Origin of the sequence: Micromonospora sp. CA-246542, from assembly GCF_050942905.1 — a bacterium.
Lineage (GTDB): Bacteria > Actinomycetota > Actinomycetes > Mycobacteriales > Micromonosporaceae > Micromonospora.
On the sequence record NZ_CP192040.1, the window covers coordinates 4,907,172 to 5,020,591 of the forward strand.

At 72.0% G+C, this 113,420-nt stretch carries 103 protein-coding genes and 1 pseudogene (2 of these 104 cut by a window edge); 37 read left to right on the plus strand and 67 right to left on the minus strand.

Annotation, left to right across the window (positions count from 1 at the left end; translation table 11 throughout):
• Together ACQP0N_RS22640 and ACQP0N_RS22645 are read left to right on the plus strand one after the other, a co-directional pair.
• Window positions 1-788 carry the 3' portion of an alpha/beta fold hydrolase gene (locus ACQP0N_RS22640; RefSeq protein ID WP_433113938.1) on the plus strand. It extends 109 nt beyond the left edge of the window, so only the last 788 of its 897 coding nucleotides appear in the window; its start codon lies off the left edge, out of view; the stop codon is at window positions 786-788.
• Window positions 785-2,038, plus strand: coding sequence for an acyltransferase family protein (locus ACQP0N_RS22645; protein ID WP_433113940.1), 1,254 nt, complete (start codon window positions 785-787; stop codon window positions 2,036-2,038). Before ACQP0N_RS22640 ends, ACQP0N_RS22645 begins: the two co-directional genes overlap by 4 nt.
• A gap of 371 nt (window positions 2,039-2,409) precedes the next feature.
• On the opposite strand, the gene ACQP0N_RS22650 is transcribed toward ACQP0N_RS22645, so the two are convergent.
• The 3 genes from ACQP0N_RS22650 to ACQP0N_RS22660 are packed head-to-tail and all read right to left on the minus strand — an operon-like array spanning window position 2,410 to window position 5,443.
• Window positions 2,410-3,360: a VWA domain-containing protein gene (locus tag ACQP0N_RS22650; RefSeq protein ID WP_355052720.1), complete on the minus strand. Its 951-nt coding sequence runs from the start codon at window positions 3,358-3,360 to the stop codon at window positions 2,410-2,412.
• The gene (locus tag ACQP0N_RS22655) at window positions 3,357-4,358 is read right to left on the minus strand and encodes a DUF58 domain-containing protein (RefSeq protein ID WP_433121750.1); all 1,002 of its coding nucleotides are present in this window, start codon (window positions 4,356-4,358) and stop codon (window positions 3,357-3,359) included. Before ACQP0N_RS22655 ends, ACQP0N_RS22650 begins: the two co-directional genes overlap by 4 nt.
• Window positions 4,337-5,443: an AAA family ATPase gene (locus ACQP0N_RS22660; protein ID WP_355052719.1), complete on the minus strand. Its 1,107-nt coding sequence runs from the start codon at window positions 5,441-5,443 to the stop codon at window positions 4,337-4,339. The genes ACQP0N_RS22655 and ACQP0N_RS22660 overlap by 22 nt, the downstream gene beginning before the upstream one ends.
• Before the next feature lie 240 nt (window positions 5,444-5,683).
• Between ACQP0N_RS22660 and ACQP0N_RS22665 the strand changes: the two genes are divergently transcribed.
• The 3 genes from ACQP0N_RS22665 (at window position 5,684) to ACQP0N_RS22675 (ending at window position 8,476) form a co-directional block, all read left to right on the plus strand.
• Window positions 5,684-5,914 carry a hypothetical protein gene (locus tag ACQP0N_RS22665; RefSeq protein ID WP_433113943.1) on the plus strand — a complete coding sequence of 77 codons (231 nt, stop codon included), beginning with the start codon at window positions 5,684-5,686 and terminating at the stop codon, window positions 5,912-5,914.
• 363 nt (window positions 5,915-6,277) lie between these two features.
• On the plus strand, window positions 6,278-6,817 hold the full coding sequence (locus ACQP0N_RS22670; RefSeq protein WP_433121752.1) for a PH domain-containing protein: 540 nt from the start codon (window positions 6,278-6,280) through the stop codon (window positions 6,815-6,817).
• Window positions 6,818-7,297: 480 nt separating this feature from the next.
• Window positions 7,298-8,476, plus strand: a complete 1,179-nt coding sequence (locus ACQP0N_RS22675) for a PH domain-containing protein (RefSeq protein ID WP_433121754.1) — start codon at window positions 7,298-7,300, stop codon at window positions 8,474-8,476.
• A 118-nt stretch (window positions 8,477-8,594) separates the two neighbouring features.
• Here the strand turns inward: ACQP0N_RS22675 and ACQP0N_RS22680 are convergent, their stop codons facing one another.
• Complete coding sequence (locus ACQP0N_RS22680; RefSeq protein WP_433113944.1) at window positions 8,595-9,653, minus strand: phosphatase PAP2 family protein; 1,059 nt, start codon at window positions 9,651-9,653, stop codon at window positions 8,595-8,597.
• A gap of 139 nt (window positions 9,654-9,792) precedes the next feature.
• Between ACQP0N_RS22680 and ACQP0N_RS22685 the strand changes: the two genes are divergently transcribed.
• A complete protein-coding gene (locus ACQP0N_RS22685) occupies window positions 9,793-10,197 on the plus strand; it encodes a thioesterase family protein (protein ID WP_355052715.1) in 405 nt (134 codons plus the stop codon).
• The gene (locus tag ACQP0N_RS22690; protein ID WP_433113946.1) at window positions 10,194-11,024 is read left to right on the plus strand and encodes an MBL fold metallo-hydrolase; all 831 of its coding nucleotides are present in this window, start codon (window positions 10,194-10,196) and stop codon (window positions 11,022-11,024) included. The genes ACQP0N_RS22685 and ACQP0N_RS22690 overlap by 4 nt, the downstream gene beginning before the upstream one ends.
• Window positions 11,025-11,127: 103 nt before the next feature.
• Here the strand turns inward: ACQP0N_RS22690 and ACQP0N_RS22695 are convergent, their stop codons facing one another.
• The 3 genes from ACQP0N_RS22695 to ACQP0N_RS22705 form a co-directional block, all read right to left on the minus strand.
• Window positions 11,128-12,957 (minus strand): alpha-galactosidase, encoded by a 1,830-nt coding sequence (locus ACQP0N_RS22695; protein WP_433113948.1) that lies wholly within the window; start codon window positions 12,955-12,957, stop codon window positions 11,128-11,130.
• 88 nt (window positions 12,958-13,045) lie between these two features.
• Window positions 13,046-13,981: a carbohydrate kinase family protein gene (locus ACQP0N_RS22700; protein ID WP_433121756.1), complete on the minus strand. Its 936-nt coding sequence runs from the start codon at window positions 13,979-13,981 to the stop codon at window positions 13,046-13,048.
• A 61-nt stretch (window positions 13,982-14,042) separates the two neighbouring features.
• Complete coding sequence (locus ACQP0N_RS22705; protein ID WP_433113949.1) at window positions 14,043-15,179, minus strand: XdhC family protein; 1,137 nt, start codon at window positions 15,177-15,179, stop codon at window positions 14,043-14,045.
• Between the two features lie 409 nt (window positions 15,180-15,588).
• Here ACQP0N_RS22705 and ACQP0N_RS22710 point away from each other — a divergent pair, with 409 nt between their 5' ends.
• Window positions 15,589-16,722: a lytic polysaccharide monooxygenase auxiliary activity family 9 protein gene (locus ACQP0N_RS22710; protein WP_433113951.1), complete on the plus strand. Its 1,134-nt coding sequence runs from the start codon at window positions 15,589-15,591 to the stop codon at window positions 16,720-16,722.
• An 87-nt stretch (window positions 16,723-16,809) separates the two neighbouring features.
• Here ACQP0N_RS22710 and asnB read toward each other — a convergent pair whose 3' ends face one another.
• Complete coding sequence (asnB, locus tag ACQP0N_RS22715) at window positions 16,810-18,771, minus strand: asparagine synthase (glutamine-hydrolyzing) (RefSeq protein WP_433121758.1); 1,962 nt, start codon at window positions 18,769-18,771, stop codon at window positions 16,810-16,812.
• Window positions 18,772-18,903: 132 nt separating this feature from the next.
• Between asnB and ACQP0N_RS22720 the strand changes: the two genes are divergently transcribed.
• The 3 genes from ACQP0N_RS22720 to ACQP0N_RS22730 all read left to right on the plus strand — a co-directional run bounded on the left by ACQP0N_RS22720 (window position 18,904) and on the right by ACQP0N_RS22730 (window position 24,949).
• A complete protein-coding gene (locus ACQP0N_RS22720; RefSeq protein ID WP_433113953.1) occupies window positions 18,904-20,391 on the plus strand; it encodes an aminopeptidase P family protein in 1,488 nt (495 codons plus the stop codon).
• 647 nt (window positions 20,392-21,038) lie between these two features.
• Window positions 21,039-23,027 carry a right-handed parallel beta-helix repeat-containing protein gene (locus ACQP0N_RS22725; protein WP_433113955.1) on the plus strand — a complete coding sequence of 663 codons (1,989 nt, stop codon included), beginning with the start codon at window positions 21,039-21,041 and terminating at the stop codon, window positions 23,025-23,027.
• Window positions 23,028-23,302: 275 nt separating this feature from the next.
• Window positions 23,303-24,949 (plus strand): hypothetical protein, encoded by a 1,647-nt coding sequence (locus ACQP0N_RS22730; protein ID WP_433113957.1) that lies wholly within the window; start codon window positions 23,303-23,305, stop codon window positions 24,947-24,949.
• 73 nt (window positions 24,950-25,022) lie between these two features.
• On the opposite strand, the gene pulA is transcribed toward ACQP0N_RS22730, so the two are convergent.
• The 5 genes from pulA to ACQP0N_RS22755 all read right to left on the minus strand — a co-directional run bounded on the left by pulA (window position 25,023) and on the right by ACQP0N_RS22755 (window position 33,508).
• Window positions 25,023-30,524, minus strand: coding sequence for a pullulanase-type alpha-1,6-glucosidase (pulA, locus tag ACQP0N_RS22735; protein ID WP_433113959.1), 5,502 nt, complete (start codon window positions 30,522-30,524; stop codon window positions 25,023-25,025).
• A gap of 110 nt (window positions 30,525-30,634) precedes the next feature.
• On the minus strand, window positions 30,635-31,333 hold the full coding sequence (locus tag ACQP0N_RS22740; protein WP_433113961.1) for a cellulose binding domain-containing protein: 699 nt from the start codon (window positions 31,331-31,333) through the stop codon (window positions 30,635-30,637).
• Between the two features lie 92 nt (window positions 31,334-31,425).
• Window positions 31,426-32,091 (minus strand): hypothetical protein, encoded by a 666-nt coding sequence (locus tag ACQP0N_RS22745; RefSeq protein WP_433113962.1) that lies wholly within the window; start codon window positions 32,089-32,091, stop codon window positions 31,426-31,428.
• A gap of 135 nt (window positions 32,092-32,226) precedes the next feature.
• Window positions 32,227-32,616, minus strand: coding sequence for a hypothetical protein (locus ACQP0N_RS22750; RefSeq protein ID WP_396804507.1), 390 nt, complete (start codon window positions 32,614-32,616; stop codon window positions 32,227-32,229).
• Between the two features lie 49 nt (window positions 32,617-32,665).
• Entirely contained in the window at window positions 32,666-33,508 is an 843-nt protein-coding gene (locus ACQP0N_RS22755; RefSeq protein WP_433113964.1) for a hypothetical protein, read from the minus strand.
• Window positions 33,509-33,527: 19 nt separating this feature from the next.
• Here ACQP0N_RS22755 and ACQP0N_RS22760 point away from each other — a divergent pair, with 19 nt between their 5' ends.
• A complete protein-coding gene (locus ACQP0N_RS22760; protein ID WP_355052790.1) occupies window positions 33,528-33,707 on the plus strand; it encodes a hypothetical protein in 180 nt (59 codons plus the stop codon).
• 1,125 nt (window positions 33,708-34,832) lie between these two features.
• Window positions 34,833-35,501, plus strand: a complete 669-nt coding sequence (locus ACQP0N_RS22765) for a C39 family peptidase (protein WP_433113965.1) — start codon at window positions 34,833-34,835, stop codon at window positions 35,499-35,501.
• Window positions 35,502-35,620: 119 nt separating this feature from the next.
• On the opposite strand, the gene ACQP0N_RS22770 is transcribed toward ACQP0N_RS22765, so the two are convergent.
• Window positions 35,621-36,319: a DedA family protein gene (locus ACQP0N_RS22770; RefSeq protein WP_355053534.1), complete on the minus strand. Its 699-nt coding sequence runs from the start codon at window positions 36,317-36,319 to the stop codon at window positions 35,621-35,623.
• Between the two features lie 259 nt (window positions 36,320-36,578).
• Here ACQP0N_RS22770 and ACQP0N_RS22775 point away from each other — a divergent pair, with 259 nt between their 5' ends.
• Window positions 36,579-39,431 carry an aconitate hydratase gene (locus tag ACQP0N_RS22775; RefSeq protein WP_433113968.1) on the plus strand — a complete coding sequence of 951 codons (2,853 nt, stop codon included), beginning with the start codon at window positions 36,579-36,581 and terminating at the stop codon, window positions 39,429-39,431.
• 205 nt (window positions 39,432-39,636) lie between these two features.
• Here the strand turns inward: ACQP0N_RS22775 and ACQP0N_RS22780 are convergent, their stop codons facing one another.
• Both ACQP0N_RS22780 and ACQP0N_RS22785 read right to left on the minus strand, forming a co-directional pair.
• Window positions 39,637-40,041, minus strand: coding sequence for a hypothetical protein (locus tag ACQP0N_RS22780; RefSeq protein ID WP_433113970.1), 405 nt, complete (start codon window positions 40,039-40,041; stop codon window positions 39,637-39,639).
• Window positions 40,028-40,213 carry a hypothetical protein gene (locus tag ACQP0N_RS22785; RefSeq protein WP_433113972.1) on the minus strand — a complete coding sequence of 62 codons (186 nt, stop codon included), beginning with the start codon at window positions 40,211-40,213 and terminating at the stop codon, window positions 40,028-40,030. The genes ACQP0N_RS22780 and ACQP0N_RS22785 overlap by 14 nt, the downstream gene beginning before the upstream one ends.
• 195 nt (window positions 40,214-40,408) lie before the next feature.
• Between ACQP0N_RS22785 and ACQP0N_RS22790 the strand changes: the two genes are divergently transcribed.
• Window positions 40,409-40,633 carry a winged helix-turn-helix domain-containing protein gene (locus tag ACQP0N_RS22790; RefSeq protein ID WP_421472149.1) on the plus strand — a complete coding sequence of 75 codons (225 nt, stop codon included), beginning with the start codon at window positions 40,409-40,411 and terminating at the stop codon, window positions 40,631-40,633.
• Here the strand turns inward: ACQP0N_RS22790 and ACQP0N_RS22795 are convergent.
• The 10 genes from ACQP0N_RS22795 to ACQP0N_RS22840 form a co-directional block, all read right to left on the minus strand.
• Window positions 40,610-40,780 carry a hypothetical protein gene (locus ACQP0N_RS22795; RefSeq protein ID WP_433113974.1) on the minus strand — a complete coding sequence of 57 codons (171 nt, stop codon included), beginning with the start codon at window positions 40,778-40,780 and terminating at the stop codon, window positions 40,610-40,612. The genes ACQP0N_RS22790 and ACQP0N_RS22795 overlap by 24 nt on opposite strands.
• An 81-nt stretch (window positions 40,781-40,861) precedes the next feature.
• Window positions 40,862-42,109, minus strand: coding sequence for an RNA polymerase sigma factor (locus ACQP0N_RS22800; protein WP_433113976.1), 1,248 nt, complete (start codon window positions 42,107-42,109; stop codon window positions 40,862-40,864).
• A gap of 4 nt (window positions 42,110-42,113) precedes the next feature.
• The gene (locus ACQP0N_RS22805) at window positions 42,114-42,449 is read right to left on the minus strand and encodes a YciI family protein (protein WP_357134355.1); all 336 of its coding nucleotides are present in this window, start codon (window positions 42,447-42,449) and stop codon (window positions 42,114-42,116) included.
• An 83-nt stretch (window positions 42,450-42,532) separates the two neighbouring features.
• Complete coding sequence (locus ACQP0N_RS22810) at window positions 42,533-43,144, minus strand: GTP-binding protein (protein WP_355053540.1); 612 nt, start codon at window positions 43,142-43,144, stop codon at window positions 42,533-42,535.
• Complete coding sequence (locus tag ACQP0N_RS22815; RefSeq protein ID WP_357134353.1) at window positions 43,125-43,511, minus strand: DUF742 domain-containing protein; 387 nt, start codon at window positions 43,509-43,511, stop codon at window positions 43,125-43,127. Before ACQP0N_RS22815 ends, ACQP0N_RS22810 begins: the two co-directional genes overlap by 20 nt.
• A gap of 5 nt (window positions 43,512-43,516) precedes the next feature.
• On the minus strand, window positions 43,517-43,939 hold the full coding sequence (locus ACQP0N_RS22820; protein ID WP_355053542.1) for a roadblock/LC7 domain-containing protein: 423 nt from the start codon (window positions 43,937-43,939) through the stop codon (window positions 43,517-43,519).
• 91 nt (window positions 43,940-44,030) lie between these two features.
• Window positions 44,031-46,583 (minus strand): nitrate- and nitrite sensing domain-containing protein, encoded by a 2,553-nt coding sequence (locus tag ACQP0N_RS22825; protein ID WP_433113979.1) that lies wholly within the window; start codon window positions 46,581-46,583, stop codon window positions 44,031-44,033.
• 124 nt (window positions 46,584-46,707) lie between these two features.
• Window positions 46,708-48,312, minus strand: coding sequence for a prenyltransferase (locus tag ACQP0N_RS22830; RefSeq protein ID WP_433113981.1), 1,605 nt, complete (start codon window positions 48,310-48,312; stop codon window positions 46,708-46,710).
• Entirely contained in the window at window positions 48,305-49,222 is a 918-nt protein-coding gene (locus ACQP0N_RS22835) for a terpene synthase family protein (protein WP_433113982.1), read from the minus strand. Before ACQP0N_RS22835 ends, ACQP0N_RS22830 begins: the two co-directional genes overlap by 8 nt.
• Window positions 49,219-50,556, minus strand: a complete 1,338-nt coding sequence (locus ACQP0N_RS22840; protein WP_355053564.1) for a cytochrome P450 — start codon at window positions 50,554-50,556, stop codon at window positions 49,219-49,221. The genes ACQP0N_RS22835 and ACQP0N_RS22840 overlap by 4 nt, the downstream gene beginning before the upstream one ends.
• A gap of 463 nt (window positions 50,557-51,019) precedes the next feature.
• Between ACQP0N_RS22840 and ACQP0N_RS22845 the strand changes: the two genes are divergently transcribed.
• The gene (locus ACQP0N_RS22845; RefSeq protein ID WP_355053546.1) at window positions 51,020-51,268 is read left to right on the plus strand and encodes a DUF2630 family protein; all 249 of its coding nucleotides are present in this window, start codon (window positions 51,020-51,022) and stop codon (window positions 51,266-51,268) included.
• A 49-nt stretch (window positions 51,269-51,317) separates the two neighbouring features.
• Here the strand turns inward: ACQP0N_RS22845 and ACQP0N_RS22850 are convergent, their stop codons facing one another.
• The 3 genes from ACQP0N_RS22850 to ACQP0N_RS22860 form a co-directional block, all read right to left on the minus strand.
• A complete protein-coding gene (locus tag ACQP0N_RS22850; protein WP_433113985.1) occupies window positions 51,318-52,250 on the minus strand; it encodes an RIO1 family regulatory kinase/ATPase domain-containing protein in 933 nt (310 codons plus the stop codon).
• 182 nt (window positions 52,251-52,432) lie between these two features.
• A complete protein-coding gene (locus tag ACQP0N_RS22855) occupies window positions 52,433-53,077 on the minus strand; it encodes an HAD family hydrolase (protein ID WP_396799340.1) in 645 nt (214 codons plus the stop codon).
• 64 nt (window positions 53,078-53,141) lie between these two features.
• Window positions 53,142-54,002, minus strand: a complete 861-nt coding sequence (locus tag ACQP0N_RS22860; protein WP_433113987.1) for a carbon-nitrogen hydrolase family protein — start codon at window positions 54,000-54,002, stop codon at window positions 53,142-53,144.
• Between the two features lie 77 nt (window positions 54,003-54,079).
• On the opposite strand from ACQP0N_RS22860, the gene ACQP0N_RS22865 reads away from it, so the two are divergent.
• From ACQP0N_RS22865 to ACQP0N_RS22900, 8 genes and pseudogenes are all read left to right on the plus strand, one after another.
• Complete coding sequence (locus tag ACQP0N_RS22865) at window positions 54,080-54,652, plus strand: TetR/AcrR family transcriptional regulator (RefSeq protein ID WP_234591495.1); 573 nt, start codon at window positions 54,080-54,082, stop codon at window positions 54,650-54,652.
• 103 nt (window positions 54,653-54,755) lie between these two features.
• The gene (locus ACQP0N_RS22870; RefSeq protein ID WP_433113989.1) at window positions 54,756-55,676 is read left to right on the plus strand and encodes a TIGR04222 domain-containing membrane protein; all 921 of its coding nucleotides are present in this window, start codon (window positions 54,756-54,758) and stop codon (window positions 55,674-55,676) included.
• A pseudogene (locus ACQP0N_RS22875) lies at window positions 55,673-56,489 on the plus strand (DUF692 domain-containing protein). The gene ACQP0N_RS22870 and the pseudogene ACQP0N_RS22875 overlap by 4 nt, the downstream one beginning before the upstream one ends.
• Window positions 56,486-57,058 (plus strand): hypothetical protein, encoded by a 573-nt coding sequence (locus ACQP0N_RS22880; RefSeq protein ID WP_433113991.1) that lies wholly within the window; start codon window positions 56,486-56,488, stop codon window positions 57,056-57,058. The pseudogene ACQP0N_RS22875 and the gene ACQP0N_RS22880 overlap by 4 nt, the downstream one beginning before the upstream one ends.
• Window positions 57,043-57,804 (plus strand): SDR family oxidoreductase, encoded by a 762-nt coding sequence (locus ACQP0N_RS22885; protein WP_433113993.1) that lies wholly within the window; start codon window positions 57,043-57,045, stop codon window positions 57,802-57,804. Before ACQP0N_RS22880 ends, ACQP0N_RS22885 begins: the two co-directional genes overlap by 16 nt.
• The gene (gene mug / locus ACQP0N_RS22890; protein ID WP_433113995.1) at window positions 57,801-58,385 is read left to right on the plus strand and encodes a G/U mismatch-specific DNA glycosylase; all 585 of its coding nucleotides are present in this window, start codon (window positions 57,801-57,803) and stop codon (window positions 58,383-58,385) included. Before ACQP0N_RS22885 ends, mug begins: the two co-directional genes overlap by 4 nt.
• A 100-nt stretch (window positions 58,386-58,485) precedes the next feature.
• A complete protein-coding gene (locus tag ACQP0N_RS22895) occupies window positions 58,486-58,743 on the plus strand; it encodes a hypothetical protein (protein WP_433113996.1) in 258 nt (85 codons plus the stop codon).
• Window positions 58,744-58,837: 94 nt separating this feature from the next.
• The gene (locus ACQP0N_RS22900) at window positions 58,838-59,326 is read left to right on the plus strand and encodes a hypothetical protein (RefSeq protein ID WP_433113998.1); all 489 of its coding nucleotides are present in this window, start codon (window positions 58,838-58,840) and stop codon (window positions 59,324-59,326) included.
• A 4-nt stretch (window positions 59,327-59,330) separates the two neighbouring features.
• Here the strand turns inward: ACQP0N_RS22900 and ACQP0N_RS22905 are convergent, their stop codons facing one another.
• The 3 genes from ACQP0N_RS22905 to ACQP0N_RS22915 all read right to left on the minus strand — a co-directional run bounded on the left by ACQP0N_RS22905 (window position 59,331) and on the right by ACQP0N_RS22915 (window position 62,462).
• Window positions 59,331-61,307 carry an ABC transporter ATP-binding protein gene (locus ACQP0N_RS22905; protein ID WP_433121760.1) on the minus strand — a complete coding sequence of 659 codons (1,977 nt, stop codon included), beginning with the start codon at window positions 61,305-61,307 and terminating at the stop codon, window positions 59,331-59,333.
• A 113-nt stretch (window positions 61,308-61,420) separates the two neighbouring features.
• Window positions 61,421-62,188, minus strand: coding sequence for an enoyl-CoA hydratase/isomerase family protein (locus tag ACQP0N_RS22910; protein WP_433113999.1), 768 nt, complete (start codon window positions 62,186-62,188; stop codon window positions 61,421-61,423).
• Window positions 62,189-62,234: 46 nt separating this feature from the next.
• Window positions 62,235-62,462, minus strand: coding sequence for a helix-turn-helix domain-containing protein (locus ACQP0N_RS22915; RefSeq protein ID WP_007462679.1), 228 nt, complete (start codon window positions 62,460-62,462; stop codon window positions 62,235-62,237).
• Between the two features lie 200 nt (window positions 62,463-62,662).
• On the opposite strand from ACQP0N_RS22915, the gene ACQP0N_RS22920 reads away from it, so the two are divergent.
• Entirely contained in the window at window positions 62,663-63,262 is a 600-nt protein-coding gene (locus ACQP0N_RS22920) for a cadmium resistance transporter (protein ID WP_433114001.1), read from the plus strand.
• A 75-nt stretch (window positions 63,263-63,337) separates the two neighbouring features.
• Here ACQP0N_RS22920 and ACQP0N_RS22925 read toward each other — a convergent pair whose 3' ends face one another.
• Window positions 63,338-64,942, minus strand: coding sequence for an ABC-F family ATP-binding cassette domain-containing protein (locus ACQP0N_RS22925; protein ID WP_355053557.1), 1,605 nt, complete (start codon window positions 64,940-64,942; stop codon window positions 63,338-63,340).
• A 245-nt stretch (window positions 64,943-65,187) separates the two neighbouring features.
• Here ACQP0N_RS22925 and ypfJ point away from each other — a divergent pair, with 245 nt between their 5' ends.
• Window positions 65,188-66,105, plus strand: coding sequence for a KPN_02809 family neutral zinc metallopeptidase (ypfJ, locus tag ACQP0N_RS22930; protein WP_433114003.1), 918 nt, complete (start codon window positions 65,188-65,190; stop codon window positions 66,103-66,105).
• 60 nt (window positions 66,106-66,165) lie between these two features.
• Here the strand turns inward: ypfJ and ACQP0N_RS22935 are convergent, their stop codons facing one another.
• The 13 genes from ACQP0N_RS22935 to ACQP0N_RS22995 all read right to left on the minus strand — a co-directional run bounded on the left by ACQP0N_RS22935 (window position 66,166) and on the right by ACQP0N_RS22995 (window position 76,835).
• Window positions 66,166-66,531 carry an SgcJ/EcaC family oxidoreductase gene (locus ACQP0N_RS22935; protein WP_433114005.1) on the minus strand — a complete coding sequence of 122 codons (366 nt, stop codon included), beginning with the start codon at window positions 66,529-66,531 and terminating at the stop codon, window positions 66,166-66,168.
• Window positions 66,532-66,533: 2 nt separating this feature from the next.
• Window positions 66,534-66,833, minus strand: a complete 300-nt coding sequence (locus ACQP0N_RS22940; RefSeq protein WP_433114007.1) for a muconolactone Delta-isomerase family protein — start codon at window positions 66,831-66,833, stop codon at window positions 66,534-66,536.
• 241 nt (window positions 66,834-67,074) lie between these two features.
• Window positions 67,075-67,734, minus strand: a complete 660-nt coding sequence (locus tag ACQP0N_RS22945; RefSeq protein ID WP_433114009.1) for an acVLRF1 family peptidyl-tRNA hydrolase — start codon at window positions 67,732-67,734, stop codon at window positions 67,075-67,077.
• 197 nt (window positions 67,735-67,931) lie between these two features.
• Entirely contained in the window at window positions 67,932-68,564 is a 633-nt protein-coding gene (locus ACQP0N_RS22950; RefSeq protein WP_433114011.1) for a LysE family transporter, read from the minus strand.
• A gap of 689 nt (window positions 68,565-69,253) precedes the next feature.
• Window positions 69,254-69,862, minus strand: a complete 609-nt coding sequence (locus tag ACQP0N_RS22955; RefSeq protein WP_433114013.1) for a TIGR03086 family metal-binding protein — start codon at window positions 69,860-69,862, stop codon at window positions 69,254-69,256.
• A gap of 179 nt (window positions 69,863-70,041) precedes the next feature.
• Complete coding sequence (locus ACQP0N_RS22960; RefSeq protein WP_355049608.1) at window positions 70,042-70,476, minus strand: metal-sulfur cluster assembly factor; 435 nt, start codon at window positions 70,474-70,476, stop codon at window positions 70,042-70,044.
• The gene (sufU, locus tag ACQP0N_RS22965) at window positions 70,473-70,946 is read right to left on the minus strand and encodes a Fe-S cluster assembly sulfur transfer protein SufU (RefSeq protein ID WP_355049630.1); all 474 of its coding nucleotides are present in this window, start codon (window positions 70,944-70,946) and stop codon (window positions 70,473-70,475) included. Before sufU ends, ACQP0N_RS22960 begins: the two co-directional genes overlap by 4 nt.
• Before the next feature lie 2 nt (window positions 70,947-70,948).
• The gene (locus ACQP0N_RS22970) at window positions 70,949-72,253 is read right to left on the minus strand and encodes a cysteine desulfurase (protein ID WP_433114015.1); all 1,305 of its coding nucleotides are present in this window, start codon (window positions 72,251-72,253) and stop codon (window positions 70,949-70,951) included.
• Between the two features lie 20 nt (window positions 72,254-72,273).
• Window positions 72,274-73,047 carry a Fe-S cluster assembly ATPase SufC gene (sufC, locus tag ACQP0N_RS22975; protein WP_433114017.1) on the minus strand — a complete coding sequence of 258 codons (774 nt, stop codon included), beginning with the start codon at window positions 73,045-73,047 and terminating at the stop codon, window positions 72,274-72,276.
• Complete coding sequence (locus ACQP0N_RS22980; protein ID WP_355049605.1) at window positions 73,047-73,373, minus strand: non-heme iron oxygenase ferredoxin subunit; 327 nt, start codon at window positions 73,371-73,373, stop codon at window positions 73,047-73,049. Before ACQP0N_RS22980 ends, sufC begins: the two co-directional genes overlap by 1 nt.
• Window positions 73,373-74,518: a Fe-S cluster assembly protein SufD gene (sufD, locus tag ACQP0N_RS22985; RefSeq protein ID WP_433114019.1), complete on the minus strand. Its 1,146-nt coding sequence runs from the start codon at window positions 74,516-74,518 to the stop codon at window positions 73,373-73,375. The genes ACQP0N_RS22980 and sufD overlap by 1 nt, the downstream gene beginning before the upstream one ends.
• Window positions 74,519-74,610: 92 nt before the next feature.
• On the minus strand, window positions 74,611-76,041 hold the full coding sequence (gene sufB, locus ACQP0N_RS22990; RefSeq protein WP_433114021.1) for a Fe-S cluster assembly protein SufB: 1,431 nt from the start codon (window positions 76,039-76,041) through the stop codon (window positions 74,611-74,613).
• Window positions 76,038-76,835, minus strand: coding sequence for a helix-turn-helix transcriptional regulator (locus tag ACQP0N_RS22995; RefSeq protein ID WP_433114023.1), 798 nt, complete (start codon window positions 76,833-76,835; stop codon window positions 76,038-76,040). Before ACQP0N_RS22995 ends, sufB begins: the two co-directional genes overlap by 4 nt.
• 116 nt (window positions 76,836-76,951) lie before the next feature.
• Here ACQP0N_RS22995 and ACQP0N_RS23000 point away from each other — a divergent pair, with 116 nt between their 5' ends.
• On the plus strand, window positions 76,952-77,893 hold the full coding sequence (locus ACQP0N_RS23000; RefSeq protein WP_433114025.1) for a COX15/CtaA family protein: 942 nt from the start codon (window positions 76,952-76,954) through the stop codon (window positions 77,891-77,893).
• Between the two features lie 832 nt (window positions 77,894-78,725).
• On the opposite strand, the gene ACQP0N_RS23005 is transcribed toward ACQP0N_RS23000, so the two are convergent.
• The 3 genes from ACQP0N_RS23005 to ACQP0N_RS23015 all read right to left on the minus strand — a co-directional run bounded on the left by ACQP0N_RS23005 (window position 78,726) and on the right by ACQP0N_RS23015 (window position 81,236).
• Window positions 78,726-79,646: an ATP-grasp domain-containing protein gene (locus ACQP0N_RS23005; RefSeq protein ID WP_433114027.1), complete on the minus strand. Its 921-nt coding sequence runs from the start codon at window positions 79,644-79,646 to the stop codon at window positions 78,726-78,728.
• A 14-nt stretch (window positions 79,647-79,660) separates the two neighbouring features.
• Window positions 79,661-79,996, minus strand: coding sequence for a hypothetical protein (locus ACQP0N_RS23010; RefSeq protein ID WP_433114028.1), 336 nt, complete (start codon window positions 79,994-79,996; stop codon window positions 79,661-79,663).
• 286 nt (window positions 79,997-80,282) lie between these two features.
• The gene (locus ACQP0N_RS23015; RefSeq protein ID WP_355049600.1) at window positions 80,283-81,236 is read right to left on the minus strand and encodes a heme o synthase; all 954 of its coding nucleotides are present in this window, start codon (window positions 81,234-81,236) and stop codon (window positions 80,283-80,285) included.
• A 264-nt stretch (window positions 81,237-81,500) separates the two neighbouring features.
• Here ACQP0N_RS23015 and tkt point away from each other — a divergent pair, with 264 nt between their 5' ends.
• The 6 genes from tkt (at window position 81,501) to pgl (ending at window position 89,963) form a co-directional block, all read left to right on the plus strand.
• A complete protein-coding gene (tkt, locus tag ACQP0N_RS23020) occupies window positions 81,501-83,639 on the plus strand; it encodes a transketolase (protein ID WP_433114030.1) in 2,139 nt (712 codons plus the stop codon).
• Window positions 83,640-83,654: 15 nt separating this feature from the next.
• Window positions 83,655-84,830, plus strand: coding sequence for a transaldolase (gene tal / locus ACQP0N_RS23025; protein ID WP_433114032.1), 1,176 nt, complete (start codon window positions 83,655-83,657; stop codon window positions 84,828-84,830).
• 37 nt (window positions 84,831-84,867) lie between these two features.
• Complete coding sequence (locus ACQP0N_RS23030) at window positions 84,868-86,517, plus strand: glucose-6-phosphate isomerase (protein ID WP_433114034.1); 1,650 nt, start codon at window positions 84,868-84,870, stop codon at window positions 86,515-86,517.
• A gap of 2 nt (window positions 86,518-86,519) precedes the next feature.
• A complete protein-coding gene (gene zwf, locus ACQP0N_RS23035) occupies window positions 86,520-88,055 on the plus strand; it encodes a glucose-6-phosphate dehydrogenase (RefSeq protein ID WP_433121763.1) in 1,536 nt (511 codons plus the stop codon).
• The gene (locus tag ACQP0N_RS23040) at window positions 88,052-89,068 is read left to right on the plus strand and encodes a glucose-6-phosphate dehydrogenase assembly protein OpcA (RefSeq protein ID WP_433114036.1); all 1,017 of its coding nucleotides are present in this window, start codon (window positions 88,052-88,054) and stop codon (window positions 89,066-89,068) included. The genes zwf and ACQP0N_RS23040 overlap by 4 nt, the downstream gene beginning before the upstream one ends.
• Before the next feature lie 124 nt (window positions 89,069-89,192).
• Window positions 89,193-89,963 (plus strand): 6-phosphogluconolactonase, encoded by a 771-nt coding sequence (pgl, locus tag ACQP0N_RS23045; RefSeq protein ID WP_357134284.1) that lies wholly within the window; start codon window positions 89,193-89,195, stop codon window positions 89,961-89,963.
• 57 nt (window positions 89,964-90,020) lie between these two features.
• Here the strand turns inward: pgl and ACQP0N_RS23050 are convergent, their stop codons facing one another.
• The 10 genes from ACQP0N_RS23050 to ACQP0N_RS23095 all read right to left on the minus strand — a co-directional run bounded on the left by ACQP0N_RS23050 (window position 90,021) and on the right by ACQP0N_RS23095 (window position 98,433).
• Window positions 90,021-90,362, minus strand: a complete 342-nt coding sequence (locus tag ACQP0N_RS23050; RefSeq protein WP_355049594.1) for an RNA polymerase-binding protein RbpA — start codon at window positions 90,360-90,362, stop codon at window positions 90,021-90,023.
• A 139-nt stretch (window positions 90,363-90,501) separates the two neighbouring features.
• Window positions 90,502-90,762, minus strand: coding sequence for a preprotein translocase subunit SecG (secG, locus tag ACQP0N_RS23055; RefSeq protein WP_355049593.1), 261 nt, complete (start codon window positions 90,760-90,762; stop codon window positions 90,502-90,504).
• A 95-nt stretch (window positions 90,763-90,857) separates the two neighbouring features.
• Window positions 90,858-91,649, minus strand: coding sequence for a triose-phosphate isomerase (gene tpiA, locus ACQP0N_RS23060; protein WP_433114039.1), 792 nt, complete (start codon window positions 91,647-91,649; stop codon window positions 90,858-90,860).
• A 2-nt stretch (window positions 91,650-91,651) separates the two neighbouring features.
• Window positions 91,652-92,854 (minus strand): phosphoglycerate kinase, encoded by a 1,203-nt coding sequence (locus ACQP0N_RS23065; protein WP_433114041.1) that lies wholly within the window; start codon window positions 92,852-92,854, stop codon window positions 91,652-91,654.
• A gap of 52 nt (window positions 92,855-92,906) precedes the next feature.
• Window positions 92,907-93,911, minus strand: coding sequence for a type I glyceraldehyde-3-phosphate dehydrogenase (gene gap / locus ACQP0N_RS23070; protein ID WP_433114043.1), 1,005 nt, complete (start codon window positions 93,909-93,911; stop codon window positions 92,907-92,909).
• 265 nt (window positions 93,912-94,176) lie between these two features.
• Window positions 94,177-95,157 (minus strand): DNA-binding protein WhiA, encoded by a 981-nt coding sequence (gene whiA / locus ACQP0N_RS23075; protein ID WP_030337350.1) that lies wholly within the window; start codon window positions 95,155-95,157, stop codon window positions 94,177-94,179.
• Between the two features lie 54 nt (window positions 95,158-95,211).
• The gene (locus ACQP0N_RS23080) at window positions 95,212-96,303 is read right to left on the minus strand and encodes a gluconeogenesis factor YvcK family protein (protein WP_433114045.1); all 1,092 of its coding nucleotides are present in this window, start codon (window positions 96,301-96,303) and stop codon (window positions 95,212-95,214) included.
• Window positions 96,300-97,205 (minus strand): RNase adapter RapZ, encoded by a 906-nt coding sequence (gene rapZ / locus ACQP0N_RS23085; protein WP_355049588.1) that lies wholly within the window; start codon window positions 97,203-97,205, stop codon window positions 96,300-96,302. The genes ACQP0N_RS23080 and rapZ overlap by 4 nt, the downstream gene beginning before the upstream one ends.
• A 145-nt stretch (window positions 97,206-97,350) precedes the next feature.
• On the minus strand, window positions 97,351-97,554 hold the full coding sequence (locus tag ACQP0N_RS23090; RefSeq protein ID WP_433114047.1) for a DUF397 domain-containing protein: 204 nt from the start codon (window positions 97,552-97,554) through the stop codon (window positions 97,351-97,353).
• A gap of 24 nt (window positions 97,555-97,578) precedes the next feature.
• Window positions 97,579-98,433 (minus strand): helix-turn-helix domain-containing protein, encoded by an 855-nt coding sequence (locus ACQP0N_RS23095; RefSeq protein ID WP_433121765.1) that lies wholly within the window; start codon window positions 98,431-98,433, stop codon window positions 97,579-97,581.
• Between the two features lie 148 nt (window positions 98,434-98,581).
• Here ACQP0N_RS23095 and ACQP0N_RS23100 point away from each other — a divergent pair, with 148 nt between their 5' ends.
• Both ACQP0N_RS23100 and recQ read left to right on the plus strand, forming a co-directional pair.
• Entirely contained in the window at window positions 98,582-99,070 is a 489-nt protein-coding gene (locus ACQP0N_RS23100; protein WP_433114049.1) for a hypothetical protein, read from the plus strand.
• Window positions 99,071-99,142: 72 nt separating this feature from the next.
• Window positions 99,143-100,984 (plus strand): DNA helicase RecQ, encoded by a 1,842-nt coding sequence (recQ, locus tag ACQP0N_RS23105; protein WP_433114051.1) that lies wholly within the window; start codon window positions 99,143-99,145, stop codon window positions 100,982-100,984.
• A gap of 54 nt (window positions 100,985-101,038) precedes the next feature.
• Here recQ and ACQP0N_RS23110 read toward each other — a convergent pair whose 3' ends face one another.
• From ACQP0N_RS23110 to rsgA, 5 genes are all read right to left on the minus strand, one after another.
• Window positions 101,039-101,698, minus strand: a complete 660-nt coding sequence (locus ACQP0N_RS23110) for a C39 family peptidase (protein ID WP_355049584.1) — start codon at window positions 101,696-101,698, stop codon at window positions 101,039-101,041.
• A gap of 1,126 nt (window positions 101,699-102,824) precedes the next feature.
• Window positions 102,825-104,984 (minus strand): excinuclease ABC subunit UvrC, encoded by a 2,160-nt coding sequence (uvrC, locus tag ACQP0N_RS23115; RefSeq protein WP_433114053.1) that lies wholly within the window; start codon window positions 104,982-104,984, stop codon window positions 102,825-102,827.
• 203 nt (window positions 104,985-105,187) lie between these two features.
• Entirely contained in the window at window positions 105,188-105,670 is a 483-nt protein-coding gene (locus tag ACQP0N_RS23120) for a Rieske (2Fe-2S) protein (protein WP_433114055.1), read from the minus strand.
• Window positions 105,671-105,822: 152 nt separating this feature from the next.
• Complete coding sequence (gene uvrA / locus ACQP0N_RS23125; RefSeq protein ID WP_433114057.1) at window positions 105,823-108,768, minus strand: excinuclease ABC subunit UvrA; 2,946 nt, start codon at window positions 108,766-108,768, stop codon at window positions 105,823-105,825.
• Between the two features lie 247 nt (window positions 108,769-109,015).
• Window positions 109,016-110,086 (minus strand): ribosome small subunit-dependent GTPase A, encoded by a 1,071-nt coding sequence (rsgA, locus tag ACQP0N_RS23130; protein ID WP_433114059.1) that lies wholly within the window; start codon window positions 110,084-110,086, stop codon window positions 109,016-109,018.
• Window positions 110,087-110,344: 258 nt separating this feature from the next.
• Here rsgA and ACQP0N_RS23135 point away from each other — a divergent pair, with 258 nt between their 5' ends.
• The gene (locus ACQP0N_RS23135) at window positions 110,345-110,998 is read left to right on the plus strand and encodes an MBL fold metallo-hydrolase (RefSeq protein ID WP_433114061.1); all 654 of its coding nucleotides are present in this window, start codon (window positions 110,345-110,347) and stop codon (window positions 110,996-110,998) included.
• A gap of 249 nt (window positions 110,999-111,247) precedes the next feature.
• Here ACQP0N_RS23135 and ACQP0N_RS23140 read toward each other — a convergent pair whose 3' ends face one another.
• Window positions 111,248-111,856 (minus strand): DedA family protein, encoded by a 609-nt coding sequence (locus ACQP0N_RS23140; protein WP_433114063.1) that lies wholly within the window; start codon window positions 111,854-111,856, stop codon window positions 111,248-111,250.
• A 101-nt stretch (window positions 111,857-111,957) separates the two neighbouring features.
• Window positions 111,958-112,653 carry a class I SAM-dependent methyltransferase gene (locus tag ACQP0N_RS23145; RefSeq protein WP_433114065.1) on the minus strand — a complete coding sequence of 232 codons (696 nt, stop codon included), beginning with the start codon at window positions 112,651-112,653 and terminating at the stop codon, window positions 111,958-111,960.
• Window positions 112,654-112,838: 185 nt separating this feature from the next.
• Between ACQP0N_RS23145 and ACQP0N_RS23150 the strand changes: the two genes are divergently transcribed.
• Complete coding sequence (locus ACQP0N_RS23150) at window positions 112,839-113,042, plus strand: cold-shock protein (RefSeq protein ID WP_007072071.1); 204 nt, start codon at window positions 112,839-112,841, stop codon at window positions 113,040-113,042.
• 48 nt (window positions 113,043-113,090) lie between these two features.
• Here the strand turns inward: ACQP0N_RS23150 and ACQP0N_RS23155 are convergent, their stop codons facing one another.
• Window positions 113,091-113,420, minus strand: partial view of an MFS transporter gene (locus ACQP0N_RS23155; RefSeq protein ID WP_433114067.1) — the 3' end only. Its footprint extends 951 nt past the window's final position; the window shows 330 of its 1,281 coding nt (coding positions 952-1,281); its start codon lies off the right edge, out of view — the gene reads right to left on this strand; it ends in the stop codon at window positions 113,091-113,093.

Sequence of the window (113,420 nt, forward strand, 5' to 3'; positions counted from 1 at the left end):
ACCCCGGCACGGCGGCGGCGATGCGCGCGGCCGGCCCCCCGTACGCGGACTGGGCGGCGGACGGACGCCGTTTCCTGGCCTTCGACCCGCGCGGCGACGGGCGGGCGGTGGAGGTCCTCGGCGACCTGGCGGGCGCCGACCGGATCGCGGTGCTCGTGCCGGGGGTGGGCAGCACGCTCGCCGACTTCGACCGCGGACTGGGCGGGGTGCCGCGGCGGGCGCCGTCGGTGCAGGCGGGGCAGCTGTACGGGCAGGTCCGGTCGAGCGACCCCACGGCGCGGGTGGCCGTGCTGGCCTGGCTCGGCTACGACCCGCCCGACGGGTTGGTGGGCGCGGCCAGCGACGCCGACGCCCGGCGTGGAGCGACCGGACTGGCCCGGCTGCTGCGGGAGCTGGTCGCGCGCCGTCCGGCCGCGACGATCACGCTGATCGGGCACAGCTACGGGGCCCTGGTGGCGGCGCTGGCGGCGGCGCACGCCCCGGCGCAGGTCACCGACGTGGTCAGCCTCGGTGGCGTCGGCGCAGGTGTGCCGCGCGCCGACGATCTGCGCGCCGGACTGCGGTTCTGGGCGGCCGAGGCGCCGTCCGACTGGATTCGCCGGGTGCCGCCCGTGCGGCTCGCCGGCCTCGGGTACGGGCGTCGCCCCGGCGATCCGGCGTTCGGGGCCCGCCCGCTGCCGGTGGACGGGGTGTCCGGGCACGACGACTACCTCACCACGGGCACCGCCACCCTGATCGCGGTCGCGGCGGTCGTGCGGGGCGCCGGTCCGGTCGAGGACGCCCGATGAGCCGCGACCGCACGGTCGATGCGCTGCGGGCGTACGCGATCGGCGGGGTGGTGCTCGGACACTGGCTGGTCACCGGGCTGGTGCTGACCGGTGACGGCGGGCTGCGTCAGGCCAGTCCGCTGACCGCGCTGCCCGCCCTTGCCCCGGTCACCTGGGTGTTGCAGACGCTCGGCCTGTTCTTCTTCGCCGCCGGCTTCGGTTCGGCCCGGTCGTTGGCCCGTCACCGGGGCACCTCGGGCGGCTGGCTGGCCCGCCGTTCGCGTCGGTTGCTGCTGCCCACGGTGGCGCTGCTGGGCACCGGGGCCGCCGTGCTGCTGGCCGCCACCGTGGCGGGCGCGCCGGACGACACACTCGCCGTCGGGCTCCACCTCGCGACCAGCCCGCTCTGGTTCCTGGCGCCGCTGCTGCTCCTGGTCGTTTTGAGCGGCCCGCTGCGCGCGGCCGTACGCCGATGGGGAGTTCTGCGCTGCGCGCTGCCGGCGGTGGCCGTGGTGGCGGCGAGCGACCTCGCGGTCCGCCTGCTGCCCGACGGCGTCACCGTGCCGCCGGTCAGTGTGGTGGCGGCCTGGTCGGTGCCGTACCTGCTCGGCGTCGCGTACGCCGACGGACGGCTGGCCGGCCGGCGGGCGGCGGGACTGCTCGCCGGTGGCGGGGCCGTGACGCTGGCCGTGCTGGTGGCGGTGGGCTATCCGATCAGCGCGGTCGGCGTGCCCGGTGCCGGCGTGTCCAACCTGAACCCGCCCTCGCTGCTGGCCGTGGCGCTGGCGGTCACCCAGGTCGGGCTGGGTCTGCTGGCCCGCGCCGGGTGGGAACGGCTGCTGGACCGGCCGCTCGCGGGCCGGGCGGTGGCCGCGGTGAACAGCGACGCCGTGCGGATCTACCTGTGGCACCAGCCGGTGCTGGTCGCGGTGACCGCGCTCACCGCCCGGGCTGGCCTGGACCTGCCCGGACTGCACACGACGCCGGACGGCCCCGGGTGGGTGCTGGCCCGGTTCTGCTGGTTGCCGCTGCTCGCCACGGTGCTGGTCACGGTGGTGCGCGGCGGGCGCGGGAGCGGCTCGACGCCGCGTCCGCCCGGGCCGGGCCGACCGCGCGGTGGAGCGCTCGCGGACCGGTCGGCCGAGTGCGTGCCGAGAGCGGCTCAGGTGTACGATCATCGACGTTCGGACCGGGCCGACCTGCAGGAGGTGATCGCTGTGCGAGATAGCGATCCTCCCAGTCGTGGCCGGGCCGATGGTCAGCCCCGCTGAGCCACGACTCAGTCTGGCGAGCTGACCCCGCTCCGCTCCCACACCACCTCGGCCAACGCCGCGGTGCGTGCCGCGCCGTCCGGTCACCGGACGGTCGCCGGGAGCCGCCCGGTCACGACTTCGTGTGCGCGTCCCCACCCCCTGCGGTCCGCCCCCGCTCGCGGACCGTCCAGCCGCCACTCGGAGCCGTCCATGAGCCGCTACGTCGCCCCGCTGGGCTTCACCCTCGCCGCCGTCTGGGTGGCCGTCGTCTTCGTCCTGGCCGGCGGCGGTCACTGACCACCACCGGCCGTTCGTCGGCCGCTCGCTCCGCCGTCCCGGCCGACGGCCGCCTCGGCCGCGCACAGGCCGGCGGGCGTCCCGGCCGGCGGTCAGATCATCCGTGACGACCAGAGCAGGCTGAGCGCGCCGGCGCAGAGCGCCAGCAGCAGCGCCAACCCGGCGTACCACTGGGTCACCTCGCGCGGCTCGGTCCGGAAGCCGATCGAACTGCCCATGTCCTGGTAGACCTGCTTCAGCTCGCTCACCGAGGCCGCCTCGTAGAAGTAGCCCTCGGTCGTCTCGGCCAGCTCGGCGAGGGCCAGCCGGTCCACCGGCACCCGTTGGAGCTGCCCGCCGATGTCGACCTGACCCGTGTCGGTGCCGAACGCGATGGTGGAGACCGGCACGTTGGCCGCCTGCGCGGCGGCCGCCGCCTCCTCCACCGACCGACCCGAGGTGCGGAACCCGTCCGACAGCAGCACGATGCGCGCCGGCGGGATACCCGCCGCGCCATCGGCCGGCACCGACCGGATCGCCTCCAGGCAGGTGAACACCGCCTCACCCGTCGCCGTCGCCTCGGCCAGCACCAGCCCGTCGATCCCGGCGGTCACCGCGTCCCGGTCCTTGCCCGGCGGCACCAGCACGTTCGCCGCCTTGGCGAACGAGACGAGGCCCAGGTTGTAGCTCGCCGGCAACTCGGCCACGAACTGTTTGGCCGCCTCCTGGGCGGCCTCCAACCGGTTCGGCGCCACGTCGTCGGCCTGCATCGACAGCGACACGTCGATGGCGAGCATCACGGTGGCCCGCTCCAACGGCTCCTTCGTGTCGATCGCGGGGCGGGCCAGGGCCGTGGCGAGCACCAGCAGACAGAGCAGGAACGCGGTCGCCGGCACGTGCCGCCGCCAACCCAGGCCCTTCGGCGCGACCGTACGCAGCAGGTCCACGTTGGTGAACCGCATCGCGTACGCCCGGCGGTGCAGTTGCCGCCAGACGTAGAACGCGGCGAGCGCGAGCACCGGCAGCACGGCCAGCAACCACCACGGTTGCAGAAAACGGATCATCGTGTCGTCCCCCGGGTACGCGCGTGCCGCTGCGCGGCCACGAAACGCACCATGTCGAGCAGCCAGTCTCGGTCCGTACGCAGACGCAGGTGGGCCGCGCCGGCGCCGCGCAGCGCGGCGGCGATCGTGGCCCGTTGAGCGGCGGCGGCCTCGGCGTAGCGCTGCCGCAGCCGGGGGTCGGCGGTCTGCACCTCGTGCAGCTCACCGCTCTCCGGGTCGACCACCGGCAGCACCCCCACGTCGGGCAGCTCCAGTTCGCGGGGGTCGACCACCTCGATCGCCAGCACGTCGTGCCGTACGCGCAGCTTGCGCATGGGCCGGGCCCACTGCTCGGCCGGTGCCAGGAAGTCCGAGACCACCACGGCCACCCCGCGCCGCCGGGGCGGGCGGTTGAGCATGTCGACAAGCGCGCCCAGGTCACCCCGGCCGGGCTGGATCGCCGTGCCGGCGACGGCCCGCAGCAGGCCCTGCGCCTCCTTGCGACCGGAGCGGGCCGGCAGGCGGGTGAACGCGCCGGGACCGGCCGGAGGCGGGCCACCCCGCCAGCGTCGCGCGGGTGTGGACGTGCCGCCGCCGGTGCCGATCACCGCGCCGATCCGGTTGCCGCCGCGCACGGTCAGGTGGGTGATGGCGGCCGCGGCGGCCACCACCACCTCCCGCTTGAGCCACTGCCCGGTGCCGAAGTCCAGGCTGGCCGAGAGGTCCAGGGCCAACCAGGTCTCCAGCTCCCGGTCGGCGACCGTCCGCCGCACGTGCGCGGTCGTGGTCCGCGCGGTCACCGGCCAGTCCATCCGGCGTACGTCGTCACCGGGGCGGTACTCCCGCGACTCCCCCGCCTCGCTGCCCGGCCCGGGGAGCAGACCGGCGTAGTCGCCCTGGAGCAGACCGTCGAGCTTGCGGGTGACCAGCAACTGGAGTCGGGAGAGCACGGCCTCGCTGCGGTCACCCAGAGGGGCGGGACGAGGGGTGGGTGAGGTCACGGCCGCTGCCCGGGCCAGCCCGCGCCGGGTGGTGGGGCGCTCGACGGCGGGGTGGCCTGCTGCCGGGGCGCGACCGACGGAAGCGGAATCGTCGACATCACCCGCTGCACGATGTGATCGGCCGGCACGTCGTCGGCGAGCGCGTCGTAGCTGAGCACCAGCCGGTGCCGCAGGATGTCCGGGGCGATGTCCTGCACGTCCTGGGGCAGGGCGTAGTCCCGTCCCCGCAGCAGCGCCAGCGCGCGGGTGGCCCGGACCAGACCGAGCGAGGCGCGCGGGCTGGCCCCGTACTGGATCAGTTGGGCGACGTCCGGCATGCCGTGCTCGGCGGGCGTACGGGTGGCCAGCACCAGACGAACCGCGTAGTCGACGAGCGCGTTGTGCACGAAGACCTGGTCGGCCTTGCGCTGCAGAGCGATCAACTCGGGGGTGTCGAAGACCGCCGTCGGTTCCGGCGCGGCGACGCCCATCCGGTAGACGATCTCCCGCTCTTCGGCATCGGTCGGATAGCCCACGACGATCTTCATGAGGAACCGGTCCCGCTGAGCCTCGGGCAGCGGGTAGACACCCTCCTGCTCGATCGGGTTCTGGGTGGCCATCACGAGGAACGGGTCGGGCACCCGGTGGCTCTCCCCGCCGATGGACACCTGCCGCTCGCTCATCACCTCCAGCAGCGCCGACTGCACCTTGGCGGGAGCACGGTTGATCTCGTCGGCGAGCAGGAAGTTGACGAAGACCGGGCCCAACTCCACGTCGAACTTCTCGCTCGACTGCCGGTAGATCCGGGTGCCCATGATGTCGGCCGGCACCAGGTCGGGGGTGAACTGCACCCGGGCGAAGGACCCGCCGACGACCTTGGCGAGGGTCTCCACGGCCAGGGTCTTGGCCACGCCGGGCACGCCCTCGAGCAGGCAGTGGCCGCGCGCGAGCAGCGCGACGAACATCCGCTCGACCATCCGGTCCTGGCCGACGATCACCCGTTTGATCTCGAACAACGCCTTCTCCAACAGGGTGGCGTCCTGTGCGGGCGTGGTCACCGGGGCGGGCGCCTGGGGTGCCGCCCCGTTGGGCGTCGGGGCGTCGGGCGTGGTCGGCTGGGCCACCGGTCCTCCACAGCGTTTGTCGGTCGTCGCGGCTGGTGCGGTATCAAGACTCGCATGCCTTCCTGAGTGTCGAGGTGGGGAGAACCCGATTTTCGCCACGCGGTCCCGAGCATCGAATCGCGCGTCACGGGTGGACAGGGACCGGGCCGCCGCGTGTACGATTCATCCCGTCGCCGGGCGGCTCCCCCCGTGGCCGCCCGGCGCTCAAACTTCCTCCCCGGCCGCCCTAGACTGGCCCGGATGAACGTCCCCACCCCCGCCGACGAGGCCCTGGTCTGTTCGGCACGAGGCTGCCGCGCCCCCGCCGTCTGGGCCCTGGAGTGGAACAATCCCCGCCTGCACACCGCCGATCGGCGCAAGATCTGGCTGGCCTGCGCCGAGCACCGGGACACTCTTGGAGCGTTCCTGGACGCCCGTGGCTTTCTTCGTACCGTCACTCCGGTGTCCGGATCGCCTACCCTCGACGTGTGAGCGAGCGATGAGGCACAGCAGCGTGGCGGTGCGGGGCGCGTGGAACGGATCTGGTCGATGAGTCCGGAGGACCGCGCCGACCCACCGGCTTCCCCCGGCTCCACCGCCCCGTCCCCACCGACCTCCCCGGCGGCGGCACCGCCCAGCATCGCGCCGCCGCCCGGCGCCTTCCCGGCGCCCGGCACGCTCGGCCCGGACCCATCGCCGCCGGACGCCTCGTCGCCGGCCCCGCTGCCGCCGAACGCCGTACCGCCGTCGCCCGGTCACGCCGCCCTCTCGCCCCCGCCCGACCTGCCGGCCCCTGGCCTCCTGCCACCTCCCGGCCCCGTGTCGGCTCCCGGCCTTTCGGCGGCTCCCGGCCCCGTGTCGGCTCCCGGCCTTTTGGCGGTGGGGAACGCCTCCGCGACGTCGGACCGCGACCCGTTGGAGCCGTGGCCCGACACCGTACGGTGGCAGCCGATCTCGACCGACCTGATCTGGGTGGAGTTGATCCGACTCGCGATCGTGGTGGCCATCGGCCTGGCCGTGACGGCGGTCGGCTGGGCACTGAGCGGTCACTGGCTGTTCGGACTCGCCCTCGCCACCGTGCTGGTGCTCGGCGGATGGCGGGCCACGGCCATCGTCCGGGCAGTACGCGCCTGGGGCTACGCCGAGCGCGACGACGACCTGCTCGTGCGGCACGGACTGCTGGTCCGACGGTTGTCCATCGTCCCGTACTCCCGCATGCAGTTCGTCGACGTGAGCGCCGGCCCGCTGGAACGCGCCTTCGACCTGGCCACCGTGCAGTTGCACACGGCGGCGGCCGCCAGTGACGCGCGGGTGCCCGGCCTGCGTCCGGCGGAGGCGTCCCGACTGCGCGACCGGCTCACCGCGCTCGGTGAGGACCGGGCGGAGGGGCTGTGACCACCCACGCGGGCGACCGCCGACGCCATTGGGCGCTGGCCCGATGAGCGAGAGCCCCGTGGAGCCCGGCACCGTGCCGCCACCCCCGACAGCGACGCGTCCCCCGCCGGCCCGCCGCACGCCGGTGGGCCGGCGCACGCCGGTGGGCCGCCGCATCCTGGCGGGTTTTCGGATGCCGGCGGGACGCAGTACCCAGCTGCGCCGCTGCACGCCGCCGCGCCGCATCCGGCCGGACCGCCACATCCCGCCGGACCGCCGTATTCGGCCGGACCGCCGTATTCGGCCGGACCGCCGCATCCCGCCGGGCCGCCCGGGGCAGTCCAGCCGTGGCCCGCCCCGGTGAGTGGCGGTGGCGGGGAGCCTCGACAGCGGCTGCACCCGCTCAGCCCGTTGCTGCACGGTGCCAAGTCACTGGTCGTGGTGATCGCCGGCCTGTCCTGGTCGACACTGTCGCGGGTCGGCTTCGGTTGGTTCGCCGCCATGGTGGTGGTGCTGGCGCTCGGCGCGACCGTGCTGTCGGTGATCAGTTGGTACAACACCGGCTACCACGTGGTGGGCCGCGAGCTGCGGGTGCACGAGGGGCTGCTCTGGAGGCGTACCCGGGCCATCCCTTTGGAGCGGTTGCAGGCCGTGGAGGTGGTCCGGCCCCTGCTCGCCCAGCTCACCGGCCTGGCCGAGCTGCGCCTGGAGGTCGTCGGAGGAGGCAAGACCGAAGCGCCGCTGGCGTACCTCGGGGTGGCCGACGCGGCCCGCCTGCGGGAGCGGCTGCTGGCGCTCGCCGGGCGCGTGGTGCCGCCCGGCGACACCGCGCCCGCGACGCAGGTCGAGACGCCGACGGCCGTGCGGGCTCGGCCACTGCACGCCGTACGCAACCGGAACCTCCTGGTCAGCCAGTTGCTCACCCCGCAGGCGTTCCTGCTCCCGTTCGGCGTCGCCTTCGTCGTGGTGCAGTTCGTCACCGCCGGGTCGTGGTCGTTCATCGCGGTGGCGAGCACGCTGACCGCGATGGCCGGTGTGCTCCTGCAACCGATCCGTCGGGTTCTCGACGACTGGAACTTCCGGCTGGCCCGCGACGGTGGCACCCTGCGGGTACACAACGGCCTACTGGAGACCCGCGCGCAGACCGTGCCGCTGGACCGGGTCCAGACCGTACGGGCCACCTGGCCGCTGCTGTGGCGGTTCAACGACTGGCTGCGACTGCGGTTGGAGGTGGCCGGCTACTCGCTCGCGGAGGCCGACGACCGCAACCGACCGGACCGGCTGCTGCCGGTGGGTGACCTGCCGACCGCCACGATGATCGTCGGCGAGGTGCTGCCCGGCGTACGCCTGGACGCGCTGACGCTGAGCCCGCCACCGCCCCGGACGCGCTGGCTGCACCCGTTCGGACGCGGCGCGCTCGGCGCAGGACTGTTCGATCGGGTCTTCGCCACCCGGTCCGGGCTGCTCACCCGGCAGTTGGCGATCGTGCCGTACGCCCGCATCCAGAGCGTGCGCGTCGTGCAGGGGCCGGTGCAGCGCCGGCTGCGCCTGGCGACCGTGTACGCGGACACGGCCGGCGGCTCGGGCGCGGCGGCCCAGGACCGCGACCTCGCCGAAGCCTGGTCCCTGGCAGCCGACCTAACCCGCAGAGCCCACCAAGCCCGCCACCAAACCCCCTAACCCGGAACCCCCACCCCCACCCCCACTCTCACCCCCCTGACTCCTGTTGATCAAGAGGTTTGCGTCAAGAATCGGGCACTCGGTGACGCAAACCTCTTGATCAACAAGGACGGGCCGGTCAGTGGTCGGCGGGGACCGAGCGGTGGGTGGTGGTGGTGTCTGGTTCGCGGAGGGGTGGTGGGGGGTCGGGCTGGCTGGGGGGCGGTTGCGTTCCGGCCTTCGGGTGGCGGGCGCGGTAGGACCTCCACGCCCGCTCGCCAAGGCCGACGACCAGGTAGGTCAGCCCGACGTACGTCCAGCCCACCAGCACGTCGATCACGTAGTGCTCGCCGGAGTAGACCAGGGTGAAGGTCATCGCCAGGGGGTACGCGAGCAGCAGCGGCCACCAGCGGCGACGGGTGGTGTGCAGGAAGAACAGCACCACGAACAGCGCCCACGCGGTGTGCAGCGACGGCATGGCGGCGACCGGGTTGGAGGCGATCTGGCCGGCGTTGAGCACGTTGCCGGCACCGTGCATGCCGAACGCCTTCCAGCCCCGGGTGGAGATCCGCGCCACCTCGGTGAGCAGGCCGTTCTGCGCGGCCCACCAGGGCGGCGCGGCCGGGTAGACGAAGTACGTGACCAGGCCGGCGGCGCACAGGAAACCCCACCGCCGCATGTAGGCGGCCCAGCGGTGCCGGTCCCGCATCCAGAGCACGGCGGCGGCGGCCAGCGCCACCACGAAGTGCGAGAAGTACACCCAGCTCGCCGTGATGTCCCACCAGTGCACCTGCGGGCGGTAGAGGTGCTCCTGCAACCAGACGGTGGGCACCTCCCCGCCGGTGGCCCAGCCGAACATGAACCGGTCGGCGACGATCAGCTCCATGGCGTGTGGGGTGGCGCCGTTGTCGGCGAACCCGCGCGAGAGGTTGTACGCGGCCAGGAGCAGCACCACCGGCACCCAGTCCCGGGCGAAGCGCAGGTGGCTGCGCCACGGGCGGTCGCTGTTCCAGGCGATGGTCCCGAGCCAGATCCACACGAAGGCGTACGCCGGGTCGGTGGGCAGCCCGATGCCGAGCCACGCGGCGACGAAGGCGACCGCCCAGATCGTCATGGCGACGATGCGCCGACGACCCGCGTCCGGGGACGCGGGTGGGTCGGTCCGGGCGGGGGGCTGGGGGTCAGTCACGACGGCCATCGCGGTCAAGGTTAACGACGGCTACGGCATCGACCGACGGGTACCACCCGGCGGGGCGGCGCACAGGTGGGAGGGCGGGCGGCGCCGGGATCGCCGGGCGCGTGCTCGACGGGCTCTCCGAACACCTAGGCTGACGACCATGCAGGAGCAGCCCGAGCCGGCCCTCGCGCCGGGTCTGACCGCCCAGGTCGAGCTGACCGTCACCGACGCGGACACCGCCCAGGCGGTCGGTTCGGGGGACGTACCGGTGCTGGGCACACCCCGGGCGCTCGCGCTCGCGGAGGCGGCCACCGTCGCGGCCACGGCGACGGCGATGCCGCCCGGTTCGACGACGGTCGGCACCCGGGTCGAGCTGGAGCACCTCGCGCCGACGGTGGTGGGCCGCACGGTACGGGCGCAGGCGCTGCTGACGACGGTCGACGGTCGGCGGTTGTCGTTCGAGGTCAGCGTCTCCGACGGCGACCAGACGGTGGCCCGGGGCCGGGTGGACCGGCTCCTGGTGGACCGGCAACGCTTCGTGGACCGGGCCGGGCGGGCGTCGTGAGCGGCGGGTTCGTCGAGGTCGCCGACCGGGTGTACGTGCGTGTCGAGCCCCTGCTGCGGGTCAACGTCACCCTCGTCGTCGGCGACGACGGGGCGCTGCTGGTGGACACGCTCTCCTCGGCGGGGCAGGCGACCGAGCTGGCCGCCGCCGTCCGGGGGGTCACCGACCGTCCGCTGACCCTGGTCAACACGCACCACCACTACGACCACTGCTTTGGCAACGCCGTCCTGGCCGGCGAACCACCCCAACCGGTGTACGCGCACGAGCGGGCCGCCGCCGCTCTGCGCGACGACCCGGAGGGGCTGCGCCGGGAGGCGTACGAGGAGGTGCGCGCGGAGCACCCGGAGCTGGCCGCCGACCTGGCGGACACCCCGCTGCTGGCCCCGACGCACGTGGTGCACACGGAGACGACGCTCGACCTGGGCGGCCGGCGGGTGCTGCTGCGGCACCCGGGGCGCGGGCACACCGACGCCGATCTGGTGGCGCACGTGCCCGACGCGGACGTGCTCGTCGCCGGCGACCTGGTGGAGCAGAGCGGTCCGCCCGCCTTCGAGGACTCGTACCCCCTGCAGTGGCCGGACGCGGTCGCGGACCTGCTGCGGCTGACGACGCCGGGCACGGTGGTGGTCCCGGGCCACGGCGATGTGGTGGACGTCGACTTCGTCCGGGCCCAGCACGCCGAGCTGGTACGGCTGGCCTGGCTGATCCGGGCCGCGCACACCGGCGGCGCGCCGCCGGAGCGGGTGGCCGCCGAGGCGCCCTTCGGGGCACGCGCGGCCCTGATCGCCGCCCGCCGCGGCTACCGCGAGCTGAACGGCGACGCCTGACCACGCAAACCCACGCCGATCTTGCACTTTCGGTTGACGATAGGTCCCCTATCCGGGGCAATGTCGCCACAGAAAGTGCAAGATCGGCGCGGAAAAGGGGGAGCTAGACCCCTGTGCGGCGCCACTGTTGGTTCGTGGCGGTGGTGCAGGTGGACTGCACGGCGCGGGCGCCGTCGGTGGTGGCGGCGTTGAGGATGGTCAGGCACTTGTTGCTGTGTCTCGCTATCAGCTGGACTGCGCCGGTGGTGCCAGTGTCCTGGACGCGCCACTGCTGGTTGGTGCCCCCGTTGCAGGTCCACTGGGTGACCCGGACGCCGTCGGCGGTCGCGGACGCGCCGCCGTACACGTCCAGGCACTTGCCGCTGTGCACGCTGACCACCGTCTGGTAGCCGCTACCGGCGTCCTGGAACCGCCACCGCTGGTTGGCCTGCCCGTTCGCGCTCCACTGCACGATGTCGGCGCCGTCGGTCGTGGCGTTGTTGGAGACGTCCAGCAGCTTCCCGCTGTGCTGGGCGGCGAGGGTGTACGCGGTCGGCACCGGCACGGTGCTTCCCGGGGTCAGCCGGTACAGCCCGGAGCCGTGGGCCGGGAGCGAGCGGGTGAGGGTTCCGGTCACCGTGCCGAGGGCCGCGCCGGACCACAGGTCGGTCACGGTGGCCGAGCCGATCCCCAGGTCGGCGAGGTTGACCGAGACGTTCGCCGTGCCGCTCTCGCGGTTGAACAGCGCGAGGTAGCGGTCGGTGCTGCCCGGCACGTCGGCGGTCCACGCCTGCCGGGTGCCGCCGGTGAGCTGACGGTTGTTGGCGCTGTTCTGGTCGACGGCCAGCACGGCGGTGTTGGTCATCAGCGCCAGCTCCGAGGCGCGGTTCTCGACCAGGTTGCCGCCCCACATCAGCGGCGCGCGGTTGATCGCCCAGAGCGTCATCAGGGTGCGCTGCTCGTCGGAGGTGAGGTTGGAGTAGCGCGGTGAGCCGACGGGCCCGTACTTGGAGAGCCGGCCGATGGGGATCATGTCCGGGTCGGGCCAGGCGCCGGTGGCGCGGTACGGGGTCCAGTTGCGGAGTTGGTCGAAGAGGGCGTCGACGGACGACCAGTTGTCCCAGAGGTCGTTGACGATCCGCCACATGTGCGCGTTGGCCTGGACGTGGCTTCCGCTGGCCAGCGGGGTCGCGCCGGGCGACAGGCTCAGCACCATCGGACGGCCACTGCGCTGGATCGCCAGCTTGTAGCCCTCGATTTCCGCCTGCCGGTAGGTCGGCGCGGCGATGTCGTCCACCTTCACGAAGTCGATCCCCCAGGACGCGAGCAGTTGGAACACCGAGTCCAGGTAGCTCTGCGCGCAGGGGTTGGACATGTTCAGACCCCACATGAGGTTGAGCCAGGCCGCGGTGGTGCTGTTGTTGATCTGGTTGGCGCGGCAGTTGGTGCCCGAGATCGGGACGTTGTCGGCCACCGCCTGGCGGGGGATGCCCCGCATCAGGTGGACCCCGACCTTCAGGCCCTGGGCGTGGATGTAGTCGGCCAGGGGTTTGAACCCGTTGTCACCGGCGGCGGAGGGGAACCGGGTGGTGTCGGGCAGCAGCCGCCCGTTGGCATCCATCCGGAGCCGGGGTTGCAGGTTGGAGTCCTGGTTGGGGCTGTTGTTGTGTCGTCCGGGGTAGTACCACCCCCAGTCGATGACGATGTACTGCCAGCCGGACTGCCGCAGGTTGGTGGCCATGTAGTCAGCGTTCGCCCGTACGTCGGCCTCGGTGACGCTCCAGTTGAACGAGTCGTAGCTGTTCCACCCCATCGGCGGGGTGCTGGCCACTGCGTTGTCCCAGGCGCGCGCCGGCTCCGGAGCACTGACGGCGACTCCGCCGACGGCAACCAGGGCGACGACCAGTACGGCGGCGAGGCGGCGGAATGACGGTGGTACCAGGACGAGTCTCATCGGAGTCTCCCGGATAACACGCAGGAAATAGGCAGACGCCGATGTTAACGTTCACATAACAGGGACGTCAACCAGCCGTCACCCGCCCTCAACGGCCGAAGCGGCGCTCGATGTCGGCGCGGGTGGGCATGGCGGTGGCCCCGCCCGGCGACTCACAGACCAGACCGGCGACCCGCAGCGCGAACGCCACCGAATCGACCCAGCCCGTCGGATCGGCCGGCTCGCCGTCGCGGAGCAGGTCGGCGATGAGCGCGGCCATGACCGAGTCACCGGCGCCGGTGGCGTCGACGGCGTCCACCTTCGGCGCCGGCACCCGCACCGGGTCGGCCTCGGCGGCGGCCAGCACCGCGCCGGCCGCGCCGAGCGTCACCACCACGGTGGACGCGCCCAACTCCCGCAGGTACGCGGCGACCCCCTCGACCGGCTCACCCGGATACAGCAGCGCGGCGTCGGCGCTGCTCAACTTGACCAGGTGCGCGCCCGCGGCGAACTCCGCCACCACCTGCCGCAACCCGTCCATCGCGACCGGCCCGTCGAGCAGTCGCGGACGGACGTTCGGATCGAGGACCCGCAGGCCGGTGGCGAGCGACCAGGCCCGGCGGGCGGCGGCCAGCGTGCCCGGCTCGAGCAGCACGATCGAGCCGCAGTAGAGCACGTCCGCGCCCTCAGTCAGCGCCAGGTCCACGTCGTCCGGGCCGAGCAGGCCGTACGAGCGCGGCTCGCCGTAGAAGTGGAAGTCCGGTTCCGGACCGGCGTACGTCACCACCGCCAGCGTGGTCGGCGCGGACACCGTGACCGCACCGGCCAGGCCGACGCCGACCCCGCTCAGGAAGTCGCGGATCCGCTGGCCCAGCGCGTCGTCACCGAGCGAGCCGACGAACTCCGCCGCCCCGCCGAGCCTGGTCACCCCGACGGCGACGTTGAGCGGGCCGCCACCGATGGCCTGCCGGTAGACCCGCTCCCCGTCGACGTCGCTGTCCAGCAGGTCGACGAGCGCCTCGCCGAGCACCACCGCGTACCCCATCAGAGCCCCCTCGCCGTCGGCGGCCGCGACGGCCGTCTCGCCCCAGGCTGGCACAGCGGGATCAGTCCGCGTGGTGGATCGGCCCGTCGATCGCGGCCAGGGGGCGGCCACTGCCGCCCCAGCGGGCCGCGACGATCTGCGCGGCCACGCTGACCGCGGTCTCCTCGGGGGTACGACCGCCGAGGTCCAGCCCGATCGGTGAGGCCAGCCGGTCGAGCTGTGCGGTGCTGAGCCCCGCCTCGCGGAGCAGTTTGTGCCGTTCGTCGTGGGTACGTCGCGACCCCATCGCGCCGACGTACGCCAGGGGTTGGCGCAGGGCCAGCGCCAGCAGCGGCACGTCGAACTTCGGGTCGTGGGTGAGCACGCAGACGACCGTGCGCCCGTCGACCCGGCCGGCGTCGATCTCGTCCCGCAGGTAGCGGTGCGGCCACCGCACCACCACCTCGTGCGCGTCGGGGAAGCGCCGGCCGGTGGCGAAGACGGGCCGAGCGTCGCAGACGGTCACCCGGTAGCCGAGGAACGCGCCGATCTGCGCCACCGCCGCCGCGAAGTCGATCGCCCCGAAGACGATCATCCGGGGCGCGGTGGCGTACGCGGCCACGAAGAGACTGAGGCCGCTGCCCCGGCGCTGCCCCTGGTAGCCGTAGCCCAGGACGCCGCTGTGCCCGGCCGCGAGCAGCCCGAGCGCGTCGTCGGCCGCGGCGTCGTCCAGCCGGTCGTCGCCGAGTGAGCCCGTCACCCGCCGCCCGGTCAGCACCAGCCGGCGACCCAGCCGCCCCGCCGGGTCGGACGTGTCACCGGCATCGGCGGCCACGCACGTGACGACCGCGGCCGGTTCGCCGGCCTGTCGCGCGGCGGCGACCACGTCGAGCTGCGCCAGGGCATCGCCGTCGAACCGCTCGACGAACACGTCCAGCAGGCCGCCGCAGGTGAGCCCGACGGCGTACGCCTCGTCGTCGCTGACGCCGTAGCGGACCAGCTCCGGTACGCCGGTGTCGAGCACGTGGCGGGCCCGCTCGTAGAGGTCCGCCTCCACGCAGCCGCCGGAGACGCTGCCGGTGACCGACCCGTCGGCGGCGACGAGCATGGCGGCGCCGGGCGGCTGTGGCGCGGATCGCCAGGTGGCGACCACGGTGGCCAGGGCGACCGGCTCACCGGCCCGGCAGCGGCGGTGCAGTTCGTCGAACACGTCGGGCACGCGCTGCCGCCTCCTTCGTCTGCGCGACGCCACGGGCGGCGTGAGGCGACCCGAGGCGGGCGATCTGCGCGGGAAGACCGTCGGGGCGCAGACCATCACTATAGGAAGGAACCCGCCGGACCGGATAGGAGTCCGCCGAGCCGGCGCCGGCCCGCCGTGTTTGACGCATCGAGGAACGACTATTGCGCCGGTGGCGGACGACGTGGTGGGATGGCCCGTGCCGGGTGGCGCGAGGGCTGTCGCGCTTCCGGTTGCCGGGTTGTTGGACGCGAGGGCACCGGTCCAGGACAGGACCGTCGATGGCGTGTGTCCGCCGGCCGATCTTCTGCCGGGGCGCGCCAGGGTGATCGTCGTATCCGCTTGCGGCGGGGCGGCCTCGGGCGGCACGCCTCGCGAGTCAGGAGAACCCGTGAACCGTTCCCGTACGGCCGCAGTGCTCACCGCGGCCCTGACCTTTGCGCTGGGCGCCGTCGCCCTGGCGTCCAGTCCACAACCGGCGGCCGCGCACGGCGCGGCGATGACGCCGGGCAGCCGCACCTACCTCTGCTGGCAGGACGGCATGAGCCAGACCGGCGAGATCAGGCCGAACAACCCGGCCTGTGCCGCCGCCGTGGCGCAGAGCGGCACGAACTCGCTCTACAACTGGTTCAGCGTGCTGCGCTCCGACGCCGGTGGCCGTACCACCGGCTTCATCCCGGACGGGCAGCTGTGCAGCGGTGGCAACACCGGCTACCGGGGCTACGACCTGGCCCGCACCGACTGGCCGCTGACCCACCTGACGTCCGGCGCACGGCTGGACTTCAAGTACAGCAACTGGGCGCACCACCCGGGCACCTTCTACTTCTACGTGACGAAGGACAGCTGGAGCCCGACCCGTGCGCTGGCCTGGAGTGACCTGGAGGAGCCGTTCCTGACGGTGACCAACCCGCCGCAGCGTGGCGCGGTCGGCACCAACGACGGTCACTACTACTTCAGCGGCAACCTGCCGTCGGGCAAGAGCGGTCGGCACATCATCTACTCCCGCTGGGTGCGTTCGGACTCGCAGGAGAACTTCTTCGGCTGCTCGGACGTGACGTTCGACGGTGGTAGCGGTCAGGTGACCGGTGTGGGTCCGGGCGGGTCGAACCCGACCACCCCGCCGCCCACGACCCCGCCGCCCACCACGCCGCCGCCGACGACCCCGCCGCCCACCACGCCGCCGCCCACCACCCCGCCGCCGACCACGCCGCCGCCGTCCAGCGGTGACTGCATGGCCGTCTACTCGGTGACCAGCACCTGGCAGGGCGGATTCCAGGGACAAGTCACGATCATGAACCACGGCAGCACGCCGTTCTCCGGCTGGACCGCAAGCTGGACCTGGCCCAGCGGACAAGTGATCAACCAGGTCTGGAATGCCACCCAGACAACGTCCGGCGCCTCGGTGACCGCGACGAACGTCCAGTACAACGGCACGGTCGCGCCCGAGGGCACGACATCGTTCGGCTTCCTGGCCAGCAGCACAGGAACGAACGCCCTTCCAACGGTCACCTGCGCCCGTCGCTGAGGTTCCCCTGAAATGATCAAGAGGTTTGCGTCACCCGGAGCGCTTCCGGTGACGCAAACCTCTTGATCGACAGGGCGGGGCCGCGGGTCAGCGGACCATGGAACCGACCACCGGCTTGGTCAGCAGGGCCGACTGGTTGCGCTGGATACCCGGGTCGAGCGTCTTGGCCACGAAGATGGCGTGCCAGATGCAGAAGATCAGCACCGTCCACACCTTGCGGGAGTGGTCGAACTCCTCCCGCTTGTGCTCGTCGAGCAGCCGCAGCGCGTACGACAGGTCGAGCAGGTCACCCGCGCCGGAGGTGCTCAGCACGTGGCGGGCCCACTCGTACATCTCGCCGCGCAGCCACACCCGGGTCGGGGTCGGGAAGCCCAGCTTCTTGCGGTTGACGATCGCCGGCGGGACGACGCCCTGCAACGCCTGGCGCATCGCGTACTTGGTGGCGTCGGAACGCGGCGGCAGCTTCAGGTCCACCGGGATCTTCGCCGCGACGTCGAACACCTCGCGGTCGAGGAACGGCACCCGCACCTCCAGCGAGTGCGACATCGAGATCCGGTCGGCCTTGACCAGGATGTCGCCGCGCAGCCAGGTGTAGAGGTCGATGTACTGCATCTTGGTGACGTCGTCCAGCTCGGTGCACTCGGCGTAGATCGGGGCGGTCACGTCGGTGTAGCGCACCGAGGGGTCGTAACGACGCAGCAGGTGCTGCTTCTCCTCCTCGGTGAACATCCGCGCGTTGCCGTAGTAGCGCTCCTCGATCGGGGTCGTGCCCCGCTCCAGGAAGCTCTTGCCCTTGACGCCCTGCGGGATGGCCTTGGAGACCGCCCGCAGCCCCTTCTGCACACCACCGGGCAGACCGTTGACGGTGCCCAGCGACAGCGGCTCCCGGTAGATCGTGTAACCACCGAAGAACTCGTCGGCCCCCTCACCGGAGAGCACCACCGTGACGTGCTCGGCGGCCTTCTTCGCCACGAAGTACAGCGGCACCAGCGCCGGGTCGGCCACCGGGTCGTCCAGGTGCCAGACGATCTTCGGCAGCGCGTCGATCATGTCCTGCGGACCGATCTTGGTGGGGATGGTGGTGACGTCCAGGTGCCGCGCCGAGTCCTGGGCGACGTCGATCTCGGAGTAACCCGGGACGTCGTAGCCGACGGTGAAGGTCAGGATGTTCGGGTTGAACTCGCGGGCCAGCGCGACCACGGCGGTCGAGTCGATGCCGCTGGACAGGAACGAGCCGACCGGCACGTCCGAGCGCATGTGCATGCGCACGCTCTCACGCAGCGTCTCGCGGATCTCGTGGTACAGCTTCTGCTCGTCGTCGACCGGCGCGGGCCGGAACACCGGCCGGTACCACCGCCGTACGTCGATCCGCCCGCCCGGGGTCCAGGTCAGGTACTCCCCCGAGCCGATCCGGCTGATGCCCTTGTGCAGCGTGCCGGGCTCCGGCACGTACTGCAGCGTCAGGTAGTGGCTGAGGTTCGCCGCGTCCACGCCCGCGTCGCCCTGGTAGTTGCTGTGCGCGAACGGCAGCAGCGCCTTCTTCTCCGACGCCAGGTAGAGGCCGTCGGCGGTCTCCAGGTAGTGCAGTGGCTTGATGCCGAAGTAGTCGCGGGCGCCGAACGCGCGCCGCTCCTGCCGGTCCCAGATGACGAAGGCGAACATGCCGCGCAGCCGGGTGAGCACCTGCTCGCCCCAGTAGTGGTAGCCGGCGACGATCACCTCGCCGTCACCGGCGGTGGCGAACTGCGCGCCGAAGTCCCGGATCAGCTCGTCGCGCAGCTCGATGTAGTTGTAGATCTCACCGTTGAAGGTCAGCAGGTAACGGCCGTTCGCGTAGGGCAGCGGCTCGTGACTCGACGCGACGTCGATGATGGCGAGCCGCTTGTGGGCGAACACTCCGTCCGCGTACCGGCCGGACGCGTCGCCGACCACCTCGACCCCTGTCTCGTCCGGGCCGCGGTGGTGCAGGCATTCCAATGCTCCGGCGATGTGGTCGCGGTGCGCGGCGGCGTTGCCGTTCGCGCTGAAGAAGGCCAGGAGTCCGCACATGGTCGTCATCTTTCCACGCGCTCCGTCGGCCCGTCGCAGCCGTCCGTCGTTCGGGGCGCTCCCGGCCGCCACCACCGCGAACCGGGCGCGCGGTACCGTCGGGACCAGCCACGAGCGGAGGGGAGCGGCGCAATGACCGAGGAACGCAAAAGCACCGAGGGTACGCCGACAGACGGCACGGAATCGCACGATCCGGACTTCCCGGAGGCGTTCCTGTCGTTCATGCGGCAGGGCTGGCGCGACACCGAACTCCCGGTCACGCCGCGTCCCGAGGTCCCCAACTACGCCAAGCGGCGCGCCGCGCTCTCCGCGGCCTTCCCGGGCGAGACGCTTGTCATCCCGACCGGCGGCGAGAAGGTCCGCGCCAACGACACCACGTACCCGTTCCGGCCGGGCAGCGACTTCGCCTACCTGACCGGTGACCACGACCCGGACAGCGTGCTGGTGCTGCGCCCGAACGGCTCGGGCCACGACGCGACGCTGTACATGCGGCCCCGCTCGTCCCGGGAGACCGACGAGTTCTTCCGCAGCCGGCACGGTGAGCTGTGGGTGGGCCGGCGGCACACCCTCGGCGAGAAGTCCACCGAACTGGACCTGCCCACCGCCGACCGGACCGGGCTGGAGGCGGCACTGGCCGACCTCGCTCCGGGGCGTACCCGGGTGTTGCGCGGTTTCGACGCCCAGGTGGACGCGGCCGTGCGCCCCTACGACGGGCCGCGCGCCGAGGGGCAGCCGGCCCGCGACCGCGAGCTGGCCATCGCCATCTCGGAGCTGAAGCTGGTCAAGGACGAGTGGGAGATCGGCCAGCTCCAGGACGCGATCGACGCCACCGTCCGGGGCTTCGAGGACGTGGCCCGCGTCCTGCCGGCCGACCGGGCCGTCTCCGAGCGGCTGTTGGAGGGCATCTTCGCGCTGCGCGCCCGGCACGACGGCAACGACGTCGGGTACGGCTCGATCGTCGGCGCGGGCGAGCACGCCACGATCCTGCACTGGGTGCACAACCACGGCGCCACCCGACCGGGTGACCTGCTGCTCATGGACATGGGGGTGGAGGGGCGCAACCTCTACACCGCCGACGTGACCCGGGTGCTGCCGGTCGACGGCCGGTTCACCGCCCTGCAACGCCAGGTCTACGACATCGTGTACGCCTCGCAGCAGGCCGGCATGGACGCCATCCGCCCCGGCGTGAAGTTCAAGGACGTCCACCTGACCTGCATGCGGGTGCTCGCCGAGGGCCTGTCCGACCTGGGCCTGCTGCCGGTGGGCGTGGACGAGGCCATGGACGAGAAGTCCTCGGTCTACCGGCGCTGGACGCTGCACGGCTTCGGTCACATGCTCGGCATCGACGTGCACGACTGCTCGAACGCCCGCAAGGAGACCTACCGCGACGGCGCCCTCGGCGAGGGCTACGTGCTCACCGTCGAGCCGGGTCTCTACTTCCAGCCCGAGGACGAGCTGGTCCCCGCCGAGCTGCGCGGCATCGGCATCCGCATCGAGGACGACGTCCTGGTCACCGCGACCGGCGCGGTGAACCTGTCGGCCGGCCTGCCGCGCACCTCCGACGAGGTGGAGACCTGGCTGGCCGAGCAGCGCGAGGCCGGGCCCCGCCTGCCCGGCTGACCCAAACCCCACCCCTCGACCCCGAGCCCCTGGGGTCGCCGCCTCGGCATCGACCTGGGCCAGTGCCTGGACCTTGTCCGGGCCTGGCCTGGTCCTGGCCGATGCCCGGACCTGGCCTGGTCCTGGCCGATGCCTGGACCTGGCCTGGGACTCGGGCCTCGGTCTGGACTCGTGGCCGGCGGGTGCCGGACCGCCGGCCGCGGCCCGGCGCGTTGATCCACTCCAGATCACCGAGGTTGGGGTATCCAGGCGCCGGGATACCGCGCCATCGGCGCACTGGAGTGGACCACGCCTGCTACCGGCCGAGATCCACTCGACTTCCTTGATGTCGGGGTTTCCGATCCGCTCGGAGAGCGCATCTTCCAGGAACCCGAGCCGATCACCACCAGCGGCGCCGCCGAACGCCCCACGCCGGGCGGCAAGGGGCGCCTCGTGGTGTTTGAGCTGCTCACACCCCTTCCTGTCCCGCCGGACCGTTACGGGCTCGTGCCCTAACTTGAGGCATATGCGGGGTTTTCTCAGATACGTCCGCCTCGCGAAGATAGTTCTCATACGGTGGGCATCAGAGGCTACAAGCCATTTGTAGCTGGTCGTGGCGCTGCGGGCGGTGCGACCCCGTCTGGTAGTAGGAAGGGCGGAAGGCTCTGATGTCCGATGACATAACGAGTACCGAAGGCGGGGCCTCGACGGCTCCGCCAACACGACGACGACGGGCCCTGTGGGTTGCCGGCGTCGCGGGCCTGACCGGGGTGGTCGGCCTGGCCGCCCTCGGTGGCGTGGCCGCACGGGACGACAAACCCACCTCCGCCCGGGTGTCCGACGCACAGCCGTCGACGAACCGGCAGAACGTCAGCGACGCCGGCGCGAACGCCGACGGCGGCAAGGAGGACGGCGGCAAGGAGAATGGTGGCAACGACGAGTGGAGCGGCGGCGACTGGAGCGGCTTCGACGACCGGGCCGGCAAGGACGACAAGCGGGACGAGAAGGATCGCACCAAGCAGGTGCCCTGCGACTCGGACAAGCTGATCCAGGCGATCACCTTCGCCAACAACGGCGATGGCGGTGTCCTGGAACTGGCGAAGGGCTGCACGTACACCCTGACCCGCAACCAGGACGGCAACGGCCTCCCGGTGATCACCGAAGCCATCACTCTCAAGGGCGAGCACACGACCATTGGTCGTGCGGCCACCGCCGACTACTTCCGCATCCTGAACGTCGGCCCGGGCGGGCAGCTCACCCTCAAGGGCCTGAGCATCAAGGGTGGGCAGACCATCCAGCAGGCGATGACCGTGGAGCCGGCGACGGTCTGGGGGCCGTACTCAACCTCGGCCCGGACCACGGCGGCCACGGGTAGGCCGGCGGCCACCACCGCAGCGGGCGCCGCAGCCCAGCCGGCCACGACGGCGGCGGCGAAGTCGGCGACGTCCACCGCCCCGGCCAAGGCAGCGGCCGCCAAGCCGACGACAACGACGGCCAAGCCGACGGCGGCCAAGCAGGCAACGACCAAGCAGGCGGCGGTCAAGGCTGCGGCGGTCAAGGGCGCGGCCGCCAAGCCGGAAGCGAGCAAGGCGGCGGAGCCCACAGCAGCGACCAAGGCGGCAGCCGCAGCGAAGCCGGCAGCGACAACGGCCAAGACGGCCACGGCGGCGAAGGCAGCGGCAGACAAGCCGGCAACCGGAACCACAGCCAAGTCGGCAGCGGCAACCGCCCCGGCCCCGACGACGACGGCGGCGGCCGGAGCTCAGGTGACGCCGCTGGTGGAGGAGCCCGGGTTCAACGACGGTGCCGGGGTGCTCGTACAGCCCGGGGGTCGGGCGGAGATCCTGGACAGTGAGCTGCTCTACAACCAGTCCGGCGGCAACGGCGGTGGGCTGGCGAACTTCGGCAGCGCCAGGCTCAGCAAGAGCACCGTCCCGCACAACACCGCCTTCTTCTTCGGCGGCGGCATCTTCAACGCCGGCGTGCTCCAGGTCGACGAGTCGAAGATCGCGGACAACACCGGGATCATCGGTGGTGGCGGCATCGCCAACGGCGCGGCCGAGATCTTCACCGAGTCCGTCGACGGCGGTGCGGTCTGGGTCTACAAGAGCGAGATCACCGACAACGAGACGCTCGGCTTCGGCGGCGGCGTCCTGGACGTCGAGGGCACCACGACCCTGCACGACACGAAGATCACCGACAACACGGCGGTGCTCGACGGGGGCGGCGTTGCCGTGGCCGACAGTCAGCTCACCCTCAAGCACGCCACGGTGGCCAGGAACAGCGCTGGCCGCGACGGTGGCGGTGTGGCGGTCGTCTCCGACAGCACCGCGACGATCGAGGACACCGCCATTAAGGACAACACCGCGGGGTCCGGCGGCGCTGGCCTCTTCAACGACGAGAGCCGCACGACGCTGCGCGACAGCGAGGTCGTCGGCAACCGGGCCATCGGCCCGTTCGCCCGCGGCGGCGGCATCCTCAACACCGAGGGCAGCGAGGTCACGCTCCACCGGACGAAGGTGGCGCACAACTTCTCCACCCTTGAGCCGGGGGGCATCTTCAACAGCCTCGGCGGCACCGTGACGCTGGACGACGAGTCCGCCGTCACCGCCAACCGCCCGACCAACTGCTTCAACGTTCGGGACTGCTTCGCCTGATCGGGTGGGGCTGAACCATATAGAACGCCCCTCCGAGCCGCCAACGGCTCGGAGGGGCGTACCCATTTGGGCAGGTCAGGGGCTTGCAGCCCGGCCCGTCCCGACCAGACCACCCCGGGCGAACATGAACCTAATGTGGGGTTGTTTCGGATACGCCCGCGAGGCGAGGAACATTCTCATAAGTTGGCTTTGGGAGCTACAACCGATTTGTAGCAGGGGACGACCGTCTGAGGGCGGCGACCCTGTCTGGTACGAGGAGAGGGCAGAGAGCTCCGATGTCCAACTACCTAACGAACAACGAAGCCTCCGGGCGGGCGACGGCCAAGAGCCGCCGCAAGCTCTGGCTCGCCAGCGGCGTGGCCGGTCTGACGGGCGTGATCAGTCTCGCGGCGGTGGGCGTCGCGGGCAGCGCCGGGGCGGTCGGCCTGAACTGGAACACCGCGCAGGTGAGCAAGGACGGCGACCAGCACGGTGACGAGGGTCGTGACTGGGACAAGGACCAGAACAAGGACAAGGACAAGGACCGGGACAAGGACCACGAGCGTGGGAAGGAGGTGCCCTGCGACACCGACAAGCTGATCCAGGCGATCGTGTTCGCCAACAACAAGCACGGCGGTGTGCTGGAGCTGGCCAAGGGCTGCACCTACAACCTGAGCCGCAACGACTACCAGGGCAACGGTCTGCCGGTCATCACCGAGAACATCACCCTGAAGGGCGAGCACACCACGATCGCCCGTGAGGCCACGGCCGACTACTTCCGGATCCTCAACGTCGGTCCGGGCGGACACCTCACCATCAAGGGCCTGACCGTCAAGGGTGGTCAGACCCTCGAACTGTTGAGCGCCGTCGAGCCGGCGGCCGTCTGGGCTTCCTACTCGGACTCCGAGGCGATCGCGGCGCAGGTGAAGGCCGGCGTTCCGCTGGACCAGGCCCTCACCGCCCGGCAGGCCAACCCGAAGGCGGGCCTGAAGGCCGCGCCCAAGGCGACCCCGAAGGCCGCCACCAAGGCGGCGCCGGGCGCCGTCACGCCGCTCGTCGAGTACCCGGACGACAACGACGGCGCGGGCATCCTGGTGCAGCCGGGCGGCTCCGCCGAGATCATCGAGTCCGAGGTCGTCCTCAACCAGTCCGGCGGCAACGGCGGCGGTGTGGCCAACTTCGGCACCACGAAGATCTGGCACAGCACCGTCGCGGGCAACACCGCCTTCTTCTTCGGTGGCGGTGTCTTCAACGCCGGCCTGCTCAAGGTCGAGGAGTCGAAGATCAAGGACAACACCGCGATCATCGGCGGTGGCGGCATCTCCAACGGTGCCGCGGAGATCTTCACCGAGGACGTCGACGGCGGCACGGTCGAGCTCAAGAAGGCCGTGATCAGCGACAACGAGACGCTGGGCTTCGGCGGCGGCTACCTCGACATCGAGGGCAACACCACCGCGTACGACACCGAGATCACCTCGAACACGGCGGTCCTCGCCGGTGGTGGTCTGGCGGCGGCGGACAGCCAGCTGAACCTGCACAAGGTGACGGTCGCGAAGAACAGCACCGCCGGGGTCGGTGGCGGTCTCGCCATCGCCTTCGACAGCGCGGTGACCGTCGAGGACAGCTGGATCAAGGAGAACACCGCCGGCTTCTTCGGCGGCGGGGTCTTCAACGCCGGCAGCATCCTCACGCTGCGCAACAGCGAGGTCGTCGGCAACCGGGCCATCGGCCCGATCGGGGTCGGCGGCGGCATCTTCAACATCTTCGGCGAGGTCAACCTGTCGAAGACGAAGGTCGCCAACAACTTCTCGACCTTCGCGCCGGGCGGTGTGTTCACCTTCTTCGGGCCGGTGAACGTGGACGACAAGTCCGCCATCACCGCGAACCGCCCGACGAACTGCCTGGCCATCCCGGGCGGCGCCATCGAGAACTGCTTTGCCTGATCAGGAGCACGAGCACGACGCACCACACGGACCGGCCCCCTTCCGCGCGACGCGGGAGGGGGCCGGTCCCCGCTCACTTCTGGACGAACACCGCCACGCTGCGCGCCGGCACCGTGAAGGTGCCGGCCGCCCGGTCGAACGACGCCGTCCGTAGCGCCGGGTCGGCCGAGTTGACCAGCACCGGGTGCAGCGACACGTCCGCGCCCCGCAGCCCGGTCACCGTCTGCGTCGCCGTCTCCGGAGTGCCGTTGAAGACCACGGTCAGCGCGGTCCACGCCCCGCCCAGACCACGCGCGTCAAGCGTCATGGTCAGCACGCCCGGGGTCTCCGACTCGCCGGACAGCGGGAACGCCACCCGCCGCTGCACCTGCTCGGCGCTGTCCAGCCCGAACACCGGCGACGACGCCCGGACGCGCAGCAGCTCGCCGTACCGGGCGTCGGTGGTGCCGATCGCCGAGCAGTCGGGCACCAGGGCCGGGTCCGCGAGCAGCGGCTTCGCGTACGGCCACTTGTCCTGGTTGTCCTGCGCCGGTGGCAGGCCGACGCCGAACCCGTTGCCGTTGGCGCAGTCCCAGCGGATCTGGTTGAACCAGTCACCGGAGTTGAACGAGTTGCGGTCCAACGACTTCGACCGCAGCCGTTCGGTGCCGGCGGTGACGAACCCGGCGCCCTGCCCCAGCACCACCGTGCTCAGCGCCAGCACCTGCATCCGGGACCGGTCCGCCGCGCTGGTTCCCTGCGGCAGCTTGTACGCCAACGCGTCGTACAGGATCTCGTTGTCGTGCGCGTCGACGTACGTGACGGCCTCCCCCGGCGCGGCGGTGTACCCGGCGGGCGAGCCGTTGTAGTCCACCTGGGCCCCGGTGACCGTACGCCCCGAGGTCTCGGTGAACCGGTAGTCCCGCAGGTTGCCGGTGAGGCCCACCTTGATCAGGTCGTGGGCGTGCAGAAGACGGGCCTTCTGCACGGCCGCCGACCCGTTCACCGGGTCGCCGTTGGGGTCGGTGTAGAGCCCGGAGGCGAAGCCCTGCACGCGCGGGTTGGCGTCGAACGGGCCGCCGCCGCGCACCGCGTCGCGCAGCCGGTCGTTGAACGTGCCGATGCCGGTGCCGGCCATGTTGGCCTGGGTGGCCTGCTCGAACCGGGCGTCGTTGGCGACCTCGCCGAAGTTCCAGCCCTCGCCGTAGAGCATGATCGCCTTGCCGTCCACGCCGTCGCGGGCGACGGTCAGCCGGTCCAGAGCCGTACGGACGGCCAGGATGTTCGCCTTCGGATGGTGGCCCATCAGGTCGAACCGGAAACCGTCCACCTTGTACTGCTTTGCCCAGGTGACCAGCGAGTCGACCACCAGCTTGCCCATCATCGCGTGCTCGGGCGCGGTGTTCGCGCAGCACGTGGAGTTGGCGACGGTGCCGTCGTCGAGCAGCCGGTGGTAGTAGCCGGGCACCACCTGGTCGAGCACCGACCTGGGGTCCACGCCAGCCGCCGCCGTGTGGTTGTAGACCACGTCCATGACGACCCGCAGGCCGGCGTCGTTCACTCCGGCCACCATGCGACGGAACTCGGTGGTCCGCGCCGCCCCGCCCGGGTCGAGGGCGTAGCCGCCCTCCGGAACGGTGTAGTGCAGCGGGTCGTACCCCCAGTTGTAGCCGTCGGTGTCGGCGACGGCCGCGACGCACGTCTGCTGCTGGTCCGAGTCCGGCGGCAGCGCCGCCAGGTCACAGGCCGGCTGGCGCTGGTCGGCCCGCTTCTCGGGGATGGTGGCGAAGTCGAACGCCGGCAGCAGGTGCAGGTGCGTCACACCGGCGTCACCCAACGCCCGCAGGTGGGTCATCCCGGCGGTTTTCGGGTCGGTGAACGCCAGGAACGTCCCCCGCCGCTGCGCCGGCACGGTCTCGTCGGCGATGGAGAAGTCGCGCACCGACAGCTCGGAGATCTGCGCCTTCGACGAGGGCACCCCGGCCGGCTTGCGCAGCGTGCGCCACCCGGGCGGGGCCAGCGCCGGGTCGTCGAGATCGACGAGCTGGCTGTGCGTGGAGTCGGCCGCGAGGGATACCGAGTACGGGTCGGTGACCGACGCGGTGACCATCCGCTGCACGGCCGGCTGCCACGCCCGCACCCGGTAGCGGTAGTACTTCCCCGTCCAGGCGTGGCTGCCGCGTACCGACCAGACGCCGGTGCGGTCGTCGCGGCGCATCGCCACCGTCTTCGGCGCGGCCGTGGGCGAGTCGAACAGTTCCAGCTCCACCGTCCGGGCGGTCGGCGCCCAGAGCGCGAGGCTCGGCGTCCGGCCGGCGAAGGTCGGGCCGAGCGTGACCTGGGTGGCCCGGGAGTACACGTCGTCGAGCACGCCGGGGATCTGCACGCCGGTGGCGGCGAGCAGCTTCCCCTGGGCGTCGCGCTCGGTGACCAGCAGCTGCCCGCGCAGCGCCGCCGGCACCTTCGCCAGGTCACCCCGGTCGAGGGTGAAGGCCCGGTGGGACCACAGGTGCGGAAACGCCGCGCGCTGGGCCTCGGTGAGCCCGTTGCGCTGCGCGCGTAACGGCAGACTGGTGTACGCCCCGGACAGCTCCCCGTCGACGACGCTCACCCCGCCGGCCGGGGCGGCCACCAGGGCGTACACCCGGCCGTCGGTCGGCGGGGTCTGCCAGGCGATGGTGGACCGGTCGATCCAGTGCGCCTTCTGCTTGCCGATGTCGGTGTCCCCGCCGGCGCTGGTCGCGGTGGACGGCAGCAGCCGCCCCGGGGTGGCGGCGAGCAGCCACACCTCCCGGCCGGCGCTGGCGAAGTCGAGCCGCTGGTCGTCGGGCAGGTCCTTGGTGTCGCCCTTGTGCAGGATGTAGTTCAGCCCGGTCGCCCCGGCCGCCAGCGGCACCCGGAACACCGCGCCGAACGCGTCGGTCGAGGTGGGCGCGAGCGGGCTGGCCCAGTCCGTCGGGTTGGCCGCGCCGTCCCACAGGTGCAGACCCCACCCGTCGTAGTTGCCGTCGGCCCGCCGATAGTGGATCACCGCGGTGCCCTCCTCGACCGCCGGGTCCGGTTGCCCGGTGGCCGCCTGCCGGCTCGGATAGACGGTCGCGTCGCCCTGCTTGAGCCAGATCTCGCCGGTCCGGGTGACGTCCATCGTGCGGTCCTGGGCGACGTCCTTCGTGCCATCGGAGTCGACGACAACGAAACCCACGGACTTCGCGCCCGGCTTGAGCTTCACCCAGGCGAACCGGCCGTAGGAGTCCTCCCCGGCGAACGGTTGCCCGGTGGGCCACTCGGTGACGTACGCCGGGTCGATGTCGCCCCAGGCGTACAGGCCCCAGTCGTCGTACCCCCCGGCCGGACGCTGGTAGTGCACCACCGCCCACTCCCGGGATCCACCCAGCTCGGGCGTGCCGACGACGGCGACGGACCGGGCGGTGGCGGTGCGGCCCCGGCCGTCCCGGACGACCGCGCGGTACTCGACGCGGGTGCCGCCGGCCAGCCCGTCCAGGTCGTGGTGCACGGTGTACGGCGCGTGGTCGGCGCTGCCCAGCAACGTCCACCGGCCGCCGCCGACCCGGGCCGCCACCGTGACGGTCGACAGCGGGTCGCCGGTCACCTGCGCGGTGACCGCCGCCCGGGTCGCCACCGACGCGTCCGGCGCGGGGCTGGTGATGGCGATGGTCGGCGTGCCGCTCCCCCGGGCGATGGGGCTGCCCGCGCGGTACACGGCCGCCGACAGCGGCGGCACGGTCAACGTGACCTTCCCGTCGCCACCGGCCTTCGCGCTGGCGGACGCGCCGTAGATGCCGGTGAAGGTGGCGCCGGCCGACCAGGTGTCCACGCTGACAGTCTGCGCGGTCGCGGCGTTGTTCACCGCCACGAGGTACTCGGTCCGGTCGGCGGGCGCGACGCGGGAGGCGGCGAAGACGCCGGGACCGTCGGCGGCGTACCGGGTGACCTGGATGCCGTCGCGCAGCGCGGGGTGCGCCTGGCGCAGCCGGCCCAGCTCGGCGATCGTCCGGTACAGCGGGTGGGCGGTGTCGAACTGGTCGCTGGCGTGGGTGCGGTCGGTGCCGAGCAGGTCGTCGTCGAGGTAGTCGGGCACCTTCGAGGCGAACATGTCCTGCCGGGCGTCCTTGTCCCCACCGGGGCCGGTGAAGCCCTGCTCGTCACCGGAGTAGATCACCGGCTGGCCGCGGGTGAGGAACATGAGCTGGTGGGCGAGCTGGTCGCGGCGAAGGTGACTGGTCGGGTCGGTGCCGCCGCCCGCGATGAACGACCCGATCCGGCCCATGTCGTGGTTGCCGAGGAAGGTCGTCAGCCGGCCGGCGTCGGTGTCCCGGGCGGCGTAGAGGTCGTCCCGGGCGTACACGTCGGCGAGGGCCTTCGCCGAGCCGCCGCCCGCCGTGTAGCCCCGCGCGGCCTCCTGGAACGCGAAGTCGAGGGTGGCCGGCAGACCGCCGCGGCGCACGTACGTCGACGTGACCTCCGGATCGGCGCTGTACACCTCGCCGAAGACGAAGAAGTCCCGTCTGCCGGCCTTCTCGGCGGCCCGCTCGACGCCCCGGGTGAACTGCGGCCAGAAGTCCATGTTGACGTGCTTGACGGTGTCCAGCCGGAACCCGTCGACGCCGGTCGCGCCGATCCAGTCCCCGTACGCCTTGGTCATTCCCTGGACCACCTCGGGCCGTTCGGTCCACAGGTCGTCGAGACCGAAGAAGTCGCCGTACTCGCTGTTCTCGCCGGCGAACGTGGAGTCGCCCCGGTTGTGGTACATGCTGGCGTCGTTGAGCCAGGCCGGCACCTTCACCGTCGCGTCACCCGGCTCGGGAAGGACCGGCGTGTACGGGCCGGCGTTCGCGTCGACGGTCGGGAAGTCCCGGCTGCCGTCGGCGTAGTTGCGGTCCTCGAAGGCCCGCCCCCGCGCGTCCGTGTACGGCGAGGTCGCCTTGTCCACGTAGGCGTAGCGGTCCTCGGCGTACCTGATGACGTCGGCGGTGTGGTTGACCACCACGTCGAGATAGACCTTGATGCCTCGCCGGTGCGCCAGCGAGACCAGCTCCTTGAGCTGGGCGTTCGTGCCGAAGTGCGGGTCGACCTGGGTGAAGTCGGTGATCCAGTAGCCGTGGTAGCCGGCGGAGACGTCGTTCCCCTCGCCCTGCACCGGGCGGTTCTTGAAGATCGGGGCGAGCCAGATGGCGGTGGTGCCCAGGCCCTGGATGTAGGACAGCTTGTCGATGACGCCCTTGAGGTCACCGCCGTGGTAGAAGCCCTTGTCGGCCGGGTCGAGACCGGTGCGCAGCCGGTCACCGGTGAGCCCGCCGGAGTCGTTGCGGCGGTCGCCGTTGGCGAACCGGTCCGGCAGGACGAAGTAGAACTGCTCGGCCCGCGCGGCGTCGACGCCCGCGGCCAGCAACGCGTCGGCGCTGGGCTCGTCGCGCCACTGCACCGCGCCGGTTGCAGTCAGGGGATCGGCGCTGGACGGCCGGGGATCGGCGTCGGCGCCGAGGGGACGGGCGGATACCGGCGTGCCGACGAGGGTGACGGTGAGCAGGCTGACGAGCGCGAGCAGGGCGGTACGGCGTATCGGCGGGGGTTTCATCGACGGCCTTCCTCTGGTCGTGATTGGCCGCACGCTAACCCTTGCCGCAACGATCTGCAATACCTTGCAAACAAAGTCGTAACAGAGCAGCAAACTTGCGGAAGGCTCGCTCAGAACCCGCTACACCGCGCCCCGTCGACAGTGCACCCGCGCGGCGTCGAGGACGCCCGCTGCAGGTGGAACCGCAGCGCCACCGATCCACCGGCCGGCACGTCCACCCCGCTGACGTACGTGAAGCCGCCGTCGAACTGCCGCAGCGTCCCCTGGGGTACGCCCTCGACCCAGGTGGTCACCAGTCGACCACCGGCGAACTCGAACCGCACCGTCCACCCACGGTCCACACCGGACGAGTTGACGATCAACACCTCGCCGATGAAACCGCCGTCGAAGCTCTGCACCACCCGGTAGCGTCCGCTCACCGCCGACGGCTGCTGCGGCGGCCGGACCGGCGGTCGCGCCGACGTCGACGCCACCGTCGGGCCGACCGTCGACGGCCGCGACGTGACCGGCGTGACCGGCGCGCTCGGCGGCAGCCCGCTGGCCCGCGGCGACAACCCGGGCAACAGCGCCGAGTTCTCCGGCAACGGCGTCGGCGACAGCCCGGACGGCGACACCGGCGCCTGCGGCAACGGCAGACCCGCCGGTGGCGGCCCGCCGTCCCGCGCCGGACTACGCCCCCGGTACGCGCCCAGCGCCACGAACAGCAGGACCACCATCACGACGACACCGGCGCCCACCACGATCCACGGCGACGACGCGATGGCCGCCGGACCGTGCGACGGTCGCGGGGCACGACGCATGCCGGACATGTACCTCCCTCAGCGGGCCGTCCGGGCAGCCTAGCGATCGACGGCACACCCGGAAAGCGTCGGCGTCGCGCGCGACGCGGCTCGACGCACGGTCAGCTGAGCCGGCACTCCACCCCGTTGATCACGCACCGCACCGGACGCTGCGCCGATCCATCCCAACTGACCCGCAACCGCAGGGTCTGCGTGTCACCGGCACCCAACGACTCTCCGCCGCTGAGCACGAACGCGCCGTCACCCTGCGCCGCCACCGAGATCCCCGCCGCGCCGCTGACGCGCAGGCCCCGCGTGTCGTCCGCGAAGGCCAACTCCACCCGCCAGTCCACCGACCGGTCCGACCCGTTGGTCACCGACAGCGTGGCATCGGTCGCGTTCCAGCCATCCGTACCGACCTTGTACTGCGCCGACACCGCCGGGTCCTTCGTCGCCAGGGCCGCGGCGCTCGTCGCACCCGGCGACGGCGACTTCGTGGTGGCGCGCGGCGACGGCGTCCGGCTGCTGCGCGACGCGCGCGGCGACGCCGACCGCCGCTCCAACCCACCCGGCGTCGGCGCCGACGACGCGGCAGCCGGCGTCGTCGGCAGGAACACCGGCGGCGCGGCCTGCGGCGTGCCTTCCCCCTCCCGGGTACGGAACGACAACAGCGCGACCACCAACAGCACCGCCAGCGCGCTGACGCCCACCAGCACCACGATCCACGGCAGCGACAGCACCACTCGCGCCGTCCGCGGACCTCCCGCGCCGTCCGGCCCCACCGCCATCAGGTCTCCCCTCGTCCCACCGACGCGACAGCGTAGCCAGCGCCGGGCGGACCGGGAACCTGGCGGGTACGGATCGGACCGACCGGCCCCCTCCGTACGGAAAACGGCTCGGATGGGTCGACGCTCCGCTGGCGGTCAGCCCGTCCGGACGACCGTGCAGATCAGCGGCCCCTCACCCGAGGTCCGTAGCAGATAGCGGTACCGCTCCCCCGGCACCGCACGCCCCTGGCTGTCCAGGAACTCCCACTCGACCGACACCAGGGTCAGCAGCGCGGACACCGGCTGCACGTCCTCGATCCGGGCGTGCGCGGCGATCAGCTCCCGGTCCTGATAGTCGGGTGCGGCGCCCACGAAGGACAGCGCGACCGCTGCCAGCGAGGTGAACGAGAAGCTGTACGTGTCGGCCACCACCAGCCCGGGCAGGGCGTAACAACCACCGAGGGACGGCAGGTCGCCCGAGGTCAACGCGGCGCCGTACCGGTCGAAGAACCCGGTCAGCGTGTCGAGATCCGTGGAGGCGTTCACGGCGAGAGCAATTGCCCCGCACCGGGTGGACCAAACCTCGGGTCGAACCTCAGCGCGGCGGGACCCGCACCTCGATCTCCGTACCCAGTCGGGCGCCCCCGGCCAATCCCAGGTCGTCACCACTCCAGAACCGGCCCGGGTCGTACCAGTTCGGACGCTTGCCGGCGGGCAGCAGGCCCATCGCCTCGTAGGTCACGGCCACCACCTCGGCGCAGTACGCCGTCTCCAAGGCCCGGTCCCGCGTGGCCGCGCTGGTCGGAGCGGCAGTTGTCCCCCGGTTGGCCGCGGTGCCCGCGGCGACCGGGGTGGCCCCGCTGGTCGGAGCGGTCGGGGTGGCCCCGCTGGTCGAAGCGGTCGGGGTGGCCCCGCTGGTCGAAGCGGTCGGGGTGACCGAAGCGGCGGGATCGACCCAGGCCGCTTGGGCGGCCCGCGATACGGCTCGGAGTGCCGCCCGGCCAGGACCCGGCAACGACGGCACCCGGCCGCGCACCCACCGCCACGCCAACTGCGCGGTCGACGGGAACGGCGTGCCGTCCAGGCGTGCGACGGTCCGCAGCACCGCGCGTTCCATCTCGCCCTCGGCCGGCGGGTCGAGCTGCCGCAGCCAGGCCCGCTGACCGTACCGGTTGGCCCACACGCAGACCGCGTCCCGCAGATCGTGCAACTGAACACCGCGCTGGTGCGTGCCCGACCACAGGTCCGGCAGGGACTTGCCCAACTCCGCGTGCCACATCAGCGGCGGCATGTCGTCCAGCACGACGGCCATTCCGACGTGGTTGACCGGACTGTTCGTGGTGAACTGGATCGCCCGGTCCGGCACGCTACGACCCCGGAACACCCACACGTCGCCGGTGCGGGTCAACTCGACGGCCTCATCCAGGCTGATGCTCATGAGGGACTAGCCTAGGCCGATGCGGCAACGAGTGCGGTGGTGGAAGGTCCTCGGCCTGGCCGGCCTCGCCGGGGTGGCAGCGTCCGGTGTGGTCATTGCGCGGGCCGAACGACGCCGACGCGCGTACACCCCGGAGGAGATCCGGGAGCGCCTGCGGGAACGTCACGCCCAGGCCAATGAGGCAGCGGACTCCGCCTAACCACCCGCCGGTCCAACCTCCGGCAACCTGGGGAAGTCCGTGCGGAACGTGGCGCGCGGGCATGATCGTGCTCGATCCTGGTTGTAGTGGCCTCGAGCGCGCGGCGAGGGCACTCTTTCCTGGTTCGAGCACGATCTTGCTCCGTGTGCACCCTCTCAGACCCGTCGGGCTCGTGCGCCCTGCTCGGTGAGACAGCACTTTCGGGGATGTTTCTGCCTCACAGCCGGCTAAGGCAGCAAAATCCCCGATATTGCGCACATCATGGGACCCGCCCAGGCGTGGCCTGTCGGGGTCAGCGTCGGCTCAGGTCGGGTCAGGTCGGGTCGGCTCGGCGTCGGGTCGGCGTCGGGTCGGCTCGGCGTCGGCTCGCGTCGGGCCGGCTCGCGTCGGGCCGGATCGGTCGGCGTTGCGAGTTGTCCGGTTTTGGTGGTTGGGCGGCGCTCGGGCAGTCGCGGTCGGTCGTGCCCGCGCCTCGATCGACTCCAGGTCGCCGATGTGGGGGCATCCTCTGTGCGCGGATGCCGCCACGTCGGCGATGTCGAGTCGATCATCCCCGGTGAGGCCTGACGGTCTGTCCCGCCTGGGAGGTTTGTCCCGTTCAGGGTGGGTGCCGTGACGGGTCGCACCCCGGCGGCGGAATCCCGGGCCGGACCGGGTCGTTATACGTGGCACGCCGCCGCGATCCTCGGGTCACAGCCGCGCGACCCCGGTCGTAGTGCGAGAGAGCCGCCGCCGGGAACACCTCCCGGGTCGTGGTCGTTACACACCTCGCACCGCCGAGCAGCAGCTCAGGCCGGTAGCCAGCCCCGGGAACACCCGCCGGGTCGGGGTCGTTACATCCCCCGCACCGCTGAGCAGCAGCTCAGGCCGGTAGCCAGCCCCGGGAACACCCGCCGGGTCGGGGTCGTTACATCCCCCGCACGGCCGAGCACCACCGGCCGCCCCGGTCCCCGGGCGGGAATGATCCCCCGGCCTGGACCGTTGCACCACCCTCCGGAACACCCGAGCAGGCCCCGCTGGGTCGCCGGGCCCGGTCCCCCAAGAACTTTCTCCCGCCTCGGCGCGCCCCCGTGTGCCGAGCGGTTTCCCCCGGATCCCCCGAATGAAGCAGAGGAGCACGCCATCATGCGTACCGATCTGATTCGTAAGACCGCTCTGACCGCCGCTGGCCTCGCCTTCACCGGCGGCGCCATCGCCGGCCCCGTGACGACCGCGTTCGCCGCGGAGAGCACCGCCAAGCCGACCAGCCAGACGCAGACCCAGTCTGATCGTAAGGGTCATGGTGAGCGTCAGTTGGGTGTGCGCTACGAAGCGCAGCCGAACTTCTACTACTGCGGCCCCGCCGCTACCCGTAACGCCCTGAGCGTGCAGGGCAAGGACATCAGCGTGGACGCCATGGCCAAGGAGATGGGCACCACCGAGGCCGGCACCAACAGCATCAACGACATCACCCCGGTGCTGAACAAGGAGACCGGCAAGACCGACGCCTACCACAGCGTCGAGATCAGCAAGCCCGACGCCGACGCCACGCAGACCGACAAGCTGCGCGCCGACATCGTCAAGACCGTCGACAACGGCCGCGCCGTGGTCGCCAACATCGCCGGCACCAGCACCGACACCGACGGTGGTATCCACTCGTTCGAAGGCGGGCACTACATCAGCGTCGTGGGCTACCGCGACAACGGCAACGTGGTACGGATCGCCGACTCGGCCGACCCGAACACCGCCGCCTACGACATCACCGTCGAGCACCTCGCCGACTGGATCGCCACCCGCGGCTACGCCACCAGCTGACAACCACACCAAAAAGGGCCGGACCCCACGGGGTCCGGCCCTTTGGCATGCCCGGGACATGAGCAGATCTTGGACAGTTTCCGTTAGCGCCGAACGGAAATTGTCCAAGATCTGCGCGTTCAGATGTGCGGTCGGCCGCCGGCGCGAGTTGGCTCCGCGGAACGCATCGGCTCGGCGGACGGCACTGCCTCGGTGGACGGCTCCGGCTCGGCGGCCTCCAGACGGTGGGCACGTCGACGCAGCCACCACGTGCTGCCCAGGCCGGCCAGCACCGCGAGAACAAGGCCCGCCCAGGAGATGTCCTTGAGCCAGTGCTCGGCCGCCCGACCGACGCTGAACAGCAGGTACGTGGTGCCGAACGCCCAGACCAGCCCGCCGGCGGCGTTCGCCACCAGGAACCGCCGGTACGGCACGTGCAGGGCCCCGGCGAGCGGGCCGGCCAGGATCCGCAGCAGCGCCACGAACCGGCCGAAGAACACCGCCCACACACCGTGCCGGGCGAAGCTCTGCTCGGCGCGGGCGAGTTGGGCGGGGCCGAGATGACGGGGGAAGCGTCGGCCCAGCCGGGCGAGCAGCGGACGGCCCCCGCGACGACCCACCGCGTACCCGATGGAGTCACCCACGATCGCTCCGGTCGCGGCGGCCGTCGCCACCCACTCGGGTTCCACCACTCCGGTGGCCGCGAGCAGTGCGGAGCTGACCAGGACGATCTCACCGGGCAGGGGTACGCCCATGCTCTCCACGCCGATCACCCCGGCGACGAGCAGGTAGACCGCGATCGGCGGCAGCGACACGAGCCAGTGCTGGACGTCGAACACGGGTGACCCTCCTCCGGCCGGGCCTCGAACCCTACCCGTGGCCGACGCGGCGAACCGGTCCCTCGACTACTGCCGCACATTCCGTAACGCGTCCTAGGAGGCTAGGGGTCAGGGTGGCGAGCGGGTCGGCCGGGTTGCGCAAATAGCAAGACGGACGTACGGTTTTGTTTGAGAGCAGAATCGGCGGTAAGTGTTACCTAACCTCGGCGGCGCCCCGGCCGGTGCGACAGACTGCTCAGGACTACTCACGGTCGCTGGTGTGAAGGAGTACGACGTGGCGAGCCTCGACACCTTCGGTGCGAAGACCCAGCTACGCGTCGGAGACGCGAGCTACGAGATTTTCAAGATCGACAAGGTGGACGGCCACGACCGGCTGCCGTACAGCCTGAAGATCCTGCTGGAGAACCTGCTGCGGACCGAGGACGGCGCGAACATCACCGCCGACCACATCGAGCAGCTCGGCGGGTGGGACCCGACCGCCGACCCGAGCGTGGAGATCCAGTTCACCCCGGCGCGGGTGCTGATGCAGGACTTCACCGGCGTGCCCTGCGTGGTCGACCTGGCCACCATGCGCGAGGCCGTCCGCGAACTCGGCGGCGACGCCACCAAGGTCAACCCCCTCGCCCCCGCCGAGCTGGTCATCGACCACTCGGTCATCGCCGACCTGTTCGGCCGCGAGGACGCGTTCGCCCGCAACGTCGAGCTGGAGTACGAGCGCAACAAGGAGCGCTACCAGTTCCTGCGTTGGGGCCAGACCGCGTTCAACGAGTTCAAGGTCGTCCCGCCGGGCACCGGCATCGTGCACCAGGTCAACATCGAGTACCTGGCTCGTACCATCATGGAACGCAACGGGCAGGCGTACCCGGACACCGTCGTCGGCACCGACTCGCACACCACGATGGTCAACGGCCTGGGCGTGCTGGGCTGGGGCGTCGGCGGCATCGAGGCCGAGGCCGCGATGCTCGGCCAGCCGGTCAGCATGCTGATCCCCCGGGTCGTCGGCTTCAAGCTCTCCGGCGAGATGCCGGCCGGCACCACCGCCACCGACCTGGTGCTGACCATCACCGAGATGCTGCGCAAGCACGGCGTGGTCGGCAAGTTCGTCGAGTTCTACGGCCCCGGCGTGAGCGCCGTGCCGCTGGCCAACCGGGCCACGATCGGCAACATGTCCCCGGAGTACGGCTCCACCGTGGCGATCTTCCCGATCGACGCCGAGACGATCCGCTACCTGGAGCTGACCGGCCGGGACGCCGCGCAGGTCGCGCTCGTCGAGGCGTACGCCAAGGAGCAGGGCCTCTGGCACGACCCGGCGGCCGAGCCCTCCTACTCGGAGCGCCTCGAGCTGGACCTGGGCACCATCGAGCCGTCGCTCGCCGGCCCGAAGCGCCCGCAGGACCGGGTGCCGCTGGGCAGCGCCAAGACGCTGTTCCGCTCGGCGCTGACCGATTACGTCGCCGACGACTCCGCCGGCGAGCGTGACCTCAAGCCGAGCGTGGCCCGCGAGGAGCTGCCGCGCGGCGCGAACGGCCCGGCCGACGAGGCCAGCGCCGAGTCGTTCCCGGCCAGCGACCCGCCCGCCAACGAGTTCAGCGACCCGGCCGACGAGCCGCGCGACCTGGAGACCGCGGCCACCGGCGCGGGCGGTCGGGCCAGCAACCCGATCCGGGTCACCGGCACCGACGGCGTCGAGTACGAGCTGGACCACGGCGCCGTGGTGATCGCCGCCATCACCTCCTGCACCAACACGTCCAACCCGCAGGTGATGATCGGCGCGGCCCTGCTGGCCCGCAACGCGGTCGAGAAGGGCCTGACCCGCAAGCCGTGGGTGAAGACCACCCTGGCCCCGGGCTCGAAGGTCGTCATGGACTACTACGAGCGGGCCGGTCTCACGCCGTACCTGGACAAGCTCGGCTTCAACCTGGTCGGCTACGGCTGCACGACCTGCATCGGCAACTCGGGTCCGCTGCCCGAGGAGGTGTCGGCGGCGGTCAACGAGCACGACCTGTCGGTCGTCTCGGTGCTCTCCGGCAACCGGAACTTCGAAGGCCGGATCAACCCGGACGTCAAGATGAACTACCTGGCGTCCCCGCCCCTGGTCGTCGCGTACGCCCTCGCCGGCACGATGGACATTGACCTGGCCAACGAGCCGATCGGTGAGGACACCGAGGGCAACCCGGTCTACCTGCGGGAGATCTGGCCGAACAGCGCCGAGATCCAGGACGTCATCGCCCAGGCGATCGGTGCGACCGGCTTCAGCGCCGCGTACGCCGACGTCTTCGCCGGTGACGAGCGGTGGCAGTCGCTGCCCACCCCGACCGGCGACACCTTCGCGTGGGACAGCGACTCGACCTACGTGCGCAAGCCCCCGTACTTCGAGGGCATGCAGCAGGAGCCGAGCGCGGTCGTCGACATCTCCGGCGCCCGGGTGCTGGCCAAGCTGGGTGACTCGGTGACCACCGACCACATCTCGCCGGCCGGTGCGATCAAGGCGGACTCCCCCGCCGGCACCTACCTGGCCGAGCACGGCGTGCCGCGCCACGAGTTCAACTCGTACGGCTCGCGCCGGGGCAACCACGAGGTGATGATCCGGGGCACCTTCGCCAACATCCGGCTGCGCAACCAGCTGGTGCCCGGGGTGGAGGGCGGCTTCACCGTCAACCACCTCACCGGCGAGCAGACCTCGATCTACGACGCCTCGATGGCCTACCAGGAGGCCGGCATCCCGCTGGTCATCCTGGCCGGCAAGGAGTACGGCTCGGGCTCGTCGCGGGACTGGGCGGCCAAGGGCACCATGCTGCTGGGCGTCCGGGCGGTCATCGCCGAGTCGTACGAGCGGATCCACCGCTCCAACCTCATCGGCATGGGCGTGCTGCCGCTGCAGTTCCCGGTGGACGTCACCGCCGAGTCGCTGGGCCTCACCGGCACCGAGATGTTCACCATCACCGGTGTGACGGCCCTGAACGACGGCGAGACCCCGCGCACGGTGACGGTCACGACCGACACGGGCGTGGAGTTCGAGGCCGTCGTGCGGATCGACACCCCGGGTGAGGCGGACTACTACCGCCACGGCGGCATCCTGCAGTACGTGCTGCGCCGCATGATCGCCAACTGATCGCGTACACCTGAGAAGGGCCGCTTCCCGCGCTGGCGGGGAGCGGCCCTTTCACGTCTCTGCCTTCCCGTGCGTGCCCCCCGGGTAGCTGTCTCGCGCCCTTTGCTCTGCTTCACTCGGGGCAACACTGACCGGGCAATACTGTTGCGCCCGTTGAAGCAGAGCAAAGGGCGCGAACGAGGTACGGCCAGCCAAGGGTCCCCGCTCAGCGCAGGCGCAGCGCGACCGCGCGGGCCTCCTCGTCGGTGAGGGGCAGGAACCAGAGGAAACGGCGGACGATGGCCACCGGATCGGGCCCGCCCGGCTGGCCGCGCAGGTCGCGGATGGCCCGGCGGGTGATCCGGGAGAACTCCGGGATCAGGGTCGCCCGGCGGGCCGCGTCCGTCGGTGCCGCTCGCAGCGCCGGGCAGGGCCAGTCCCGCCCGCAGGCGTCGCAGATCCACGAAGGACCATCGGCGGTGTGCCCGGCCGGCGGGCCGCACCGGGGCCGCCAGCGTGATTCGGGTACGACGCCCGGCGGGCGATACGACCGCTGGCGTGGTCCGGTCGGGTCGGCTGTCGCCGAACGGGGCCACGGCAGCCGGCCGCTCGCGTCCTCAGAGGAAGACACGGCAGCGTGACGCGTGCTCGCTGAGGGTCTGGGCCAGCTCGGACAGCGCCGTGAACCGCTCAACCGGCAGCGCATCGCCGCACTCGCCACACTCGATCCGATCGGTACGGATCGGCCATCGCCACGCATCGACGTTGACGGGCGCCTGCATCGGCTTCTCCTCGGGCAGCACCGGCACCACCTCCACACGACGGGCGGAACGCCCGCCTCCTGTCACGAGGCGGGACGCCCCTTTCTCCGGCAGCGACCCGTGCCGACCCGATGTCCACCAGGGGCCACGCCTTACTTCTCCAAGGTAGTGCCAGCAGTGCCATCAAGGCAAGCAGTGCCATAGGTGCAAGCAGGGTCCGAATGGGTAGGAAGGACGATGACGTCCGTGCCCATCCCGTACACGGCCCGAGAGATCGAGGACGATCTGACTCGACGGATCGCCGCCGGGGAGTTCCGACCGGGCTCACGCCTACCGACGTACGACGCGCTGGCCCAGGAGTACGGGTCAGCCCGGCGGACGGTCGCCCGTGCCGTGGACGCTCTCAAATCTCGCGGACTGGTGGTCGGCGTACCGGGCTCAGGAACCTTTGTCGCCGAGTAGCGCGTCGAGGTGACCGGCAATCTCGCGGACGTCATCGACGTACGAGACTCCACTGACCCCCGCCGGCCCGGCGCTCGCCCTCGCCCCGGCGACCCGGAGCGCGCCGAGGGAGAAGATCGCGCCGATCTTGCAGTATCTGTTGTCCACATGAGTGGGATGCCCCTTTTACCGGGACAGAAAGTGCAAGATCGCGGAGCGGGGGCGCTGCCGGGGAGTGCGGCTGGTTCGTTAGCGGGACAGCTCGGTCGCTCGCTCCAGCAGTGCGCTCCGCTCGGCGGCCGAGTCCACCGCTGCCGCCGCCGCCCGGAACAGGGTGACCGCGCGGCTCCGTTCGCCCAGCCGGGCCACCAGGTCGGCCTCCACCGCCCCGGCGAGCGGGTAGCCGGACAGCCCACCCTCGGCACGCGCCTCGTCGAGCAGGCCCAACCCGGCGGCCGGCCCGTACGCGTAGCCGTGCGCGACCGCACGGTTGAGCGCGATCACCGGTGAGGGCCGGAGGTCGGCCAGCGCGTCGTAGGCCCGCGCGATCGTGGACCAGTCGGTGGCGTCGACGGATGTCGCGGTGGCGTGGCAGGCCGCGATCCGGGCCTGCCACGCGTACGGCCCGTCGTCGCGTACCCGAGCAAGAGCCGCCTGGCCCTCGGCGATGGCCGCGCGGTCCCACCGCGCGCGGTCCTGCCGGGCAAGGGTGAGCAGGTTGCCGGCGGCGTCCCGACGGGCGTCCCGGCGGGAGTGCTGGAACAGCAGCAGCGCCCGCAGCGCCGCGACCTCGGACTGCTCCGGCATCAACCCGTCCAGCAGCCGGGCCAGCCGCACGGCCTCGTCGGCGAACGCCGGTTCGCCGTCGGGGACGTAGCCACGGGTGAAGAGCAGGTACAGCACGGCGAGCACTCCTGGCAGCCGTTCGGCCAGCGCCGGCCCGGTCGGCACCCGGTACGGGATGCCGGCCTGCGCGATGCGGGTGCGGGCCCGGGTCAGCCGGCGGGTCATCGTCGACTCGCTGACCAGCAGGAGGCGGGCGATGTCGGCGGTCGGCACCCCGCAGACGGTCCGCAGCGTCAGCGCCACCCGGGCGTCGAGGGCGAGCGCCGGGTGGCAGCAGGTGAAGACGAGTCTCAAGCGGTCGTCCTCGACGTCGTGCTCGGGCCGCGCGTCGGTCGGCGCGAGCAGCGCCAGGTCGTGCAGCTTGCGGCGCTCCACGGTGGCCCGACGCAGCACGTCAAGCGCCCGGTTGCGGGCCACCGTCATGAGCCAGCCACCGGGATTGACCGGCACGCCGTCGCCGGGCCAGCGTTCCAGCGCGACGGCCAGGGACTCCTGGGCACAGTCCTCGGCCAACGCCCAGTCCCCGGTCAGTCGGATCAGGGTCGCGACGATCCGGGGGTACGCGTCCACGCCGGCGGCCGCGACGGCCCGCGCCGCCGCGGCCGAGCCGACGCTGTCCGACGCACCGGTCGTGGTGTCGGTGCCGGTCATCCGCTCAACTGGACAGAGCGCCGAACGGGCGCAGCTCCAGCCGCCCCTCCCGGGCCATCGGGTGGGTGCGGGCCACCTCGATCGCCTCGTCCACGTCGGCGCAGTCGAGCAGGTCGAAGCCCACGATCACCTCGGCGGTCTCCGCGAACGGTCCCTCGGAGACCAGCAGCTCGCCGTCACGGACACGGACCGTGGTGGCCGCGCTGGTCGGCGCCAGCACGTTGCCGGTCAGGCGGCGGCCCCGGGCGTCGTTGTCGGCCACCCACTTGTGGATGTCGGGCAGCTCGGTCGGGTCGGTGTCCGGTGCGGTGTCGCTACAGACGAACATCATGAACTTCATCGGTCGCTCCCTGTCTTTCGGGTTGTCGCCAGCATGACGAGCGGGCAGGAGCGATCCGGACAGTCTCCCGGAGAAAACCTCGATCAGTCTCCGCTGGCGGCGCGGCGACGGGCCTCGCGGGTCTTCATGGCGTGCTCCATGAGGGTCACCAGCACCTCCTTGCTGGACTCCCGCTGACGCGCGTCGCAGAGCAGCACCGGTACGCCCGGGTCGAGGTTCAGTGCCGTCTGCACCTCGTCGAGCCGGTACTGACGCGCGCCCTCGAAGCAGTTGACCGCCACGACGAACGGGGTGCCCCGGCCCTCGAAGTAGTCGATCGACGGAAAGCAGTCGGCCAGCCGACGGGTGTCGGCCAGGACGACCGCGCCGATCGCGCCCAACGCCAGCTCGTCCCAGACGAACCAGAACCGGTCCTGACCGGGCGTGCCGAACAGGTAGAGCACGAGGTCGTCGCTGATGGTGATCCGGCCGAAGTCCATCGCCACCGTGGTGGTGGTCTTGCCCTCCACCCCGGACAGGTCGTCGATGCCGACACCGGTCTCGGTCAGCACCTCCTCGGTGCGCAACGGCCGGGTCTCGCTCACCGCTCCGACCATGGTGGTCTTGCCCACGCCGAAACCACCGGCGACCAGGATCTTGATCGCGGTGGGCAGTGGCGTCGCTCCCGCCGGCCGGTCAGAGTGCCCGTAGTCCATTGATTACCGCCTCGAAGATGCTGTTGTCGGGAAGGCCGGCCGTGGTGTGCGGCTCGCGTACCTGCACGAGGTTGCGGGCCGCCAGGTCGCCGAGGAGCACCCGGATGGTTCCCACCGGCAGGTCGAGGTGGGCCGCGATCTCGGCGACGGACTGTATTCGCTGGCACAGGCCGACGATCGCCAGGTGCTCAGGACCGATCCCGATCTCCGGCGTCACGTCGGCGCGGGTCGCGGTGACCAGGGAGATCAGGTCGAACGTGCCGGTGACCGGGCGGGCCCGCCCACGGGTCACCGCGTACGGGCGCACCACCGGGCCCGCATGGTCATCCACCCACTGATGCTCTGCGGACTCTCCCTGCACCGTCATGGCCGTTACCTCTCGCCAGCCGACTGGTCGGCGCTCCGCGACGGGGAGGCCACGTACTTGCCGACGCGGGTGACGAGCATCGCCATCTCGTACGCGATGAGACCGACGTCGGCGTCCTCGGTGGCGAGGACGGCCAGGCAGGCGTTGCGTCCGGCGGCGGTCACGAACAGGAACGACGACTGCATCTCGATGATGGTCTGCTGCACCTGCCCGCCGCCGAAGCGCTTGCCGGCGCCCCGGGCCAGGCTCTGGATACCGGCCGCCATCGCCGCGAGGTGCTCGCCGTCGTCCCGGCTCAGCCCCTGCGAGGAAGCCATCAACAAACCGTCGGTGGAGAGCGCGACCGCATGCTCGGCCTGCTTCACCCGGCCCACCAGATCATCCAGCAACCACGTCAGGTCGGCACTCGAAGCCGTCTTCTGGGCCACTTCGTCGTCCTCTTCTCGCCCGGCAGTTGCGCCGTATTCGTCTTGGGCTTGACCGTCACACCACGCGGGAACCCGCAGCGCCGGTGCTCGGTCAGGTGGCTTGCGGTTCCTCGTCGGTCGAGTCGGGCGTCGCGCCCGACGCGCCGCCGAGCAGTCGCGCCGCGTCGGTCCGACCACGCCGGGTGCCGGTCTGATAGGAGCTCATCATCCGGCGTACCTGCTCGGGTGGCCGTACCACGTCCTCCTCGTCGGACTCGGTCGCCGCCGGGTCGTCGCGCAGCTCGGGCACGATGTTCGCCTGGCGGACGCGGACCGGCAGGCCGGAGCCGGTGCGGTCCGTCTCGGTCCGCGCCGGGACCGGACCGCCGTCGGCGCTCGGCTCGCTGCCACCGGTGACGGCCCGCTCCACGGCGGGCAGACCGGTCGGCACCGTCGGGCCCTCCAGGGCCGGCTGGCCCGGGACACGCCGGGCCCGGGTGGGCAGGTCCGCCGCCGCGGTCCGCTGGCGGGTGGGGAGTACGACGTCCTTGTCGCCCTCGTCCGTCTGCTCGGTGGTGGTACTGCTCTCGGTCAGCGCCGGGGCGACCGGGGTGACCGGCTGCCGGGCGCCTGCCGCGCTGGTGTCCGTCGCCGCGGTGGCGACCGCGACCGTCGAGAGGCTGGCGGGACGACCGCCCTCGACGGAGCCGGCGGCGGTCGGGCCGGCCGGCAGCGCGATGGCCGTCGGGCCGGCCGGGATCGCGCCGGAGTCCTCCGGGTCGGTACCGTTCGCCGTGATCAGCTCCAACGGGATGAGGACGACGGCGGTGGTGCCGCCGTACGCCGATTCCTTGAGGCGGACCCGCACGCCGTGCCGCTCGGTCAGCCGGCTCACCACGTAGAGGCCGAGGCGGGCGGCGTTGGCCAGGTTCAACTCGGACTGGTCGACGATGCGGTGGTTCGCCGCGGCCAGGTCCTCCTCGCTCATACCGAGGCCCCGGTCCTCGATCTCGATGGCGAAGCCGTTCGCCACGAGCTGGCCGCGGACCTCCACCGTCGTGTGCGGCGGCGAGAACGACAGGCCGTTCTCGATCAGCTCGGCGAGCAGGTGGATGATGTCGCCGACCGCCCGGCCGGCGAGCGAGACAGCGCCCAGCGGCAGCACGTTGACGCGGGTGTAGTCCTCCACCTCGGCCACCGCGCCGCGCACGACGTCCACCATGGGAACGTTGCGCCGCCAGGCCCGACCCGGGGTGGAGCCGGAGAGCACGATCAGGTTCTCCGCGTTACGCCGCATCCGGGTGGCCAGGTGGTCGACCCGGAACAGGTCCTCCAGCTCCTCCGCGTCGTGCTCGCGCCGCTCCATGGCGTCGAGCAGGGTGAGCTGGCGGTGAACCAGCGCCTGCGTACGTCGGGCCAGGCTGAGGAACACCTCGCGGACGTTGCGGCGCAGGTCGGCCTGCTCGACGGCGGTGCGCAGGGCGGTCTCCTGGACGGCGTTGAACGCCTTGCCGACCTGGCCGATCTCGTCCGTGCCGAACTCCAGCGGGGGCGCCTCGGTGGCGACGTCGACCTCCTCGCCACGGCCGAGCCGAGCGACCACGCGGGGCAGCCGCTCGTCGGCGAGCTGCCAGGCGGCCTCTCGCAGCCGGTCAAGCTGGCGCAGGAGCGTACGGGCCGTGGTGATCGAGACGACGACCGAGGCGATGACGGCGAGCAGACCCAGGCCGGTGGCGAGCACGAGTCGGACGACGACCATCACGGCCACGCCGGTGGCCCGGCCGACGATGTCCTCGCCGCCGTCGACGACGGCGTCGTTGACCTCGGCGAGCGCCGGCTCGACGGTGCCGCGCCACTGTTCGGAGCCGACCGGCAACTGGGTCGCCGGCCGGCCCTCGCGGATGATGCTGTCCTGTACGGCGCGCAGCCGGCTGAAGGCCTCACCCTCGACGAGCTGCTGGTAGCGGCGCTGATCGGCGTCGGCGAGCCGGGCCCGGGTCTCCTCGCCGAGGAACCGCTCGGCGCCGACCAGGCTGACGTAGCGGGCGTACTCCGGACCGCTGATCCGACCGGTGCCGAAGAGGCCGCTGAGCAGCGCGTCCTCCTGCGAGATCAGCTCCTTCATCCGGTTGAGCTGGATGAGGGCGGCCGCGTCGGCGGCGATCTCCTTGTCGTCGAGGCTGCCGGTGACGTCGTAGATCCGGAAGATCGATTCGATGGCTTCCGTGTAGGCGTCGGCGGCGGAGATCCGGTCGACCTTGCGGCCGAGCACGTCGGCGCGGGTCTGTTTCAACTCGTCGATCTGCGCGATCGTCTCGTCGAGCTGGACGTCGAGGGCCGAGCTGCCGGCCACGTCGACCTGCCAGTTGCGGACCGAGCCGGCGAAGTCGTCCGCCAGTTGGGTGGCCTTGCGCTGCTCGGTCTCCAGGGCCGCGCGCTGCGCGGCGTCGGGGTTGCTCAGGTACGCCTGGGTCAGCCGCCGCTCGAGCTGAAGCTCCTGCAGCAGGGGTTCGCTGGGCGCGTAGACCTTGCTGTTGAGCAGCTGGACACCGAGCAGGTTGAAGCCGTCCCGCAGGGTGACCCACGCCGCGAACATCCAGAGCGCGACCAGGGAGAGCAGCAGGGCGACAACCTTGGTGCGGATACTCGTACCGCGAGAACGCATTGAACCGTCCCAGGCAGGGCGTTGACTCAGCTCATCAACGGGTGATCATGGAGGACGACGTCCCGCCATGGCGGGGCGTACGGGGCTGAGGCTCTGCGTACGCTAGCAGTGTCCACACAACCCCTCAAGTCGCTGTTTTTGTTGCCTGGTAACCACAATCCACCACCGAACGGTCGACCCCGCCCAGATGGACGGAGGCGAGCCGGCAGGCAGCCAGGACAGCCGCGTGAACGATCGCGGTAGGACAGTACAGCTCTTTTCCGTACCACAGTGGAGGGTCCGACCGGTCGGACCGTTGGTGGAGGTAGGCGTGGCCGCGCGCCACCGCGTCGTCGACCCGGGGCGCTCCGGTCGGCACGGCCACCAGCACCTGCAGGGCGTACGCGGTCTCCTCGGCCGTGCCGTCCCACCGCCCCCACGACCCGTCGGCCCGCTGGCTCTCCAGCACCCAACGGGCCGCCCGGTCGAGCGCCTCGGCCGCCACGCCGCCGCGACCGAACTCCGCCAGGGCCAGCACGCAGCAGGCCGTCGCGTAGTACGGCGAGGCGTGCCACCGGTCCTGCCAGCGGCCGTCGGCGAGCTGGTGCGCCGGCAGCACGGCGCTGAGCCGGTCGACCGTCCGGTGGTACCGCTCGTCCGCGCCGGGGTGCCCGGTCACGTGCTGGCCGAACGCGTCCAGCACGTGCGCGTTGGTGGTGACCGAGAAGCCGTCCTCACTCCCCGGCCAGGTGCCGAAGCCGTCCGCCGTCTCGTACGCCCACAGGCCCGCCGGGTCGGCGGGGTGGCCGAGCCGGGCCAACGCGTCCAAGGTGACCGAGGTGGTGTCGGCGTCGGTCGGCAGACCCTCCCCGGTGGCGACGCCCTCGGCGGCGGTGGCGGCCGCCAGGGTGCGCAGCACGGCCGTCGGCGGGTTGAGCGCGACACCGGCACGACGCAGGCCGCTGAGCACCCAGGCCCGCTCGAACACGGTGATCGGGGTCGGACAGGGCACCGGACCGTCGGCGTCGCGGATCAGCGTCAGCAGGAACGTGTGCGCGGCGGGGCCGGCGTCCGGGCCGGCGGCGCTCAGCCAGGCGGCGGTCGCGGCGGGTGACGCGCCGACGGCAGTGAGGGTCGGCCCGGCGTCGGCCGGTGTCGCGCCCAGCACCTCGTAGAAGTGGGCCAGCTTCGCCGGCAGCGGCACCCCGGCGGCGACCGCGCCGCGTACCGCGCGCAGCCGGTCGGGGCCGAGCCCGGCCGGCAGCGCGAGCGGCGGGCGGGGCAACCGGTCGGCGATCGCCCGGTCCAACCGGGTCAGCCGCCCGTTGATCGACTCGACCAGGGCCGGGACGATGAGGTCCAACGCCGGAGTGTCGGGCAGTGCCCGCGCGTGCGTGGTGAGCAGGCGGCCGGTGAGCGCGTCCAGCCCGCGCCGCACCGGGGTGAGCAGGTGCGGACCGGCAGCTTTTCCGTCGACAAGCGCCGCGAGTAGGGCGTCGACGGCGCTGAGGGTGGGCACCAGGGCGTACCCCTCGGGCGGGCCCCACGCCCCGTCCGGGCGCTGCCCGCGCAGCAGGAAGCCGATCCGCTGGTGGTGCCCCGGCAGCCAGGGCGCGTCGGCGACCAGCCGGCCGCTCTCGTACACCGAGGGGGCTACCTGCCCCCACGGTCGCAGCGCCAGGCCGGCGATCAGCTCGCGCGCGGCGTCGGTGGCGGGTTGGACCAGCACGTGCCCCGGGGCCTCACTCATCGCGTGCTCCCCAGAAGTCCGAGAGCTGGTAGAAGCCACCCGTGAAGGAGATCTGCCGGTGCAGGTAGTCCGCCTGCCGGGGGCAGCGTTCGGCGAGGGCCGTCAGGTCGCCCCGGGACCGGCTGGTCAGCTCGGCGAGCCGGGCGTGCACCCGCGCCGGGTCGTCGACCAGCAGCAGGGCGTTCAGGTCGCCCCACTCGGCGTCCCGCTCGTGCGTGGCGAGGTCGTTGACCAGCCGCAGCACCCGTTGCACGCCACGGCCGGCGTCGAGCAGGTCGGTCAACTGGGCGAGGGTCCGGTCGTCGCCGGTGGCGATCCAGTGGGTGGCGTTGACGAAGGAGCAGGCCAGGTTGTCGGCGTTGTCCAGATAGCGGTCCAGGTCCGGCAGGCGTTGCCCGGTGGTCGGGTCGGTCGGCAGGTTCTTCCAGTCCCACTCCCGCGACACGGCGGCGAGCATCCGGGCCAGTTCCTCGCGCCAGATCGGGCGCAGGCGGTGGAACGCCGGCACGTTGGCCAGCTCGTCGCGCAGGTCGGCCAACAGCCGCGCGAGGTGCCGGCCGGGCGGGGGTGCGGCGCCGTCGGCGACCGCCAGGCAGTCGGTCACGATCTGCCGGACGTCGTCGGCCGACCTGGCGAGGTAGTCGACCTGCCAGTCGGCGGCGAAGACCCACAGCAGGGTACGGGTGGTGATCCGCAGTTCGGCGGCGGTGTGCCACGGCGCGGTGAACGCGATCGCGGTGGCCACCGAGCTGAGCAGCGCGGCGTCGAACGGCGCGGCGTCGAAGAGTTCCGGGTGGGCGGCGGTGACGCCCTGGAGGTCGCGGACGCCCCGTACGGCGAGCGCGCACACCCGGCCCTGCTCGGCGACGGCGTCGGGCCCGGCCTGCACCGGCCACGGCGCGCCGGTCACGAGACGACCGGGCGTTCGACCGGGGTGACGATCAGCTCGGCCCGCTGCTTGGGTTGCAGCGAGGCGCCGAGTCGGGGTGTCAGGCCGACGGGCTCGCGCAACCGGAACCGGTAGCGGCTCAGCACGGTGCTGACGATGAGCTGCGCCTCCAGCAGGAACAGGTACTGCCCGAGGCACTGGTGCGGCCCACCACCGAACGGGAAGTACGAGTAGCGGTAGCGCCGGCGGGGCTTCTCCGGGGCGAAGCGCTCCGGATCGAACAGGGTCGGATCGTCCCAGAAGGTCGACATCCGCTGGGTGACGTACGGGCTGACCAGCACGGTGCCACCCGCCTTGATCCGCACACCGCCCAGCACGTCGTCCGCGACGGCGGTACGGGGAATCATCCAACCGGCCGGGTAGAGCCGCAGCATCTCGTCGAGCACCATGCGGCCGTAGCGCAGCTGCGGCAGGTGCTCGCGGCCGACCCGTTCGGAGCCCACCACCCGCTCGATCTCGTCGGTCATCAGCTCCGCCACGTCGGGCCGGGACGCCAGCACCGGCCACAGCCAGGAGAGCAGCGCGATCGTGGTCTCGGTGGCGGTGGAGAACATCGCGACCACGTCGCCGCGGATCGCGTACTCGTCGGGCTCGCTGCCGTCGGCGCGCGGCCGGCAGAGCGTGGAGATGATGTCCTCGCCGTCGGTGGGCCGGGCCCGGGCCTCCCGGATGATCGGCAGCACCACCTCGTCGATGGTCCGGACCGCCTCGCGGAAGGGCCGGTCGCCGGGCATCGGCACCGCGTACGGCACGAACGGCACCAGCAGGCGCGGGAGCATCGCGGTGGTGACGGTGTCCAGCGCGGCGCTGATCCGCAGCGCGTCCGGCACCGAGATGCGGTCGGCGAAGAGCACCCGCATGGTGGTCCGCAGCACGATCCGGGTCAGTTCCGCGCCGCCGTCGATCGGGCGGCCGTCGCGGGCCGGCTCCAGCCACTCGTCGACGGCCTCGTTGATCGCCTCGGCCATCCGGTCGACGAGCGTCTCGGCGCGCTTCGCGGTGAACAGGGGTTGCAGCGCGCCGCGGCTGGACTCCCAGATCTCACCCTCGGCGACCAGGATGGCGTCACCGACGATCCGGCGGACGGGCCGCCACAACAGGCCCTCCCCGTCGCGGGTGTAGTTGGCAACGTTGTCCCTCAGCACTCGTTGCAGGTGCTCGGGATGGCTGACGAGGTAGGGGCGGAACGAGCCGAGGTTCAGCCGGACGACGTCACCACCGGCGGCGTCCGCGAAGCCCACGAGCGCGCCGAGCGGATCGCGGACCAGCGCGGGCAGGGCATGACGGAGTGGGATCATCCGGGGTTCGGTGCTGACGGGGGTGGGGCCGGCATCGGACACCTGGGACATGCGCTGTCTCCTCGTCGCCCCGGCGGCCTGGGCGGTCCACTTCGGCCGGTCGGGACTGTGGAATTTTCACCTTCTGGGCGTCGGAAGCATCTCACCAATTCCGGGACACCTCCAGACCTATGACCGGTGAGATTCGATCGTTTCCCTAGACGGACATCGATGTTTGCGCCCCGGTAGGTCCTGAGTGGATAGTCAGGACCCGGCACCGGCGCAGGTCGCACCCGTAGATCGATCCGCCGCCGCCGTCGGCCGGTCCGGACGACGACGGTTCCGCGGTCGGTCGTCCACCGGACCCGACGGGGCGGGCCATGCCCGGGCAGTCCCAGAGGGCGGGCAGCGCAGTGAGCAAGGACGCACCGGTACCCCCGAATCCGGGCGATGGCGGGCCCCCTGTGCCAGGCTCTGTGGCATGGACGACAAGACCATCCTGAACCGGATCTCCGAGCTGGTCGACGAGGAGCACCGGCTGCGCGCGGAGGCCCAGGCCCACGAGTCCGGCACCGAGGGCGAGACCAGCGAGCGGCTGCGCGCCCTGGAGGAATCCCTCGACCAGTGCTGGGACCTGCTGCGCCGCCGCCGGGCCGCCCGATCCAGCCACGGCGACCCCGACTCGCAGGGCGAACGCCCCAAGCCCGAGGTGGAGCGCTACCTGCAGTGATCGACACGGGCGGGTCGGGCGGCCACCTCGGCCACCCGACCCGCCGCGGTCAGCGGATGCCCGCCTCGCGCAGCAAGTCCCCCGTCAGCGCGCCGGGATCGGCCTGTTCGGCGCTCAGTCCCCGGGCCACGAACCAGGCGCCGACCACCCGCACGTCGCGGGCCAGGAACTCGGGCCCCTGCGGGTTCGCCACCACGTCGACCACCTGCGGCAGGTCGATCACGACCAGCCGCCCGGAGTGCACCAGCAGGTTGTACGGCGACAGGTCGCCGTGCGCGTAGCCCGCCCGGGCCAGCACGCGCAGCGCCTCGACCAGCTGGCCCCACAGGTCGCGCAGCTCGGCCGCGCCGGGCCGCAGCTGGGCGAGCCGGGGCGCCGCCAGGCCCGACTCGGCGTCGCCGACGAACTCCAACATCAGCTCGGTGCCCCGCACCTGCACGGGGTACGGCACGGCGATCCGGTCGTTTCCGGCGCCGATCTCCCAGAGCCGCGCCAGCGCCGCGAACTCGGCCGCCGCCCACTGCCCGGCGATCATCTGGCGGCCGAAGGCCGTCCGGCCGGCCATCGCCCGCATCTCCCGGGAACGCCGCACCCGGCGCCCCTCCAGGTAGCCGGCGTCGCGGTGGAACAGCCGGTGCTCGGCGTCCCGGTACCGCTTCACCGCCAGCAGGCAGGACCGGTCGGTGTCCGGCACCGCCCGGCGGACCAGGTGGACGTCCGCCTCCTTGCCGGTCTTCAGCACACCCAGCTCGGTGTCCTTGGCGGCCAGTTCGGTGACCAACCAGTCCGGGTACGGCTGGGGCCCGTGCACCGCGTCGTCCCAGGACGACCAGCGCTCGCCGGTGTCGGGATCGGGCTCGGTGTCGGGATCGGCGGGCGACCCGGTGGGTCGGGCCCGCTTCAGGAACTGTGGTTCGTCGTCGTCGAAGCGGCGCTTGCCGCGGGTCCGGCGCTCCAGCGCCGGGAGGTCATGATCGCGCACTGTGGTGAGGTTCCCTTGGTCGAGGCTGAGATAGGCAGCGGAAAGCGACCTGCGAAGACGGCCATGACCGACCTCCTCTCCTCGAACGGGCGGTACGCCCGGTGCACGATGCGCCGCCATCCTCGCGGCAGCTCGGACGGCGGGTCAACCGAATTACGGTGGGGACGCGACGCCGTTCCCCGTCAGCTCGCGAGGACCGTGGCGACGGCGGCGATCAGCCCGTCCACCGTGCGGCTCGGCGCGAACCGGACGTCCGACCAGGTCCGTCCCCGGTGCAGCCAGACGCTGGGCAGCCCCACCGCGGCGGCGCCGCCGATGTCCGCCTCCGGGCTGTCGCCGACCACCCACGCGCCCCGCAGCGGCATCCGGACGCGCTGCGCGGCGAGCGCGAAGATCCGGGGGTTGGGCTTGCTGACCCCGGCCTCCTCGGAGATCACCCAGTCGGCGACGTAGCGGTCCAGGCCGGTACGACGGATCTTGGCGTCCTCCAGGCGTACCGTGCCGTTGCACACCACCACGGGCACCCATCCCGCGTCGTCGGCGATGCGCAGCGCGCAGGCGGTCAGCGGGTCGAGCCGGGTCTGCGCCACCACCCCGTCGTGCAGCTCCTCCACCAGGTCGATCGAGGGGATACGCAGCTCGTAGCGGTCCCGGATCGCGTCGGCCAGGTCCCAGCGGTCGGTCAACCCGTCCGCGTCGAGCGAGACCAGCCAATCGATGTCGGTGGGGGGCGCGCCGATGCGGTCCAGGAAGCGCTCACCCCAGCGGCGGAAGGGTCCGGCCCGGTCCAGCAGGGTGTTGTCCAGGTCCAGCAGGAGCAGTGGCACTCGGGCACCCTACGGGACCGACGTGTCCGCCAACAGACCCGCGTGTTTCGAGTTGACGATGGGCTTAACCGGTCAGCGACATCCGCGCGCCGCCCTGGCCCGGCAGCAGATCGGCGAGCATCGAATGGGCTGCCCGGGTGCTGGTGAGCACGGCCGGATCGAGGGTCGCCACGAGCGTCTCCGCGCCCTCGTCGGCGCCCCGGGCGAGCGTACGGCCCTGCGGGTCGTAGATCGCCGCGCCGCCGTTGAACCGCCACGGGTCGCTGCCGCCGACGGCGTTGGCGAAGACCACGAACATCGTGTTGTCCAGTGCCCGCGCCGCGTAGTACAGGTCCCGGCGGTGCTCCGAGCCGGCCAGGTAGCCGCTGGGACACAGGTAGGCGTGCGCGCCGTCGAGCGCGGCGGCCCGGCCGTGCTCCGGGAAGCAGCCGTCGTAGCAGATGCCCAGCCCGAGCCGCCAGTCGTCGACGAGCAGCGTGGCGCCCCGCCCGCCGGGGCTGAACAGGTCGCGCTCGTCGCCCCAGAGCTGCTGCTTGTCGTACCCGACCCGGACGCCGCCAGCGCGGTCGACCACGAGAGCGGCGATGGTCCGCCGGTCGTCCGGGTGCCGGACCGCGGCGCCGACCACAACGGTGACCCCGGCGGTCCGTGCCGCCGCGCGCAGCGGGTCGAGCCGACCGTCGGCGACCAGCCCGGCCGGGTCGGCCGCCACGTGGGTGCCGACCGGATCGGCGGCGAGGGTCGGCGGGTGGTACGCGCACAGGTACAGCTCGGGGAGGACGACCACCCGGGCGCCCTGCCCGGCGGCGAGCCGGACCAACTCGGCGGCGGCCGCCGCGTTGCCGGCGACGTCACCGGGCGCCGGGGTGGCCTGGACGGTGGCGACGGTCAGCGGGCCGGACGGCGCGGGGTACGAGCGGGTCACCGGTGGATCGTAAACGTCGCGTTACCAAGCCGTACGTACGGTTTGCACCGCCCGAGGTGACCTGCGACGATCGAGGTGTGCCCAGAGTAAGTCAGGACCAGCTCGACGCGCGCCGGCAGGAGATCCTTGCCGCGGCCCGGGCGTGTTTCGCCCGACTCGGCTACGAGGGGGCCACCGTCCGCCGCCTCGAGGAGGCCACCGGCCTGTCCCGGGGCGCCATCTTCCACCACTTCCGCGACAAGGACTCGCTCTTCCTCGCCGTCGCCGAGGACGACGCCGCCGCCATGGTCGAAACGGTCGCCCGTAACGGTCTGGTGCAGGTGATGCGCGACCTGCTGGCGCGCGCCGTCTCGCCGGACACCACCGGCTGGCTGGGCAGTCAACTGGAGGTGTCCCGCCGGCTGCGCACCGATCCGGCGTTCGCCAAGCGCTGGGCGGAGCGGTCCGCCGCGATCGCGGAGGCGACCCGGGACCGGCTGGCCCGTCAGCGCGACGCCGGGGTGCTGCGCGAGGACGTACCGATCGACGTGCTGGCCCAGTTCCTGGAGCTGGCCTACGACGGCCTGGTGCTGCACCTGGCCATGGGCCGACCGGCCGGTGACCTGGGTCCGGTCCTCGACCTGGTCGAGGAGGCGGTCCGCCGCCGCTGAGCGGTGCCAGCGGGCCGGCGACGGCGCGGCAGCCCCGGCCGAGCCGGATGGCGTCGGTGCTCCACAATGGGGCCGCCGACCCCTCCGGCGACAGGAGCAGCCGATGATCGTCCACGCCGCCTCGGGCGACACCTGGGGCATCCCCGGTCCGACCTTCCTGCGGCTCTACCTCGTGGTGGCCGTCGTGGTGGCCGCCGTCGCGGTGCTGCACCGGGTACGCCTCACCACCGGCGCGGAACCCCTCGTCGCCGAGCCACTCGGCCCCCAGGAGGTCGCCTATCTCAACGGTGGGCCGGCCCTCGCGGTGCACGCCGCGCTGGGCGGTCTGCGCAGCAGCGGCGCGATCGACGTCGGCCCGGATCGTCGCCTGCGCACCACCGGCCCGGCCCCGACCGGGCTCACCCCGCTGGAGCAGGCGATCCACTGGGCCGCCCACCAGGGCGTCCGAGCCCGGGACCTGGCCCAGGACGAGCGGGTGGCCGCCGCGCTCGACCAGCTCGGCGCCAGCCTCGTAGGGCGCGGACTGCGGGTGGACCCGGCGCGGCGGGTCACCGCACAACAGTGGCGGCTGCTCCTCGCCGCCCTGCTGGTGTTCGGCGTCGTACGGCTGTTCGCCGGCCTGGCCAACGGGCGACCGGTGGGCTTTCTGCTGCTCACCCTCGTCGGTGTGGCGGTGGCGGTGCTGCTGCTCTGGCGGGTGCCGGAGACCACGCGGGCCGGGCGCAGCGCGCTGCGCGACCTCCGCGTCCGACACCACCACCTCGCCCCCGATTCGTCCCCCGCGTACGCCACCTACGGCGCGGCCGGCGCGGCGATGGGCGTGGCGCTGTACGGCACGGCGTCGCTGTGGGCCATCGACCCGGGCTTCGCCGCGCAGGCCGAGATCCAGCGCCAGGCCATCGCCAGCAGCGGCTGGTCGTCGGGTGCCGGCACCGGGTCGTCGGGTACGACCGGCAGCTCCTGCGGCGGTGGCAGCTCCTGCGGTGGAGGCGGTGGGTGCGGCGGCGGTGGGTGCGGCGGATGACCGGCCCGTACGGCGTCGGCATCGGCTGGCGCCCCGAGATCGCCGGTTTCGTGGCCGAGCTGCCCGGGTTGCGCTTCGTCGAGGTGGTTGCCGAGTCGGTGGCGTCGACCGGGCCCTCCCGGTCGGGCTGACGCGGCTGCGCGAGCGCGGCGTGACAGTCGTACCCCATGGGGTGCGGCTCTCCCTCGGCGGCGCCGAACCGGTCGACCCGGCCCGCGTCGCTCACCTGGCCGCCGTCGCGCGGCGGGTGGACGCCCCGCTGGTCAGCGAACACATCGCGTTCGTGCGGGCCGGCGGGCTGGAGGCCGGGCACCTGCTGCCGCTCCCCGCAGCCGGGAGGCGGTCGACGCGGTCTGCGCGAACGTGGCCCGCGCGCAGGCCGAGCTGCCGGTGCCGATCGCGCTGGAACCGATCGCCGCCCTCTTCGACTGGCCCGACGACGAGCTGGACGAGGCGGACTTCCTCACCGAGATCCTGGACCGCACCGGCGCGCTGCTGTTGCTGGACGTCGCCAACCTGCACGCCAACGCCCGCAACCGGGGCACCGACCCGCTCGCGCTGCTCGACCGGCTGCCACTGGACCGGGTCGGCTACGTGCACGTGGCCGGCGGGGCCGAACGCGGCGGCTTCTACCACGACACGCACACCCATCCCATGCCGCCGGAGGTGCTGGAGCTGGTCGGCGCGCTCGGTGCCCGGCGACGGCCGCCGGCGCTGCTGCTGGAGCGCGACGGCGGGTACCCGCCGGCCGCCGAGCTGCGCGCCGAACTGGACGCCCTGGCCGCGGCGTCCGGCTTCCCGGCCGTGACATGACCGGCGCTCCCGGCCGGGACCTGACCGGCGCTGCCGGCGGCGACCGGGATGGTGGACCCGAGCGGCCCGTACCCCGGCCCGGCCTCGCCGCGCGGCAGGCCGAGCTGGTCGCGGCGCTGGTAGCCGGAGGTCCGCCACCGGCCGGATTCGCGGTGGGGCCGTTGGCCGCCGCCCGGGCGGCGCTGCTGAACAAGCGCGCCGACGAGGTGGCCCGGCACTGGCCAGGGCTCGCCGCCGGCCTCGGCGCGGCGTGGCCCGCGACCTTCGCCGAATGGGCCGCCGGCCGCCCCACGGCGGGCTCGCTGCGCGACGGCTGGGATCTGGCCCGGACCCTGCGCGGGCGGGCGACGCTGCCGCCGTCGGGCGCGGAGGAGCTGGCGGTCCGGGAGGCGACCCTGCGCTACGACGGGCGCACCGCGCCACGTCCGCGCCGACTGCCGGCCGTCGCCCGCGCCGCAGGGGCCGTCGCGGTGCAGGTCGCCGGTCGGGTACGGCTGCTGCGCCCCGCCACCAACGTTGGCGGGGACGCTCCGGATCGGGCAGGATCGGCGTTATGGATCTCGGACTGACCGACCGCGTGTACGTACTGACCGGTGCCTCCCGCGGCCTGGGTTACGCGACGGCGCAGTGCCTGGTCGCCGACGGTGCCCGGGTGGTGCTCTCGGCGCGGGACGCGGACGCGGTGGCCGCCGCCGCCGAGCAGCTGGGCGGTCCGGGCAAGGCGGTCGGCGTCGCCGCGGACCTGACCGACCCGCAGACCCCGGAGCGGCTCGTCGCGGCGGCCCGCACCCACTTCGGCCGGCTCGACGGCGCGCTGATCTCGGTCGGCGGCCCGCCCGCCGGCAACGCCGCGTCGATCACCGACGAGCAGTGGCGGAACTCCTTCGAGACCGTCTTCCTCGGCACCGTCCGCACCGCGCGCACCGTCGCCGGGGCCCTACCCGACGGGGGCGCGATCGGGCTGGTGCTGTCCACGTCGGCCCGTGGGCCGGTGCCCGGCCTCGGCATCTCCAACGGCCTACGGCCCGGCCTGGTCGGCGTCGCCAAGGACATCGCCGACGACTACGGCCCGCGCGGTGTACGCGTCGTCGGCCTGCTGCCCGGCCGGATCATGACCGACCGCAACCGGGAGCTGTTCGCCGCGACCGGCGACCCGGAGCGCGCCCGCGCCGAGGCGCAGGCCCTCATCCCGTTACGACGCCTCGGCGACCCGGCCGAGTTCGGTCGGGTGGCCGCCTTCGTGCTCTCCCCCGCCGCGAGTTACCTGACCGGCGTCACCGTGCCGGTAGACGGCGGCGCGCTGCGGGGCCTGTGAAGCCCGGCAGCTCCCGGCCCACCCGGGCGGACCTGGCGGCGGCTGCGGATCGGACCATTCCCGACGTGCTAGCGCCGGGGCTGGCGGTGCTCTTCGTCGGGATCAACCCCGGCCTCTGGTCGGCGGCCACCGGCTGGCACTTCGCCCGACCCGGTAACCGGTTCTGGCCGGCGCTGCACCTGGGCGGATTCACTCCCCGCCTGCTGCACCCGAGCGAGCAGCACGAGTTGCCGGCCCTCGGGCTCGGCATCACCAACATGGCCGCCCGGGCCAGCGCCCGCGCCGACGAGCTGACCGCCGAGGAACTGCTCGACGGCGCCGCGATCCTGACCGACAAGGTGGCCCGGTACCGGCCACAGTGGGTGGCCGTGGTGGGGGTGACCGCGTACCGGATCGGTTTCCAACGACCGAAGGCCGCCTTCGGGCCGCAACCGGAGTCGCTGGCCGGCTCCCGGCTCTGGGTCCTACCGAACCCAAGCGGCCTGAACGCCCACTACACGACGGTGACGCTGGGCGCGGCGTTCGCCGAGCTACGGGCGACCACCGGCCTGCCCGACCGCGCCGCACCCCGCCGATCATGAAGTTGTTGCCACGACACGCCGACGCGGATGGCGACAACTTCATGATCGACCGGGGTGGGAACGCTCGGGCTGCATTGTTCGGCACCGATACCCTGCGCGCATGGCCCGGATTCTGCTCGCACTGTTCCTGGTGCTCGTCCTCTCGTTGGTCGCCGTCGTGGCGCTGCGGCGTCGGCGCAGGGTCGCCCCGTCGGACGGCCGGCAGGCGGGGCTGGAATCCGCGCGCAAGGCGATCCGCCAGAGCGCCCGCGAGAGCCGCAAACGTCGCCGGGGCAGTCTTCGCGGCAAGGGCGGCGGCGGTGACGAGAACCAGGCCATCGACGCGGGCGTGACGAGCGATTCCGGCGGCATGCCGTAGTCGGCTCGTCGTCTGTTCGTCTGCACCGGGGGTGAGTTGCCCCGCACGATGATCGAGAGGTGTCGTTCCATGGTGAACTGGGAACGATCGCCGTATGGCCGACCCGCAGAAGCCTGATCTGGACGAACTGCTCGCCTCGCGCCTGTGGCCCGCCGTCCTCATCCCGGTCGGAGTGCTCTCCGCACTGGTCGCCGTCGGCATCTGGCTGGCACCCACGTTCCCCTTCCTGCCGGTGGCTCTCCTTCTCACCACGATCGTCGTGGCCTGGCGGCAGCGGGGCGACGCCCTGATGGCTGACGAGACCGGACTATGGGTTCGGCGTCGCGGCCGGGTCACCCGCCGCTACCGCTGGGAAGAGATCAGCCAAGCGGGACTGACCCGGCCCGGCTTCGGCCAGGTCGCCCTGGCCGTCTACCCCCACGGCGGGCCGTGGGACGTGCCCGGCCCCAACAACCCGGTCGTCGTGGGTCGCGTCTGGATGCTGCGCAAGCCCGATCCGCAGACGACGGACCGGATCAACGCGCTGCTGCGCTCCCGGGGCGTTCCCGCGATCGACCTGCAACGCCCCACGATCGGCGCCTGACGGGTCAGTTGGCGGCGGCGGGCGGCATGGCCTCGTCGGCGACGTACGTCCCCAGGGGCATGACCACCGGCTCGGGGCCGGTCGCGTCCACGAAGGGGCGGGGCGAGTCGGCGACCGCGAACTGGGTGCGGTACAGCTCGGCGTAGAGCCCGCCGACGGCGACCAGCTCGTCGTGCCGGCCCCGCTCGACGATCCGACCGCCGTCGAGCACGAGGATCTGGTCGGCGTCCCGGACGGTGGAGAGCCGGTGCGCGATCACCAGGGCGGTACGTCCGGCCAGCGCCACCGACAGCGCGCGCTGCACGGCGGCCTCGCTCTCCGAGTCGAGGTGTGCGGTCGCCTCGTCGAGGATGACGATCGACGGGGCCTTGAGCAGCAGTCGGGCGATGGCGATGCGCTGCTTCTCGCCGCCGGAGAAGCGGTAGCCGCGCTCCCCCACCGTCGTGTCCAGACCGTCGGGCAGCGACCGGACCAGGTCGGCCACCTGGGCGCCGGCGAGCGCGGCCCAGATCTCGTCGTCGGTGGCGTCGGGCTTGGCGTAGCGCAGGTTCTCGGCGATGGTCTCGTGGAACAGGTGCGAATCCTGGGTGACCACGCCGATCTCGTCGCGCAGGGAGGCGAGCGTCGCGTCGCGCACGTCCACCCCGCCGACCAGGACCTGGCCATCGGTGACGTCGTAGATCCGGGAGATGAGCATCGACAGCGTCGACTTGCCCGCGCCCGACGGCCCGACCAGGGCGACCATCTGCCCGGGCTCGACGCTGAACGAGACGCCCTTGAGCACCGGCTCGTTGACGGTGCGGTCGAGGGTGGCGACCTCCTCCAGCGAGGCGAGGGAGATCTCGGCCGCGCTGGGATAGCGGAAGCGCACGTCGCGGAAGTCGACCCGGCCGGCGCCCCGGGGCACCGGGACGGCGTCGGGCTTCTCCACGATGCCGGGCTTGAGGTCGAGCACCTCGAAGACCCGGTCGAAGGAGACCAGCGCGCTCATCACGTCCACCCGGACGTTGGAGAGCGCGGTGAGCGGCCCGTACAGGCGGGTGAGCAGCAGCGCGAGGGTCACGACGGTGCCGGCGCTGACGCCGCCGGTGACGGCGAGCCAGCCGCCGAGACCGTAGGTGAGCGCCTGCGCCAGCGAGGCGACCAGGAGCATCGCCACGAAGAACGTCCGCGAGTACATGGCGGACTGGATCCCGATGTCGCGGACCCGCTCGGCGCGGCCGGCGAACCGGCGGGCCTCGATGTCGGGTTGGCCGAAGAGTTTCACGAGCAGCGCGCCGGCCACCCCGAACCGCTCGGTCATGGTCGCGTTCATCTTGGCGTCGAGGTTGTACGCCTCGCGCGTGATGTCGGCCAGCCGCCGACCGACCCGGCGGGCCGGGATGATGAAGATCGGCAGCAGCACCAGCGAGAGCGCGGTGATCTGCCAGGAGAGGGTGAACATCACCGCGGCGGTGAGCACGAGTTGGATGACGTTGCTGACCACGCCGGACAGGGTGGAGGTGAACGCGCGCTGGGCGCCGAGCACGTCGTTGTTGAGCCGGCTGACCAGGGCACCGGTCTGGGTGCGGGTGAAGAACTGCAACGGCATCCGCTGCACGTGGTCGTAGACGCGGGTGCGCAGGTCGAGGATGATGCCCTCGCCGATGCGGGCGGAATACCACCGCTGGGCCAGGGACAGCAGCGCGTCGGCGACCGCCAGCCCGGCGATGAACAGGGCCAACCGGATGACGAGCCGACCGGCCTCGGTGCCGCCCCGGTTGATCGCGTTGATGACGTCACCGGCGAGCACCGGCGTGGCGACGCCGATGATGGCGGCGAGCACGACCGTGGCCAGGAAGACGACGATGTCGCGCCGGTAGGGCTGGGCGAAGGCGACGATGCGGCGGGCCACCCCGCTCTTGAGCCGGTGGGTGGAGACTTCGTCGCGGTTGCGCATCGACCGGAGCATGCTCCACCCGGCCATGCCACCGCCGGACATCGGGCTGGACACCACTCACCTCCGGGTCGTCGGGCGGACCGCGCTGTCGGCTCAATTCTCCCGACAGGTGTGACAACCTCGCTCGTAACCCAGATCTTCCCGCGCGGTCCTTACTATTCGCCCCGGCCGGCGAGGTCGCGCAGGCGGCGGGTCTGCGCCTCACGCTCGGCCCGCTGCTGGTCGGCGTGCGACCGCCCGGCCGCGCCGGCGATCAGCGCCTTGATCTCCACCACCGCGTCGCGCGGGCCGGCCAGCAGGCCCGCCGTGAGGTCACGGACCGCGTCGTCCAGCTCCGCCGGGGGTACGACGAGAGTGGCCAGCCCGATCCGGTCGGCCTCGGCGGCGTCCAGCCGGCGGCCCGTGGCGCAGATCTCCAGCGCCCGGGAGTAGCCGACGAGCTCCACGAGACGCTTCGTGCCGGCCAGGTCGGGCACCAGCCCGAGCGTCACCTCGGCCATCGAGAACCTCGCGTCGGCGGCGAGGACCCGCAGGTCGCAGGCGAGGGCAAGCTGGAAGCCGGCACCGATCGCATGCCCCTGCACCGCCGCCACGGAGATGACGTCCGGCCGGTGCAGCCAGGTGAAGCCGCCCTGGAACTCGGCGATCCGGTCGGCGCACTCGTCCTCGGGCAGCGTGGCCAGCTCGGCGAACGATCCCGGGCCGGACGCACCGGCGACCGCGAGGTCGAGGCCGGCGGAGAACGCACGCCCCTCGCCCCGGACCACCACCACCCGTACGTCACCGGGCAGGTCGCGCGAGAATTCGCTCATCGCGCGCCACATGGCCGGCGTCTGGGCATTGAGCACGTCGGGCCGGCACAACGTCACCGTGGCGACCGGCCCGTCGCAGGTCAGCCGAACCCCGGTCGCCTCGGTGGTCACCGGACTGCCCGGGGAGCGGCGTTCGTCAACGACGCTAAGGGGCGGGTCACGCCTTCTTGCGGCGCCGGGCACCGCCGCGCTGACGCAGCTGAACCCCGGACTCGGTGAGCACCCGGTGGATGAACCCGTAGGAACGGCCGGTCGAGGCCGCCAGCGCGCGGATGCTCTCCCCCGAGGTGTACCGCTTTACCAGGTCCTTGGCGAGCGTCTGACGCTCGGCTCCGACGATCCGGCGACCCTTCTCAGTGCTGGTGGCTGTGCCAGTGGCTGCCATGCTGTGTCCTCACGTCCCAGACTGTGCGGTTCGGATACGGTCCCACCTATTAGACCGCCTCGGACGATCATGCGCCAGATATCAACTCTTCGCCAACCGACACGCTATGCAATGTCAGGTTCCCGATAGAGTGATCCTCGCGAAACGTCCCGAGTGGGCCACCCCGGCGCGGTGACGCCTCCACCCGTACGCTCCCGGACGTGATCGACCTGTTCGGTACCGCAGCCGGCGCGGCCGTCGTCTTCGCCGCCACCGACATCGACGACATCGTCATCCTCACGCTGTTCTTCGTCGCGGCCCGCACCACCGGCCGCCCGCGTACCGCACAGATCGTCGCCGGCCAATATCTGGGCATCGGCGCGCTCGCGCTGGCCAGCGCGGTGGTCGCCGCCGGGTTGCTGGTCGTGCCGGACCCGTGGACCGGGCTGCTCGGCCTGCTGCCGATCGCGCTGGGCGTCCGCGCGCTGTGGCACCGGGACGACGACGAACCCGCCGCCGTGGTCACCGGCACACTCGGCGTGGCCGGGGTGACGATCGCCAACGGGGCCGACAACGTGGCCGTCTACGTACCCGTGTTCCGGGCCCTCGGCCCCGGTGACAGCGCGGTGTTCCTGCTGATCTTCGTGGTGCTGATCGGCCTGTGGTGCGCCGCCGCGGCCTGGCTGGGCGGCCACCGGCGGGTGGTCGCCCTGGTGGAGCGTGCCGGGCACTGGCTGGTACCGGCGATCTTCATCGGCATCGGTGTGGTGATCCTGGTCAGCTCCGGCGTGCTGGGCCGGCTGGTCGACCTGCTGGGCTGAGACCCGGCGGTCCGGCTGGTCGACCTGCCGGGCGGAAACCGGGCGGTCCGGGCGCCGGACCGCCCGCCGCAGCGGTCAGGCCAGCTCGACCAGTTCGAGGAGGTCGTCGCTCCAGGCGTCCTCGTCGCCGTCGGGCAGCAGGATCGCGCGGTCCGGCTTGAGCGCGAGGACCGCGCCGGGGTCGTGCGTGACCAGCACGATCGCGCCCGGGTAGTTGGCGATCGCGTCGAGCACCTGCTCGCGGCTGACCGGGTCGAGGTTGTTGGTCGGCTCGTCCAGCAGCAGCACGTTGGCGCCCGAACAGACCAGCGTGGAGAGGGCCAGCCGGGTCTTCTCGCCACCGGAGAGCACCCCGGCCGGCTTGTTCACGTCGTCGCCGGAGAACAGGAACGCGCCGAGGATCTTGCGCAGGTCCGTGTCGGACTGCTCGATCGCGGCGGCCCGCATGTTCTCCAGCACCGTCCGCTCCACGTCCAGCGTCTCGTGCTCCTGCGCGTAGTAGCCCAACCGCAGGCCGTGCCCCGCGTGCACCTCGCCGGTGTCCGGGCTGAGCAGCCCGCCGAGCATCCGCAGCAGCGTCGTCTTGCCCGCGCCGTTGAGCCCGAGGATGGCCACCCGGGAACCCCGGTCCACCGCCACGTTGACGTCGGTGAAGATCTCCAACGAGCCGTACGACTTGGACAGGCCGGTCGCGGTGAGCGGCGTCTTGCCGCACGGGGCCGGGCTGGGGAAGCGGACCTTGGCGACCCGGTCGGCGACGCGTACCTCCTCCAGGCCCGAGATCAGCTTCTCGGCGCGGCGGGCCATGTTCTGCGCGGCGACGGTCTTGGTGGCCTTGGCCCGCATCTTGTCGGCCTGCGCCATCAGCGCGCCGGCCTTCTTCTCCGCGTTGGCCCGCTCCCGGCGGCGGCGGCGCTCGTCGGTCTCGCGGGCCTCCAGGTACGCCTTCCAGCCCAGGTTGTAGACGTCGATCACCGAGCGGGTGGCGTCGAGGAACCAGACCTTGTTGACCACCGACTCCAGCAGCGCGCCGTCGTGGGAGATCACGATGAGCCCGCCCTTGTGGTTGGCGAGGAACCCGCGCAACCAGGTGATCGAGTCGGCGTCGAGGTGGTTGGTCGGCTCGTCGAGCAGCAGGATGCCGCCGCCGTTCTCACCGGCGTCCCGGAACAGGATCCGGGCCAGCTCGATGCGCCGGCGCTGACCGCCGGAGAGGGTGCCGATGGTCTGGGCGAGCGCGCGGTCCGGTAGCCCGAGGTTGGCGCAGATCCGGGCGGCCTCGGCCTCGGCGGCGTACCCACCCAGGGCGGCGAACTGGTCCTCCAGCGCGCCGTAGCGGCGGACCAGCTTCTCGTTGGCGTCCTCGGCGAGGCGCTCCTCGACCTCCTTCATCTGGGCCATCAGCACATCGAGACCGCGGGCGGAGAGCACCCGGTCGCGGCCGGTGACCTCCAGGTCGCCGGTGCGGGGGTCCTGCGGGAGGTAGCCGATGGCGCTGCGCTGGTCGATCTGGCCGCCGTACGGCTGGCCCTCACCGGCGAGCACCTTGAGGGTGGTGGTCTTGCCGGCGCCGTTGCGGCCGACCAGGCCGATCCGGTCACCGGGCTGCACGCGCAGGGTGGTGTCGGACAGCAGGATCCGGGAGCCGGCACGCAGCTCCAGGCCGGTGGCAGTGATCATCTCGTAGGACTCGCTCTCGGGGTCTGGAAGGCTGACTCAGGGCACGCGAAAGCGCCGGCGGGCGGTGGGCCCGTCGGCGCGGGGCGGTTCAGCCTTCGCAGCGCGGCACGGCGACAAGTGTACCGGGGCGCGGTCGAGCAGCCGGGCCGGATTACCAATCAAGATCATCGGGTACCGAATCGCCGTCCGGACCCGGTCCGGCGCTGACGGCCTATCACAGGACATTTCACGCGATCGAGGTCATCATGGAGCTGAACGAGAACGCGCAGGTCGACACCAGTCAGGTAGAGGACATGCGTGGATCCGGCGGAGGCGGCGGGGGCGGAGGCCTCGGGATCCCGATCCCCGGGGGCGGCGGCCGGGGCGGCGGCCTGATCGGCATCATCATCGCCGTCGTGCTGGCGTTGGCCGGTGGCGGGTTCGGGCTCAGCCAGCTCGGCGGCGGAGGCGGCAGCGACCAGCCAGCCGACAACTCCAGCCTGGACGCCGAGTGCTCCGCGAGCGCGACCAAGACCGAGGACTGCCGCAACACCCTCTTCATCAATTCCATCCAGGCTTACTGGAAGGACGCCATGCCGAAGGCGTTCGGCGACCAGTACCAGCCGGTCACCACCCGGTTCTTCAGCAACAGCGTGAACACCGGCTGCGGTCAGGCCGACTCGGGTGTCGGCCCGTTCTACTGCCCGGCGGACAAGCATGTCTACATCGACCTGACCTTCTACGACACGCTCAAGTCGGAGTTCGGCGTCGACGGCGAGTTCCCCCAGCCGTACGTTCTCGCGCACGAGTACGGCCACCACGTGCAGGACCTGCTCGGCACCGAGGCCAAGGCGCAGGACGGCAAGTCCGGGCCCACCTCCGGCTCGGTCCGGCTGGAGTTGCAGGCGGACTGCTTCGCGGGCGCCTGGGCCAACCACGCCACCGAGACCAAGTCGAAGAACGACAAGGCGATCTTCAAGTCGATCAGCGAGCAGGACATCCAGGACGCGGTGGACACCGCTGGCGCGATCGGCGACGACGCCATTCAGCAGAAGTCCGGCCGGGGCAACGACCCGAGCTCGTACACCCACGGCACCGCCGCCCAGCGGCAGAAGTGGTTCGAGCAGGGCTACAACAGCGGCGACCCGAAGACCTGCGACACCTTCGGCACCGACCAGCTCTGACACCTCCACGCGGTCGCGGCAGGCCCGCCGAGCGGGCCTGCCGCGATTGTCGTTGGGTGGTCAGTCGAGCCGGGACACCTGGTAGTGCCCGATCAACCAGGCGTCGTGGACCCGCCGCATCAGCACGCCGAGGTACACCCTCAGCGCCGGCCGGTCGGTGAACCCGAACTCGACCTCCAGATAGCCGAGGACCGCGTCGTCCGCGAGCCGCCGGGTCTCCCGGATCTCGTACGCGGCGGTCAGGCCCAGCGGCTGTGCCGCGTAGTACGCCGCGATGCCGTCCCGGCCGACGGCGTACGGGCGCAGGCCCTGGAAGATCGCGTCATCCGCGAAGACCGACGCGACGCGGTCCGGCTCGTGGGCGTCGACCGCCGACCTCCACCGGTCCAGGACCGAGCGCAGGATCTCCACCTCGTCACCGGCCACGGTCACCGCCTCGGCTGACCGGGGTCGTTCGGGTGCGGCGTCAACGGCGTGACGGTCTCCCGCCGCCAGGCGCGCAGCGGCATCGACGCGAGGACCGACTCCAACTCGTCCGCGTCGGCGGCCTCGAAGAGTCCCCACGTCCGCCACTCCCCCGGCGCCAGCGGCGGTCGCCACAGGCGCAGCAGACTGCCCTGCGCCGTCAACTCGGCCGAACGCGCCGCCTCACGCGCACGCATCTCGGCAACCCCGTCCTCCGACGTGCCGTCGGGCACCGTCGTCACCATGTCCACCAGGAACTCCACGCGCCCATCCTCCGACCATGGGCGCCGCACCACGCCCCGAACCCCCGTTCGGGTGGCGGTCGTCTCTGCTCCGGCTCGACCGGGCAACCAGCCGAGAGCAGCGCCGCCGCCGTGATCCGGCGCGGGTAGCGTCGCCGCTGACCACACGCCGCCCGTCCGGGCCCGGGCGCGCAGCGTCGCCGCTGACCAGACGCGGTCAGTCCGGGCCCGGGCGCGTAGCGTCGCCGCTGACCAGACGCGGTCAGTCCGCGGCCGGGTCGGGGTCGCGCAACCGGATCCGTACCGCCCGGGCCGCGCTCACCGCCGCGACCAGGACCGCGTGCCGAGGCTCCGGCACGTCGAGCAGCCGTTCGGCCCGCAGCGGCACGAGCGGGGCCAGCCGCCGGTCTGCGAGCACGGTGTCCACGGCGCGCCGGTCACCGCCGCAGACGAGGGCCGCCAGCTTCGCCGCCTCCGGCAGCAGCAGCCGTACGGCCAGGTCCGCCGCGTCGCCCAGCGCCGCCTTGGCTTGGTTGTCACGCCGCCGGGCGAACCGGTGCTGCGACCACCCACCCGCCGCGGTGCGCCCCTGCACATACCGGGTGTCCACCTTGGAGACCACCAGCTCGGCGCCGAGCGCCACGCCGATCGCCACCGCGCCCTTGCGCGCCAACAGGAGACCGATCCGGTACGGCGTGCCGGCGGCGGCCACGAAGGCGGCCACGTCGCCGCTGACGGGTGACCCGGGTGGCGTGTGCAACTCGGCGGTGGCTCCGTCGGGGGCGGTCAGCAGCAGCCCGTACTCCCGTGCGGTGGTGGTGGGCGGGCCGTGCCGGTCGGCGAAGCCCTCGACCCAGCGGCCGACGCGGGCCGGGTCGACCTCGACCCACCGGCCTCCCCCGGCGGCGGGTCGACTGGTCACCGCCCGACCGTACGCCACCGCCAGCGCGCTCGACCCGTCAGCCCGGCAGCCGCCAGCGCGCCCGGACCGTCAACCCGCCAGCGGCGCGGCGAACGCCGGCCGCCCCCGGACCGTCAGCCTGGCAGCCGCGCGGCCACCGCCGGCGCACCCGGACTCCGAGCCGGCAGCCACGCGGCCACCGCCGGCGCACCGGACCGTCAACCCGGCAGCAGCGCGGCTACCGCCAGCGCGGCGATGAGGACGCTGGAGAGCAGGCCCGTGACCAGCCGGCCGCGCGGGCCGGTCAGCGCCCGGCCGACCACCGTGCCGCCACCGGCGATGAGCAGCTGCCAGCTCGCCGACGCCAGGAACACTCCGGCCACGAACAGGGCCGCCGGCACCGCTCCCGCGTCGGCCGTGTCCGGCCGACCGAGGACCAACGCGACGAAGTAGAGCACCGTCGTCGGGTTCAGCAGGGTCAATCCGAGCAGCGCCGCATAGGCACGGCCCGGAGTATCCATGCCCCGACCGCCCCGCGCCGCCGGCGTCGGACGGGAACGGTGGGCGACCCAGGTCCGCCAGAGCCCGTGCCCGGCCAGCCCCAACAGGACCACGGCGGCGACCACCCGCAGCGGACCGGCGGCGGGCGCGATGACCCCGGCCAGACCGGCGCCGCCCAGCGCGGCCACCGCCGCGTAGAGCCCGTCGGCCGTCGCCACCGCGAGGGCCGCCGCCGCGCCGACCCGGAACGAGGTACGGGCACTGAGCCCCAGGATGAGGATCGCGATCGCGCCGACCGGGATGGCGACGCCGTAGCCGGCCACCAGGCCGGCGAGGAACGCCCCGCTCATGGCCGTCGACGCAGGATCGAGGCCCGCCCCGGCGCCGGCCGCTGTCGACGACCGGCAGTCGTCGCAGGGACCAGAACCCGCATCGCGTACGCCTCGATCACATCGGCATCCTGCGCGCCGACAGTCGTCCCCCGCAACGGATTTCCCCGCAGCGCCCTCGCGCCCTCGCGCCGATCTTGCACTTGCAGACGCCGAGATGTCCGCCTTCGCCAAATAAGTCGGCACAGAAAGCGCAAGATCGGCGTCGTGGCCGCGCCCCGCGCCCCGCGCCCCGCGCCCCGCGCCCCGCGCCCCGCGCCCCGCGCCCCGCGCCCCGCGCCCCGCGCCCCGCGCCCCGCGCCCCGCGCCCCGCGCCCCGCGCCCCGCGCCCCGCGCCCCGCGCCCCGCGCCCCGCGCCCCGCGCCCCGCGCCCCGCGCCCCGCGCCCCGCGCCCCGCGCCCCGCGCCCCGCGCCCCGCGCCAAGATCCTCACAACATCACCGATGTTGCTGCCTCCGTCACGCCGCAAGCAGCGACATCGGTGAAGTTGCGCAGATCTTGCCGGGACCGGTCGGCCGATCAGTCCCACCCGGCGGGCGTAGTTGCGGGCGCCAGCCGAAGATCGTGCTCGAACCACGATGTAGTGGCCTCGGCGAGGCACCGAGGCCACTACATCAATGATCGAGCACGATCTTGACGGAGCGGGACCGGTCAGTGCCGCGACTCGGCCCACCGGGGGTCGCGGCCGAGGTAGGAGAGCAGCGCGCTCAAGTCGTCGGCTTCCGCGCCCGGGTTGAGCGCCGCCGCGTACGCGCCGTAGGCCCGCAGCGGCTCGACGATCTGCCGCGCGACCTCGAACAGGGGGCGGGCCAGGTCGTCGTGGAGCGGGGATGGCTGACCGGTGGCCACCGCGATGTCCCAGGCGTGCACCGCAGCGTCGAGGGCGGCGGCGACGGCAGCCGTGTGGGCCGGTAGCGCGCCGTGCGGCAGCGGCGTCGGCACCTGCGGATCCTCGTCGGCGACGCCCAGCCAGGCGAGGGCGGACGCGTCGAGGGCGGCGTACAGGCCGGTCAGCTTGTTCCCCTCGATCCGCCCGGAGGGCGCGAACGGGTCCTCCTCCGGCCCCGATCCGCCGGTGATCGCCGCGACGTAGGCGAGCTGGTCGCCGGTCGCGTGCTGGAGCACCTGGGTGACCGTCCACCGCTCGCAGGGGGTGGACAGGTCCCAGGCCTCGGCCGGGATTCCCTCGGCGGTCGTCCGCAGCGCCCGGTGCGCCTCGTCGAGCACGATCCGCCACTGTCCCGCTGCCGTCTCGTTCATTGTCCCGACCCTCTCCGCTGGTCCGCCGAGTTCTCTCGCGAAACGGAACGTTCCGCTCCGTTCTAAGCTCAGCTTAGCAGACCGGAACGATCCGTTCCACAAGAGATTCACCTCTGATACGTCGAGCGCGGCACCCCGGAGGGCACCGCGCTCGAACGAAGAAAGGTCGGGAGTTCGGGTCAGACGTTGAAGCCGAGGGAACGGAGCTGGTCCCGACCCTCGTCGGTGATCTTGTCCGGGCCCCACGGCGGGAGCCACACCCAGTTGATCCGGATGTCGTTGACCAGGCCGCCACCGGGGCCGGTGGTGAGGGCCTGCCGGGCCTGGTCCTCGATCACGTCGGTCAGCGGGCACGCCGCCGAGGTGAGCGTCATGTCCAGGGTCGCGACGTTCTCGTCGTCGACGTGCACCCCGTACACCAGGCCCAGGTCGACCACGTTGATCCCCAACTCCGGGTCGACGACGTCCTTCATCGCCTCCTCGATGTCGGCGATCATGGCCTTGCTGACGCCACCCGCCGGGGCGGCGGCGTCGCCACTCACCGCGTCGGTCTGCGCCGTGACGGTGTCGCCGGCCTCCGGCGTCGCCGCAGTAGCCGTATCCTCGCTGCTCATGCCTTCACCTCCGGGCTCACGCCCACACCGGCGCGTGCCGCGGCGTCCTTGAACGCCATCCACGGCAGCAGCGCGCACTTGACCCGGGCGGGATAGCGGGCCACGCCCGCGAAAGCGACCCCGTCACCGAGTACGTCCTCGTCCGGCGTGACCTGGCCACGTCCGGACATCAACTCGACGAACGCCTCGTGCACCTCGAATGCTTCCCCGGCGCCCCGACCGCGCAGCAGTTCGTGCAGGACGCTCGCCGAGGCCTGGCTGATCGAGCAGCCCATGCCGTCGTACGAGATGTCGTGCAGAACGGTGCCGTCGGTGGCCACCCGGACGGTGACCTCGTCGCCGCAGGTCGGGTTGACGTGGTGCGCCTCGGCGACCTGGTCGCCCGGGTCGTCGGCGTCACGCAGGCCCCGGCCGTGCGGGTGCTTGTAGTGATCCAGGATGATCTCCTGGTAGAGCTGGTCGAGCTGCACCATCAGTCGAACACCTTCCGTACCTGCTCCAGACCGCCCACCAGGGCGTCGATCTCCCCGGTGGTGGTGTAGAGGTAGAACGACGCCCGGGTCATCGCCGGGACGCCGAACCGGCTGCACACCGGCTTCGCGCAGTGGTGACCCACCCGCACCTGCACGCCCAGCGAGTCGAGCACCTGGCCCACGTCGTGCGGGTGCACGTCACCAAGGGCGAACGAGATGGTGCCGCCCCGGCCGATCGGCACGGTCGGACCGAAGATCCGCAGGTCGGGCACCGAGCCGAGGGCGTCCAGCGCGTACGCCGTCAGCTCCTTCTCGTGCCACTGGATCGCCGGCATGCCGATGCCGGTGAGGTAGTCGACCGCCGCGCCGAGCGCGACCGCCTCGGCGATCGGCGGAGTTCCCGCCTCGAAGCGGGCCGGCGGTGCGGCGAACGTCGACCGGGCCATGGTCACCGTCTCGATCATCGAGCCGCCGCCCATCACCGGTGGCATGGCCGCCAGCAGCTCGCCCCGGCCCCAGAGCACGCCGATGCCGGTCGGACCGAGCATCTTGTGCCCGGTGAACACGATGTAGTCGGCGTCCAGGTCGACCACGTCGATGGGCAGGTGCGGCACGGACTGGGAGCAGTCCAGCAGCAGCAGCGCGCCCACCTCGCGCACCCGCGCGGTGATCCGGGAGGTGGCGTTGACGGTGCCGAGGATGTTCGACATGTGCACCAGCGAGACGATCTTCGTCCGTTCGGTGATCAGGTCTTCCAGGCCCGACTCGTCGAGCCGGCCCTGCTCGGTGACCCCGAACCAGCGCAGGGTCGCGCCGGTGCGCTCGCAGAGCAGCTGCCACGGGACGATGTTCGAGTGGTGCTCCATCTCGGAGATCACCACCTCGTCCCCGGGGCCGAGCCGGAACCGCGGGTCGCCGTCCGGACGCAGCGAGGCGTTGGAGAAGGCGTACGCCACGATGTTGATCGCCTCGGTGGAGTTCTTGGTGAACACCACCTCGTCGACGCTCGGGGCGTTGATGAACGCGGCGAGCTTGGCCCGCGCCCCCTCGTACGCCTCGGTGGCCTCGGTGCCCAGCGTGTGCACCGAGCGCGAGACGTTGGCGTTGTGCCGCGCGTAGTGCTCGTCGAGCACGGCGAGCACCTGACGCGGTTTGTGCGAGGTGTTGGCGCTGTCGAGGTAGACCAGCGGGTGCCCGTTGATCTCCCGATCGAGGATCGGGAAGTCGGCGCGCACCCGGGCCACGTCGAAACGCGGCACGTCGTCGTACTGCGGCATCCCCTCGGGGATCGCGATGCTGGTCATCTCGACAGCGCCTCTCCCACTCAGACCTTGGCCGAACCGGCCCCGGCGGCGTACCGCTCGTAACCCTCGGCCTCGAGCTTGTCGGCCAGCTCCGGGCCGCCCTGCTCGACGATCCGGCCGGCGACGAAGACGTGCACGTGGTCCGGCTTGATGTAGCGCAGGATCCGCGTGTAGTGGGTGATCAGCAGCACGCCGGTGTCGCCGGTGTCGCGGACCCGGTTGACGCCCTCGCTGACCACGCGCAGCGCGTCCACGTCGAGACCCGAGTCGGTCTCGTCGAGGATGGCGGTCTTCGGCTTGAGCAGCTCCAACTGGACAATCTCGTGCCGCTTCTTCTCACCGCCGGAGAAGCCCTCGTTGACGTTGCGCTGGGCGAACGCCGGGTCCATCTGGAGGCGCTCCATCGCACCCCGCAGCTCGCCGCCCCAGGTACGCAGCTTCGGCGCCTCACCGTCGATGGCGGTCTTCGCGGTGCGCAGGAAGTTCGCCACCGAGACGCCGGGCACCTCGACCGGGTACTGCATGGCCAGGAAGAGGCCGGCGCGGGCCCGCTCGTCGACCGTCATGGCGAGGACGTCCTCGCCGTCGAGGGTCACCGAGCCGCCGGTGATCTCGTACTTGGGGTGACCGGCGATCGAGTACGCCAGGGTGGACTTGCCGGAGCCGTTGGGGCCCATGATGGCGTGGGTCTCACCGGACTTCACGGTCAGGTCGACGCCGGCCAGGATCGGCTTGAGCTCACCCTCGGGCAGCTTGACCGACACCTTCAGGTCGCGGATCTCCAGGGTGCTCATTATCGGGTCACTCCATTACTCGGCGTCAGGCTCAGGTAGATGTCGCCGTCGCGGACTTCGACGGGGTAGACGGGTACGGGTTCGGTGGCGGGCAGGCCGGTGGGCGTGCCGGTGCGCAGGTCGAAGCGCGAGCCGTGCAACCAGCACTCCAGCGTGCAGCCGTCGACCTCACCCTCGGAGAGGGCGACCGCGGCGTGCGAGCACTCGTCGTAGGCGGCGTAGAACTGGCCGTCCTCGGCGTGCACCAGCGCGATCGGCGTGCCGTCGACGTCCGCTCTGATGGCGGTGCCCTTCGGCACGTCCTCGGTGGAGCAGATCCGGATCATCAGGCGCCGGCCTTCGCCAGCCGGGCCTCGATCGCGTCGCCCAGGCGCTCGCGCAGCGCCTCGACCGGAATCTTGTTGATCACCTCGGCGAAGAAGCCGCGGACCACCAGGCGACGGGCCTCACCCTCCGGGATACCCCGGGCCATCAGGTAGAACAACTGCTCGTCGTCGAAACGGCCGGTCGCGCTGGCATGGCCAGCGCCGGCGATCTCGCCGGTCTCGATCTCCAGATTGGGTACGGAGTCCGCACGCGCGCCATCGGTGAGCAGCAGGTTTCGGTTGATCTCGTACGTGTCGGTGCCGGTCGCCTCGGCCTGGATCAGCACGTCGCCCACCCAGACGGTGTGCGCGTCCGCGCCCTGCAGCGCGCCCCGGTAGCCGACGTAGCTGCGGCAGTCCGGAACGCTGTGGTCGACCAGCTGCCGGTGCTCCAGGTGCTGGCCGCCGTCGGCGAAGTAGACGCCGTACAGCTCGGCCTCGCCGCCCCGACCGGTGTACTCGACCGAGGTGAACTGCCGGACCAGGTCGCCGCCCAGGGACACCTGGATGTGGATGACCTTGGCGTCCCGGCCCAGCTTGACCTTCAGGTGCTGGGCCTGGACCGCGTCGTCGGCCCAGTCGGCGACGGTGACCAGGGTCAGCTTCGCGCCGTCGCCCACGGCCACCTCGACGTTGTCGGCCAGGGTGGCCGATCCGACGTGCTCCAGCACCAGGGTCGCCTCGGCGAAGCGGCCGATCTCGACGAACGTGTGCCCGAACGCCGGCTGCCCCGCGCCCGTGCCGACCACCCGCAGGCCCACCGACTGGCCGAGCACCACGTCCGGGGCCACCCGCACCAACAGGGCCTCGGCGGCGGCGCCGTACGCCAGCGCGCTGACCCGGTCGACCGGGGTGAGCACACTGCCGATCCGCTCGTCGTCGCGGCCGATCCGGCTGATGGCCACGCCCTCGGGCAGGTCGCCGTACTCGTGCCGGACCGTGCCGGTCTCGGCCGGCACGTCGCCCGAGAGGCCGCGGAGGCGCTTGAGCGGGGTGAAGCGCCAGTCCTCCTCCAGGCCGGTGAGGGCCGGGAAGTCGGCGACGTCGTACGAGCGCAGCGCCTGCGACTTGGTGCTGGGCGGCGGCGCGGAAGCCTGGGTAGTCATGTCTTCCTTGGTCTGTCTGTTCCGTGACGGCGAGGTTGGGCTTCGTGCGGGCGGGCCGGCGTCGCCGGCCCGCCACGCGGGGAACGGCGGCGTCAGCCGACCGCGCCCTCCATCTGGAGTTCGATGAGCCGGTTCAGCTCCAGGGCGTACTCCATCGGGAGTTCCTTGGCGATCGGCTCGATGAAGCCGCGCACGATCATCGCCATCGCCTCGTCCTCGCTCAGACCCCGGCTCATCAGGTAGAAGAGCTGGTCGTCGCTGATCTTGGAGACGGTCGCCTCGTGCCCCATCGACACGTCGTCCTCGCGGATGTCGACGTACGGGTACGTGTCGGAGCGGGAGATGGTGTCGACCAGCAGCGCGTCGCACTTGACCGTGCTGCGGCTGTGGTGCGAGCCCTCCAGCACCTGCACCAGGCCCCGGTACGAGGTCCGGCCGCCACCACGGGCGATCGACTTCGACACGATGGTGCTGCTCGTGTGCGGAGCCGCGTGCACCATCTTGGCGCCGGCGTCCTGGTGCTGACCCTCGCCGGCCATCGCCACCGAGAGCACCTCGCCCTTGGCGTGCTCGCCGGTCATGTAGACCGCCGGGTACTTCATGGTCACCTTGGAGCCGATGTTGCCGTCGACCCACTCCATGGTCGCGCCCTCGTGGCAGACGGCGCGCTTGGTCACCAGGTTGTAGACGTTGTTCGACCAGTTCTGGATGGTCGTGTAGCGGCAGCGCGCGTTCTTCTTCACGATGATCTCCACGACGGCGCTGTGCAGCGAGTCGGAGGAGTAGAGGGGCGCGGTGCAGCCCTCGACGTAGTGCACGTACGCGCCCTCATCGACGATGATCAGCGTCCGCTCGAACTGGCCCATGTTCTCCGTGTTGATCCGGAAGTAGGCCTGCAGCGGGATCTCCACGTGCACGCCCTTCGGCACGTAGATGAACGAGCCACCGGACCACACGGAGGTGTTCAGCGCGGCGAACTTGTTGTCGCCGACCGGGATCACCGTGCCGAAGTACTCCTTGAAGATGTCCTCGTGCTCCCGCAGGGCGGTGTCGGTGTCCAGGAAGAGGACGCCCTGCTCCTCAAGGTCCTCACGGATCTTGTGGTAGACGACCTCCGACTCGTACTGCGCCGCGACACCCGCGACCAGCCGCTGCTTCTCCGCCTCCGGGATGCCCAGCCGGTCGTACGTGTTCTTGATGTCCTCGGGCAGGTCCTCCCAGCTGGTGGCCTGCTTCTCGGTGGACCGCACGAAGTACTTGATGTTGTCGAAGTCGATGCCGGTGAGGTCCGCGCCCCAGGCCGGCATCGGCTTGCGGCCGAACAGCCGCAGGCCCTTCAGGCGCAGGTCGAGCATCCAGGCCGGCTCGTTCTTCTTGGCCGAGATGTCCCGCACCACCGCCTCGTTGATGCCGCGCTGGGCAGTTGCCCCGGCGGCGTCCGGGTCGGACCAGCCGTACTCGTAGCGACCCAGGGCGGCGAGCTGCTCTTCCTGGGTCAGGGGCTGGACGATCTGCTCGGTCATCTATCTGTCCTCACAGTGGTGACGGGATTACCGGATGGAGCACGGCCCGGCTGGGTCGGGATGTGCGTCGTGCACACCCCGTCGCCGTGCGCGATGGTGGCCAGGCGCTGCACGTGGGTGCCGACCAGACGGGAGATCACCGCGGTCTCGGCCTCGCACAGCTGGGGAAACTCGGCGGCCACGTGCGCCACCGGGCAGTGGTGCTGACAGAGCTGGCCGCCGGAGGCGATCGTGGTCGCGTTGGCAGCGTAACCCTCGGCGGTCAGCGCTCCGGCGAGCGCCTCGGCCCGCGCGAGAGGGTCGTCGCCGGCGTCCTCCATGGCGGCACGACAGCGCGACTCGAGCGCGGAGACCTGCTCGGCCGCGAACGTCTCTACCGCGTCCGGGCCACCGTTGCGGGCGATCCAGCGCAGCGCCGCGGTGGCCATGTTGTCGTAGTGGTGCGTGCCACAGCGGACCCGGGCCGCCTCGGTCAGCACGAACACCTTGGCCGGACGACCCCGACCCCGGCTGCCCTGCACCGCCTGCTCGCGGGCGAGAACGTCACCGTCGGCGAGCATCGCGTCCAGGTGCCGGCGGATCGCCGCCGGGCTGAGGCCGAGCGCCAGGCCGAGCTGTGCGGCGGTCGTCGCGCCCCGCTCCAGGAGCAACTGGGTGACACGGTCCCGGGTGGAGGACTCCGTCGGGGGGCCGCCCAGCACGGACGACGAGGCCCCGACGAGGGCGGACGCGGACGCGCCGACGGCCGGGACAGCCGCCGGCTGGTGCCCGGAGAGCGCCGCCGCGTTTTTCACAACGCCAACGTTACGTAATTACCCGGAGGGTGGCAAACCCGGGCCCCGGTGATCCGAACCACCGAGCCGACGGAGTCGGACGGACCTCGATCACTACGGTGCGTAGGATTTGCGCCGTGAACCGAATCGTCCGTCCGGTATCCGGCGTCCTGCTACGCCGCCTCGCGCTCGCCTCGATCATCGCGAACGTGGCCATCGTCGTCACCGGCGGGGCGGTCCGGCTGACCGCATCGGGCCTCGGCTGCCCCACCTGGCCCCGGTGCACCGACGACTCGTACGTCACCACACCCGAGATGGGCGTGTACGGCGTGATCGAGTTCAGCAACCGGATGCTGGCCTTCGCGGTCGGTCTCATCGCGCTGGCCACCGTGCTGGCGGTGCTGACGCACCGGCCCCGCCGACCCGGGCTCCTGCCCCTGTCCATCGCCGTGTTCCTGGGCATCCCCGCCCAGGCGGTCGTCGGCGGCATCACGGTCCTCACCAACCTCAACCCGTGGGTGGTCGGGCTGCACTTCCTCGCCTCGATGGCGGTGATCGTCGCCGCGTACGCCCTCTGGCGGCGGATCGGCGACCCGGACGGCCCGACGGTCGCCGCGGTGCCCACTCCCCTGCGCGCGCTCGCCCGGATCACCACCGGCGTCACCGTCGCGGTGCTGGTGATCGGCACCTGGGTCACCGGCAGCGGCCCACACGCCGGCGACCACGGCGCGGCCCGCAACGGCCTGGACCCGGAGGCGATCTCCCAGGTCCACGCCGACGGGGTCTTCCTGTTGATCGGCCTGTCGGTGGCGCTCATCTTCGCGTTCCGCGCGGCGGACGCGCGGCGGGCCACCCGGGCCGCCATCGTCCTGGTGGCGGTGGAACTGAGTCAGGGGCTCATCGGCTTCGTGCAGTACTTCACCCACGTGCCGGCGCTCCTGGTCGGCGCGCACATGCTCGGCTCGTGCCTGGTGCTCCTGGCCGCGCTCGCGGTCCAGTGGTCCACCCGCGAACGCCACCCGGTCCCCCCGGCACCCCAGCCCACCCCAGCGCCAGAAGCCCAACCCGTCCCCGCCTGACCCCCGCGCCCCGCCCCGCCCCGCGCGCCCCGCCCCGCGCGCCTCGCCCCGCCCCGCGCGCCTCGCCGCGCCCCGCGCCAAGCACACCCCGCCCTACACGCGTCGATCTTGCAGTTGCGAACGCCGAAGTGCCCATATTCGCGCGATAGGTCGGGACAGAAAGTGCAAGATCGGCGCGACGGGCGAGACGTGCGGGGCGCAGCCCTTGCGTCCTGCGCCCGCCGGTGTCCCGTACCTCTCGGGCGCACGCCTGCGCCTCGCGCGCTGTCGTGCGCCGTCGTGCGTCCGCGCCTGCGCGCCGCCCCGCCTGCGCTATCGCGTCTGCACGCCTGCACAAGATTTACGCAAGTTCGGGGATGTTGCTGCCTCCGGGACGCGGGAGGCAGCAACATCCCCGAAGTTGCGCGGATCTTGACGAGGGGCGAGAGGGGCGAGGGCCCAGAGGCGAGGGCCGAGGCGCGAGAGGCGCGAGAGGCGCGAGAGGCGCGAGAGGCGCGCGGGTGCGCGAGGACGGGCGGGCGTCCCGACAGGGCTGGCCGGCGGCGGGGCGCCCCGCAGAGCTCATGGTCACGCTCGAACCAGGATGTAGTGGCATCGACGTGTCCGCGATACCACTACATCCTGGATGCAGCGCGATCTTGCGAGCGCCGCCGCGGTCGAGGCGGTGCTGAGCCAGCCGCCAACGTCGACGCAGCGCTGCATGGGCACCCCCGCCCAGCATCCGCGCACCTCCAGGGCCGTCGCCGCCTCACCACGCGGCACGACACGCCACGCCACGCCACGACGCGCAGCTCGTAGGGACACGCCGGGACGGCGCCCTACCCGGACGGGGTCAGGCCGGGCGGGTCAGGTGGGCGGCGATCGCGGTGGCCAGGCGCTCGGCGACGTTCTCGGCGTACCCCAGGAAGAGCGACGGCTCGGTGAGCTCCAACTCGACCAGGACCGGGTCGCCGGCCGGGCCGGAGATCAGGTCCACACGGGCGTAGAGCAGCTGCCGGGTGCCGCCGGGGACCGCCGCGAGGGTCCGGTCCGCGACGGCCAACTGCTCGACCCCGGCGGTACGGGCGCTGATCTCCTCGGCCTTGTACAGCTCGTCCGGACCGAGGTCGGGGCCGGTCAACATCGGGCCTTTGCGGATGGCGTGGCTGAACGCGAGACCGTCCGGGCCGGCCAGGAAGAGCAGCGCGGTCTCGCCCTCGGAGTCGACGGCGCTCAGGTACGGCTGGACCATCGTCGTCCGGCCGGCGGCCGAGAGGCGGCGCACGTGCGCCTCGGCCAGGGCCCGATGCTCCGGGTCGGCCAGGTCGTAACGGCCGGTGTCCTGGCTACCCGAGCTGACCGCCGGTTTGATCACGTACTCGCCGGTGTCGGCGGGCGGCGACCAACTCCCGCCCGGCTCGACCCAGGCGGTCGGCACGGTGGGTACACCAGCTTCGCTCAGCTCCCCGAGGTAGCGCTTGTCGGTGTTCCACCGCACCACGTCGGCGGGGTTGAGCAGGGTGGGCACGGTGGCGGCCCAGGCGACGAACTCGTCGCGGCGCAGCGCGTAGTCCCACGGCGAGCGGAGCACGACCAGGTCGTACGCGGACCAGTCGACGTCCGGGTCGTCCCAGACCGCCGCTTCGGCGGTGATCCCCCGCGCGGCGAGCGGGTCGAGGACGAGGCGGTCGTCGGGGTCGAGGTCGACGAGGCGGGAGCAGGTAACGAGAGCGACCCGGGGTTCCCCCCGGGTCGACTGGTGGTGGTTGGTCAATTCAGCTATCTATCTCAGCGGGACATCGTGCGCCGGGCCATCGACCGCCAGAGGTCGTTGCTCGGTCGCATCTGGTCCATCAGTTCACGCTCCCAGGCGTTCTCGACGGTGACTCCCGCCTTGGCGCACGCCTCCCGGGCCGTGACGGTGTCCTCGGCGAACTGGTCGCCCCACTCACCGTCGGTGCCCACCAGGACGATCCGTGCGCCGCGCTTACCGACGTACTCGATGACGGCCTTCGCGCCGCCGTGCTCGGCGGCGAACGACTTGAGACCCGCGACCAGACCCTGGGGGGCCTGCTCGCCGGAGGTCTGCTCGGCCGTCAGCGTCGTATCGGAACCATCTGCCATGACGCGAAGCCTAAGCAGAGTTCCACTCGCGCGTGCGAGAACCATGAAGCTTTTGTGATGCCAATTACCTACAGGTTTGAGGAGGAGCACGGACTCTTTGTCCGCTTAAATCAGGACTTTCCCGCCTCAACTTCCGGAGCAAACCAGGCTGCAACTCCCGCAGGTTGAGCCGATCCGGCTCATGCCGAAAGTTACTCCGATGTGACGTTAAACCGGGACAACTCATCCACGATGGTGACTGTTCACAGGATTGGCGGCGAAACCCGGGCCCGCGCGCCGGGCGGCGTCAGATCAGCGCGTCGAGCGCGACGGCCACGAACACGATCGTCAGGTACGTCGTGGACCAGTGGAACAGCCGCATCGGCTTGACCGCTTCGCCGCGCGTCGCCCGCCGGCAGAGCTTGTGCGCCTCGATGATGAAGATGGCGCCCACCACCAGGGTCGGCACGCCGTAGATCGCGCTGAGCCCCAGCGGCCAGACCGCCAGGGAGGTGAGCACCGTGAGCCAGGCGAAGATCAGGATCTCGGCGTTCACCCGACGGATCGAGGCCACCACGGGCAGCATCGGGATGCCGGCGCGGGCGTAGTCGTCCTTGTACTTCATGGCGAGCGGGTAGAAGTGCGGCATCTGCCAGAAGAAGACCACCGCGAACAGCGCCCAGGCCGCCGGGGCGAGCCCACCGGTGACCGCCGCCCAGCCGATGAGCACCGGCGCCGCGCCGCAGGCCCCACCCCAGAACGTGTTCGTCGGGGTGGAGCGCTTGAGCCACATGGTGTAGACGACGTCGTAGTAGACGATCGCGGCGAGCGTCAGCCCCGCGGCGAGCAGATTGGTGAACGCCGCCATCAGGACGATCGAGACCGCCGCCAGCACCAGACCGAAGACCAGCGCGTTACGGGGCGACACGGTGTGGGCCGGCAGCGGACGCCGCTTGGTCCGCCGCATCAACTGGTCGATGTCGCGGTCGATGTAGCAGTTGAGGACGCTGGCCGCCCCCGCCGCGAGCGAACCACCGACGAGCACGACAGCCATCAGCCACAGCGACGGCAGGCCGCCCTCGGCGAGCATCATCGCCGGGACGGTGGTGACCAACAGCAGTTCGACGATGCGCGGCTTGGTCAGCGCCACGTACGACGACACGATCGCGCGCACGTCCCGCCGCGCCACCGGACCCTCGGCCGCCCGCGCCGGGGGCTGCCCGGCGGGGTTGCTCGCGGGGCGCTCGGTGATCATGCTCACGGATTGCCACCTTCCGGCATCGGCACGGGGAGATCGGATCGGCGGGGCCCGCTCGGGCACCGCACACCGACCCACACACTACGCGTCGTCGTTTTGGCTGCCCGGCCGACCCGACAACGGTGCGGGCCGTCACACCCCCGGGTTGAACGACCTGGGCCGCCGTCACGTACCGCACACCATGCGAGATCCCCGGGCGGACGTTTAGTCACGCTCGATAAGGTCACCAGTGAGGGTTCCGCCCATCTGCCGAGGAGCACAACCATCGTGGCTGCCAACCGACCCGAGCACTCCGCACTCAACTGGTCCGAACTCGATCGCCGGGCCGTCGACACCGTCCGCGTGCTGGCCATGGATGCCGTGGAGAAATCCGGCAACGGCCACCCGGGCACCGCGATGAGCCTCGCGCCCGCGGCCTATCTTCTCTTCAACCGGGTCATGCGGCACAACCCGGCCGACCCGAACTGGCCCGGCCGGGACCGGTTCGTGCTCTCCGCCGGCCACTCCAGCCTGACGCTCTACATCCAGCTCTTCCTGTCCGGCTACCCGCTGAGCCTGGACGACCTGAAGTCGCTGCGCCAGTGGGGCTCGATGACCCCGGGTCACCCGGAGCACGGCCACACGCCGGGCGTCGAGACCACCACCGGCCCGCTCGGGCAGGGTCTGGGCAACGCCGTCGGCATGGCCATGGCGGCCCGCCGCGAGCGGGGCCTGTTCGACCCGGAGGCCGAGCCGGGCACGTCGGTCTTCGACCACAACATCTGGTGCATCGCCTCCGACGGCGACATCGAGGAGGGCATCAGCCACGAGGCCAGCGCCCTCGCCGGCCACCAGCAGCTGGGCAGCCTCACGCTGATCTACGACGACAACGAGATCTCGATCGAGGACGACACCCGGATCGCCAAGAGCGAGGACGTGGCGGCCCGCTACGAGGCGTACGGCTGGCACGTGCAGACCGTCGACTGGCGCAGCGGCGACGCGGACCAGGGCGACTACCACGAGAACGTCGAGGCGCTGTACGACGCGCTCGTGGCCGCCAAGGCGGAGACCACCCGCCCCTCGTTCATCGCGCTGCGCACCATCATCGGTTGGCCCGCGCCCAACAAGCAGAACACCGGCAAGATCCACGGCTCGGCGCTCGGCGCCGACGAGGTCAAGGCCACCAAGCGCATCCTCGGCTTCGACCCGGAGCAGACCTTCCAGGTCGACGAGGAGGTGCTGGGTCACGCCCGCACGGTGATGGGTCGTGGGTCGGACGCCGAGCAGGAGTGGACCACGTCGTTCGACGCCTGGAAGAAGGCCAACCCCGAGCGCACCGCGCTCTACGAGCGGCTCGCCGGCCGGGTGCTGCCGGACGGCTGGACCGACGCGCTGCCGGTCTTCCCGGCAGACGCCAAGGGTGTGGCCACCCGGGCCGCGTCCGGCAAGGTGCTGGAGGCGCTCGCGCCGGTGCTGCCGGAGCTGTGGGGCGGCTCGGCCGACCTGGCCGAGAGCAACAACACCACCATGAAGGGCGAGCCGTCGTTCATTCCGGCGTCGCACGCCACCAAGGACTTCCCGGGCCACGAGTACGGCCGCACGCTGCACTTCGGCATCCGTGAGCACGCTATGGGCGCGATCCTGAACGGCATCGCCCTGCATGGCGGCACCCGCCCGTACGGCGGCACGTTCCTGGTGTTCAGCGACTACATGCGCCCCTCGGTACGGCTGGCCGCGCTGATGAAGCTGCCCGTGACGTACGTCTGGACGCACGACTCGATCGGCCTGGGCGAGGACGGCCCGACCCACCAGCCGGTGGAGCACCTGACCGCGCTGCGCGCCATCCCGGGCCTGGACGTGGTCCGCCCGGCGGACGGCAACGAGACGGTGTGGGCCTGGCGGCAGGCGCTGGAGCACACCGACCGGCCGACCGCGCTGGCGCTGAGCCGCCAGGCCCTGCCGACGCTGGACCGGGAGGTTCTGGGCGATGCGTCAGGTGTGGCCAAGGGCGGTTACGTGCTGGCCGAGGCGTCCAACGGCAAGCCTCAGGTGATCATCATCGGCACCGGGTCCGAGGTGCAGCTCGCCCTGACCGCCCGGGAGCGGCTGGAGGCCGACGGCACCCCGACCCGGGTGGTCTCGATGCCCTGCCAGGAGTGGTTCTACGAGCAGGATGAGGCGTACCGGGAGTCGGTGCTCCCGCGCGGGGTAAAGGCACGGGTGAGCGTGGAGGCGGGCATCGCGATGTCCTGGCGCGGGATCGTCGGCGACCTGGGCGAGAGCGTCAGCATCGAGCACTACGGCGCGAGTGCCCCGCACACCGTGCTCTTCGAGCAGTTCGGGTTCACCCCCGACCGGATCGTGGCGGCGGCGCACGCCTCGCTGGCCCGGGTGGGCGACATCACCGGTTTCACCACCGGCAACTGAGGGAGCGTGGACGGCATGACCGACAAGCTGAATGAGCTCACCGCCGCAGGTGTGGCGGTCTGGCTCGACGATCTCTCCCGGGTGCGTCTGAGCTCCGGCGGGCTGGACCAGCTCCGCCGCGAGAAGCACGTGGCCGGGGTCACCACCAACCCGACGATCTTCGCAAAGGCACTCAGCGACGCCGACGAGTACAACTGGCAGCTTCGCGACCTGGCCACCCGTGGCGTGGACGTCGAAGAGGCCGTACGGATGCTCACCACGTACGACGTACGGTGGGCGTGCGACGTGATGCGCCCGTCGTACGACGGCAGCGCCGGCGTGGACGGCCGGGTCTCGATCGAGGTGGACCCGCGCAGCGCGCACGACGCCGACAAGACGGTCGCCGAGGCCAAGGCGCTGTGGTGGCTGGTCGACCGGCCCAACCTCTTCATCAAGATCCCGGCCACCGAGGAGGGCCTGTCGGCGATCGCCGACACGCTCGCCGAGGGGATCAGCGTCAACGTGACGCTGATCTTCGGTCTGGACCGCTACTCGGCGGTGATGGAGGCGTTCCTGGCCGGTCTGGAGCGGGCCAAGGCCAACGGTCACGACCTGTCGACCATCGGCTCGGTCGCGTCGTTCTTCGTCTCCCGCGTCGACTCCGAGGTCGACAAGAGGCTCGAGAAGATCGGCTCGGACGAGGCCAAGGCACTGCGTGGCAAGGCCGCCGTGGCCAACGCGCAGCTCGCGTACGAGCGGTACACCGAGGTCTTCTCCTCGGACCGCTGGAAGGCGCTCGAGGCCGCCGGCGCGCACCCGCAGCGGCCGCTGTGGGCCTCCACCTCGACGAAGAACCCGGACTACCGGGACGTCATCTACGTCGAGGAGCTGATCGCCCCCGGAACGGTCAACACCATGCCGGAGTCGGTCATCCACGCGTACGCCGATCATGGCGAGACCCGCGGCGACACCGTCACCGGCTCCTACGACGCGGCCCGGAAGGTCTTCGCGGACCTGGAGTCGGTCGGGGTGGACATGACGGACGTGATCGCCACCCTGGAGCGCGAGGGCGTGGAGAAGTTCGAGGCGAGCTGGCAGGAGCTGCTCGACGGCGTCAGCAAGTCGCTGAAGGCCGCGGCGAAGGGCCAGGGTGCGCCGAACAAGGCCGCCGAGGGCAACGCCAAGGCCGCCGAGAAGGCCGGTGGCGCGTGAGCGAGCCGATCAGCACCCAGCGAAGTGGAGTGGCGGCATGAGTGACCTTCTTGCCGGGCCGGCGGAGGCCGCCGCCGGGCTGGCCGTCTACGGCGCGGACGCGGTCGACAAGTCCGCGCCCGCCTCGACCCGGGAGGCGCTGGTCAAGGCCGGCGTCCCCGGGCGGCTGGCCGCCAAGGACACGACCCTGTGGGGTTCGGACGCCGAGGCCGAGGCGAAGATCCGGCTCGGTTGGGTGGACACCCACCAGCGCAGCCGGGAGCTGCTGGCGCAGCTCGCCGAGTTGAAGGCGGAGCTGGCCGACCTGGACCACGTCGTGCTCGCCGGCATGGGTGGCTCGTCACTCGCCCCCGAGGTCATCACGCGGACCCTGGGCCGGCCGTTGACGGTGCTGGACACCACCGACCCGGGCCAGGTCCGGGCGGCCCTCGGTGACCGGCTGGAACGCACGGTGGTGGTGGTCGCCAGCAAGTCCGGCTCGACGGTGGAGACCGACAGCCACCGCCGCGCCTACTGGCAGGCGTTCCTGGACGCCGGGATGACCGAGGCGGAGGCCGGCCGGCACTTCGTCATCGTCACCGACCCGGGCTCGCCGTTGGAGGCCACCGCGGCCGAGATGGGCGCGTTCACCGTGCTCGCCGACCCGAACGTGGGCGGCCGGTACTCGGCGCTGACCGCGTTCGGGCTGGTGCCGTCCGCGTTGGCCGGCGTCGACGTGTCGGAGCTGATCGACCAGGCCGACGCGTTGGCCCGGTCGCTCGGCGCCGACACCGACAACCCGGCGCTGGCGCTGGGCGCCGCGCTGGGCGCCGCCGCCACGCTGGCCCGCGACAAGGTCGCCCTGGTGTCCGACGGCACCGGCATCGACGGTCTGGGCGACTGGGCCGAGCAGCTCATCGCCGAGTCGACCGGCAAGTCCGGCGTGGGCATCCTGCCGGTGGTCGTGGAGTCACCGCAGAGCCCCGGCGCGACCGGCCCCGACGTGCTGACCGTCAGCTACGGCGGCGCGCTGGCCGCCGGTGACGTGCCCGGCGGTGGCGCCGACCCGGATGTGGCCGTCAACGGCCCGCTCGGCGCGCAGTTCCTGGCCTGGGAGTACGCCACCGCGGTGGCCGGCGTGGTGCTCGGCATCGACCCGTTCAACCAGCCGAACGTCACCGAGTCCAAGGAGAACACCAACAAGATCTTGGCCTCGGGGCTGCCGACGGAGAAGCCGTCGTTCACCGAGGGCGCGATCGAGGTGTACGCGCCGCAGGGCGCCCCGGGCGACCTGGCCGGGGTGCTGCGGTGGCTGCTCGACGGGCTGGGCGACGACGGTTACCTGGCGGTGATGGCGTACCTCGACCGGTTCGCCGACGCCGACACGGCCGGGTTGCGGCCGCTGCTGGCCGGCGCGTCCGGCCGGCCGGTCACCTTCGGCTGGGGGCCGCGGTTCCTGCACTCCACCGGCCAGTACCACAAGGGCGGCCCGCAGGTGGGCAGCTACCTCCAGGTGACCGGCGCGGTCGCGGAGGACCTGGACGTGCCGGGTAAGCCGTACACCTTCGGCGAGTTGCAGGCGGCGCAGGCCGCCGGCGACCGGCAGGCCCTCGCCGGCCGGGAGCGGCCGGTGCTGCGACTGCACCTGACCGACCGGGCCGCCGGGGTCGCCCAACTGCTCGACGCGGCCGGTCAGCTGCGCACGTGAGGATGGACGACGTGACCCAAGGCGTGAACCCGCTACGCGACCCGCAGGACCGCCGGTTGCCCCGGATCCCCGAGCCGTGCGCTCTGGTGATCTTCGGGGTGACCGGCGACCTGGCCCGCAAGAAGCTGCTGCCCGCGGTCTACGACCTGGCGAACCGGGGGCTGCTGCCGCCCGGTTTCGTGGTGCTCGGCTTCGCGCGCCGCGACTGGGGCGACGGCGACTTCGAGACCCTGGCCTGCGAGGCGGCCAAGAAGCACGCCCGTACGCCGTGGCGGGACGAGGTCTGGGCACGGCTGGCCGGCAACATCAAGTTCGTGGGCGGCTCGTTCGACGACGACGCCGCCTTCGACCAGCTCTCCTCGACCTTGGACGACCTGCGCCAGACCCACGGCATCGCCGGTAACGCGGCGTTCTACTTCTCCATCCCCCCGGCCGCCTTCCCCGTCGTGCTCAAGCAGTTGGCCCGCACCGGAATGGCCGACAACGACAAGTCCGGCGGTTGGCGGCGGGTCGTGGTGGAGAAGCCGTTCGGCAACGATCTGCCGTCGGCGAAGGCGCTCAACGACCTGGTCGATGACGTGTTCACCCGGCAGGACGTCTTCCGGATCGACCACTACCTGGGCAAGGAGACGGTCCAGAACATCCTGGCCCTGCGGTTCGCCAACAACCTGTTCGAGCCGCTGTGGAACTCCAAGTACGTCGACTCGGTGCAGATCACCATGGCCGAGGACGTCGGCATCGGCACCCGGGCCGGCTTCTACGACACCGTCGGCACCGCCCGCGACGTGCTGCAGAACCACCTGCTCCAACTCCTGGCCCTGGTGGCGATGGAGGAGCCGACCAGCTTCGACGCCGACGAGATCCGGGCCGAGAAGCTGAAGGTGCTCAAGGCGATCACCCTGCCGAAGGACGTGGCCCGGGACACCGTCCGGGGCCAGTACCTGCCCGGCTGGGTGGGCGGCGAGCGCGCGGTCGGCTACCGGGAGGAGCGGGACGTGCCCGCCGACTCCACCACGGAGACGTACGTGGCGGTGCGCCTCGGCATCCAGAACCGGCGCTGGGCCGAGGTGCCGTTCTACATCCGGGCCGGCAAGCGACTCCCCCGGCGGGTCACCGAGGTCGCCATCATGTTCAAGAAGGCGCCGCACCTGCCGTTCAACGACGCCGACATGGAGTCGCTGGGCAACAACCAGTTGGTCATCCGGGTGCAGCCGGACGAGGGCGTGGTGCTCAAGTTCGGCTCGAAGGTTCCGGGCACCACCATGGAGGTCCGCGACATCGCCATGGACTTCCAGTACGGCGAGGCGTTCACCGAGTCCAGCCCGGAGGCGTACGAGCGGCTCGTCCTGGACGTGCTGATCGGGGACCGCACCCTGTTCCCGGACGCCGCCGAGGTCGAGCAGAGCTGGCAGGTCATCGACCCGCTGGAGCACGCCTGGGCGGGCACCACCCCGGAGCCGTACCGGGCCGGCGAGTGGGGTCCACGGGCGGCTGACGAGATGCTGGCCCGTGAGGGCCGCGCTTGGAGAAGAGCATGATCGGGCTGTGGGACACCACCGGCAACGAGGTGGTCAAGGCGCTGGCCGCCGAACGGCGCAGCGCCGGTGGTGTGGCCAGCGGCATGGCGCTCACCCTCATCGTGGTGGTGGACGAGAAGCGCGTACGCGAGGCGGAGGCGGCGGCGACCATCGCCGCCGCCGCCCACCCGTGCCGGCTGGTGGTCGTGGTCCGCTCCGACATCGAGCGGGAACGGAACCGGCTGGACGCGGAGATCGTGGTCGGCGGTCGTCTCGGCCCGTGCGAGGCGGTGGTCACCCGGATGTACGGGCGGCTCGCCCTGCACGCCGAGTCGGTGGTCATGCCGCTGCTGGTGCCGGACGTACCGGTGGTGACCTGGTGGCACGGTGAGCCGCCCGCGGAGATCGCCACCGACTTCCTCGGTGTGGTCGCCGACCGGCGGATCACCGACTCCGCGCAGGCCGCCGACCCGGTGGAGGCGCTGCGCCAGCGGGCCCGGGACTACGCCCCGGGCGACACCGACCTGGCGTGGACGCGGATCACCCCGTGGCGGACCCTGGTCGCCGGGGCGTTCGACACCACCAACGAGCAGGTCACCGAGGCGACCGTCGTCGCGCCACCCAGCGACCCGACGGCGGCGCTAATGGTCGGTTGGCTGTCCAGCCGGCTCGGCATCACCCCGCGCCGGGTGGACACCGACGAGTTCCCCCGTATGCGCGAGGTGCAGTTGACCTGCGCCAACGGCGACAAGCTGACGCTGACCCGCGAGGACAGCCTGGCGGTGTTCCGGCGGACCGGTCAGGAGGATCGGGCGCTGCCGCTGGTCCGTCGGCCGCTCGGCGACGAGCTGGCCGAGGAGCTGCGCCGCCTCGACGCCGACCAGGTGTACGCGGAGGCGTTAGGCGCGACCGCCGGCCTGCGCGGTCTGGAGCAGCGCCCGCCGCAGCGGGTGCACGTCTGGAAGGATCCGGCCACGGCCCAGCGCGCCGAGGCCGGGGTCACCGCGCACGCCGGCACGAGCGGCGAGAGCTGAGCGGTACGACACCGGCAGGGCCGGGACGAAACGTCCCGGCCCCGCACCGCCACCTCCGGACGCTCGGCGTCCGGATACGACGCGACAGCGACCGCCCAGCGGTCCGGAAACGAAGGCACAACCCATGAGTGAGGCGAGTGTCGCCGTCCACGCCGACGCCGATCTGCTGGCGCAGGCCGTGGCGGCCCGACTGCTGGTGAAGGTGCTCGACGCCCAGGCCGACCGGGGCGAGGCCGCGGTGGTCCTCACCGGTGGTCGGGTCGCCGCCGCCGTCTACCGGGCGGTGGCGCAGCTGCCGGCCCGCGACGCGGTCGACTGGTCCCGGGTCGACGTGTGGTGGGGCGACGAGCGGTTCCTGCCGTCCGGCGACCCGGAGCGCAACGAGACCCAGGCCCGGGCCGCCCTGCTGGACTCGGTGCCGCTGGACCCGGCCCGGGTGCACGCCATGCCGGCCTCCGACGGCCCGGCCGGCAACGACCCCGAGGCGGCCGCCGCCGCGTACGCCGAGGAGCTGGCCCGCGCCGCCCGGCCGGGGCACGCCGCGCTGCCGCACTTCGACGTGCTGATGCTCGGTGTGGGCGAGGACGGGCATGTCGCCTCGGTCTTCCCGGAGCACCCGGTGCACCACGACACACGGCCGGTCAGCGCGGTGCGGGGCAGCCCGAAGCCGCCGCCGGTGCGGACCACCCTCACCCTGGGGGCGATCAACACCGCCGAGGAGGTCTGGCTCGTGGCCGCCGGCGCCGACAAGGCGCGCGCGGTGGGCATGGCTCTGGCCGGCGCGGGGCCGGTACAGCTCCCGGCCGCCGGGGTGCACGGCGTGGACCGTACCCGCTGGTTGCTGGACCGCGCGGCCGCCGCGGACGTGCCGGCCCGCCTGCGCAGCCTGCGCTAGCCGCAGCCTGCGCTGATCGCGACGAAGGGGCCCTCGCGTACGAGGGGCCCCTTTCGTCTATTCGCCGCGTCGGCGGCGCAGCGCGGCGAGGGCCTCGGCCAGCAACGCCTCCCCCTCCTCGGCGGTACGCCGCTCCTTCACGTACGCCAGGTGGCTCTTGTAGGGCTCGGGGCGGACGCGTCCGGGCGGGTTCTCGGCGTCCAGGCCCGCGGGGAGCCCACAGCGGGGGCAGTCCCACAGCGGCGGCGCCGTGGCGTCGGCCGCGATCCGGATGTCGGTCTGGTGGTCGTTGCGGCACCAGTAGGTGACGGCCTGTCGGGGGGCCGGTTGGTGCCGCTCGTCCGGGCGCATGGGCGCGGACCCGACGCGGGCGCCACGGATGACATTGCCACTGGGCACGGCTGCTCGCTCCTGTCGTCGGAGGGGACCCGCCGCCGTCGGGGATGGGCGGCGGGCGACGCGGTGCAGCGGAGAAAAGACTGCGCGCGGTCCGTCGAGTGACGGACCGCGCGCAGATTGTACGACTTGGCGGGCTTGCTCAGGTGCCGCTGTTCATCTGGAGACGGAGCCAGAGACCCAGCCCGACGATCGCCGCGAACCAGACGACACCCACCAGAACGGTGTAACGATCGAGGTTCTTCTCGGCCACCGAGGAGCCGGCGAGGCTGGAGCTGACACCGCCGCCGAACATGCTCGACAACCCGCCACCCTTACCGCGGTGCAGCAGGATGAGCAGGGTGAGCAGAACGCTCGTGATGACCAGCAACACGATCAACGTGTATGCGAACCAGATCGGCATGGCTGGGGGCAGTCCTCTCGTAGCGATCCTCGCCCGGACAGGTCGGGCACTCCGGCACCGGCCGGTGGACGGGCGGTGTCCAGAATAGCGAGCGATCAGCGAGCGATGTGCTCGGGGAACCGGCAGATCTGCGCGAATTCCTCCGCGTCCAGGCTCGCGCCACCCACCAGGCCGCCGTCCACGTCCGGCTGGGCCATGATCGAGGCGACGTTCGACGCCTTGACCGAGCCGCCGTAGAGGACCCGGACGGCGTCGGCGGTCTCGGCGTCGAAGCGCTCCGCCAACCGCTGACGGACCGCGCCGCAGACCTCCTGGGCGTCCTCCGGCGTGGCCGTCTTGCCGGTGCCGATCGCCCAGACCGGCTCGTACGCGATGACCACCTGGCGTACCTGCTCGGGCGTGAGCCCGGCGAGGCCCCCGTCGAGCTGGTCGGAGCAGTGCGCCACGTGGGTGCCCTGCTCGCGCACGTCCAGCCCCTCCCCCACGCAGAGGATGGGGGTCAGGCCGTGCGCGAGCGCCGCCTTCACCTTCGCGTTGACGACCGAGTCGTCCTCGTGGTGGTAGGCCCGCCGCTCGGAGTGCCCGACCACCACGTACGTGCAGCCGAGCTTGGCCAGCAGCGGCCCGGAGATGTCACCGGTGTACGCGCCGGAGGCGTGCGGGGACAGGTCCTGCCCGCCGTAGCCGATCAGCAGCTTGTCGCCGTCCACCGCCGTCTGCACGGTGCGCAGGTCGGTGAACGGCGGCAGCACCACCGTCTCGACCTCGGTGAGCTGCTTCTCGGTGAGGCTCGCGGCCAGCTTCTGCACGAGCAGGTTGGCCTCGAGGTGGTTGAGGTTCATCTTCCAGTTGCCGGCCATCAACGGCCGGCGGGTCGTGCTCGCCATGCTCAGTTCTCCAGGGCCGCGATGCCGGGGAGGGTCTTGCCCTCCAGGTACTCCAGGGAGGCGCCGCCACCGGTGGAGATGTGACCGAAGCTCGACTCGTCCAGGCCCAACGCCCGCACGGCCGCCGCGCTGTCACCGCCGCCGACGACGCTGAACGCGTCGGCCTTGGTGATCGCCTCGGCGATACCCCGGGTGCCGGCCGCGAAGGCGGCCATCTCGAACACGCCCATCGGCCCGTTCCAGAAGATCGTCTTCGCCTGGGACAGGGCGGCGGCGAAGCCGGCGACCGTCTCCGGGCCGATGTCCAGGCCGAGCCGGTGGCTCGGGATGCCGTCGACGCGGACCGTGTCGTGCGCGGCGTCCGGCGCGAACGCGTCCGCGACCACCACGTCGACCGGGAGCAGGATCTTGCCGTCGGCCCGCTCCAGCAGGTTGCGGCAGGTCTCGACCATGTCCTTCTCCAGCAGCGACGTGCCCACCTCCAGGCCCTGGGCCTTGAGGAAGGTGAAGCACATACCGCCACCGATGAGCAGCCGGTCGACCGTCGGTAGCAGCGCCTCGATCACGGCCAGCTTGTCGGAGACCTTGGACCCGCCGAGCACCACCACGTACGGCCGCTCGGGCTCGCTGGTCAGCTTGGAGAGCACCTCGACCTCGCGCAGCACCAGCCGGCCGGCCACGTGCGGCAGCCGCGCCGGCACGTCGTACACGCTGGCGTGCTTGCGGTGCACGGCGCCGAACGCGTCGTCGACGTACGCGTCGCCGAACGCGGCGAGCTGGTCGGCGAACACGCCCCGCTCGGCCTCGTCCTTGCTGGTCTCACCGGCGTTGAAGCGCAGGTTCTCCAGCAGGGCGACCTGACCGTCGGCCAGGTCGGCGACCGTCGAGCGGGCGGAGTCACCGACGGTGTCGGTGGCGAAGTGCACCGGAGCGCCCAGCAGCTCACCGAGCCGCCCGGCGACCGGGCTCAGGCTGAACTGCGGGTCGGGCGCGCCCTTCGGGCGGCCCAGGTGCGAGCAGACGACCACCTTCGCGCCGGCCTCGACCAGCGCGCCCAGGGTCGGCAGCACCGCGCGGATGCGGCCGTCGTCGGTGATGGCGCCGGACTGCTTGTCGAGCGGGACGTTCAGGTCGGCGCGCACCAGCACGCGCCGACCCGACACCCCCTCGGCGAGCAGGTCGTCGAGGGTCCGGAGGGCACTCACAGAGCTAGCCTTCCGTTCGCGACTGCGGGGCTCGCAAGCTCACTCCTCGCGCTCACAGTGAGGTACCGACCAGCTTGACGAGGTCGACGAGGCGGTTCGAGTAGCCCCACTCGTTGTCGTACCAGCCGACGACCTTGACCTGGTTGCCGATGACCTTGGTCAGCGGCGCGTCGAAGATGCACGACGCCGGGTCGGTGACGATGTCGGAGGAGACGATCGGGTCCTCGTTGTAGACCAGGATGCCCTTGAGCGGGCCGTCGGCGGCGGCCTTCAGCGCGGCGTTGACCTCGTCCACGGTGGTCTCCCGGCCGACCTCGACGGTCAGGTCGGTGGCCGAGCCGGTCGGGATCGGCACCCGCAGCGCGTACCCGTCGAGCTTGCCCTTCAGCTCCGGCAGCACCAGGCCGATGGCCTTCGCGGCGCCGGTGGAGGTCGGGACGATGTTCAGCGCGGCGGCGCGCGCCCGACGCAGGTCCTTGTGCGGCGCGTCCTGGAGGTTCTGGTCCTGGGTGTACGCGTGGATCGTCGTCATCAGACCCTTGGTGATGCCGAACGTGTCCTGCAGGACCTTCGCCATCGGCGCGAGGCAGTTCGTCGTGCACGAGGCGTTGGAGATGATGGTGTGCTTCGCCGGGTCGTAGGTGTCGTGGTTGACACCCATGACCACGGTGACGTCCTCGTTCTTCGCCGGGGCGGAGATGATGACCTTCTTGGCGCCGCCGTCGATGTGCGCCTTGGCCTTGGTGCCGTCGGTGAAGAAGCCCGTCGACTCGATGACGACGTCCGCGCCGACCTCGCCCCACGGCAGCGCCGCCGGGTCCTTCTCGGCGAACGCCTTGATGGTCTTGCCACCGACGGTGATCTCGTCGGCGGTGGCCTTCACCTCGTACGGCAGGCGACCCAGGATGCTGTCGTACTTGAGCAGGTGGGCGAGCGTGCCGTTGTCGGTCAGGTCGTTGACCGCCACGACCTCGATGTCGGCGTCGGACGCCAGCACTGCCCGGAAGAAGTTACGGCCGATTCGGCCAAAGCCGTTGATGCCAACCCGGATGGTCACAGGTCCCATCTCCTCGCGTTCTGGTCCGCCGGCTTGACTCAACGGGCCGGCGGGAATGGTGTGCGCCGACCGTTGGAGCCGGCCGTCGACGGTTCATCTCGGCCACCCCGCCGCGCGGTCTGAGGACCTGACCGCCCGAGGCGGTGGGCACGACGAGAGGTGCCGATGTCGGCCCCCTTGCCGTACTCAGCGACCCTATCCGAGCGTGCGGGACCACGCTGCGCCGGGTCGTGCTCCCGGCGCACCGTACGGGCCCACCGTCCTATCAGACCACGAGCATGTCGGGCGTGACGGCTGCTTCCGTATCCGGGATGCCGAGGTCCCGGGCCCGCTTGTCGGCCAGCGCCAGCAGGCGGCGGATCCGCCCGGCGATGGCGTCCTTCGTCAGCGGCGGGTCGGCCAACGCGCCCAACTCCTCCAGCGACGCCTGCCGGTGCTCCAGGCGCAACCGTCCCGCGTCGGTGAGGTGGTTGGGCGCCTCGTCGGCCAGGATCTCCAGCGCCCGGGTGACCCGGGCGGCGGCGGCCACCGCGGCGCGCGCGGAGCGACGCAGGTTCGCGTCGTCGAAGTTGGCCAGGCGGTTGGCGGTGGCCCGCACCTCCCGGCGTACCCGACGTTCCTCCCAGGCCAGCACGCTGGAGTGCGCGCCGATGCGGGTGAGCAGCGCGGCGATCGCGTCGCCGTCCTTGACGACCACCCGGTCCACCCCGCGTACCTCACGGTTCTTGGCCGTGATGCCGATCCGGCGGGCCGCGCCGACCAGCGCGAGCGCCGACTCCGGTCCCGGGCAGGTGATCTCCAACGCGCTGGAGCGGCCGGGCTCGGTGAGCGAGCCGTGCGCCATGAACGCGCCCCGCCACGCCGAGACCGCGCAGCAGACGTTCGCCGCCACCACGTGCGGGGGCAGCCCCCGCACCGGCCGGCCGCGCACGTCCAGCAGGCCGGTCTGCCGCGCGAGCGCCTCGCCGTCCTTGACCACCCGGACGATGAAGTGGCTGCCCTTGCGCAGCCCGCCGGAGGCGAGCACGTGGATCTCGCTCGGGTAGCCGTAGACCTCGGCGATCTCCCGGCGCAGCCGACGCGCCACCGCGCCGGTGTCCAGCTCGGCCTCCACCACCACCCGGCCGGAGACGATGTGCAGCCCTCCGGCGAAGCGCAGCAGCGCGGCCATCTCCGCCCGCCGACAGCAGGGCTTGGGCACGTCGACCCGACTCAGCTCGTCCTTGACCGCAGCCGTCATCGCCATTGTGCGTCCCCTCACGGACCTGTTCCGGCGTGTCGCCGGTGATTACGTACGTGTCTAACGATCGGCGCCCAGGACAGGCACCAGCGCGGCGCCCAGGGCAGCCGGATCATGGCGGGGAGTGCCGTCGGTGACGGCGACGGGGGCGAGGACCAGGCGGGCACCCAGCGATTCTGCCGCACGTTCGACCGGTTCCGGGTCACCCACCGCCTTGGCGTCCGCCAGCACGAGATCCACCTTCAGCTCGGGCAGGTACCAGCGCAGCGCCGCCAGATGATCGGCGACCGAGAGGCCGAGGGTCTCCTTCTCCGCGGCCAGGTTCAGCGTGACCAGGCGCCGGGCCGAGCTGGACACGATCGCGTCGGCCAACTGCGGCACCAGCAGGTGCGGCAGGACGCTCGTGTACCAACTGCCCGGCCCGAAGATCAACCAGTCCGCCGCGCCGATCGCGGCCAGGGCCTCGGCGCAGGCAGCCGGGGCGGCCGGCGTCAGGCGCAGCGACTCGACCCGCCCGGTCGTGACCGCCACCTGGTGTTGACCGCGCACGGTCCGCACCTCGTCCGGAGCGTCCGGGTCGACCCCGCGCACCCGCGCCTCGATGTCGACCGGCTGGCGCGACATCGGCAGCACCCGCCCGACCGCGCCGAGCATCGCCCCGGCGTGCTCCAGCGCCGCCACCGGGTCGCCGAGCAGCTCCATGAGGCCACTGAGCACCAGGTTGCCCACCGCGTGCCCGGCCAGGCCGTCCGCGCGGGCCGCGTCACCCGCCGCCGGGTCCGCGTCTGTCGGCTTTCCGGCAACCGGGCCCGCGCCCACGCCGGGCGCGTCGCGCGCCGCCGGGGCCGCCTCGGTCCCGGCATGCCGGGGTACGCGGACAGCCTGCGCCGCCGCGAAGCGGTGCTGGAAGAGCCCGGCGCTGCGTCGGGTGGCCGGATGGTCGCCGGCCAGCGCGACCAGGGCCTGCCGCAGGTCACCCGGCGGTAGGCCACCCCGCTCGGCGCGCAACCGGCCACTGGAACCGCCGTCGTCGCCGACCGTCACCACGGCGGTGATGTCCAGGTCGAGTTCGGGGGCGCAGTGCCGCAGCGCGCGCAGCGACGCCGACAGGCCGTGCCCGCCGCCGAACGCCACCACCCGGCGCGTCGTCATTCCCGCCCCAGGTCGCGGTGCTGGGCGTTCGCCGCCAGCCCCGACTGACGCAGCCGGCCGGCCAACTCCTCGGCGATGGCCACGCTGCGGTGCTTGCCGCCGGTGCAGCCCACGGCCACCGTCAGGTACCGCTTGCCCTCCCGCTCGAACCCCGTGGTGGTGGCGTTGACCAGGTCGGCGTACGAGGCGACGAAGGCGTCCGCCCCCTCCTGCCCCAGCACGTACGCGCTGACCGCCTCCTCCCGGCCGGTGTGCTCGCGCAGCTCCGGCACCCAGTACGGGTTGGGCAGGAACCGGGCGTCCAGCACGAAGTCGGCGTCCGGCGGCAGGCCGTACTTGAAGCCGAACGAGAGCACGGTCACCCGCAGCCGGCGGGCGTCCTCGCCGCCGAACAGCTCCTCGATGCGCCGGCGGAGCTGGTTGACGTTGAGGTGGCTGGTGTCGATGATCACGTCGGCCTGGTCGCGGGCCTCCTCCAGCAGCCCGCGCTCGACGGCGATACCGTCGGCGAGCCGCCCGTCACCCTGCAACGGGTGCGAACGCCGGACACTCTCGAACCGACGGATCAGCACCTCGTCGTCGGCGTCGACGAACACCACCCGGGGCGAGAAGCCGCGCTCCTTCAGCTCCCGGATCGCCCCCGCCAGGTCGGTGGAGAAGGCGCGCGAGCGCACGTCCAGGACCATCGCCGTACGCCGGGCGGCCCCACCGGCCTTGAACGCCAGCTCGGCCATGTCGAGCATGAGCGCCTGCGGCAGGTTGTCCACCACGTAGTAGCCGACGTTCTCCAACGCGCGCGCGACGGTGCTGCGACCGCCACCGGACAGCCCGGTGACCACCACCAGGGTGGTCTCCGACTCGGCCGTCGGCTGCCCGTCACCGGCAGTGTGCGCCTCGCTCACCAGTACCCCCAAGACGTGGCGCCGCGGCCGCCGTCGGCCGCGATTGGTCAATCAGCGACTCTATCCCGCCGGTCGGGGTGGACACGGGCACGCCCGCCGCCGCGCGCCGGGGGCGTGGTAGCGCCGCCCTCCGGCGACGGAACGTTCAGCCGCGCGGATCGCGCCGCAGACCGGTCACGAACGACGACCAGGCGTCCCAACCGAAGACGAGCGCCGGTCCGCCCGGATCCTTGGAGTCCCGCACCGCCAGCCCTTCGGGGAGTACGGCCACCTCGACGCAGTTCGAATCGTTCGCGCCGCTACGGCTGCTCTTGCGCCAGGAAACCCGTGCCAGCTTCGCGGGGGCCATCGGCAGCGCTCCAAGGTGTCGGACTCAGTCGGGGACCTCCGCAGCAACCCGCGCGAGAAGGTCCGCAGACCGGTCAGGGTCGAGTGCCTTGGCCCGAAGGTGGTCGAACATGAGCTTATATCGGGCCACCTGCCGGTCCTCCTCCAGCAACAGCGTGCTGGAGTCGTTGCTGAGATACACCACCGCAGGGTCGAGCACCGGGTCGGCGTAGTCCAGAACGGTGAAGGCTCCGGCCATCGCCGCGTGCGCACCGGCGGCGAACGGCAGGACCTGGATCTCGACCGAGGGCATCGCGCACGCTTCGATCAGGCGGTTGAGCTGTGCACGCATCACCTTCGGGCCGCCGACCACCCGTCGGACCGCCGCCTCATCCAACACCGCCCACAACGATGGCGGCAGGTCACGCGACAGTAGAGCCTTGCGGGCGAGCCTCGCCGCCACAACCCGGTCGGTCTCGTCCTGGTCGGCGGTGCTGCGGCCCGCTCTGACGATGGCGCGGACGTACTCCTCCGTCTGCAACAGGCCCGGAACGTACAGGCACTCGAACGCGCTGATCGACGTCGCCTCCGCCTCGAAGCCGACGAAGTCGTCCGGCAGCACGTCGCCGTACGCGCTCCACCACCCCTTCTGCCGGGACTGTCGCAGCAGCGCGTTCAGCGACTCCCGCTCGTCGTCGGATGCGTCGTAGAGGTCGAGCAGCGGGGGCAGGTCCTTGGGCATCACCCGCGAGTGTCCGAGTTCGAAGCGGATGACCTTCGTCCGATGCCAGCCCAGGATCTTGGCGACCTCCTCGGCGGTGTGCCCGGTGCGGTCCCGCAGGCGGCGCAACTCGCGCCGCAGCCGGCGGGCTCTGATCGTCGGACTGGGCACCTGCGCCATCGCCGCCGTCACCTCCACTGTGAGTGATCGATTCTCACCGAAGAGCGACCACATATCAAGTATCTTTTCCCAGAAATCACGACGTTGCATTTTGCTGCCGTCTGGTCCAGGCTCTTGATGAGGATCCGCTACGGAGAGGCAGAGCATCGTGACGGACAATCGATCGTCTCGCTGGGAGCGGGAGTCACGGCAACCCCGCGACGTCCACGACGACCTGATTGACCTGCTCGACCGGGCCGACGTGTCCGAGCGGGTCCGGGCCGCCATCGCATTCGCGTTGGCAACGCCGGAGACACTGTCGTCGTACCTCATCGCTCTGGGTCCGACGGAGCGCGAGCGGCCGGCGGCCCGGCGCTGGACGCTGCACCTGTCCTACCTGGCGACGGACCTGATGGAGGCCCGCGACCAGGCCGTCGTCTACACGGAGGGGTTGACGACCCTGCGCCCCGAGGTGGCCGCCGGGGCCGCGCTGCTGTCCCGGGCCGACGCCTGGCACCACGTCGAGCCGGTGTTCTGCGGCCGGAGCGGCCCCGACAACGAAGTCTGCATGGACGTCAACGGACACCCCGGCTTCCACAGCGCGGCCGGCATCGGCGGGCTCTGCTGGGGCGACGGGGACGGCAGTTCGGCGCAGTGACCGTCGCGGCGCGGCGGACGCGCCGGCCGCCGTGCGGGCGATGCTGTCGGGGAGGGCTCGTAGACTCCCCGGATGGCTTCCCCGACCGACCTGCGTACCGACGACGCGCTGGCGGCGCTGCGCCGGGTGTTCGGCTACGACGCCTTCCGCGGCTTCCAACAGCAGGTCATCGACCATGTCGTCGCCGGCGGCGACGCGCTGGTGCTGATGCCCACCGGTGGTGGCAAGTCGCTCTGCTACCAGATCCCGGCCCTGGTCCGCGACGGTGTCGCGGTCGTCGTGTCGCCGCTGATCGCGCTCATGCAGGACCAGGTGGACGCGCTCACCGCGGTCGGCGTACGCGCCGGCTTCCTCAACTCGACGCAGACCCTCGACGCCCGTCGCCGGGTCGAGGCGGCCTTCGTCGCCGGCGAGCTGGACCTGCTCTACCTGGCACCGGAGGCGCTCGGCGTCCGCTCCACCCTCGCCCTGCTGGACCGGGGGCGCATCTCCCTGTTCGCGATCGACGAGGCGCACTGCGTGTCGCAGTGGGGGCACGACTTCCGGCCCGACTACCTGGCCCTGTCGATGCTGCACGAGCGGTGGCCGCAGGTCCCCCGCATCGCCTTGACCGCCACCGCGACGAGCGCCACCCGCCGCGAGATCGCCAGCAGGCTGGGCCTCGACGACGCGCGGCACTTCGTGGCCAGCTTCGACCGGCCCAACATCCAGTACCGGATCGTGCCCAAGCGGGAGCCCCGCAAGCAACTGCTGGCCCTGCTACGCGACGAGCATCCCGGCGACGCGGGCATCGTCTACTGCCTGTCCCGCGCCTCGGTCGACAAGACCGCCGAGTTCCTGACCGCCAACGGGATCGCCGCGCTGCCCTACCACGCGGGCCTCGACGCGGCGACCCGCGCCGCCAACCAACACCGCTTCCTGCGCGAGGACGGGCTGGTCATGGTCGCCACCATCGCCTTCGGCATGGGCATCGACAAGCCCGACGTGCGCTTCGTGGCCCACCTCGACCTGCCCAAGTCGGTCGAGGGCTACTACCAGGAGACCGGCCGCGCCGGCCGCGACGGGCTGCCGTCCACCGCCTGGCTGGCGTACGGCCTGCAGGACGTCGTGCAGCAGCGCAAGATGATCGAGACGTCCGACGGCGACCTGGCCCATCGCCGCAACCTCGCCGCGCACCTGGACGCGATGCTCGCGCTCTGCGAGACGGTCCGGTGCCGCCGGGTGCAGCTACTCGAATACTTCGGCGAGAGCGCCACCGCGGCCTGCGGCAACTGCGACACCTGCCTCAACCCCCCGGAGTCCTGGGACGGCACGGTCGCCGCCCAGAAGCTGCTGTCCACCGTGTTCCGCCTCGACCGCGAACGCAACCAGCGGTTCGGCGCCGGGCACTGCGTCGACATCCTGCTCGGCAAGCAGACCGACAAGATCAGCCAGTACGGCCACGACTCGCTGACCGTCTTCGGTATCGGCACGGAGTTGAGCGAGGCCGAGTGGCGGGGCGTGGTCCGGCAACTCCTCGCCGAGGGGCTGCTCGCCGTCGAGGGCGACTACGGCACGCTCGCGCTGACCGAGGCGAGCGCCGACGTGCTGGGCCGTCGCCGTACCGTCACCATGCGCCGCGAACCGGAGAAGCCGGCGTCGAGCCGCTCGTCGAAGCCGCGCGGCTCGTCCACCGTGGTGGCCGAGCTGACCCCGGCCGCCGCGTCCGTCTTCGAACGGCTGCGCGCCTGGCGGGCGGCCACCGCCAAGGAGCAGGGCATGCCGGCGTACGTCATCTTCCACGACGCGACGCTGCGCCAGATCGCGAGCGACGAGCCCACCTCGCTGGCCGAACTGTCCCGCGTCAACGGCGTCGGCGAGAACAAACTCGCCAAGTACGGCGAGCAGATCCTGGCCGTCCTCGCTGGCGAGTGACCTTATGCCGAAAGGGCCGGACCCTGTGGGGTCCGGCCCTTTGCGGTGTGGTTGTCAGCTGGTGGCGTAGCCGCGGGTGGCGATCCAGTCCGCGAGGTGCTCGACGGTGATCTGGTAGGAGGCGGTGTCCGGGTTGGCGGAGTCGGCGATCGTGACGACGTTGCCGTTGTCGCGGTAGCCGGTCACGCTGATGTAGTGCCCGCCCTCGTAGGAGTGGGTGTTGCCGTCGGTGTCGGTGCTGGTGCCGGCGATGTTGGCGACCACGGCCCGGCCGTCGTCGACGGTCTTGACCACGTCGGCGCGCAGCGTGTCGGTCTGCTTCGCGTCGGCGTCCGGGCTGCTGATCTCCACCGACCGGTAGGCGTCGGCCTTGCCGGTCTCCTTGTTCAGCACCGGGGTGATGTCGTTGATGCTGTTGGTGCCGGCCTCGGTGGTGCCCATCTCCTTGGCCATGGCGTCCACGTCGATGTTCTTACCCTGCACGCTCAGCGCGTTACGGGTCGCGGCGGGACCGCAGTAGTAGAAGTTCGGCTGCGCCTCGTAGCGCACGCCGAGCTCCCGCTCACCGTGACCCTTACGGTCCGACTGGGTCTGGGTGGTGGGCTTGGCGTCGGACATGGCGTACGCGGCGGTCACCGGACCGGCGATCGCTCCACCGGTGAAGGCGAGGCCAGCGGCGGTCAGGGCGGTCTTACGAATCAGATCGGTACGCATGATGGCGTGCTCCTCTGCTTCATTCGGGGGATATGCACTCGGCACACGGGGGTGTGCTGTGCGGAGAGAGTTCTTGGGGATCGGCCCGGCGGCCCGGCGGGGCCTGCTCGGGGGTGTCCCGGAGGGTGGTGCAACGGTCCGGGCCGGGGGATCATTCCCGCCGGGGGAACCGCGGGTGGTGCTCGGCCGTGCGGGGATGTAACGACGCCGGCCTGGCGGGTGTTCCCGGCGGCGACTGCCGGCGTGCCGATGCTCGGTGGTGCGGGGGGTGTAACGACACCGGCCCGGCGGGTGTTCCCGGCGGCCACCCGGTGACCCGGAGGGCGCTGCGGCGTGCCTGGTGTAACGACCCCGCCCGGCCGCCGATTCCGCCGCCGGGGTGCGACCCGTCACGGCACCCACGCCCGAACAGGACAAACCTCCCAGGCGCGACAGACCATCGGGCGCGCCACCGGTGATGATCGACTCGACATCGCCGACGTGGCGGCATCCGCGCACAGAGGATGCCGCCACACCGGCGACCCCGGAGCCGATCAAGGGGCGGGCACGACGGACCGCGAGTGCCCAAGCGCCGCCCGACCACCGAAACCGGACAAATCCGACCTGCGGCCTGGGCGGATCCGATGACCGGCGCACTTTCGGGGATATTGCTGCCTCAGCCGGTTGTGAGGCAGCAATATCCCCGAAAGTGCTCCCTCACCGACCAGGGCACACCAGCCCGCCTGAGGTCTGGGACGGCGCATTCGGGCAAGATCGTGCTCGATCCAGGAAAGAGGGCCCTCGCCGCGCGGTCGAGGCCACTACAACCAGGATCGAGCGCGATCATGGGGTTGCGACGCGGGGCACTCCGCCTCCAGGTGCGTGGGCAGGCAGTTACTCACGGACGACACCGCGGGCGGACGTGCCGAGCAGCGCCCAGGGCCGGCAAAGTGCCGCTTCGCCCCGGTGACCCCACTTGGCCGGCCTGGCGGGACGGGCCCGGACGGTCGCCTATATCAGGCATGTCGCCCACATGGCGCGGGGTAGGAGCATCCGCGCCTCGGGGCGAGGTGGTGATCCACACGACTTCGGCGATAGCGCGCTATCCCAGCCAGTTGATAGCCCGATATCGCCGAAGTCGAGTCGATCATGGCGAAGGCAAGCCCTCGACCGCTGGCTCAGCGGCAGAAGTCGTCCCCGCGTCGGAGGCCGCCCCCGCAGGGGGTGCGCTCCCCGCAACGGAGGCCCCCGCAGGGGGTGCGCTCCTCGCGTCGGAGGTCGCCCCCGCATCGGAGGCCGCCTCCGCAGGGGGTGCGCTCCTCGCGTCGGAGGTCGCCTCCGCGCCGGTGTCGGCCGGCACCCCTGTGTCCAGGGCGGCCAGGATCGCCTCGGCGGTACGACGGCCGACCCCGGGTACCTCGGTGATCTCGTCGACGGTTGCCGTGGAGAGCCGCTTGAGCGAGCCGAAGTGCCGTAGCAGCGCCTTGCGGCGTACCTCGCCCAGGCCGGGGACATTGTCCAGCGCCGACTCGGTCATCCGCTTGGAACGGCGCTGGCGGTGGAACGTGATGGCGAAGCGGTGCGCCTCGTCGCGGACGCGTTGCAGCAGGTAGAGGCCCTCGGAGGTGCGCGGCAGGATGACCGGGAACTCGTCGTCCGGGAGCCACACCTCCTCCAGCCGCTTGGCGAGGCCGCACAGGGCCACGTCGTCGATGCCCAGGTCGGCGAGGGCCTGCGCGGCGGCCGCGACCTGCGGGGCGCCACCGTCGACGACGACCAGCTGCGGCGGGTACGCGAACTTTCGGGGTCGGCCGGTGGTCGGGTCGATCAGGACGCCGACCTGCGGGTCGACCGGGTCCACCGGAGTGGCCGGGTCGTCGGCCGACTCCACGCCCACCTCGCCCGTCTCGGCGCGCGCGTCGAGGTAGCGGGCGAAGCGGCGACGCAGCACCTCGGACATCGCGGACAAATCGTCGGTGGCGCCCCGGACGATGAACCGCCGGTACTCGCTCTTGCGGGGCAACCCGTCCTCGAAGACCACCATGCTGGCCACCACGTCGGTGCCCTGGATCTGGGAGATGTCGAAGCACTCGATGCGCAACGGCGAGGTGCGCATGCCCAGCGCCTCGCTGATCTCGTCGAGCGCCTTGCCGCGGGTGGTCAGGTCGCCCGAGCGCTTGAGCTTGTGCCGGGCCAGCGCGTCCTTGGCGTTGCGCTCGACCGTCTCGAGCAGGGTGCGCTTGTCGCCGCGCTGCGGCACGCGCAACGACACCCGGCTGCCCCGATGGCCGGTGAGCCAGTCGGCGAGCGCGTCGGCGTCCGCCGGCAGCTCGGGCACCAGAAGCTCACGGGGTACGTCCGCCTCGCCGTGCTCGCCGCCGTACACCTGGGTGCAGAAGTGGTGCACCAGGTCGCCGGTGGTGAGGTCCTCGGTCTTCTCCACCACCCAGCCGCGCTGGCCGCGGACCCGGCCGTCACGGACGTGGAAGACCTGCACGGCCGCTTCGAGGGGGTCGTCGGCGAACGCGACCACGTCGGCGTCGGTGCCGTCGCCGAGCACCACGGTCTGCTTCTCCATGGCCCGGCGCAGGGCGGCCACGTCGTCGCGCAGGCGGGCGGCCCGTTCGAACTCCAACGCCTCGCTGGCCTCGGTCATCTCGCGTTCGATCTTGCGGACCATGGTGTCGGTGCGGCCGGCCATGAAGTCGCAGAACCCGTCGACGATGGCCCGGTGCTCGTCGGCCGAGACGGTGCCGACGCACGGGGCCGAGCACTTGCCGATGTAACCCAGGAGGCAGGGACGGCCGACCTGACCGGCCCGCTTGAATACGCCGGCCGAGCAGGTCCGCGCGGGGAACACCCGAAGCAGCAGGTCGAGGGTCTCGCGGATGGCCCAGGCGTGCGAGTACGGCCCGAAGTAGCGCACACCCTTGCGTTTCGCGCCGCGCATCACCTGGAGTCGCGGGTACTCCTCGTCGAGGGTGACGGCCAGATAGGGGTACGACTTGTCGTCGCGGTAACGGACGTTGAACCGGGGGTCGTACTGCTTGATCCAGGTGAACTCCTGCTGGAGCGCCTCGACCTCGGTGCCGACGGTGATCCAGTCCACCGACTCGGCGGTGGTGACCATCTGGCGGGTGCGCTCGTGCAGGTTCCAGACGTCGCCGAAGTAGGAGTTGAGCCGGCTGCGCAGGTTTTTCGCCTTGCCGACGTAGATCACCCGGCCGGTGCCGTCGCGGAAGCGGTAGACCCCCGGTGACTCCGGGATGGTGCCGGGTGCGGGACGGTAGGTCGAGGGGTCAGCCACACCGCCAAGCCTAGTCCGCACCCCCGACACCCCACCGCAGGCGCGTGATCCACCCTGGCTTCCCGGAAGCCGGGGTGTCTGCGGCTCTCCGACACCCCGACTTCCGGGAACGCGAGTCGATCTTGCCGGGCGAGACCGACCAGCGCGGGGCGGTCCGCTGACCAACGCCAAGTCGGTCGACGCGACCGTCGAGCCCAGGTGGGTCAGGCCAGGGAGATCTGGTCGCCGGTGACCTTGATGTCCTTCGGCGGCAGCGGCTTCTTCGCCGGACCGGCCTTCACCGAGCCGTCCTCGATCGAGAACTTGCTGCCGTGGCAGGTGCAGTTGATGGTGCCGCCGTCGACGTTCGAGACGGGGCAGTTCTGGTGCGTACAGATCGGGCTGAAGCCCTTGAACTGGCCGGCCGTGGGCTGAGTGATCACCACGCCCTCGGCGGCGAGGATCTTGCCGCCACCGACCGGGATGTCGGCGGTGGTGGCCAGCGACTGGGCGTCCTGCCGGTCGCCGCCGCCGGCGTCCCCGGTGCTGGGCACGGCGGGGCCACCGCTGGTGGGTGAGTCGCTGCCACTGCCGTCGTCACTGCCGCAGGCAGCCAGGACGACGGCCGCGCCGACCGCCCCGACGCCGGTGAGCAGGGTACGACGGGTCTGCGTACCCGGTCCGGTCAGCGCCTGATCGTCGCTCATGCCTCGCCTCTCTCTCGCCCAGTGCGCCGGTCCGAAAGCCGGCCACACTTCCTTTCACGCGCAACTGTGCCGGATAGTTCACCCCGGCATCCGGGCGACCCCGGCAAAAGGGGCGGGTCGTCATCCGACCCGCCCCGAAGAGATGCGGAAAGTCAGCGCGCGCCGGCCGGCACCTTGCGGGTCGCCCGCGTCTTGGTCGCGCCGTTGGCCTTGGCGGCCCGGGTGGTGGCCGCCGCCGCGCCCTTGGCCTCACCGTCGAGCTTGAGCACCTGGCGCAGGAACTCGCCGGTGTGGCTCTCGGCCACCTCGGCGACCTCCTCCGGGGTGCCGGTGGCGAGGACGGTGCCGCCCCGGTGACCCCCCTCGGGGCCCATGTCGATGAGCCAGTCGGCCGTCTTGATCACGTCGAGGTTGTGCTCGATGGTGATCACGGTGTTGCCCTTGTCGACCAGGCCCTCGAGCACCATCAGCAGCTTGCGGATGTCCTCGAAGTGCAGACCGGTGGTCGGCTCGTCGAGCACGTACACCGTGCGCCCGGTGGAGCGCTTCTGCAGCTCGGACGCGAGCTTGACCCGCTGCGCCTCACCGCCGGAGAGCGTCGGCGCGGGCTGCCCGAGGCGGACGTAGCCGAGGCCGACGTCGACGAGGGTCTTGAGGTGCCGGTGGATGGCGGGGATGGCGGAGAAGAACTCGGCCGCCTCCTCGATCGGCATCTCCAGCACGTCCGAGACGGTCTTGCCCTTGTAGTGCACCTCCAGGGTCTCCCGGTTGTACCGGGCGCCCTTGCAGACCTCGCAGGGGACGTACACGTCGGGCAGGAAGTTCATCTCAATCTTGATGGTGCCGTCGCCGGAGCACGCCTCGCAGCGGCCACCCTTGACGTTGAACGAGAACCGACCCGGCCCGTACCCCCGGACCTTGGCCTCGGTGGTCTCGGCGAAGAGCTTGCGGACGTGGTCCCAGACACCCGTGTAGGTGGCCGGGTTGGAGCGCGGCGTACGGCCGATCGGCGACTGGTCCACGCCGACGACCTTGTCGACGTGCTCCAGCCCGGAGACCCGGGTGTGCCGGCCGGGCACCAGGCGGGCGCCGTTGATCTGGTTGGCCAGCACCGCGTAGAGGATGTCGTTGACCAGCGTCGACTTGCCCGAGCCGCTGACGCCGGTGACCGCGATGAGCTGGCCCAGCGGGAACGAGACGGTCAGGTTGCGCAGGTTGTGCTCGCGCGCACCGTGCACCACCAACTCGCGGTCCTTGGTCTGCGGACGGCGGGCCGTCGGCGTCGGGATCGACCGCCGACCGGAGAGGTACGCCCCGGTGATCGACTCCTTGTTCTTCAGCAGCGCCGGCACCGAGCCGCTGTGCACGATCTTGCCGCCGTGCTCGCCCGCGCCGGGGCCGATGTCGACGATCCAGTCGGCGACCCGGATGGTGTCCTCGTCGTGCTCCACCACGATCAGCGTGTTGCCCAGCCCGCGCAGCCGGATCAGGGTCTCGATGAGCCGGTGGTTGTCGCGCTGGTGCAGCCCGATCGACGGCTCGTCGAGCACGTAGAGCACCCCGACCAGGCCCGAGCCGATCTGGGTGGCGAGCCGGATGCGCTGCGCCTCACCGCCGGAGAGCGTGCCGGCCGGCCGGTCGAGGGACAGGTAGTCCAGGCCGACGTCGAGCAGGAACCGCAGTCGGGCGTTGATCTCCTTGAGGACGCGCTCGGCGATCAGCTTCTGCCGGTCGGTCAGCTCGATGCCGGCCAGCAGGTCGGCGCACTCCCCCACGGACAGGTTGCAGACCTCGGCGATGCTCTTGCCCGCCAGGGTGACGGCGAGCACCTCGGGCTTGAGCCGGGCGCCCCCGCAGGCCGCACACGGCACGTCCCGCATGTAGCCCTCGTACTTGTCGCGGGACCACTCGGACTCGGTGTCGGAGTGCCGGCGCTCGATCCACTGCACCACGCCCTCGAAGCCGGTGTAGTAGGAGCGCTCACGGCCGTACTTGTTGCGGTAGCGCACGTGCACCTGGTCGTCGGAGCCGTGCAGGATCGTCTTCTGCGCCCGTGCCGGCAACGCCCGCCACGGGGTGTCGATGTCGAAGTGCTGGGCCTCGCCGAGGGCCTCCAGCAGACGCAGGAAGTATTCCAGGTTGTGCCCGGTGGACCAGGGCTGGATGGCGCCCTCGCGCAGGCTGCGCTCCGGGTCGGGAACCAGCAGCTCCGGGTCGACCTCCTTCTTGGTGCCCAGGCCGGTGCACTCCGGGCAGGCGCCGTAGGGGGCGTTGAAGGAGAAGACCCGGGGCTCGAGATCCTCGATGGCCAGCGGGTGGTCGTTGGGGCAGGCCAGGTGCTCCGAGTAGCGGCGCTCCCGCTCCGGGTCGTCCTCCGGCAGGTCGACGAAGTCGAGCAGCACCAGGCCACTGGACAGCCCCAGCGCGGCCTCGACCGAGTCGGTCAGCCGCTGCTTGGCGCTCGGCTTGACGGTGAGCCGGTCGATCACCACCTCGATGGTGTGCTTCTCCTGCTTCTTGAGCTTGGGCGGCTCGGTCAGCGGGTGGACCACGCCGTCGACGCGGGCCCGGGCGTAACCCTTGGCCTGCAGCTCGGCGAAGAGGTCGACGTACTCGCCCTTGCGGCCCCGGATGACCGGGGCGAGCACCATGAACTTGGTGCCCTCGGCCATCGCGAGGACCCGGTCGACGATCTGCTGCGGGCTCTGCTTGGAGATCCGCTCGCCACAGACCGGGCAGTGCGGCTCGCCGATGCGGGCGAAGAGCAGCCGCAGGTAGTCGTAGACCTCGGTGATGGTGCCGACGGTGGAGCGCGGGTTGCGCGAGGTGGACTTCTGGTCGATCGAGACGGCCGGGCTCAGCCCCTCGATGAAGTCGACGTCGGGCTTGTCCATCTGACCGAGGAACTGCCGGGCGTACGACGACAGCGACTCCACGTAGCGCCGCTGCCCCTCGGCGAAGATCGTGTCGAAGGCCAGGCTCGACTTGCCCGACCCGGACAGCCCGGTGAACACGATGAGAGCGTCCCGGGGCAGGTCGAGACTGACGTCACGCAGGTTGTGCTCGCGCGCGCCACGGATGATGAGTCGGTCGGCCACGGTACGTGTACTCCCGGGTGAAGGTGAAGCGGAGGGTCTGTCCCGCTCTGTGCTGGTTCCGAGCGGTCGTAGCTGCTCATGAGCGGTCGGTACGGGCGCGGAAAACACGCCTCGGCAACTCTAGCCCCGAGGTACGACAGTTTCCCCCGCCCGCACATTCCCCCAGCTCAGCCCGGTCGGCCGCGCCGGCCACGAGCCTTTGGCACCGGCCCTGGCCGCCGGGCACGTACCCGGCGGCGCAGGCCGGTCAGTAACCCCCGGGCGACGGTGGGCGGGCCGCCCGGCGTCGCGCCGAGCGCCAGCCGCCGCGTCGCTCGGCGGCGAGGCGGGCCGCACGCCGCCGGCTCTCGTGCGCCACCTCGCCCTGCAGCCGCCGCCAGCTCTCCCAGCGGCGGGCGGACAGCTCACCGGTCCGCAGCGCGTCCCGGACCGCGCAGGCCGGCTCGCCGTCGTGCCGGCAGTCGGCGTACCGGCAACCCTCGGCCAGCCCAGCGATGTCGGCGAACGCCCGGTCCAGCCCGGCCGCGCCGTCGAGGAGACCGACCGCGCGTACGCCCGGCGTGTCGATCACCGCGCCGCCGCCCGGGATGGGCACCAGGGCCCGCCAGGTGGTGGTGTGCCGGCCCTTGCCGTCGACCCGGCGGATCGCCTGGGTCGGCATCATCACCGCGCCGGCGAGCGCGTTGACCAGGCTCGACTTGCCCGCGCCGGACGGCCCGAGCAGCCCCAGCGTGCGGCCCGGCGCGACCTCGGCGCGCAGCGGCGCCAGCCCGGTGCCGTGCTCGGCACTGACCGGCAGCACCGGCACGCCGGGCGCGACGGCGGCGAGTTGGCGGGCGAGCGCGGCCGGGTCGGCCGCGAGGTCGGACTTGGTCAGCACCACGAGCGGCCGGGCCCCGGACTCGTGGACCAGGGACAGCAGCCGCTCGATGCGGGCCACGTCCGGCTCCGGGTGCACCGGCTCCACCACGGCGGCCGTGTCGAGGTTCGCGGCCAGCACCTGGCCGCTGGCGTCCTTGCCGGCGGTACGGCGGATCAGCGCGGCTCGCCGGGGCAGCACGGTCCCCACGGTGATCCGGCGGTCCGGCCAGTGTGTGAGCAGTACCCAGTCTCCCGCGCAGGGCAGCGCGGAGGGGTCCTGGGCGGCGGCGGCCAGCACGGCCGGGCCGAGGCTGGCGCGGACCGGGCCGTCGACGGTGAGCACCGTGCAGACTCCCCGGTCCACCCGGGCCACCCGGCCCGGGTGGCGCTCGCCACGTCGGGCGGCGTACGACGCCCGGTCGGCGTCCCAGCCGAGGGCGGTCAGATCGATGGTCATGGCATCCTCATCGGTGTCGGGCTGGTGATGGCGGAACACGCGTGCCACGTCCGGCATGAACTCCACCTCCGTCCGACGTCCGAGTGCCGCATGTGACGCCGACGGTAGGGCGCGACGCGCCGCGCCGAAAGCGATTTCCGCGACGACGGCGCGGCGCCCGCCCGCTAGGGTCGACGCGTGCGCACCGCCGCGCCGCCCGCGCGACGCCACCGCACGGCCGCCGAGCACCTCCTCCATCGGAATGGATGTCGACACGTCATGACCTACAGCGGAGATGTCACCCACGGCGGCCCGCCGGCGGTACGGCAGCTGTCCGGGCTCACGATCAGCAAGCTGTCGGTCGGCCCGATGGACAACAACGCCTACCTGCTGCGCTGCTCCGGCACCGGCGACCAGGTGTTGATCGACGCCGCCAACGAGGCGCCCCGGCTGCTGGAGCTGATCGGTGACGACGGCCTGACCGCCGTGGTCACCACCCACCAGCACATGGACCACTGGGTGGCGCTGGAGGAGGTGGTCGCCAAGACCGGCGCGCGGGCGCTGGTGCACGCCGACGACGCGTCCGGGCTGCCGATCGAGGCGGAACACCTGGCCGAGGGCGACACCGTCGCGGTGGGTGACTGCGCGCTGGAGGTCATCCACATCAAGGGCCACACGCCCGGGTCGATCGCGCTGCTCTACCGCGATCCGGCCGGCGCCGCCCACCTCTTCACCGGCGACAGTCTCTTTCCCGGCGGAGTGGGCAACACAGACAAGGACCCGCAGCGCTTCGCCGCGCTGATCGACGACGTCGAGCACAAGCTGTTCGACCAACTGCCGGACGACACCTGGTTCTACCCGGGCCACGGCAAGGACAGCACCCTGGGCGCCGAACGCCCAGCCCTCCCCCAGTGGCGAACCCGAGGCTGGTAACCCACCCCACCCCCCGGACCGGGTCACCCACAAGAGCCCGACCGAGCCACTCAATTGGGCCACCCAACGCTGACCAAGAGCCACTGAAGGTCGAACAACCGCCGGCAGACCGCGACCCGACCGGCGGACCAAGACCCCGACGGGGGCGGGGGCCTGCCGTGCCCGGCGCAGGGATCAAGCCTGACCGCCCGGAGCCGGGCACGGCAGGCCCCCGCCCCCACCGCAACCACAGTCAGCAACCAAGAGCGATCAGCCAGCCAGAGCGAACAGCCGCCGCCGTGCCCCCAGCAACACCACGGTGGCCAGCACCAACCCCACCCCCATGGTCACCAGCAACGGACTGGGCGCGCCCGGCCGCCGCGCGGCCAGCGACCGTGACGCGATGCCCAGCGCGAGGTAGAGACCGGCCCAGGCCGCCGCGCCGAGGGCCGCGCAGCCGAGGAACCGCCGGTACGACATCCGCAGTCCGCCGGCGGCCAGCGGCAGCAGGGCGTTGAACACCGGCAGGAACGGCGCGACCATCACCATCCGCCCGCCGCCACGGCTGAGGATCCCTTCGGCCGCACTCCAGCGCGACTCGCCGATCCAGCCTCCGACGCGACTGCGGCGCAGCGGTTCGGCGTACCGGCGACCGATCAGGAAGCTCAACGACCAGCCGGCCAGGCACCCGGCGAGCACCGCCGCGAAGGTGGCCAGCCCGGTGGCCGGGCGGCCCACCCCGACCGCGGCCAGGATCGCCACGTCGCCGGGGACGAGGACGCCGAGCAGCGGTACGGCGTCGAAGAGCATCACCAAGCCGAGTACGCCCATCAGCACCAGGATGGGCAGCTCTCCGACCTGGGCCAGCCAATGCGTCATGCCTCGTACGCTATGGCCGTCGTGCCACCGTGGACATCCGGTCGCAGCCCTTACCGCCCCCTGGTGTCGACCTCGGGGTCACCCCTGAGATGGCCGGCGGGTCAGGCGGGTCGCAGCACCCGCACCCGGCGCGGCGACGGGTCCACCGACGGCTCGGTGGTGGGCACCGGGTAGTCGGCCAGCACCAGCAGCCCGTCGACCGGCAGGTGCCCCCGGCCGGGGTCTCCGACCAGCACCTCCGCGCCGGAGGCGACGGCCCGTCGCAGGAACGGCAGCATCCGGGCGGCCATCGGACGGCTGTAGAAGACGTCCCCGGCGACCACCAGGTCCGCGTCGGCGCTGTCGCGGTCGAGCAGGTCGTCGCCGTTGACGTCGACGGTGACCCGGTTGGCGCGGGCGTTGACCGTGACGGCCGCCACAGCGTACGGGTCGATGTCGTTGGCGACGACGTCGGCGGCGCCGGCCAGCGCGGCGGCGATGCCCACGAGTCCCGACCCGGCGGCGAGGTCGAGGACGCGACGCCCGGCGGCCAACTCGGGGTGGTCCAGCAGGTGCCGGGCCAGGGCCTGGCCACCGGCCCAGGCGGAGGCCCAGTACGGCGGCGTCAGGGGGTGTCCGGCGAGCGCCTCCATCCGGGCCCACCAGACGATCGCGTCCTCGGCGAGGTGCAGGCGCACCTCCGGGACGAACGGGGTGGGGACCAGCCGGAGCCGGTCCAGACCGACGCCGGGCGCGTCGATCTCGCGCTCCAGCTCGGACAGCGCGGCGGCTGCGGGACCCCTCATCGGCGCAAGCATGCCCCACGACGAAGCGGTCGGGGCGGCTTTGGCACGCGGGCGACGCGGAGTGTTCATCTGAGTTCGAGAAAAGACCTACGGCACTTCGGCCGGCGGATCGGGGTTTTGCCCGTTACTGTCGAACAGGTACGGGCGACCATCGGCCTCGAGGCCGGTGGTCCGCCGCTTTGAACAGGGAGAGATGCATGGCAACCGGCACGGTTAAGTGGTTCAACTCGGAAAAGGGCTTCGGCTTCATCGAGCAGGATGGTGGAGGGCCGGACGTGTTCGTCCACTACTCCGCCATCGCGACGAGCGGCTACCGGGAGCTCAACGAGGGCCAGAAGGTCGAGTTCGAGGTGACCCAGGGCCAGAAGGGCCCGCAGGCGGACAACGTCCGCCCGATGTAGCTCCGTGCCGGTGACGGCGGTCGGTTCCCGGCCGCCGTCGCAGTGCACTCACGACGCTGCCGGGGCGGCGGGCAGGTCCCGCCGCCGCCGGAGCGGTCCAATCAACAGAATCAACGGGGTCAGCGCCAACCAGGCCGTCATCACGGTCACCGCGGTGCCGACGCCGTAACGCGCGCCTATCCCGCCGGCCAACACGGCGGCCAGCGGGATGGTGCCGTAGTTGAGCAGATGCATGCTCACCGTCACGCGCCCGAGCAGGTGGTGTGGCGTGTACGTCTGCCGGAACGCGCCCTTGACGACGTTGCCGATGGCGACCCCGAGGCCGATCAGCACGCCGCCGAGCGCCGGCCAGATCAGCCCGACTCCCGGCCCGGCCAA

What these genes read in the sequence shown, in the direction of transcription:
- ACQP0N_RS22645 (WP_433113940.1), top strand. Translation starts at nt 785, where the DNA reads ATGAGCCGCGACCGCACGGTCGATGCGCTGCGGGCGTACGCGATCGGC.
- ACQP0N_RS22650 (WP_355052720.1), bottom strand. Translation starts at nt 3,360, where the DNA reads ATGATCCGTTTTCTGCAACCGTGGTGGTTGCTGGCCGTGCTGCCGGTG.
- ACQP0N_RS22665 (WP_433113943.1), top strand. Translation starts at nt 5,684, where the DNA reads ATGAACGTCCCCACCCCCGCCGACGAGGCCCTGGTCTGTTCGGCACGA.
- ACQP0N_RS22675 (WP_433121754.1), top strand. Translation starts at nt 7,298, where the DNA reads ATGGTGGTGGTGCTGGCGCTCGGCGCGACCGTGCTGTCGGTGATCAGT.
- ACQP0N_RS22680 (WP_433113944.1), bottom strand. Translation starts at nt 9,653, where the DNA reads ATGGCCGTCGTGACTGACCCCCAGCCCCCCGCCCGGACCGACCCACCC.
- ACQP0N_RS22685 (WP_355052715.1), top strand. Translation starts at nt 9,793, where the DNA reads ATGCAGGAGCAGCCCGAGCCGGCCCTCGCGCCGGGTCTGACCGCCCAG.
- ACQP0N_RS22695 (WP_433113948.1), bottom strand. Translation starts at nt 12,957, where the DNA reads ATGAGACTCGTCCTGGTACCACCGTCATTCCGCCGCCTCGCCGCCGTA.
- ACQP0N_RS22700 (WP_433121756.1), bottom strand. Translation starts at nt 13,981, where the DNA reads ATGGGGTACGCGGTGGTGCTCGGCGAGGCGCTCGTCGACCTGCTGGAC.
- asnB (WP_433121758.1), bottom strand. Translation starts at nt 18,771, where the DNA reads ATGTGCGGACTCCTGGCCTTCTTCAGCGCGAACGGCAACGCCGCCGCG.
- ACQP0N_RS22720 (WP_433113953.1), top strand. Translation starts at nt 18,904, where the DNA reads ATGACCGAGGAACGCAAAAGCACCGAGGGTACGCCGACAGACGGCACG.
- ACQP0N_RS22725 (WP_433113955.1), top strand. Translation starts at nt 21,039, where the DNA reads ATGTCCGATGACATAACGAGTACCGAAGGCGGGGCCTCGACGGCTCCG.
- ACQP0N_RS22730 (WP_433113957.1), top strand. Translation starts at nt 23,303, where the DNA reads ATGTCCAACTACCTAACGAACAACGAAGCCTCCGGGCGGGCGACGGCC.
- pulA (WP_433113959.1), bottom strand. Translation starts at nt 30,524, where the DNA reads ATGAAACCCCCGCCGATACGCCGTACCGCCCTGCTCGCGCTCGTCAGC.
- ACQP0N_RS22740 (WP_433113961.1), bottom strand. Translation starts at nt 31,333, where the DNA reads ATGTCCGGCATGCGTCGTGCCCCGCGACCGTCGCACGGTCCGGCGGCC.
- ACQP0N_RS22745 (WP_433113962.1), bottom strand. Translation starts at nt 32,091, where the DNA reads ATGGCGGTGGGGCCGGACGGCGCGGGAGGTCCGCGGACGGCGCGAGTG.
- ACQP0N_RS22755 (WP_433113964.1), bottom strand. Translation starts at nt 33,508, where the DNA reads ATGAGCATCAGCCTGGATGAGGCCGTCGAGTTGACCCGCACCGGCGAC.
- ACQP0N_RS22760 (WP_355052790.1), top strand. Translation starts at nt 33,528, where the DNA reads ATGCGGCAACGAGTGCGGTGGTGGAAGGTCCTCGGCCTGGCCGGCCTC.
- ACQP0N_RS22765 (WP_433113965.1), top strand. Translation starts at nt 34,833, where the DNA reads ATGCGTACCGATCTGATTCGTAAGACCGCTCTGACCGCCGCTGGCCTC.
- ACQP0N_RS22790 (WP_421472149.1), top strand. Translation starts at nt 40,409, where the DNA reads ATGACGTCCGTGCCCATCCCGTACACGGCCCGAGAGATCGAGGACGAT.
- ACQP0N_RS22800 (WP_433113976.1), bottom strand. Translation starts at nt 42,109, where the DNA reads ATGACCGGCACCGACACCACGACCGGTGCGTCGGACAGCGTCGGCTCG.
- ACQP0N_RS22805 (WP_357134355.1), bottom strand. Translation starts at nt 42,449, where the DNA reads ATGAAGTTCATGATGTTCGTCTGTAGCGACACCGCACCGGACACCGAC.
- ACQP0N_RS22810 (WP_355053540.1), bottom strand. Translation starts at nt 43,144, where the DNA reads ATGGACTACGGGCACTCTGACCGGCCGGCGGGAGCGACGCCACTGCCC.
- ACQP0N_RS22815 (WP_357134353.1), bottom strand. Translation starts at nt 43,511, where the DNA reads ATGACGGTGCAGGGAGAGTCCGCAGAGCATCAGTGGGTGGATGACCAT.
- ACQP0N_RS22825 (WP_433113979.1), bottom strand. Translation starts at nt 46,583, where the DNA reads ATGCGTTCTCGCGGTACGAGTATCCGCACCAAGGTTGTCGCCCTGCTG.
- ACQP0N_RS22830 (WP_433113981.1), bottom strand. Translation starts at nt 48,312, where the DNA reads ATGAGTGAGGCCCCGGGGCACGTGCTGGTCCAACCCGCCACCGACGCC.
- ACQP0N_RS22845 (WP_355053546.1), top strand. Translation starts at nt 51,020, where the DNA reads ATGGACGACAAGACCATCCTGAACCGGATCTCCGAGCTGGTCGACGAG.
- ACQP0N_RS22870 (WP_433113989.1), top strand. Translation starts at nt 54,756, where the DNA reads ATGATCGTCCACGCCGCCTCGGGCGACACCTGGGGCATCCCCGGTCCG.
- ACQP0N_RS22880 (WP_433113991.1), top strand. Translation starts at nt 56,486, where the DNA reads ATGACCGGCGCTCCCGGCCGGGACCTGACCGGCGCTGCCGGCGGCGAC.
- ACQP0N_RS22885 (WP_433113993.1), top strand. Translation starts at nt 57,043, where the DNA reads ATGGATCTCGGACTGACCGACCGCGTGTACGTACTGACCGGTGCCTCC.
- ACQP0N_RS22895 (WP_433113996.1), top strand. Translation starts at nt 58,486, where the DNA reads ATGGCCCGGATTCTGCTCGCACTGTTCCTGGTGCTCGTCCTCTCGTTG.
- ACQP0N_RS22900 (WP_433113998.1), top strand. Translation starts at nt 58,838, where the DNA reads ATGGCCGACCCGCAGAAGCCTGATCTGGACGAACTGCTCGCCTCGCGC.
- ACQP0N_RS22905 (WP_433121760.1), bottom strand. Translation starts at nt 61,307, where the DNA reads ATGTCCGGCGGTGGCATGGCCGGGTGGAGCATGCTCCGGTCGATGCGC.
- ACQP0N_RS22915 (WP_007462679.1), bottom strand. Translation starts at nt 62,462, where the DNA reads ATGGCAGCCACTGGCACAGCCACCAGCACTGAGAAGGGTCGCCGGATC.
- ACQP0N_RS22925 (WP_355053557.1), bottom strand. Translation starts at nt 64,942, where the DNA reads ATGATCACTGCCACCGGCCTGGAGCTGCGTGCCGGCTCCCGGATCCTG.
- ypfJ (WP_433114003.1), top strand. Translation starts at nt 65,188, where the DNA reads ATGGAGCTGAACGAGAACGCGCAGGTCGACACCAGTCAGGTAGAGGAC.
- ACQP0N_RS22950 (WP_433114011.1), bottom strand. Translation starts at nt 68,564, where the DNA reads ATGAGCGGGGCGTTCCTCGCCGGCCTGGTGGCCGGCTACGGCGTCGCC.
- ACQP0N_RS22955 (WP_433114013.1), bottom strand. Translation starts at nt 69,862, where the DNA reads ATGAACGAGACGGCAGCGGGACAGTGGCGGATCGTGCTCGACGAGGCG.
- ACQP0N_RS22960 (WP_355049608.1), bottom strand. Translation starts at nt 70,476, where the DNA reads ATGAGCAGCGAGGATACGGCTACTGCGGCGACGCCGGAGGCCGGCGAC.
- ACQP0N_RS22970 (WP_433114015.1), bottom strand. Translation starts at nt 72,253, where the DNA reads ATGACCAGCATCGCGATCCCCGAGGGGATGCCGCAGTACGACGACGTG.
- sufC (WP_433114017.1), bottom strand. Translation starts at nt 73,047, where the DNA reads ATGAGCACCCTGGAGATCCGCGACCTGAAGGTGTCGGTCAAGCTGCCC.
- ACQP0N_RS22980 (WP_355049605.1), bottom strand. Translation starts at nt 73,373, where the DNA reads ATGATCCGGATCTGCTCCACCGAGGACGTGCCGAAGGGCACCGCCATC.
- sufD (WP_433114019.1), bottom strand. Translation starts at nt 74,518, where the DNA reads ATGACTACCCAGGCTTCCGCGCCGCCGCCCAGCACCAAGTCGCAGGCG.
- sufB (WP_433114021.1), bottom strand. Translation starts at nt 76,041, where the DNA reads ATGACCGAGCAGATCGTCCAGCCCCTGACCCAGGAAGAGCAGCTCGCC.
- ACQP0N_RS23010 (WP_433114028.1), bottom strand. Translation starts at nt 79,996, where the DNA reads ATGGCAGATGGTTCCGATACGACGCTGACGGCCGAGCAGACCTCCGGC.
- tal (WP_433114032.1), top strand. Translation starts at nt 83,655, where the DNA reads ATGACCGACAAGCTGAATGAGCTCACCGCCGCAGGTGTGGCGGTCTGG.
- ACQP0N_RS23030 (WP_433114034.1), top strand. Translation starts at nt 84,868, where the DNA reads ATGAGTGACCTTCTTGCCGGGCCGGCGGAGGCCGCCGCCGGGCTGGCC.
- zwf (WP_433121763.1), top strand. Translation starts at nt 86,520, where the DNA reads ATGGACGACGTGACCCAAGGCGTGAACCCGCTACGCGACCCGCAGGAC.
- ACQP0N_RS23040 (WP_433114036.1), top strand. Translation starts at nt 88,052, where the DNA reads ATGATCGGGCTGTGGGACACCACCGGCAACGAGGTGGTCAAGGCGCTG.
- pgl (WP_357134284.1), top strand. Translation starts at nt 89,193, where the DNA reads ATGAGTGAGGCGAGTGTCGCCGTCCACGCCGACGCCGATCTGCTGGCG.
- secG (WP_355049593.1), bottom strand. Translation starts at nt 90,762, where the DNA reads ATGCCGATCTGGTTCGCATACACGTTGATCGTGTTGCTGGTCATCACG.
- tpiA (WP_433114039.1), bottom strand. Translation starts at nt 91,649, where the DNA reads ATGGCGAGCACGACCCGCCGGCCGTTGATGGCCGGCAACTGGAAGATG.
- whiA (WP_030337350.1), bottom strand. Translation starts at nt 95,157, where the DNA reads ATGGCGATGACGGCTGCGGTCAAGGACGAGCTGAGTCGGGTCGACGTG.
- ACQP0N_RS23080 (WP_433114045.1), bottom strand. Translation starts at nt 96,303, where the DNA reads ATGACGACGCGCCGGGTGGTGGCGTTCGGCGGCGGGCACGGCCTGTCG.
- ACQP0N_RS23090 (WP_433114047.1), bottom strand. Translation starts at nt 97,554, where the DNA reads ATGGCCCCCGCGAAGCTGGCACGGGTTTCCTGGCGCAAGAGCAGCCGT.
- ACQP0N_RS23095 (WP_433121765.1), bottom strand. Translation starts at nt 98,433, where the DNA reads ATGGCGCAGGTGCCCAGTCCGACGATCAGAGCCCGCCGGCTGCGGCGC.
- recQ (WP_433114051.1), top strand. Translation starts at nt 99,143, where the DNA reads ATGGCTTCCCCGACCGACCTGCGTACCGACGACGCGCTGGCGGCGCTG.
- ACQP0N_RS23110 (WP_355049584.1), bottom strand. Translation starts at nt 101,698, where the DNA reads ATGCGTACCGATCTGATTCGTAAGACCGCCCTGACCGCCGCTGGCCTC.
- ACQP0N_RS23120 (WP_433114055.1), bottom strand. Translation starts at nt 105,670, where the DNA reads ATGAGCGACGATCAGGCGCTGACCGGACCGGGTACGCAGACCCGTCGT.
- rsgA (WP_433114059.1), bottom strand. Translation starts at nt 110,086, where the DNA reads ATGACCATCGATCTGACCGCCCTCGGCTGGGACGCCGACCGGGCGTCG.
- ACQP0N_RS23135 (WP_433114061.1), top strand. Translation starts at nt 110,345, where the DNA reads ATGACCTACAGCGGAGATGTCACCCACGGCGGCCCGCCGGCGGTACGG.
- ACQP0N_RS23140 (WP_433114063.1), bottom strand. Translation starts at nt 111,856, where the DNA reads ATGACGCATTGGCTGGCCCAGGTCGGAGAGCTGCCCATCCTGGTGCTG.
- ACQP0N_RS23145 (WP_433114065.1), bottom strand. Translation starts at nt 112,653, where the DNA reads ATGCTTGCGCCGATGAGGGGTCCCGCAGCCGCCGCGCTGTCCGAGCTG.
- ACQP0N_RS23150 (WP_007072071.1), top strand. Translation starts at nt 112,839, where the DNA reads ATGGCAACCGGCACGGTTAAGTGGTTCAACTCGGAAAAGGGCTTCGGC.